105 protein-coding genes and 1 riboswitch (1 of these 106 running past the window's edge) are annotated in these 115,343 nt (G+C 46.2%); of the genes, 49 read left to right on the top strand and 56 right to left on the bottom strand.

Annotation, left to right across the window (positions count from 1 at the left end; genetic code table 11):
* The 4 genes from H528_RS0101450 to H528_RS0101435 form a co-directional block, all read left to right on the top strand.
* Positions 1–2,604 carry the final stretch of a vWA domain-containing protein gene (locus H528_RS0101450; RefSeq protein WP_022852579.1) on the top strand. It extends 3,447 nt beyond the left edge of the window, so the window shows 2,604 of its 6,051 coding nt (coding positions 3,448–6,051); its start codon lies off the left edge, out of view; the stop codon is at positions 2,602–2,604.
* Positions 2,605–2,664: 60 nt separating this feature from the next.
* Positions 2,665–3,225 (top strand): archaemetzincin, encoded by a 561-nt coding sequence (locus H528_RS13875; RefSeq protein ID WP_022852578.1) that lies wholly within the window; start codon positions 2,665–2,667, stop codon positions 3,223–3,225.
* Positions 3,222–4,034, top strand: a complete 813-nt coding sequence (gene murI, locus H528_RS0101440) for a glutamate racemase (RefSeq protein WP_022852577.1) — start codon at positions 3,222–3,224, stop codon at positions 4,032–4,034. The genes H528_RS13875 and murI overlap by 4 nt, the downstream gene beginning before the upstream one ends.
* 87 nt (positions 4,035–4,121) lie before the next feature.
* Positions 4,122–5,927 (top strand): aldehyde ferredoxin oxidoreductase family protein, encoded by a 1,806-nt coding sequence (locus H528_RS0101435; RefSeq protein ID WP_022852576.1) that lies wholly within the window; start codon positions 4,122–4,124, stop codon positions 5,925–5,927.
* 29 nt (positions 5,928–5,956) lie between these two features.
* Here H528_RS0101435 and H528_RS0101430 read toward each other — a convergent pair whose 3' ends face one another.
* From H528_RS0101430 to H528_RS0101420, 3 genes are read right to left on the bottom strand one after another with little or no spacing between them, the layout of a single operon-like run.
* The gene (locus tag H528_RS0101430; RefSeq protein WP_022852575.1) at positions 5,957–6,184 is read right to left on the bottom strand and encodes a DUF5395 family protein; all 228 of its coding nucleotides are present in this window, start codon (positions 6,182–6,184) and stop codon (positions 5,957–5,959) included.
* A complete protein-coding gene (locus tag H528_RS0101425) occupies positions 6,184–7,944 on the bottom strand; it encodes an aldehyde ferredoxin oxidoreductase family protein (RefSeq protein ID WP_022852574.1) in 1,761 nt (586 codons plus the stop codon). The genes H528_RS0101430 and H528_RS0101425 overlap by 1 nt, the downstream gene beginning before the upstream one ends.
* Positions 7,945–8,349 (bottom strand): 4Fe-4S binding protein, encoded by a 405-nt coding sequence (locus H528_RS0101420; RefSeq protein ID WP_022852573.1) that lies wholly within the window; start codon positions 8,347–8,349, stop codon positions 7,945–7,947.
* Between the two features lie 181 nt (positions 8,350–8,530).
* On the opposite strand from H528_RS0101420, the gene H528_RS0101415 reads away from it, so the two are divergent.
* Entirely contained in the window at positions 8,531–9,310 is a 780-nt protein-coding gene (locus H528_RS0101415; RefSeq protein ID WP_022852572.1) for a 50S ribosomal protein L11 methyltransferase, read from the top strand.
* A 38-nt stretch (positions 9,311–9,348) separates the two neighbouring features.
* The gene (locus H528_RS0101410; protein WP_033396062.1) at positions 9,349–11,847 is read left to right on the top strand and encodes a TIGR03960 family B12-binding radical SAM protein; all 2,499 of its coding nucleotides are present in this window, start codon (positions 9,349–9,351) and stop codon (positions 11,845–11,847) included.
* Here the strand turns inward: H528_RS0101410 and H528_RS0101405 are convergent.
* The 4 genes from H528_RS0101405 to H528_RS0101390 are packed head-to-tail and all read right to left on the bottom strand — an operon-like array spanning position 11,830 to position 16,413.
* Positions 11,830–12,990: an HDOD domain-containing protein gene (locus H528_RS0101405; protein ID WP_022852570.1), complete on the bottom strand. Its 1,161-nt coding sequence runs from the start codon at positions 12,988–12,990 to the stop codon at positions 11,830–11,832. The two genes, H528_RS0101410 and H528_RS0101405, sit on opposite strands and share 18 nt — an antisense overlap.
* Before the next feature lie 9 nt (positions 12,991–12,999).
* Entirely contained in the window at positions 13,000–13,974 is a 975-nt protein-coding gene (locus tag H528_RS12145) for a tRNA dihydrouridine synthase (protein WP_022852569.1), read from the bottom strand.
* Positions 13,952–15,217 (bottom strand): phenylacetate--CoA ligase family protein, encoded by a 1,266-nt coding sequence (locus H528_RS0101395; RefSeq protein ID WP_022852568.1) that lies wholly within the window; start codon positions 15,215–15,217, stop codon positions 13,952–13,954. The genes H528_RS12145 and H528_RS0101395 overlap by 23 nt, the downstream gene beginning before the upstream one ends.
* An 8-nt stretch (positions 15,218–15,225) precedes the next feature.
* On the bottom strand, positions 15,226–16,413 hold the full coding sequence (locus tag H528_RS0101390; RefSeq protein ID WP_022852567.1) for a pyridoxal phosphate-dependent aminotransferase: 1,188 nt from the start codon (positions 16,411–16,413) through the stop codon (positions 15,226–15,228).
* A 70-nt stretch (positions 16,414–16,483) separates the two neighbouring features.
* Here H528_RS0101390 and H528_RS0101385 point away from each other — a divergent pair, with 70 nt between their 5' ends.
* Together H528_RS0101385 and H528_RS12140 are read left to right on the top strand one after the other, a co-directional pair.
* Positions 16,484–16,777, top strand: coding sequence for a ubiquitin-like small modifier protein 1 (locus H528_RS0101385; RefSeq protein ID WP_033396090.1), 294 nt, complete (start codon positions 16,484–16,486; stop codon positions 16,775–16,777).
* Positions 16,774–17,442, top strand: a complete 669-nt coding sequence (locus H528_RS12140) for a HesA/MoeB/ThiF family protein (RefSeq protein ID WP_022852565.1) — start codon at positions 16,774–16,776, stop codon at positions 17,440–17,442. Before H528_RS0101385 ends, H528_RS12140 begins: the two co-directional genes overlap by 4 nt.
* Here H528_RS12140 and H528_RS12135 read toward each other — a convergent pair.
* The 3 genes from H528_RS12135 to H528_RS0101365 form a co-directional block, all read right to left on the bottom strand.
* Positions 17,409–18,056 (bottom strand): MarC family protein, encoded by a 648-nt coding sequence (locus H528_RS12135; RefSeq protein WP_022852564.1) that lies wholly within the window; start codon positions 18,054–18,056, stop codon positions 17,409–17,411. The two genes, H528_RS12140 and H528_RS12135, sit on opposite strands and share 34 nt — an antisense overlap.
* A gap of 80 nt (positions 18,057–18,136) precedes the next feature.
* A complete protein-coding gene (locus H528_RS0101370; protein ID WP_022852563.1) occupies positions 18,137–19,618 on the bottom strand; it encodes an Rne/Rng family ribonuclease in 1,482 nt (493 codons plus the stop codon).
* Between the two features lies 1 nt (position 19,619).
* Positions 19,620–20,477 (bottom strand): purine-nucleoside phosphorylase, encoded by an 858-nt coding sequence (locus tag H528_RS0101365; protein WP_022852562.1) that lies wholly within the window; start codon positions 20,475–20,477, stop codon positions 19,620–19,622.
* 69 nt (positions 20,478–20,546) lie between these two features.
* On the opposite strand from H528_RS0101365, the gene H528_RS12130 reads away from it, so the two are divergent.
* Genes H528_RS12130 through H528_RS0101355 form a run of 3 tightly spaced genes read left to right on the top strand, consistent with a single transcriptional unit; the run spans position 20,547 to position 22,569 of the window.
* On the top strand, positions 20,547–21,482 hold the full coding sequence (locus H528_RS12130; RefSeq protein ID WP_051132459.1) for a sigma-54 interaction domain-containing protein: 936 nt from the start codon (positions 20,547–20,549) through the stop codon (positions 21,480–21,482).
* Positions 21,479–21,595, top strand: coding sequence for a helix-turn-helix domain-containing protein (locus H528_RS14805; protein WP_084677618.1), 117 nt, complete (start codon positions 21,479–21,481; stop codon positions 21,593–21,595). The genes H528_RS12130 and H528_RS14805 overlap by 4 nt, the downstream gene beginning before the upstream one ends.
* Before the next feature lie 11 nt (positions 21,596–21,606).
* Complete coding sequence (locus H528_RS0101355) at positions 21,607–22,569, top strand: SDR family oxidoreductase (RefSeq protein ID WP_022852561.1); 963 nt, start codon at positions 21,607–21,609, stop codon at positions 22,567–22,569.
* Positions 22,570–22,583: 14 nt separating this feature from the next.
* Here the strand turns inward: H528_RS0101355 and H528_RS0101350 are convergent, their stop codons facing one another.
* From H528_RS0101350 to H528_RS0101315, 8 genes are read right to left on the bottom strand one after another with little or no spacing between them, the layout of a single operon-like run.
* Positions 22,584–22,955, bottom strand: coding sequence for a response regulator (locus tag H528_RS0101350; RefSeq protein WP_022852560.1), 372 nt, complete (start codon positions 22,953–22,955; stop codon positions 22,584–22,586).
* Positions 22,945–23,979: a galactose-1-phosphate uridylyltransferase gene (gene galT / locus H528_RS0101345; RefSeq protein ID WP_022852559.1), complete on the bottom strand. Its 1,035-nt coding sequence runs from the start codon at positions 23,977–23,979 to the stop codon at positions 22,945–22,947. The genes H528_RS0101350 and galT overlap by 11 nt, the downstream gene beginning before the upstream one ends.
* A gap of 15 nt (positions 23,980–23,994) precedes the next feature.
* Entirely contained in the window at positions 23,995–26,127 is a 2,133-nt protein-coding gene (locus H528_RS0101340; RefSeq protein WP_022852558.1) for a glycoside hydrolase family 57 protein, read from the bottom strand.
* The gene (gene dksA / locus H528_RS0101335; protein WP_022852557.1) at positions 26,127–26,489 is read right to left on the bottom strand and encodes an RNA polymerase-binding protein DksA; all 363 of its coding nucleotides are present in this window, start codon (positions 26,487–26,489) and stop codon (positions 26,127–26,129) included. The genes H528_RS0101340 and dksA overlap by 1 nt, the downstream gene beginning before the upstream one ends.
* 12 nt (positions 26,490–26,501) lie before the next feature.
* Complete coding sequence (gene moaC / locus H528_RS0101330; RefSeq protein ID WP_022852556.1) at positions 26,502–26,978, bottom strand: cyclic pyranopterin monophosphate synthase MoaC; 477 nt, start codon at positions 26,976–26,978, stop codon at positions 26,502–26,504.
* Complete coding sequence (gene dnaJ, locus H528_RS0101325) at positions 26,975–28,081, bottom strand: molecular chaperone DnaJ (protein ID WP_022852555.1); 1,107 nt, start codon at positions 28,079–28,081, stop codon at positions 26,975–26,977. Before dnaJ ends, moaC begins: the two co-directional genes overlap by 4 nt.
* Positions 28,078–28,347, bottom strand: coding sequence for a DNA-directed RNA polymerase subunit omega (gene rpoZ, locus H528_RS0101320; RefSeq protein ID WP_022852554.1), 270 nt, complete (start codon positions 28,345–28,347; stop codon positions 28,078–28,080). Before rpoZ ends, dnaJ begins: the two co-directional genes overlap by 4 nt.
* Positions 28,348–28,357: 10 nt before the next feature.
* Entirely contained in the window at positions 28,358–28,582 is a 225-nt protein-coding gene (locus H528_RS0101315; RefSeq protein WP_022852553.1) for a NifU family protein, read from the bottom strand.
* Positions 28,583–28,703: 121 nt separating this feature from the next.
* Here H528_RS0101315 and ilvD point away from each other — a divergent pair, with 121 nt between their 5' ends.
* The 3 genes from ilvD to tatC all read left to right on the top strand — a co-directional run bounded on the left by ilvD (position 28,704) and on the right by tatC (position 32,259).
* A complete protein-coding gene (gene ilvD, locus H528_RS0101310) occupies positions 28,704–30,362 on the top strand; it encodes a dihydroxy-acid dehydratase (protein WP_022852552.1) in 1,659 nt (552 codons plus the stop codon).
* 352 nt (positions 30,363–30,714) lie between these two features.
* A complete protein-coding gene (locus H528_RS0101305; RefSeq protein WP_022852551.1) occupies positions 30,715–31,536 on the top strand; it encodes a phosphoribosylformylglycinamidine synthase subunit PurQ in 822 nt (273 codons plus the stop codon).
* On the top strand, positions 31,537–32,259 hold the full coding sequence (gene tatC / locus H528_RS0101300; RefSeq protein WP_022852550.1) for a twin-arginine translocase subunit TatC: 723 nt from the start codon (positions 31,537–31,539) through the stop codon (positions 32,257–32,259).
* On the opposite strand, the gene H528_RS0101295 is transcribed toward tatC, so the two are convergent.
* Genes H528_RS0101295 through H528_RS0101285 form a run of 3 tightly spaced genes read right to left on the bottom strand, consistent with a single transcriptional unit; the run spans position 32,256 to position 35,999 of the window.
* The gene (locus tag H528_RS0101295; RefSeq protein WP_022852549.1) at positions 32,256–33,728 is read right to left on the bottom strand and encodes a gamma-glutamyltransferase family protein; all 1,473 of its coding nucleotides are present in this window, start codon (positions 33,726–33,728) and stop codon (positions 32,256–32,258) included. The two genes, tatC and H528_RS0101295, sit on opposite strands and share 4 nt — an antisense overlap.
* Positions 33,725–34,783, bottom strand: a complete 1,059-nt coding sequence (locus tag H528_RS0101290) for a carboxylate-amine ligase (RefSeq protein WP_281167614.1) — start codon at positions 34,781–34,783, stop codon at positions 33,725–33,727. The genes H528_RS0101295 and H528_RS0101290 overlap by 4 nt, the downstream gene beginning before the upstream one ends.
* Positions 34,784–34,826: 43 nt before the next feature.
* Positions 34,827–35,999 (bottom strand): M20 metallopeptidase family protein, encoded by a 1,173-nt coding sequence (locus H528_RS0101285; protein ID WP_022852547.1) that lies wholly within the window; start codon positions 35,997–35,999, stop codon positions 34,827–34,829.
* Positions 36,000–36,115: 116 nt separating this feature from the next.
* Here H528_RS0101285 and H528_RS0101280 point away from each other — a divergent pair, with 116 nt between their 5' ends.
* The 4 genes from H528_RS0101280 to H528_RS0101265 all read left to right on the top strand — a co-directional run bounded on the left by H528_RS0101280 (position 36,116) and on the right by H528_RS0101265 (position 38,881).
* Positions 36,116–36,487, top strand: coding sequence for a response regulator (locus H528_RS0101280; RefSeq protein ID WP_022852546.1), 372 nt, complete (start codon positions 36,116–36,118; stop codon positions 36,485–36,487).
* Entirely contained in the window at positions 36,475–37,320 is an 846-nt protein-coding gene (locus tag H528_RS12125) for a lytic murein transglycosylase (protein ID WP_022852545.1), read from the top strand. The genes H528_RS0101280 and H528_RS12125 overlap by 13 nt, the downstream gene beginning before the upstream one ends.
* The gene (locus tag H528_RS0101270; protein ID WP_022852544.1) at positions 37,310–38,479 is read left to right on the top strand and encodes a M24 family metallopeptidase; all 1,170 of its coding nucleotides are present in this window, start codon (positions 37,310–37,312) and stop codon (positions 38,477–38,479) included. Before H528_RS12125 ends, H528_RS0101270 begins: the two co-directional genes overlap by 11 nt.
* Positions 38,480–38,608: 129 nt before the next feature.
* Positions 38,609–38,881 (top strand): HU family DNA-binding protein, encoded by a 273-nt coding sequence (locus H528_RS0101265; RefSeq protein ID WP_022852543.1) that lies wholly within the window; start codon positions 38,609–38,611, stop codon positions 38,879–38,881.
* Between the two features lie 25 nt (positions 38,882–38,906).
* Here H528_RS0101265 and H528_RS12120 read toward each other — a convergent pair whose 3' ends face one another.
* Together H528_RS12120 and H528_RS13870 are read right to left on the bottom strand one after the other, a co-directional pair.
* Positions 38,907–39,248 carry a hypothetical protein gene (locus H528_RS12120; protein WP_022852542.1) on the bottom strand — a complete coding sequence of 114 codons (342 nt, stop codon included), beginning with the start codon at positions 39,246–39,248 and terminating at the stop codon, positions 38,907–38,909.
* A gap of 9 nt (positions 39,249–39,257) precedes the next feature.
* The gene (locus H528_RS13870) at positions 39,258–42,263 is read right to left on the bottom strand and encodes a ChaN family lipoprotein (RefSeq protein WP_022852541.1); all 3,006 of its coding nucleotides are present in this window, start codon (positions 42,261–42,263) and stop codon (positions 39,258–39,260) included.
* A gap of 128 nt (positions 42,264–42,391) precedes the next feature.
* On the opposite strand from H528_RS13870, the gene H528_RS0101245 reads away from it, so the two are divergent.
* The 4 genes from H528_RS0101245 to H528_RS0101230 all read left to right on the top strand — a co-directional run bounded on the left by H528_RS0101245 (position 42,392) and on the right by H528_RS0101230 (position 46,576).
* Positions 42,392–42,853 (top strand): hypothetical protein, encoded by a 462-nt coding sequence (locus tag H528_RS0101245; protein ID WP_157608065.1) that lies wholly within the window; start codon positions 42,392–42,394, stop codon positions 42,851–42,853.
* A gap of 69 nt (positions 42,854–42,922) precedes the next feature.
* Entirely contained in the window at positions 42,923–44,533 is a 1,611-nt protein-coding gene (locus H528_RS0101240; protein WP_022852539.1) for an APC family permease, read from the top strand.
* Positions 44,534–44,549: 16 nt separating this feature from the next.
* Entirely contained in the window at positions 44,550–45,914 is a 1,365-nt protein-coding gene (locus H528_RS0101235; protein WP_022852538.1) for a TrkH family potassium uptake protein, read from the top strand.
* A gap of 2 nt (positions 45,915–45,916) precedes the next feature.
* Positions 45,917–46,576, top strand: a complete 660-nt coding sequence (locus H528_RS0101230; RefSeq protein WP_022852537.1) for a potassium channel family protein — start codon at positions 45,917–45,919, stop codon at positions 46,574–46,576.
* On the opposite strand, the gene H528_RS12105 is transcribed toward H528_RS0101230, so the two are convergent.
* From H528_RS12105 to H528_RS0101160, 14 genes are all read right to left on the bottom strand, one after another.
* On the bottom strand, positions 46,577–47,623 hold the full coding sequence (locus tag H528_RS12105; RefSeq protein ID WP_022852536.1) for a histone deacetylase family protein: 1,047 nt from the start codon (positions 47,621–47,623) through the stop codon (positions 46,577–46,579).
* A 15-nt stretch (positions 47,624–47,638) separates the two neighbouring features.
* A complete protein-coding gene (locus H528_RS0101220; RefSeq protein WP_022852535.1) occupies positions 47,639–47,989 on the bottom strand; it encodes a toxin-antitoxin system TumE family protein in 351 nt (116 codons plus the stop codon).
* Entirely contained in the window at positions 47,970–48,281 is a 312-nt protein-coding gene (locus tag H528_RS0101215; RefSeq protein WP_022852534.1) for a hypothetical protein, read from the bottom strand. Before H528_RS0101215 ends, H528_RS0101220 begins: the two co-directional genes overlap by 20 nt.
* Positions 48,282–48,292: 11 nt before the next feature.
* Positions 48,293–48,931: a MarC family protein gene (locus H528_RS0101210; RefSeq protein WP_022852533.1), complete on the bottom strand. Its 639-nt coding sequence runs from the start codon at positions 48,929–48,931 to the stop codon at positions 48,293–48,295.
* On the bottom strand, positions 48,932–49,834 hold the full coding sequence (locus H528_RS0101205; RefSeq protein WP_022852532.1) for a lysylphosphatidylglycerol synthase transmembrane domain-containing protein: 903 nt from the start codon (positions 49,832–49,834) through the stop codon (positions 48,932–48,934).
* Complete coding sequence (locus H528_RS0101200; protein WP_022852531.1) at positions 49,831–50,781, bottom strand: glycosyltransferase family 2 protein; 951 nt, start codon at positions 50,779–50,781, stop codon at positions 49,831–49,833. The genes H528_RS0101205 and H528_RS0101200 overlap by 4 nt, the downstream gene beginning before the upstream one ends.
* Positions 50,754–51,458, bottom strand: coding sequence for a (d)CMP kinase (cmk, locus tag H528_RS0101195; protein WP_022852530.1), 705 nt, complete (start codon positions 51,456–51,458; stop codon positions 50,754–50,756). Before cmk ends, H528_RS0101200 begins: the two co-directional genes overlap by 28 nt.
* Complete coding sequence (gene hisC / locus H528_RS0101190; protein WP_022852529.1) at positions 51,448–52,536, bottom strand: histidinol-phosphate transaminase; 1,089 nt, start codon at positions 52,534–52,536, stop codon at positions 51,448–51,450. The genes cmk and hisC overlap by 11 nt, the downstream gene beginning before the upstream one ends.
* The gene (locus tag H528_RS0101185) at positions 52,508–53,182 is read right to left on the bottom strand and encodes a divergent polysaccharide deacetylase family protein (RefSeq protein ID WP_169352754.1); all 675 of its coding nucleotides are present in this window, start codon (positions 53,180–53,182) and stop codon (positions 52,508–52,510) included. Before H528_RS0101185 ends, hisC begins: the two co-directional genes overlap by 29 nt.
* A gap of 227 nt (positions 53,183–53,409) precedes the next feature.
* Positions 53,410–54,792, bottom strand: coding sequence for a S41 family peptidase (locus tag H528_RS0101180; RefSeq protein WP_022852527.1), 1,383 nt, complete (start codon positions 54,790–54,792; stop codon positions 53,410–53,412).
* A 7-nt stretch (positions 54,793–54,799) separates the two neighbouring features.
* Positions 54,800–55,930 (bottom strand): murein hydrolase activator EnvC family protein, encoded by a 1,131-nt coding sequence (locus H528_RS0101175; protein ID WP_157608062.1) that lies wholly within the window; start codon positions 55,928–55,930, stop codon positions 54,800–54,802.
* A 14-nt stretch (positions 55,931–55,944) separates the two neighbouring features.
* Positions 55,945–56,820 carry a cell division protein FtsX gene (locus tag H528_RS0101170; protein WP_022852525.1) on the bottom strand — a complete coding sequence of 292 codons (876 nt, stop codon included), beginning with the start codon at positions 56,818–56,820 and terminating at the stop codon, positions 55,945–55,947.
* The gene (gene ftsE / locus H528_RS0101165) at positions 56,817–57,482 is read right to left on the bottom strand and encodes a cell division ATP-binding protein FtsE (protein ID WP_022852524.1); all 666 of its coding nucleotides are present in this window, start codon (positions 57,480–57,482) and stop codon (positions 56,817–56,819) included. The genes H528_RS0101170 and ftsE overlap by 4 nt, the downstream gene beginning before the upstream one ends.
* 245 nt (positions 57,483–57,727) lie before the next feature.
* Entirely contained in the window at positions 57,728–58,603 is an 876-nt protein-coding gene (locus tag H528_RS0101160; protein WP_022852523.1) for an AEC family transporter, read from the bottom strand.
* Between the two features lie 442 nt (positions 58,604–59,045).
* Between H528_RS0101160 and H528_RS0101155 the strand changes: the two genes are divergently transcribed.
* The 10 genes from H528_RS0101155 (at position 59,046) to aroD (ending at position 69,247) form a co-directional block, all read left to right on the top strand.
* Positions 59,046–60,137, top strand: coding sequence for a type IV pilus twitching motility protein PilT (locus H528_RS0101155; RefSeq protein ID WP_022852522.1), 1,092 nt, complete (start codon positions 59,046–59,048; stop codon positions 60,135–60,137).
* Complete coding sequence (locus tag H528_RS0101150) at positions 60,134–61,309, top strand: type IV pilus twitching motility protein PilT (protein ID WP_022852521.1); 1,176 nt, start codon at positions 60,134–60,136, stop codon at positions 61,307–61,309. The genes H528_RS0101155 and H528_RS0101150 overlap by 4 nt, the downstream gene beginning before the upstream one ends.
* Entirely contained in the window at positions 61,306–61,878 is a 573-nt protein-coding gene (locus H528_RS0101145) for a hypothetical protein (protein WP_157608060.1), read from the top strand. Before H528_RS0101150 ends, H528_RS0101145 begins: the two co-directional genes overlap by 4 nt.
* Before the next feature lie 62 nt (positions 61,879–61,940).
* The gene (gene galU / locus H528_RS0101140) at positions 61,941–62,822 is read left to right on the top strand and encodes a UTP--glucose-1-phosphate uridylyltransferase GalU (RefSeq protein ID WP_022852519.1); all 882 of its coding nucleotides are present in this window, start codon (positions 61,941–61,943) and stop codon (positions 62,820–62,822) included.
* Between the two features lies 1 nt (position 62,823).
* Entirely contained in the window at positions 62,824–64,644 is a 1,821-nt protein-coding gene (gene priA / locus H528_RS0101135) for a replication restart helicase PriA (RefSeq protein WP_022852518.1), read from the top strand.
* 47 nt (positions 64,645–64,691) lie between these two features.
* Complete coding sequence (locus tag H528_RS0101130; RefSeq protein WP_022852517.1) at positions 64,692–66,407, top strand: AAA family ATPase; 1,716 nt, start codon at positions 64,692–64,694, stop codon at positions 66,405–66,407.
* Positions 66,404–66,760, top strand: coding sequence for a response regulator (locus tag H528_RS12100; RefSeq protein WP_022852516.1), 357 nt, complete (start codon positions 66,404–66,406; stop codon positions 66,758–66,760). The genes H528_RS0101130 and H528_RS12100 overlap by 4 nt, the downstream gene beginning before the upstream one ends.
* Positions 66,761–66,764: 4 nt before the next feature.
* Complete coding sequence (gene ahbC / locus H528_RS0101120; RefSeq protein WP_022852515.1) at positions 66,765–67,949, top strand: 12,18-didecarboxysiroheme deacetylase; 1,185 nt, start codon at positions 66,765–66,767, stop codon at positions 67,947–67,949.
* 26 nt (positions 67,950–67,975) lie between these two features.
* On the top strand, positions 67,976–68,581 hold the full coding sequence (locus H528_RS0101115) for an IMP cyclohydrolase (protein WP_022852514.1): 606 nt from the start codon (positions 67,976–67,978) through the stop codon (positions 68,579–68,581).
* On the top strand, positions 68,582–69,247 hold the full coding sequence (gene aroD / locus H528_RS0101110) for a type I 3-dehydroquinate dehydratase (protein WP_022852513.1): 666 nt from the start codon (positions 68,582–68,584) through the stop codon (positions 69,245–69,247).
* An 18-nt stretch (positions 69,248–69,265) separates the two neighbouring features.
* On the opposite strand, the gene H528_RS0101105 is transcribed toward aroD, so the two are convergent.
* The 5 genes from H528_RS0101105 to hydE form a co-directional block, all read right to left on the bottom strand.
* The gene (locus H528_RS0101105) at positions 69,266–70,519 is read right to left on the bottom strand and encodes a type II toxin-antitoxin system HipA family toxin (RefSeq protein WP_022852512.1); all 1,254 of its coding nucleotides are present in this window, start codon (positions 70,517–70,519) and stop codon (positions 69,266–69,268) included.
* A 101-nt stretch (positions 70,520–70,620) separates the two neighbouring features.
* The gene (locus H528_RS0101100; protein WP_157608058.1) at positions 70,621–71,772 is read right to left on the bottom strand and encodes an MFS transporter; all 1,152 of its coding nucleotides are present in this window, start codon (positions 71,770–71,772) and stop codon (positions 70,621–70,623) included.
* An 87-nt stretch (positions 71,773–71,859) separates the two neighbouring features.
* On the bottom strand, positions 71,860–74,292 hold the full coding sequence (gene ppsA / locus H528_RS0101095; RefSeq protein ID WP_022852510.1) for a phosphoenolpyruvate synthase: 2,433 nt from the start codon (positions 74,290–74,292) through the stop codon (positions 71,860–71,862).
* A 287-nt stretch (positions 74,293–74,579) separates the two neighbouring features.
* Positions 74,580–75,800 (bottom strand): [FeFe] hydrogenase H-cluster maturation GTPase HydF, encoded by a 1,221-nt coding sequence (gene hydF, locus H528_RS0101090; protein ID WP_022852509.1) that lies wholly within the window; start codon positions 75,798–75,800, stop codon positions 74,580–74,582.
* Positions 75,776–76,765 carry a [FeFe] hydrogenase H-cluster radical SAM maturase HydE gene (hydE, locus tag H528_RS12095; protein ID WP_022852508.1) on the bottom strand — a complete coding sequence of 330 codons (990 nt, stop codon included), beginning with the start codon at positions 76,763–76,765 and terminating at the stop codon, positions 75,776–75,778. The genes hydF and hydE overlap by 25 nt, the downstream gene beginning before the upstream one ends.
* 190 nt (positions 76,766–76,955) lie before the next feature.
* Here hydE and H528_RS0101080 point away from each other — a divergent pair, with 190 nt between their 5' ends.
* From H528_RS0101080 to H528_RS0101040, 9 genes are all read left to right on the top strand, one after another.
* Complete coding sequence (locus H528_RS0101080) at positions 76,956–78,293, top strand: [Fe-Fe] hydrogenase large subunit C-terminal domain-containing protein (protein WP_022852507.1); 1,338 nt, start codon at positions 76,956–76,958, stop codon at positions 78,291–78,293.
* Positions 78,294–78,314: 21 nt separating this feature from the next.
* Positions 78,315–78,917: a thioredoxin-dependent peroxiredoxin gene (prxU, locus tag H528_RS0101075; protein ID WP_022852506.1), complete on the top strand. Its 603-nt coding sequence runs from the start codon at positions 78,315–78,317 to the stop codon at positions 78,915–78,917.
* Positions 78,918–78,926: 9 nt separating this feature from the next.
* Positions 78,927–79,286 carry an iron hydrogenase small subunit gene (locus H528_RS0101070; RefSeq protein WP_022852505.1) on the top strand — a complete coding sequence of 120 codons (360 nt, stop codon included), beginning with the start codon at positions 78,927–78,929 and terminating at the stop codon, positions 79,284–79,286.
* Entirely contained in the window at positions 79,279–80,004 is a 726-nt protein-coding gene (locus H528_RS12090; protein WP_022852504.1) for a cytochrome b/b6 domain-containing protein, read from the top strand. The genes H528_RS0101070 and H528_RS12090 overlap by 8 nt, the downstream gene beginning before the upstream one ends.
* An 89-nt stretch (positions 80,005–80,093) precedes the next feature.
* Entirely contained in the window at positions 80,094–82,040 is a 1,947-nt protein-coding gene (locus H528_RS0101060; protein ID WP_022852503.1) for a [FeFe] hydrogenase, group A, read from the top strand.
* A 42-nt stretch (positions 82,041–82,082) separates the two neighbouring features.
* A complete protein-coding gene (hydG, locus tag H528_RS0101055) occupies positions 82,083–83,576 on the top strand; it encodes a [FeFe] hydrogenase H-cluster radical SAM maturase HydG (protein ID WP_022852502.1) in 1,494 nt (497 codons plus the stop codon).
* On the top strand, positions 83,564–83,845 hold the full coding sequence (locus tag H528_RS0101050; RefSeq protein WP_157608056.1) for a hypothetical protein: 282 nt from the start codon (positions 83,564–83,566) through the stop codon (positions 83,843–83,845). Before hydG ends, H528_RS0101050 begins: the two co-directional genes overlap by 13 nt.
* The gene (locus H528_RS0101045; RefSeq protein WP_022852500.1) at positions 83,835–85,232 is read left to right on the top strand and encodes an aspartate ammonia-lyase; all 1,398 of its coding nucleotides are present in this window, start codon (positions 83,835–83,837) and stop codon (positions 85,230–85,232) included. Before H528_RS0101050 ends, H528_RS0101045 begins: the two co-directional genes overlap by 11 nt.
* 182 nt (positions 85,233–85,414) lie before the next feature.
* Entirely contained in the window at positions 85,415–85,717 is a 303-nt protein-coding gene (locus tag H528_RS0101040; RefSeq protein WP_022852499.1) for a DUF2250 domain-containing protein, read from the top strand.
* Positions 85,718–85,763: 46 nt separating this feature from the next.
* Here the strand turns inward: H528_RS0101040 and H528_RS12085 are convergent, their stop codons facing one another.
* Entirely contained in the window at positions 85,764–87,251 is a 1,488-nt protein-coding gene (locus H528_RS12085; protein ID WP_022852498.1) for an alkaline phosphatase, read from the bottom strand.
* Between the two features lie 24 nt (positions 87,252–87,275).
* Positions 87,276–87,911, bottom strand: a complete 636-nt coding sequence (locus tag H528_RS0101030) for a DVUA0089 family protein (RefSeq protein WP_022852497.1) — start codon at positions 87,909–87,911, stop codon at positions 87,276–87,278.
* 301 nt (positions 87,912–88,212) lie between these two features.
* Here H528_RS0101030 and H528_RS0101020 point away from each other — a divergent pair, with 301 nt between their 5' ends.
* The 4 genes from H528_RS0101020 to H528_RS0101005 all read left to right on the top strand — a co-directional run bounded on the left by H528_RS0101020 (position 88,213) and on the right by H528_RS0101005 (position 94,738).
* The gene (locus H528_RS0101020; RefSeq protein ID WP_022852495.1) at positions 88,213–92,358 is read left to right on the top strand and encodes a CARDB domain-containing protein; all 4,146 of its coding nucleotides are present in this window, start codon (positions 88,213–88,215) and stop codon (positions 92,356–92,358) included.
* Positions 92,359–92,575: 217 nt separating this feature from the next.
* Positions 92,576–92,998: a hypothetical protein gene (locus H528_RS0101015; RefSeq protein ID WP_022852494.1), complete on the top strand. Its 423-nt coding sequence runs from the start codon at positions 92,576–92,578 to the stop codon at positions 92,996–92,998.
* A gap of 54 nt (positions 92,999–93,052) precedes the next feature.
* The gene (locus H528_RS0101010; protein ID WP_022852493.1) at positions 93,053–93,652 is read left to right on the top strand and encodes a DJ-1/PfpI/YhbO family deglycase/protease; all 600 of its coding nucleotides are present in this window, start codon (positions 93,053–93,055) and stop codon (positions 93,650–93,652) included.
* 297 nt (positions 93,653–93,949) lie between these two features.
* Complete coding sequence (locus H528_RS0101005; RefSeq protein ID WP_028845716.1) at positions 93,950–94,738, top strand: cytochrome b/b6 domain-containing protein; 789 nt, start codon at positions 93,950–93,952, stop codon at positions 94,736–94,738.
* Between the two features lie 165 nt (positions 94,739–94,903).
* Here the strand turns inward: H528_RS0101005 and H528_RS12080 are convergent, their stop codons facing one another.
* The 6 genes from H528_RS12080 to H528_RS0100965 form a co-directional block, all read right to left on the bottom strand.
* On the bottom strand, positions 94,904–96,385 hold the full coding sequence (locus H528_RS12080) for a WD40 repeat domain-containing protein (RefSeq protein ID WP_157608054.1): 1,482 nt from the start codon (positions 96,383–96,385) through the stop codon (positions 94,904–94,906).
* Positions 96,336–97,166 carry an energy-coupling factor transporter transmembrane component T family protein gene (locus tag H528_RS0100990; protein WP_022852489.1) on the bottom strand — a complete coding sequence of 277 codons (831 nt, stop codon included), beginning with the start codon at positions 97,164–97,166 and terminating at the stop codon, positions 96,336–96,338. Before H528_RS0100990 ends, H528_RS12080 begins: the two co-directional genes overlap by 50 nt.
* On the bottom strand, positions 97,163–98,527 hold the full coding sequence (locus tag H528_RS0100985; RefSeq protein WP_022852488.1) for an ABC transporter ATP-binding protein: 1,365 nt from the start codon (positions 98,525–98,527) through the stop codon (positions 97,163–97,165). Before H528_RS0100985 ends, H528_RS0100990 begins: the two co-directional genes overlap by 4 nt.
* A complete protein-coding gene (locus H528_RS0100980) occupies positions 98,524–100,290 on the bottom strand; it encodes a hypothetical protein (RefSeq protein ID WP_022852487.1) in 1,767 nt (588 codons plus the stop codon). The genes H528_RS0100985 and H528_RS0100980 overlap by 4 nt, the downstream gene beginning before the upstream one ends.
* Positions 100,287–101,492 carry an adenosylcobinamide amidohydrolase gene (locus H528_RS12075; RefSeq protein WP_022852486.1) on the bottom strand — a complete coding sequence of 402 codons (1,206 nt, stop codon included), beginning with the start codon at positions 101,490–101,492 and terminating at the stop codon, positions 100,287–100,289. The genes H528_RS0100980 and H528_RS12075 overlap by 4 nt, the downstream gene beginning before the upstream one ends.
* Positions 101,493–101,588: 96 nt before the next feature.
* Positions 101,589–103,451 (bottom strand): TonB-dependent receptor plug domain-containing protein, encoded by a 1,863-nt coding sequence (locus H528_RS0100965; protein WP_022852484.1) that lies wholly within the window; start codon positions 103,449–103,451, stop codon positions 101,589–101,591.
* Between the two features lie 110 nt (positions 103,452–103,561).
* A riboswitch (cobalamin riboswitch) is annotated at positions 103,562–103,800 on the bottom strand.
* 351 nt (positions 103,801–104,151) lie between these two features.
* On the opposite strand from H528_RS0100965, the gene H528_RS0100960 reads away from it, so the two are divergent.
* Positions 104,152–106,482, top strand: coding sequence for a putative bifunctional diguanylate cyclase/phosphodiesterase (locus tag H528_RS0100960; RefSeq protein WP_022852483.1), 2,331 nt, complete (start codon positions 104,152–104,154; stop codon positions 106,480–106,482).
* 257 nt (positions 106,483–106,739) lie between these two features.
* On the opposite strand, the gene cobJ is transcribed toward H528_RS0100960, so the two are convergent.
* The 5 genes from cobJ to H528_RS0100935 are packed head-to-tail and all read right to left on the bottom strand — an operon-like array spanning position 106,740 to position 112,359.
* Positions 106,740–108,470, bottom strand: a complete 1,731-nt coding sequence (gene cobJ, locus H528_RS0100955) for a precorrin-3B C(17)-methyltransferase (RefSeq protein WP_051132458.1) — start codon at positions 108,468–108,470, stop codon at positions 106,740–106,742.
* Positions 108,457–109,194, bottom strand: a complete 738-nt coding sequence (locus H528_RS0100950) for a cobalt-precorrin-4/precorrin-4 C(11)-methyltransferase (protein WP_028845714.1) — start codon at positions 109,192–109,194, stop codon at positions 108,457–108,459. Before H528_RS0100950 ends, cobJ begins: the two co-directional genes overlap by 14 nt.
* A 10-nt stretch (positions 109,195–109,204) precedes the next feature.
* Positions 109,205–110,422 (bottom strand): bifunctional cobalt-precorrin-7 (C(5))-methyltransferase/cobalt-precorrin-6B (C(15))-methyltransferase, encoded by a 1,218-nt coding sequence (locus tag H528_RS12070; protein ID WP_022852480.1) that lies wholly within the window; start codon positions 110,420–110,422, stop codon positions 109,205–109,207.
* Positions 110,412–111,500 carry a cobalt-precorrin-5B (C(1))-methyltransferase CbiD gene (gene cbiD, locus H528_RS0100940; protein ID WP_022852479.1) on the bottom strand — a complete coding sequence of 363 codons (1,089 nt, stop codon included), beginning with the start codon at positions 111,498–111,500 and terminating at the stop codon, positions 110,412–110,414. The genes H528_RS12070 and cbiD overlap by 11 nt, the downstream gene beginning before the upstream one ends.
* Positions 111,484–112,359, bottom strand: a complete 876-nt coding sequence (locus H528_RS0100935) for a precorrin-8X methylmutase (RefSeq protein ID WP_022852478.1) — start codon at positions 112,357–112,359, stop codon at positions 111,484–111,486. The genes cbiD and H528_RS0100935 overlap by 17 nt, the downstream gene beginning before the upstream one ends.
* Positions 112,360–112,399: 40 nt before the next feature.
* Between H528_RS0100935 and H528_RS12065 the strand changes: the two genes are divergently transcribed.
* From H528_RS12065 to H528_RS0100920, 3 genes are read left to right on the top strand one after another with little or no spacing between them, the layout of a single operon-like run.
* On the top strand, positions 112,400–113,362 hold the full coding sequence (locus H528_RS12065; RefSeq protein WP_022852477.1) for a FecCD family ABC transporter permease: 963 nt from the start codon (positions 112,400–112,402) through the stop codon (positions 113,360–113,362).
* Positions 113,349–114,107 (top strand): ABC transporter ATP-binding protein, encoded by a 759-nt coding sequence (locus H528_RS12060; RefSeq protein ID WP_022852476.1) that lies wholly within the window; start codon positions 113,349–113,351, stop codon positions 114,105–114,107. The genes H528_RS12065 and H528_RS12060 overlap by 14 nt, the downstream gene beginning before the upstream one ends.
* A gap of 1 nt (position 114,108) precedes the next feature.
* Positions 114,109–114,900: an ABC transporter substrate-binding protein gene (locus H528_RS0100920; RefSeq protein WP_022852475.1), complete on the top strand. Its 792-nt coding sequence runs from the start codon at positions 114,109–114,111 to the stop codon at positions 114,898–114,900.
* 161 nt (positions 114,901–115,061) lie between these two features.
* Here H528_RS0100920 and H528_RS14585 read toward each other — a convergent pair.
* The coding region (locus H528_RS14585; protein ID WP_033396059.1) for a hypothetical protein at positions 115,062–115,343 on the bottom strand (282 nt) is incomplete at its 5' end.

Here is a 115,343-nt window from a genome sequence, read left to right as displayed (position 1 = left end):
AAGCCTTTGGCTATAGGGCATGGAGAAAGGGTCACTTTACATCTCAACGGAATTTATCAAGGGTCTGAAGGTAAAGAAATAGTCTGTGACGTGACTTTACTAGATCAAAAAGACGATACTGCTCTTTTAATTGGAGATTTTTTGGCTTTAAAAGCCACTGCTGAAGCGCGGAAGAGATTTGAAAAGTTAAATCTTGAACTTAAAAGAGGCCTTGAGAAAGCCAAAGGGCTTTCAAATTTTGGAGATAATACCATTAAGATTTCAGAAGGCGATATCTTCCCGGTAAACAAGGATTATCTTGTAACGTTGGTGCCAGAAATCTTTGTGATAAACGGAGAAGCACGCCGAGGTTTTGTTTTCTTCTCTTTACCAGACGGCACTTCAGCTGCTGATTTTGTTTTAATATCTAATATTTTCAAAGACTTTTCTTATCAACTTCCAGCAAAACTTGAGCCCTTTCCGTATGAGTCGTGGCTTTCAAGAGGGACCCCATATGAACTGTCAACTGATTTTGAAGAAAGCTTACAAAATGCCCTTGCCAAACTCACCCTGATTAGAAAAGCAAAGGGCTTTGTTAAGCCTGGCAGTTTTAAGCCAGCTTACGTAACTATTGACGGAAAAAGCCCTAAAGGAATTCCCACCCCTCCGCCTTCACTGCTGATAGCGGGTGGCACTTCATGGGAAAACATAAATGATCTTTCCTCGCTGAAGGAGGCTTTAGGGGTCCTTGAAGTTAAAGCCTCAAATGCTAGGGCATGGGAGGTTTCTTACAGCCCTGAGGCCGTGTTTACCCAGGGCTGGCTTACGGAAAACGAAATGGCTTATATGGCAGAAAAAGTTTTGAGTCGTAGGGGTTTTGAAGTCCAGAGGTTAGCCTTAACGCTCACAGATAAAGGGAAAAATGCACTAAAAAAATATTTCTCCTCATCGCAGATTTCTCTTTATGAACTTCCCGCTCTCAAATATGAAGACCAGGAAGGCGCTATGCACACGATCGTCTTCCCTTTGTTTAAAGAACTTGATGGCTTTCAAACCTTTTTTGATTCAGTTGAAGAAGTGGGAGACAAAAGCTTGGCATTCACCTTGGAAGTTGATGTTATGGCCCGTCCCATATCTTCAGGACAAATGGAATCCCTTACCCAAGTAACCGATGCCCTTGCCGGTTCCCACGAAGAAACTCTGGAACGAATAACCCTTGTTTCCCAAAAGATAAGCCTTGCTTCTGCGAGTTTAGGGCCTCTTGCCTTAGGATTTTTGGAAATCATGGAACCAGGGAAGGGGAGGGTGATTAAGGCTATTTTAGACACTTCTCAAGGGCGTTTTGTGGGAGACGAAGCCCTTGAATTGACAAAATTTGAACCTGTCCAATTGGTGCTTCGTTTTTATACCCCTGATGAAACATATCAAACCGTAAGAGACTTGAGAGAAAAGGAATGGCCCACGGAGTTCTTTTTTGTTTTGGGAGTAAACGTGCCTGATTTACCAACTAGTAATCTCGAAAAAGCCGGGGCCTATTGGCAAAAAGCTTACAAAGAAGCAAAAAAACCAGATGTTCTTTCTAGCCTTAAGTGGCACGGACAAGGGGTAATAGCAAGGTTTGTAGGAGCACAGACTGTATATGAAAAAGAGCTTTCAGATCGTTTGGGGGTTGAAATTTTGCGTTTTAAAAATCCCCGGATATTAGTTGTTGGCTACCGAATCGATCAAAAAACAGGGAAATTAACCACCACCCTTGATATTGTGCAGCCATATCCTGAAATTCGCGGTGAAGATAGCCTCCAAAAAAGATTTAATCTGCTTGCCGGGTTTTATTACTCCAACTTGGAAGCAGAAGCTTTGCCTCAAGGGCTAAACGCCTTTAAAATTCTCGCACTTCTTCCTAAAGAGACCCCTCTTTTGCTTTTCTCCCCTGATGACCATCAAGAACTTGCAGAAATTTTGAGAAAAGCTGGTTATCCGCGTTTTGTTTGGGAACATATTAAAGAAACGGACAATTTTGTCTTTTTTCCAGAAAAGCCGTTGATCTTTGACGGGAATAAAATGCGCGTGGCCTGGTTTGAGATAGACCCGGAGTCTTTTAGGGTCTGGTCCTTTTTAGACACCGGGGAAAGAGGGGTCGTAGATACCCAGATTGGTGAGGCCCTTGCCCTTAGCATGGATTACATGATGGGCTTCTGGATGGGAGTTCAAAATTCTGTTTGGGCCACGGCGTCTTTTTCTCTTGTCCTTGATGACTGGCATCAAATCAAGACCTGTGCCCATGGTTTTGCAAGAAGACTTGGTAGTTATCTTGAGGCTGTTACCGACCCGAAGGGTGCGGCCAAGCCCAATATTTCAAAAATTGGTGCGGGTATCTCCGGAAATATCCCGGGAATGATAGGACTTTCTAATTTTGACTACGGTTGTATGGGGGCCTCAGAGGTTCAGAAACTTGTCAAAGAACACGCTGAGAATAAAGCCTGGAGAGCTAAAGATCTAAAACAAATTGTCGAAAGTAGCAAAAGCCTTTTTGACTTGGGTAACAAGAGCTGGGGTAAGGCCAAAGATAAGTATTTAGGCTTTGCTAACGGATACAAAGACGGTGTGGATTGGTATTTCAGGTAGCTTCTTGCGGTTCGTATCCTTTGTGATACAAAAGATACAAAAAAACTAGCAGGAGAAAATATGGCCAGACGCTCTATTCTTTTAGTTCCAGTGGGTCGCGTTTCTGGTCCGTGGATAGAAAAATTAATGAATCAGTTAGCAGAGTCGTTTCTTGCCAGGATTGAGCTAACTAATCCGGTGCCTTATCCGCCTTCTGCCTTTTGCCTGAGGCGCAAGCGCTTTTTTGCACACTTTTTGATTGATTTTTTAAGACAGCACGCAGGAGATGTTGATTTTGTGGTAGGACTTACCGATGCAGAGCTCTACAACATTCACTATAACTCCGTTATTTCAGAGACCCATTTTCAGGCCCGCTCTGCGGTGATTTCTGTTGGTAAATTGCGGGAGTTTCTCTTTGGTGAAAGGCCAGAGGAGCTCTTTTATAAGCGCTTGTACAAAGAAATATTGCGCTCCTTAGGGCATATGTTAGGCCTTGGCCCTTGTCTTAACCCTCACTGCGTTATGTATCCCTCGCTTTCCTTGATGGAAACAGACCTTAAAAGTTCACGTTTTTGTCCCGAGTGTGCGTTAAAACTTAGGCTACGTTTTGGAGAAATTCCTCTTCTCAGGGAAGCGGCTTGATAGGGGTCTTTGATTCCGGTATTGGTGGCCTCACTATTGTCAAGGAGCTTGTGCGCAAGCTACCTGATTACTCGTTTGTTTATTTTGGAGACACAGCACGCACCCCTTACGGCACTAAAAGCCCTGAAACCATAATTGCCTATGCTATCCAGGATGCCGAGTTTTTGCTGGAACATGGAGCCAAAATTATCGTGGTAGCCTGCCATTCTGCTTCAAGTGTGGCCACCGAAGCCCTGCGTAAGCGTTTCCCCCACGTGCCCATTTTTGAGGTGGTAACTCCTTCGGTTAACAAAGCCCTTTCAGTAACCAAACGCAAAATAATCGGTGTGATCGGCACACGGGCTACTATCTCAAGCGGGGTTTATCAGCGACGAGTAGCTGCTATCGATCCCACGGTTAAGGTTTACGGCAATGCCTGTCCGCTTTTGGTGCCCCTGGTGGAAGAGGGCTGGCTTAAAAAGCCTGAGACAAGAAGCATCGTAAAAAAATGTCTCATACCCCTTAAAATGCGCGGGATAGATACCCTGGTACTTGGGTGCACCCACTATCCTGTGCTAAAGCCTATCATCCAGGCCAAGGCCGGGCGCAGGGTAACCCTTGTTGATCCCGCAGAAGAAGTAGCAGAAGAAGTGGCAGGTTTTCTTAAAAAGCACCAGGAGCTTGACCAGACTCTTAAAAGAGAAGGGGAGCTAAAAATTTATGTTTCTGACTTAACCGAAGCCTTTGAAAGGGTGGCCCGCCTTTTTATGGGCCGCAAAGTGCCGTTGCTTAAGGCTGACTGCGAGATCGAACATATCATCAAGGCCTAATTTTTTAATTCTGAAAAAATTTTGGCCTGTCTTTTAAAGTATTTTTCTGTTATAACAATTCTAAAAAACGGCACAAAGGAGGAAAAGATGCCGGGGACTTATGCCAACTCAATTTTGCGTGTGAATTTAAGTACAGGTGAAATCAAAAAAGAAGAAATCCCTGAAGACCTTTTGCGCAAATTTATTGGTGGAAGAGGGCTTGCTAGTTACTACCTATCTCAGTTGATGGATCCCAAAGCTGAGCCTCTTTCTCCGGAAAATCCGCTGATTTTTGCTACTGGTCCGCTTACCGGAACTCCTGCGCCCACGGGTGGTCGTTACATGGTTGTTTGTAAATCACCCCTTACCGGGCTTATTGCATCCTCTAATTCTGGTGGGCACTTTGGTGCAGAATTAAAAAGAGCGGGTTATGACATGATCATCTTTGAAGGGGTGTCAGAAAAGCCTGTTTACCTCAGCATAAAAGACGACGAAGTCGAATTAAAAGACGCTGAGCATCTCTGGGGGCTTGATACCGAAGAGGTAACTGATCGCCTTCGTGAGGAATTTGGTGATGACAAGGCAAGGGTAGCCTGTATTGGGCCTGCTGGGGAAAACCTGGTGCGCTTTGCCTGTGTTATCAACGATAAACATCGGGCTGCCGGACGCTCTGGCGTAGGAGCGGTGATGGGATACAAAAAACTCAAGGCCATTATCTGCCGAGGGACCAAACGTGTCGAAGCACCTGAAGCAGAAGTTTTTAAAAACTTTATCCAAGAGAAGCTTGGCAAAATAAAAGAAAATCCAGTTACTAGTGAAGCCCTTCCCAAGCTTGGAACCAAAGTGCTTGATAACATTATTAACGAAAGCGGCCTTTATCCCACCCGCAACTTCCAGACGGGCGTTTTTGAAGAAACCGCAGAAGTCTGTGGCGAAGCTTTGGTAGAGAAGGGCTATCTAAAAAAGAATAAGGGATGTTATGCCTGCCCGATACGCTGTGGCCGGGTAACAGAGCTTCCCAGCAAGACCAAAGGAGAAGGCCCTGAGTATGAATCCGGCTGGGCATACGGAGCCTGCTGCGGTGTAAAAGACCTCATCGCTATCACCCAGGCCAATTACCTTTGCAATCAACTGGGCCTTGATCCTATTTCCTGTGGTGTAACCATTGCCTGTGCCATGGAACTTTTTGAAAGAGGCAAAATTTCCAAAGAAGACATAGCTTCTGGGCCAAAGCCCACTTTTGGGAGCTCTGAAGCCATAGTTTTTTACACCCGCGCTATTGCTTATCGCGAAGGCCTTGGTGATAAACTTGCCGAGGGTTCAAAGCGTCTGGCTGAGGCCTATGGCGCACCAGAGCTTTCCATGAGTGTTAAAGGCCAGGAGCTTCCTGCTTACGACCCGCGAGGGGTGCAGGGCCAAGGTCTTGCCTACGCCACTTCTAACCGCGGCGGATGTCACGTGCGGGCCTACCTCATTGCCCCAGAGATCCTTGGAGCCCCTGAAAAACTTGATCCGCAGGCAACAGAAGGCAAAGCCCAGTGGGTGAAAATCTTTCAAGACCTTACCGCTGTTATTGACTCTATGGGGCTTTGTCTCTTTACCTCTTTTGCCCTGGGAGCTGAGGATTATCGTGACCTTCTCGCAGCAGCTACTGGTTTTGATTACACCCTTGACGAGATGATGCAGTGTGGTGAGCGCATCTGGAATCTTGAAAGGGTTTTCAATTTGAAAGCAGGCCTTGATCCCAAGGAAGACACGCTGCCCAAACGCCTCCTTGAAGAACCCATGCCTGAAGGCCCGAACAAGGGGCATGTAAATCGCTTATCCGAAATGCTCCCCGAGTATTATCAGGTGCGTGGTTGGGAAAATGGCGTTCCTACCGAGGCCAAGCTTAAAGAGCTAGGGCTTGCTTAATCAAAAGAGCGGGCAAGTGCCCGCTCTTTTTAGCTTGTTAGAGTCAGTTCCGTACTTTCCACTGAAAGATGGCTCACCACCCAGTGAGGCATACGCATGCGGTCAAAAATAAGGGTCACTTTTTTGCTCTCAAGGTGTTTTCTGCTGAGAAGCTCTTCTTTGATTTTATCGCGAAGCTCAAGTAGCGAGGAAGCCGTAAGGTAAAGGTTTTCTCCTTTTGCTATCCAACTGGTCTCGTAATAAATGACTACTTCCATTACCCACCTCCCTGTTCCAGCAGGTTTTCATAAATTTTTACGGTTTCTTTCAAAAACTCCTCACGAAGCTTTCCGTGAGGAGAGACAGTTTCCAAAATTCGCTTGGGAATTCGCAGTTTGGACGGGGCAAAGCCTCGTTTTTTCTTAAAAAGATATTTTCTTTTAAGAATGGCAACACCAAGGCCCTTTAAATCTTCGATTGTGTATGAAAAACCTGAACAGGAAAAAACCTGGGCCAGGGTTTCAAGATTATAAACACTTCTTCCAAAAAAGCAGCAAACCGCAGAAGAAAGTACCTGGCGATAGGCTTCTTCGTTGAAGAGTTTTTGGGCTAGTTTTTCAGGGTTTATTTCTTCTGGTTTGGTTTTTTGATCGTAGCTATAGCCTGCAGAGTCGAGGTGGCTGTGCCTTGAACCTGTAAGGTGGGTCACGTGGATGCCATAGCCGGTATGGTATCCTGACATTTCGTTACCACCAAAGGCCAGGGCAAATTCTTCGCCACCGTATTTTTGAGAGGCAAAATCTACCCCCCGCGCCAGGGCAGCGTAAAATTCGTTTGCCTGGGCTGCGATTAAATTCAACATTTTGATGTAAGTTTCTACATCTCCAAAACGGGGTTTAAGCCCCATGGTTTCTTTTTCAGTAACAAGTTCTTTTTCAAAGGCTTCCGTGGCCCAGGCGAGAACCACACCTACACTCATAACGTCAAAACCCAGGTTATCTACCGTATCAAGTATGCGAAGCACGCCCTCAGGAGAGCCTACGCCTATCATGGAGCCGGTAGCATAGATTGGTTCGTAGTCGTAAGAAATAAAAGAAGTTTTGTAAAAATAAGGTTCGTCTTCATAAGGAGTGCGAAGCGCTGCAATGTGGATACAGGCAATAGGACAATGAGCACAGGCAAGTCTTCTCCCTAAGAAGTTTTTGGCATAGTTTTCACCGCAGATTTTTTCCGCAGCTTCAAAACGGGTCTCTCGCAAGTTACGGGTGGGAAGCGCCCCAAGTTTATTCAATGGGATGATATTAACAGCTGTTCCGATTTCGTAATATTTTTTGAGTGAGGGAGTGTCATGCAAGCGTTTTAGCAGGTCGTCATATAATTTTTTGTAAGTGCTGCGGTCTGCCACAGGAAGGGCTTGTTTGCCTTTTATAAGGATGGCCTTTAATTTTTTGTATCCAAAAAGGGCCCCAAGGCCTAACCTTCCAAAGTGGCGATAAGTTTCGGTAACCACGCAAGAGTAAGTAACTCCGGATTCTCCGGCAGGGCCTATGCGCAGGATGCTTCTTAAGCCGCTTCCGCTTTCTTTTTCACGGATAAAGCGACCAGTCTCTGAAACCGGTAGCCCCCAAAGGGCCCGGGCGTCTTTAAATTTTACGCCCTGGTTATCAATTATCAGGTAGATTGGTATATCGCTTTGGCCGCGAATGACCACTGCGCCGTAGCCTGCCATGCGTAGGGCAAGGGCACTTCTTCCTCCGGCATGGCTTTCGCCAAGAAGCTTGTTGTGAGGCGAAAGAAACATGGAAACTGTTTTTGAGGCCAGGGGAAAGAGCCCGTTAGCAGGGCCTACGGCAAATATGATAGGGTTTTTGGGATCTCTGGGGTCGATATTTTCCGGACATTCTTCTTCAAGAAGGGCGCTTGCAAGACCTGTCCCGCCGATGTTTTGAGCGACAAGATCATATCTTTCTTCTACCCAGAATTTTTTGGCAGAAAGATCAATATAAAGAATCCTTTTTAAGGGATCATTGGGCAACATTTAAGCCTCCTCAAGAGCAATAACATGATGGGGGCAATAATCTGCGCAATAGCCACAATGGATACAGATAACCGGTTTTTGAGTCTCTTCATTCCAAAAAATGGCCCCCAAGGGACAGGCCTCTTTACAAAACCCACAACCAATGCATTTTTTGGGCGAAAGAACAACTCCTCCGCCTTTTCGTTTTATAAGGGCCCCGGTAGGACAAACCGAAAGACATGGTGGATCTTCGCAAGCACGGCAGACAATGACTGTCAGCCCACGAGAAAGCCCGCCACGGGAACGAACATGAATCGCTGTTTCTGCAAGACCTCCCTGCCCGGTGCGTCTCTGGCAGGCAAACATACACAACTGGCATCCCACGCATCTGTCAGGGTCTAAAACTTTGAGTCGTCCTCGCGCCATAGTATTCTCCTAGCCTAAATACACATGACCAAAATAATAACTTTGAGTTATTTAGTAAAGATTGGGGTAAATGGCGCGGGCGTACGAGTCGCCTCAGCATGATACTTTGTCGGATAAAATTTGCTCCCAATAGAAAAAGAAAACTTGAAAAATTTGCCTGTCCCCGTTTAAGTTGCCCCCCATGAAAAGATATTGGCGTTTGATTACCGCAGAAAACCGCGAAGAAATTTTTTCCGTACTAGCAAAATATTCTTTGAAACCCTGTGCATGGTGGCAGCTTGAAACCAACATTTTGGTAATAGATGTTTGCGCTGCATCAGAAGATATAGAAAATCTCTTGCACCATCTTGCTGGTAAGGACATTTTGGTGACGCCTATCCCCTGGCCAGGTTTCGTTTGCCATTTAAACGCGAAAAAGCTAGCTGTTTCTTGGCTTGGTGAACCTTCTTTCCAAAACATTGTCATTGAACCTAAAGGTGTTTTTGGATCGGGGCTGCACCCTACAACCTCTCTTGTTATCTCTTTGCTTGAAAAGATAGCTCAAGAGATGCCAAAACCCAGGCTTATCCTTGATTTCGGGACAGGGAGCGGAATTCTTGCCATAATTGCAGCTAGGCTTTGGCCTAAAGCTCAGATCTTAGCAGTGGACATAGATTTTGAAGCTGCCAAGGAATGCCGGGCAAATGTATGGCGAAACAATCTTTCAAAACAGATTCACGTAGTTTGCGGGACTAGTGCGGCTTTATCTGGAAAGTTTGACCTTATCCTGGCAAATGTTTATCTGCGCGTTTTAACGCAGGAAAGCGCTAACCTCAAAAGCCTTCTTAATCGAGAAGGGCTTTTTGTATTTTCGGGTTTTCTTTTAGGAAGTGAGAAGTTTCTTCTTAACAGCTATCCCGGTTATCAGCCCTTGTTTTCAAAGGCAAAAGATGGTTGGGAAGCTCTGGTTCTAAAAAGATGATTTTGCCTGTCCCCGTTTGATTTGTTAAGTTGCGCGGTATGGAGGATTTGAAAGCGCGTTTTGAAAAGATAATTGCCAGGGTGCGCAAACCCTCACGCTACCTAGGCGGGGAAAAAAATGTAGTTTCGCGCCCTTTTGAAGAAACTGACCTTAAAATATGTCTTGTTTTCCCGGATCTTTACGAAGTGGGCATGTCCCACATCGGGCTCTTGATCCTTTATCTGATCCTTTCTTCCAGAGAAAATTTCTTTGTTGACAGGGCCTATGCCCCTGCGCGCGACCTTGAGGCTTTTCTCCGCAAAAAAAAGCTTCCCTTTCTTTCCCTTACCGCCAAAAGATCCTTAAAAGAATTTGACCTCATTGGCATTAGCTATCCCTACGAGCTCTGCGCCACCAATATCGTAAATATCCTTGACCTTGCAGGCATTCCGGTGCTTGCTGAAAATCGAACTGATGCTGATCCCATTGTGCTTGGCGGAGGCTCTGCTGTTTCAAATCCTGAACCAGTTGCTGATTTTTACGATGCCATCATAATCGGGGAGGCTGAAGAAGCCATTCTTGAAGTGGCTGAGGTGGTCTCCTTGGCCCGGAAAAAAGCAGTAGCACGGGCCGAGCTTCTTAATTCCCTCTCAGAGATTCCAGGGGTGTATGTCCCTTCTTTTTTTAAGCCGATTTATGAAAAAGGAGTCTTTAAGGAACTTGTTCCCTTAAAACCCGGCTACGAAAAGATAAAAAGACGGGTGGTCCCAGACCTTGATTTTATCCCGTACCCCTGGCGGCCTTTGGTTCCGTGGGCTGAGATCGCCCATGACCGTTTGGCCATAGAGATTTCCCGTGGTTGCACCAGGGGCTGCCGTTTTTGTCAGGCAAGTAGCCTTTATCGCCCGGTGCGGGAGCGCACTCCCCGAAGGCTCCTTGAGATGGCAGAAGAAGGCCTCCTTGCCACGGGCTGGGATGAAATATCTTTTCTTTCTCTTTCTGCCGGGGATTACTCCTGCTTAACGGAACTAATCGTCTCTTTTAACAAGCGTTTTTTACCGGAAAAAGTGGCCCTTTCCCTTCCTTCCTTAAGGGTGGGAAGCCTAAATGAAACTATTATCGCTGAAATCAAAAAGGTAAGAAAAACAGGTTTTACCCTTGCCCCAGAAGCAGGCACTGAAAGACTAAGACAGGTTATTAACAAAGATATCAAAGAAGAAGATCTCCTTGAAACTGCCCGCATGGCCTATGAAGCTGGCTGGCAGCATTTAAAGCTTTATTTCATGATCGGCCTTCCCACTGAGACTCAAGAAGACCTTGAAGGCATTGTGCGTCTTGCCCGCAAGCTTACCCGTATAAAAGGAAAAAGAGGGCCACAGGTCAATGTTTCTGTCTCAACCTTTGTGCCCAAGCCACACACTGCCTTTCAATGGGAAGCCCAGCTAAGCCTTGCTGAGACTAAAAGACGCCTAAATTGGCTTAAGGCCAAGCTTTCTGGCCGCAGGCTCAAATTCAAGTGGCACAAACCAGAGCAGAGTTTTCTTGAAGGAGTTTTCTCTAAAGGGGACAGACGCCTTGCCAAACTAATTCTTCTTGCCCATGAAAAAGGCGCCCGCCTTGATGGCTGGAGCGAAGAGTTTCGCTTTGAGGCCTGGCTTGCTTCTGCCAAAGAACTTGGGCTTGATCTTGAAAAGTATCTTGCTGCCAAAGACCCAGATCTACCTCTTCCCTGGGAACATATCGACTTAGGTGTTACCAAGGATTTTTTGCTTGAAGAGCGCAATCGTGCCCTCTTACAAAAAACGTCTCCAGATTGCCGTTTTGCAAAATGTCTAAAATGCGGGGCCTGTGATTTCAAAAGTATCAAGAATCTTCTTGCCAAGGATTGTGATGTTCCAGAGATAAGGCCTAAGGTCGTAGTAGAAGAAGGCCGTTTTACCTACCGGCTCATTTACCAGAAGCTTGGGCTTTGCCGCTTTTTGTCCCAGCTTGAGGTTATGAAACAATTCCACCGGGCGGCAAGGAGGGCAGGGCTTCCTCTTTCCTTTAGCGAGGGGTTTCATCCCCTTCCGCGCATTTCTTTTGCCAAGGCCCTTCCGGTAGGGGTTGAAAGCCTCTCAGAGGTGGCTGCCCTTGAACTGGTGAAAAGGCTTCCTCCAGAAGAGATAAAACTAAGCCTTAACAAAGAGTTACCAGAAGGGCTTGCCATAAAAGAAGTTACCCCTTCTTCGCCTAAAAAGGCCTTAACCGTGCCAGATGAAGCTCATTATGAAATAACCCTGGCAGAACCGATAAGCGATGATGCTATTCAAGAATTTTTGGCTAAAAGAAGCGTGGTGCTCAAAGTCCGCCGAGGCAAAAAGGAAAAGGAAATAGAAATTCGGCCCTATGTGCTTTCCCTTGAAAAAGAAGACAACAAAATAAAGCTCGTTCTCTTTGAACCCAGAGAAGGAGGGGTGCGCGCCGAAGAAGTAGTGGCGGCACTTTTTAATTGTGCTCCTTCAGCCGCTCCAATTCAGCGCATTGTTAAAAGCTATCCCTTAGAGCTTCTCAAGTAAGTTTTCGATAGTTTTTTTTATGAATTTGAGTCCGGTAAGCTCATCTGGGTTCAAGGGTTTTTCACGAAAAAATACCAACAAAACAGCAGGCACCTTTCGGAAACAAAGGGGAACGTAGATTTTGCCATCTTTGGCAAGAATCTTATCTTCGTTTAGCACTATTTGAAAGGGCCCCTTGATTTCTTTTTCTTCGTTTCCAAGGGCAAATATTTTGTCCCCTTCCCGGTAAAAAAGGCTCCCTTGTGCTTTTAATTCTTTGCCCAGGCTTTCTAAAAACTTCTCACAAAGCCTTAAGGCCTCTTCAGGAAGAAAAGGCCCCAAATCGGTTTCTTCGCTTATTTTTTCCGGCGCAATGTCAAAAGGAAGCTCATTTAAGACTGCCTGCGGCAAATGTCTGGCGCTTTTAGCAAGGTTTTGAATACAGGCATTTATCTCCTCAGGGGTTGAAAAAAGATGTTGCCAGCCGCGAGGGCCATGCCCTGCCACCATTCCTGCCGCGGCTAAATCAGCATAAAGACAGAGATATTCGCGCCTTTTAGGGCGGATATAAAGTTCACGACCCTCAAGATTAGCAATTACATTTGCAGGGAGATTCCACTGTTTGGCAAGCTTTTCTCCCACCAGATGAAAGATCTCTTTACGTTTGCGCGGGGCCAGTTCTCTTATTTTCAAATAATGTTCGGGAGCATAACGAAGCATTACCAAACGCCCCAAACGTTTTAAAAGCGCTCCCAAATAGGCTTCCTCTCCATCAAGGCCTTTTTTTAAGGCAGCTTTTCCGGCAAAATGTGCCGAAAGGATGCTAATGGCAAGTTCCTGGGCCAGGTATTTGTTATTGAAGTCCTCTGCGCTAAAGAAGGGAGACGTTCTAGCTAAACTTCTCAGGTTTTCAAACCCAAGAATTGCCACTGCCCTTGAAATGGTTCTCATGGGAAGGCCCATGGGATTGTAAAAAACGGAATTTCCAGCACGAAGGACCTGGCAGCAAAGCCCTGGGTCAAAAAGCACAATCCTTACTATTCTTTCTACTGTTTTTTCTCGTTCGGCACGAAGCTGCGAAAGAGCCTTTGCGGTTTCTTCAAACACCGGCAGATTGGCGGTGCGCTTAAATTTATTTACTAAACGGACTATCTCTGCTTTCATCTTAATTTCTCATTCGACAAACTTTTGCCAGGACTCAAGCTCTTTCCAGAACAGGGCGGTATTTTCTTTTGCCAGGAGGGCTGGGAGAAATTTTCGTTTAAGAGGAAGGCCTTTAAAAAACTTAGGGGCAAAGGTTTTAAGAAGCCTTAAGGCGTCTTTTTCATTACGATAGGCCAAAAGGTAAGTGTAAAGCCTTTTTAAAAGGGCCAGGCGCTCAGAAAAATTTAAGTCAAAAATCTGGCGCTCATGCCATTCTTTAAAAATCCACGGCCGAAAAAGCGCTGCCCTTCCGATCAAAACCCCCTGTGCCTTTGTTAGGGCAAAAAAATTTTCAATATCTCTCAGGGTTTTAACGTCGCCGCTTCCGTAAACGCTTGCTTTACCTTGGGCCAAAGAGACCAGGTCGCGAATCCTTTCCCAGCGTGCTTTTCCTTTAAAGGCTTCTTTGGCGGTGCGTGGATGAAGGACAAGGATATCAACACCTGCGCTTAGCAAAGTTTCTGCTATTGCTTCGAGCCTATCTTCTGCAAAACCAAGTCTGAATTTCACGGAAAAATCAACCCCATGGCCATGGGCTATTTCCGCAAGAGCTTTGGCTATGCAAAAAAGCTTGGGGAGGTTTTCTAAAAGTGCGGCGCCTGCCCCAGTTTTTACTACCTTTTTGGCAGGGCAGCCGGCGTTTAAATCAAGGCCCTCGGGTTTTAATTCCTTGAGCACAAGCTCTGCCGCTTGTGCCAGTGTTTTTTCAACGCTTCCTTGCAGCTGAAACCTAAGAGGCCTTTCTTCACAAGAAATGTAAAGCCCTGGAAGTTTAAGACCTTTTGCCAGGATGGCATTGGCACTAATGAGCTCTGTCCAGGTAAGGTCTGCGCCAAGCTCCCGACAAAGCCTGCGAAAAGCGCTTTCTGTAAAGCCTGCAAGCGGGGCCAGGGCTACGATCTTTCCCTCAGCCCCGCTTTTGTTAGTCTTTAATTTTTTCCACACGGACGGCTTTGCCTTCGCGCCGCGGGATTTCTCCTTCAGGGAGAAGCTCTACCTGGGCGCGAAAACCAAGGTAGTTGTAAATCTCTTCTTCAAGGCGGCGCTTTAAGCTTTCATCAAGGCTTCGGCTCTCAACCAGGATTTCGATAAAGTCCTTTCCTTCTTTTTTGCCAATGCGGATAAGATAATCGGGAAGCGTTTCAGGATGTGCCATGATAATTTCTTCAATCTGTCTTGGGTAAAAATTGATCCCTTTTACCTTGAGCATATCATCCGTGCGGCCCTTTATGCGTGCCAAACGAAGCATGCTTCTGCCGCAGGTACAACGCCCTCTTGAGACAATTCTCGTGATGTCTCTGGTGCGGTAGCGGATCAAGGGCAGTCCTTCCCGGGTAAGGGTGGTTATCACAAGTTCGCCTTCTTCTCCGTCTGGAAGGCTTTCCCCGGTTTCGGGATCAACAATTTCTACCAGGTAGTGATCTTCCCATACGTGAATACCATTGTGGGCTATGCAATCAATCCCAAGGCCTACGCCGCCGGTTTCCGTCATGCCGATGATGTCAAAGGTTTCAATCCCCATTTCTTCTTCGATGAACTTGCGGGTTTCATTGCTCCAGACTTCAGCGCCAAAGATACCCACGCGGAGTTTGGTCTCCTTGAAATCAAAACCTTCGGCCCTGGCCACTTCGATAAGCCGCAAGGGGTAAGAAGAAATAGCCGCAATGGCTGTGGTACTAAAGTCTTTGATGAATTTAAGCTGTATAAGGGTCCGCCCTGGCCCGATAGGAACCACAAAACAGCCAATTCTTTCGGCACCGTAGTGAAAACCAAAGCCCCCGTTAAACAGCCCAAAGCCCGGGGTTATTTGAAAGATGTCTTTGTGCGTAAGGGTTGCTGCTGAAAGCGAGCGGGCCATGATTTCTGCCCATTGTTCAACGTCTGAACGGGTGTACGGGTTGATTACCGGGGTCCCCGTGGTGCCTGAAGACATGTGAAACCTAACGAAGTCTTCTTTAGGGGCACAGGCAAGCTTAAAAGGGTAGGCTTCACGCAGTTCGTCTTTGGTGATAAAGGGAAGTTCTTTAATATCTGAAATACTTTTCAAATCATGAGGGTCAAGATCTCCAAAACGGGAAAAGTAATAGGCATTGTTTGCTTTTATGTGTGCCAGAGTCCATTTAAGTCGTTTTAGCTGGATTTTTTCGATTTCTTCGCGAGGAAGTGTTTCAAGCCTTGGTTGATACATAATCCCTCCTATTTATTCTCTTTTGCCTTTGCCACGGCGCGTTTGAATCCCTCACGCGCCTTTTCAATAAAAATTTCATCAATACAAAAGGCAAGTCTAATATGACCTGGCCCGCCAAAGCCGCGGCCGGGTACGGCAAGGATTAACTCTTCCTGGAGAAGTTTGCAAAACTCCACGTCGTCAATGGGGGTTTTAGGAAACACGTAAAAGGTCCCTTTGGGTTTTACAAACTCAAGGCCTGCTTCTTCAAGCACTTCGCAAAAAAGATCACGTCGTCTTTCGTAGATGGTCACGTCAACTACCTCTTCAGCACACTTGGCAGCTAGGCGCTGGGAAATGGCAGGCGCGTTTACAAAACCAAGAATACGATTTGCAAGAATGAAAGCAGCCATGAGTTCTTCTTTGCCCTGAGCCTCTGGATGCAAAGCCAGAAAACCTATGCGCTCACCAGGTAGAGAAAGTTCCTTTGAGAAGCTCGTTACCACAATGCTTTGTTCGTAATAAGGAAAGATGGGCGGTGTTTCGCGGCCGTCAAAGACAAGATTCCGATAGGGCTCATCTGAGATCAGCAGTATGGGATGGCCGATTTCTTCGGATTTTTCTTTAAGAAGGGTGCAAAGGGCCTTTATTTCGTCAAGTTCATAAAGTTGCCCCGTGGGGTTATTCGGAGAGTTGATAAGCACGGCTTTTGTTTTTTGGGTTATGGCTGCTTCAATGGCGTTAAGGTCAAGGGAAAAGTCTTCGCGCGAAGCAACTGGTTTAGCCACACCTTGATGGTTTTCCACGTAAAATTTGTATTCCACAAAAAAAGGCGCCGGGAAAATTACTTCGTCTCCTGGATCAAGGATGGCCTTAAAAATAACGTTCAAGGCCCCTGCGGCCCCACAGGTCATGACAATAAAATCCATGGGCACAGCATATTTTTGTTCTTTTGAGACTTTGATAGCCATGGCTTCTCGGGCAAAAGGAAACCCTGCGTTTGGCATGTAAGCGTGAAAGGAAGGTACGTCTTCTGCTACGATTTCTTGTAAGGCTTTTTGTACGCTAGGAGGCGGGGGAACATCTGGGTTGCCGAGACTAAAGTCGCAGACGTTTTCTTCGCCGTGTAGCGCCTTTAGCTTTGCGCCCTCTTCAAACATCTTGCGAATCCATGAGGCCCCTGCTAGATATTCTTTGATTTTTTGGGAAGCCGCCATTTTTACCTCCTTAGAATTTTTTGATGTTAAACCTTTTACGTGGCCTTACGTCAAGGTTAATATCATGTTTATGGAAAAGCTAAATGAGCCCGTTAAATTCAAACTCTTTGGCACTTTACGCCTTACCTATCGGCCAAGCGAAGGTGAAATAGAGATAGATTCCTCCCTTAAACTCAAAGATCTGATAAAAGAACTGGACAAACGGTATCCAGGGGTATATGAAAAACTTGTGAACCAGGAAAGGTTGCGCCCCGGGGTGGTTATTCTGAAAAACGGTAAAAATGTCTTGCATCTTGAGGGTCTTGAAACTGAGATCGTTCCTGGGGACACGGTGGTTATCTTCCCTCCTGGTGCTGGCGGATGAACATCTTTGAAAGGCAAAAGGGAATTTTCACTAACGAAGAAATGGCCCGTCTAAGGGCCTCTACCATTTTGGTAGCAGGCCTCGGAGGCTTGGGTTCTTTTGTAGCAGAAGGCCTGGTGCGCTTAGGAATAGGTGGTCTTATTCTGGTTGATGATGACCGGGTTTCCGATTCAGACCTAAACCGCCAAATCCTTTACACCGCTGAAGATCTTGGCGAGTTTAAAGCACGTGCAGCGCGCAAAAGGCTCCTTGCCATTCGCGATGACATCTGGCTTGATGCCTGGGTACAAAGGATCACGCCTAAGTTTGACATTCCTAACAAGGTTAACGGAGTAGTGGATGCCCTTGATAACTGGGAATCAAGATTTGTCTTGGAAGAGATTTGCCAGAAAAAAAATAAATTTTTGGTACATGCCGGTCTTTCTGGTGTTTGTGGCCAACTAACCAGTATTGTCCCCGGCAAGACCCCAAGGCTTTCCGAGATTTTTAAAGGGGCAAAAGACGAAAGCCCCGCGGCTTTTTTCTCTATTTGTGCAGTCCTTGGAGCCCTTCAGGTTTATGAGACTGCCAAGCTACTTTGCCAACATGAAGATACTCTTGCGGGCAAATTGCTCCTGGTTGATCTTAAGACCTACGGCTTTGAAATAGTGCCACTTGCTAAATAAGGAAAGGCCTCTTTTATGCCCTCAAGAACCATTTGAACCGCAATCACCGCAAGGATTAAACCCATAAGCCTTGTAATAACACCGATTTTGGTGCGGCCAAGTTTTTCTGAGATAGCTTCGCCATAAACAAAGCATATATAAGTTAGTAAACAAACTACCCCAAACACTGCTTCGATAATAAAAAGTTCTAAGATGTTAGTGCGTTTGGCCGCAAAAGACATGGCGGTGGTGATGGTCCCTGGGCCGGCAAGAATTGGCGTGGCCAGGGGAGTGATGGCAATGGAGTCCGGGTCAGCTTCTTCGTGTTCTTCTTCACCCGGATGATGTTGGCGTGAAGCTTTACCACGCAACAATTGATAGGCAATGAGAAAAATAAGGATCCCCCCAGCAATACGAAAGGCAGGAAGGGTTATGCCGTAGAACCTAAAGATAAAATTACCAGCAAAGATGAATACGCTGCAAATAATAAAGGCCCAGATAACGGATTTTTTGGCTACTTTTACCCGGGTTTTTTCTTCAAATTCTTCTACCAGGCCCACGAAGATGGGAATATTCCCAACGGGATTCATGATGGCCAAAAAGGCCCCGAATATTTGAAGGATAAAACCTATCATTTTGTACTCCAAAAAGATTCGTCCAAAACCTTAATTCCTTTGTCAGTTTTGGCAAGCTAAACAAGCTACAAATAGTTTTGCTATTTTATGAAAAATTTAAATTCCCAGGGCAGAAGTTCCGGGTCTTCATGCACTTCGGCCTCAAAGGAAAAGCGTTTTTCTATATCCTCCAAGAATTCGATTTCTTCTCCGGTGAGCACCTGGGCAATTTCAGGATGAACGTTTATCGCTACGATTTTTTCTTTCACGTGTGGGCCCATGCGTTCAAGGCGCCTAAAAATTTCGTAACAAATGGTACGTTTGCTTTTGATAAGCCCGTCCCCCTGGCAGAAAGGGCATGTTTCCATGAGAAGAGCATAAAGGCTTTCGCGGCGCCGTTCTCTGGTCATCTCTATTACGCCAAACTCTGACATAGGACGCACGTTGGTTTTGGCCCGGTCACGGCTCAAATATTGTTTCAGGGCCTCATAGACTTTTTCCCGGCTTTCAGCACGCTGCATGTCGATAAAATCAATAATTATTAGCCCACCTATGTTTCTTAAGCGTAACTGGTAGGCGATTTCTTTGGCTGCTTCAAGATTGGTGCGTAAAACGGTTTCCTCAAGATCGTCTTTCCCCACAAAGCGACCGGTGTTTACGTCAATGGCACAAAAGGCCTCACAGGGCTCAATTACAATGAAACCGCCAGATTTGAGCCAGACTTTGCGTGAAAGAAGTCTTTTTAAATCAACTTCAACGCCATAGGCTTCAAAAATGTCAGGTGGAGGCTCATGAAGTTTGATACAGCCTTTAAGGTGTGGGGCCATGTGTTCTACGTAAGAAAGAATCTTTTCATAAACCTCGCGGTTATCTACTACAAGGGAAGAGACCTCGCGCACCATGAGATCGCGCACCGCGCGCAGACTAATATCAAGGTCTTCATAAATAAGGGCAGGGGCAGGGACTCTGCTTGCCCTTTTTTGGATATCCTCCCAGAGGGAGAGAAGAAATTTCATCTCAGCCTTGAGTTCTTCTTCTTGGGCCTCAAGGGCTACGGTGCGCGCAATCCACCCGGTATTGGGAGGCCTAAGCCCGTCTATCAGTTCTTTTAGCCTCTTTCTTTCTTCCTCGTTGCTTATTTTGCGCGAAATACCAATGTGCTGCATGGTGGGCAAGTAAACCAAATAGCGTCCGGCAAGGGTGATGTTGGTGGTAAGCCTTGCCCCTTTGTTGCCAATGGGCTCTTTTACCACCTGGACAAGTATTTCCTGCCCAGGCTTAAGCACGTCTTCTATTGGGGGGGCTTTAAGGTTTTGGCGAGAAATTTCTTCTCCAAAAAGATCTTCCATATCAAGGAGCTTGGGGCAAAGGTCTCCGCCGTAAAGAAAGGCCGTACGCGCAAGGCCAATATCAATAAAAGCCGCACGCATGCCGGGTAAAACCATCACCACCCGGCCTTTATAGATGTTTCCCACACAGCCGCGTTCTCTGGGGCGTTCAAGATAAAACTCCGCCAAAGAGCCGTCTTCTAACAGCGCAACCCGTGTTTCGTAAGGAGCGTAGTTTATGAGTAGTTCCGCCATTTTATACCAACCAGTCTTTTGGAATCGCTTTTAAGAATCTTTTTACCAGGCCCACTAATTTTTTTTCTGCCTTCTGGGCGTTGGCAATTACATCTTCTAACAAAATAGGGGAAAAATTGTCCGGATCATTTACGTTGGCAATTACCGAAATACCCAAAATTTCCATGCCTGCGTGTTTGGCAACGATCACTTCAGGAACCGTGGACATCCCCACGGCGTCTGCGCCAATTAGGCGCAAAAATCTGGTTTCTGCAGGGGTCTCAAGGCTTGGTCCAGGCACTGCCACATAAACACCTTCGCGCAAAGGAATCTCTTCTGCTACCGCACGGGCAAGGTGTCGCAATCTTTTGCTGTAAGCTTCCGAGAGATCGGGAAAACGCGGGCCCCATTCGTCGTAATTTTCACCGCGCAATGGATTGTCGGGAATCAGGTTAATGTGATCAGAAATAAGCATGAGGTCCCCTGGGGAAAAAGAAAGATTTAGGCCTCCTGCGGCATTTGAGATGATCAAAAATTTGGTGCCTAAAAGGCTTAATACCCGTAGGGGGAAAGTTAATTCCTTGGTGGAATAGCCTTCGTAGAAATGAAAACGTCCTTGAAAGGCACAAATAGGCACCCCGCAGAGTTTTCCCACTACCAGTTGGCCTTTGTGGCTTTCCACGGTGGATCTCGGGAAATGGGGAATCTCTTGATAGGGGATGACCAGATCTTTTTCTATTTCTTCAGCAGCTCCCGAAAGCCCTGTCCCAAGAATCATTACTATCTTGGGAAAATAGGGGAACTTTTTTTCTAAAAAATCCCTGGCAATTTCTACTTTTTGCCGGTAATCTGGATTAATAAGTGATTTTTTTTCCGTCATAATCGCTCCCTTGCATGGACATGATATTTCACCTTATAATAAACCAGCAAAAATTTACGGGTATCTGGTGTGGCGGCGATTCCAAAACTTAAAGAAAAACAGGAAGGCCCTTTAAGAAACATTGTTGGTTGTAGTCCGGCCATCGAGCGCATCAAAGAACTCATCCTCCATGTTGCTGATACAGATTTAAACGTTGTTATATCGGGAGAAAGCGGTGTCGGCAAGGAAGTTGTGGCAAGGGCCCTTTATGCCTGTTCCCACCGCCAGCGTGGGCCTTTTGTCAAAGTAAATTGTGCCGCGATCCCCGGTGATCTCCTGGAATCAGAGTTATTTGGCTACGAAAAAGGGGCTTTTACCGGGGCTGAGCGCGCCAAACCTGGCAAATTCGAATTGGCAAACGGGGGCGTGATCTTTCTTGATGAAATAGGTGATATGCCTTTATCTTTGCAGGCAAAACTTCTTCAGGTCCTGCAGGACCAGGAATTTTGCCGCCTTGGAGGACAGCGCGAAATAAAAGTCGATGTCTGGGTCATTACCGCAACAAACCATAATCTTGAAAAAGACGTAGAAGAAGGCACCTTCCGCCAGGACCTTTTTTATCGTTTAAGCGTGATAAAGATTCATATTCCCCCGCTTCGTGAACGAAAAGAAGATATTCCGCTTCTTTGTGATTATTTTGCCCGGATTTACGGGCTAAAATACGGTAAGAGCGATTTTAAGTTCCCTGACCGCTTGCTTGGACTTTTCCTGAAGTATCACTGGCCAGGGAACGTACGTGAGCTTGAAAACTACGTCAAGCGTCTGGTGGTCCTTGGAGATTTTGAAGAAGTAGAACGCGAAATTCTACGTTTTTCAAAGGTCTTAGGGGAAGAAGAAACTACTTATAGTGAAAGAGACGAATTTGCCAGGCGTATTTCCCTTGAGCTTGCGAGAGCTGAGCAGGGCCAGGTGGCCTTAAAAGAAGTAAAAAAGCGCGTGGTGGCTCTCGTGGAAAAAAACTCATAGACATCGTTCTTAAGCAGACCGAAGGCAACAAAAAGAAAGCTGCCGAAGCACTCGGCATCTCATACAAAGCCCTTCTTTACAAAATCAAAGAATTCGAAGAAATGGGTCTTTAACGGGGGAATTTATGGAATTTTTAGTTACCGGCGGTGCGGGGTTTATTGGTTCCAATATTGCCGAATATCTCCTCAAAGAGGGCCACAAAGTCCGGGTGCTTGATAATTTTGCCAATGCTTCTCGGGATAACTTGCGTTTTGTAGCAGATATTTCCGGTGCAAAGGCACGTTTTACCCTTATAGAAGGAGACATTCGCGATTTCAATACGTGTTACCAGGCCTGCCAGGGGGTTGATTACGTGTTTCACGAAGCAGCCCTTGGCTCGGTGCCTGCTTCGGTAGAAGACCCCGAAACCTACCAGAAAGTCAACACCGAAGGAACGCTTAATGTTTTGCGTGCAGCTGCTAAGGCAGGGGTCAAACGCCTTGTCTATGCCGGTTCTTCTTCAGCTTACGGAGACAGCGGCGAGGAGAACCCTATCCCAAAAAAAGAAGACATGCTACCTATGCCCCTTTCGCCTTATGCGGTAACAAAGCTTGCCGGTGAGTATTTTTGCCAGATCTTCCCTGCGCTTTATGGGCTTGAGACGGTTGTCCTGCGTTATTTCAACGTCTTTGGCCCAAGGCAAGATCCAAAATCCCAGTACGCTGCGGTTATCCCCAAATTTATCACCGCGCTTTTAAGGGACGAAACCCCAATTATTTTTGGTGATGGGGAACAAACCCGCGATTTTATCTACGTGGCAGACGTGGTGCGTGCCAATCTCTTAGCCTGCAAGGCAGGAAGTGGCGCCGTTGGCCAGGTGATAAACATTGCTGGTGGGAAAGCGGTCTCGGTAAACGAGCTTTACCGCCTAATAGCAAAAATTATCGGCAAGGATATAGAGCCCCGCTACGAAAAAGCCCGCCCTGGAGATGTGCGCCATTCTTTGGCTGATATTACCAAAGCTCAAGAATTACTTGGGCTTGATGATTTGACGAGTTTAGAAGAGGGCCTTCGTCGCACAATTTCGTGGTACCAAGAGGCGACTTAAGCCCTCTTATGCCTTTAGGCTTGTTTTTTAGCAAGATTTTTCTTGATGGACTCTTTTAGCTCCGTGAGGTCAAAAGACTTGACGATGTAGTCTTCTGAGGCCCAGGAGCTTAAATCCTGTTTGAATTCCGGATATGCTGAGCAAAGAATTACCGGAAGGTGCGGGTGTTTTTCTTTAATAATCCGCAAAACTTCGAGTCCGTCCATTCCGGGCATGTTTATGTCTAAGACTACGAGGTCTGGAGATTCCTTCTCTACCAGCTCTAGTGCTTCAGGGCCGTTTAAAGCTGAGATAACGTCATAGCCTTCTTCGGTGAGTTCCTCGCGATAAAGGAGATGGATACTTTCTTCGTCATCAACTACTAAAATTTTAGGTTTATCCGGCATTTTCTTTCCCTCCTTCGGTCTCAGAGAGGTTAATTTCTCTTAAGAAACGGGCAGCGTCTTCCGGGGCCGTAGGCGTGATGTAAAACCCCGTACCCCATTCAAAGCCAGCAATTTGAGTTAGTTTGGGCAGAATCTCAAAGTGCCAGTGATAATGTTCCAGATAGGGCTCGCGAAGAGGCGCGGTATGAAGCACAAAATTGTAAGGGCAGCGCGGAATAGCAGCCTCAAGCCTTCGCAATACCTCTGAGAAAATGTCTGCCAAAGCACGGAACTGGGCGTCGTCAATGGTGCGGAAATCAGAATGGTGCCTTTTGGGAAGTATCCACATTTCAAAGGGCTGGCGCGGGGCAAAGGCGCAAATAGCAACGAATTCGTGGTTTTCACAAATGACTCTGTTACCGGTTTGGAGTTCCTGGCGGATTATGTCGCAAAAAATGCAGCGTTCCTTGTAATCGTAATGAATCTTGGCGCCTTTTAACTCTTGCGAGACCAAAAGTGGCACAATGGGTAGGGCTATGAGCTGTGAATGGGCATGCTCAAGGGAAGCACCCGCTGCACGACCGTGATTCTTGAAGATGATAACGTAGCGAAAGCGAGGATCCCGGGAAAGATCTACCATACGGTCTCGATAGGCCCAAAAGACCTGAACCAGGCGGTCAGGGGGCATGGTAGATAAAGTCTCGTGGTGGTGCGGGGTCTCAATGATTACCTCATGGGCGCCCACTCCGTTCATTTTGTCATAAAGGCCTTCGCCTTCTTTCCATAGATCACCTTCGATGCGGAGCGCTGGAAACTTGTTGGGAACCACTCGCAGGGTCCAGCCAGGGCTATTGGGTGGTGCTCCAGGTGGGCGGCCGTAGGCCAGGACCTCTGGGGGGGTGGTGTATTCGTGCCCCGGACAAAGAGGGCAGAAACCACCTTTGACCTTCTCTTCAGGAACTATAAAATCGTGCGGACGCTTGGCTCTTTCTTTGGCAATAATAACCCAGCGGCCAACTATGGGGTCTCTTCTTAATTCGGGCATTTATGCCTCCTTTATTTATACTGACCACATTACCTGTTCGAAATTTTCGTCAGGAACCGTAAATGTGAGATTGCCACTGCGAGGAATACGTTCCCGTAAAAGCCCGTTTTCAAAAATCTCAAGGTAAAAGTTTACCTTTTCTCCCTTTACGAATCCCAAATTTTCAAAGGGTATGGCTAGTTCTAATATTTCCTGAAAAGAAATATCTCCGGCGTCTTTTCCATAAAGCCTAAAAGGCCCTCTGGCTAGGATAAAAGTTTTTGAGATATCTTTGGCCTTGGGTTTAAACTGTATTTCTACCTTATGCTTGCCGCCTGCCAAAATAGTTTTAACCACTACCTCTTCTGAAAGATGATCAAGGATTTTTTGTTTAAAATCAAGTCTTAAATAGAAATTTTCAAGGTTAAAGCCAAAATAAAGAGCCAGTATAAGGCTTTCGCCAAGATACATGGCTTCACCTACCGTGGCAGGCACAAAGCGCCCTGCACCAATCCATTCAAAGAAATATGTTTCCCGACCATCGATAACCGGTTTTATAAAAGCCACCGGTGGCTCTTCTGGTTCAATGGCTTTTGCACGTTTAATAGGAAAGGAAAGGTCGATTAAAGGCTCTTTGCCCAGGGCAAGGAATACCTGGCGCAAGTGGTTTCGAAAAAGGCGGTCAAACTCGGTATCAAAAAGACTGGTGAAGTGTTCCCCATACCACCAAAACCAATCGCTTCCCTCTGCAGCTAAAAGGGCCTTTTTGGCTTCGGGAGAAATAGCATTGGGATCATCTATTATGCTTCTCGTGCGGGCAAGGAGTTCCCAGGCCCTGTTTTCTTCTTCATGGCCAATCCAGATGTCAAAGTTAGCGTTAATCCAAGAGCCTGTGTAAAGGTTTGTTATTGCTTCTTGCGGAGGAAAATTTTCTAGATATTCAGAGACAGTTACGCTTACTATTTCTTCATCAGCAGAAATTTTTTCAAAAAGCCTGCCAAGAAAATCCCTGCCTCCGTCCGGGTAATACTCCCAGGGATTTTCGCCATCAAGGATAAGGACCAAAAGAGGCTCTTTAAGCCCACTTGCTTTAGCAAGGCCTTTGGCAGTCTTGATAAGATCGTCTGCCGCCTCATCAGGAGAGACCCCGCGATAAACAAAGCCAATTCTGTCTGAGAGTTCGTGGTGTCTAAATATCATGGCTACTTCGTTTTCTTCAAAAAGGGCCCGATAAGGTTTTAGGAGGACTTGGGGGCCACTGCGGCCCAGGCTGCGGTAAAGTACTTCTTCATCACTTGCCATCCAGGAAACACCTGCTTGAGCAGCAATGGGGATTAGCTCTGGACATACCGATCCCTCAGAGGGCCACATCCCTTTAGGCTTTACGCCAAAAAGCCTTTCGTGGAAACTTATACCTTCTTTTATTTGGAGAGATGCGTCTTCAGGATGCTGAAAACGCGGTGGAAGTGGGGCCTGAGGCAGGTTTCTCCTGGCAAGGTCTGTGTCTATTATCAGGGGAAGAATCGGGTGAAAATAAGGAGTAAAGGTGATTTCTATTTGGCCCTTTGTCTGAAGCTTGCGGTAAAGCGGAATGATCTTTTTTAGGATTTCAAGGTGAAGTTCCAGAAGGGCTTTTTTTTCGTCTTCGGTAAAATGGCGCCCCTTGGTCTTTAGTTCGCTAACTACGGGGTGGTTTTCGTGGCCAAAACCTATCCAGGTAAGGTTAAACCAAACTTGAAGATCAAGGAAATCTTGGGTGCTAAATTCTTCCAAAGCCTTTTCGATGTCCTGGGGCTTATCACTGCGGCGTTTAATTAAAAGTTCATGATAGCGTGGAAAAGGATAAATAAGGGTATCCCAGTGGCAGCTAAAAAAGTACTTTAAAATGAAGCTTTTTTCCTCAAAATCGAGTTCCGCAGCAGGTTTTAAAGAAAGTTTTAAAAAAAGATCCTGTTTTCCTTCTTCGTAATAAAGAATCTGTTCGAAAAGGCTTGGAACTAGATTGAAATTGCTTTTGGTTTCGGGGTAGGAAGATAAAATAAAGGGAAGATCAAAGTAGGCCTTTACCGCATGCAGTCTTACCCATGGAAGCGATAACCAGCCCTTTTCCCAATCATAGTAAAAGGGCTGGTGCATGTGCCATAAAAAGGCCAAATAGAGTTTTGACATCAGTCGCCACGCAGTTTTTCAAGGCGTTCTTGTTCTCGCTTACAGTGAATACATAAAGAGGCCTCTGGGCGGGCCTTGAGGCGTTTTTCGTCAATATCTTCGCCACAGGCCTCACAAATACCGTAAGTGCCTTCTTCTATTCTCTTAAGCGCCTTGTCTATTTTTTTGATGAGTTTGCGCTCACGGTCCCGTATTCTTAGTTCAAAACCCTTGTCGCTTTCAAAGGTGGCCTGGTCTGTTGGATCGGGTAATCTTTCAGGATTGTCAACTAACTCTCCCACAGTTTTCATGGCCTCTTTTATGAGACGTTCTTTTTTTTCCAGTAGCAGTTTGCGGAAATATTCAAGCTTCTCAGGTTCCATAGCTCCTCCTATTTATTCGAGAATTACCGTGCCACTTTTGCCGCCAGTTTTCTTGACCAGTCGAATGTCAGTTATCTTTATAGACTTATCGATTCCTTTGCACATGTCATAAATCGTAAGGGCAGCCACACTAACCGCGGTAAGAGCTTCCATCTCAACGCCAGTTTGCGCAACTGTCTTGGCCCGACTTTCTACCAAAATGCTTTTTTCCTCTGGTAAAAGCGAAAAATCGACTTCCACTTTGCTAAGGGGTAGGGGATGACAAAGGGGAATGAGCTCTGAGGTCTTTTTGGCGGCCATAATCCCAGCGATTCTTGCCGTAGCAAAAAGGTCACCCTTGGGTAGCGATTTATCAACTACTTTCTGAAAAACTTTTTCTCCTAAAATGACTTTACCTCTGGCAATAGCTTCGCGGGCGGTGGGAAGTTTCTCGGAAACATCCACCATCTTGGCCTTGCCATCTTCGGTTAAGTGGGAAAAAGGGTTCATTTTTTAACAGATTTCCATAGCTTTTTGAAAAAACCCTGGCGCTTTTCTTTTTCTATTTCTTGGAATTCTTTCAGTAATTCAACCTGACGGCGGGTTAAATCTTTTGGGATTTCTACTTTAAAGCGTAAGATGAGATCTCCGCGTTTTCCGCTTCGCCAGTCAGGCAGGCCCTTTTCTTCCAGGGCAAGGGTGTCATCTGGTTGAACTCCCGGGGGGATTTTAACCTTTACTTCTTCTTCCATAGTGGGAATTTCAAGCTCAGTGCCAAGGATGGCGTCAATCACAGAGATGGGCACTTCCAAAACGAGATTTTGGCCTTCTCTTTTAAAGATTTCATGCTCTAAAACGTGGACTTTGAGGTAAAGGTCCCCTGGGGGGCCACCAAAAATTCCTGCCTCACCTTCACCGGCAATCTTGATAACCGCACCGTCTTCAATACCTGCGGGAATGCGTATTTTAAGTTTCTTTTTTTTGCGGACCCGCCCTTCACCCTTACAGGCTGGACACGGGTCAGTTATCAAAGTGCCTGCTCCGTGACAGGTCGGGCAGGTGGTGGAAAGCCTGAAAAATCCTTCTGAGTGCACTACATGGCCGCGGCCTTTGCAGGTTGGGCAATATTGCGGTGTGGCTCCAGGGGCAAGACCTGTGCCCTGGCAGGCTGCGCACTCTTCGTAGCGTTCTATCTCAAAGGGGATTTCACGGCTAAAATAAACGTCTTCAAGGCTTACGGTTATTTCGTAGGAAAGATCAGCTCCCCGGCGGGGACGTCTTCTCTGGCGGCTGCCACCACCAAAACGAATCCCGAAAAATTCTTCGAAAATATCAGAAAAGGTGCTGAAGATGTCTTCGACATCCGAGAAGCCTTCGTAGCCACGCTCATGAAGGCCCCGGTGCCCCCTAGCGTCATAAATAGCCCGTTTCTCAGGGTCGGAAAGGACTTCGTAAGCCTCAGATATTTGTTTAAAACGCTCTTCAGCTTCTTTGTCCCCCTGATGGAGGTCAGGGTGGTATTTGCGCGCAAGACGCCTATAAGCCTTTTTTATTTCTTCCTGGCTCGCGTTTCGCGAGACTCCTAAAATTTGGTAGTAATCTTTTTCGTTCACTTTGTCTTTTCTTCAGCTAATTTGGCAAGGTCTAAAAAATCACCCAGGGAAAGTTCTTCGGTTTCTTTTTCTAGTTGTTCGATATTTTCCCAGGTGACTTTGCCAGCGGCAATTTCTCTTAATGCACAGACAATTTCTTTGTTGTCGCACTCAACCAGGGGTTTGGCCCCCTTACGTAATTGCTTAATGCGTTTAATGGCGAGATGAATCAGACGAAAGCGGCTAGGTACCTGCTGCAAACAATCCTCAACGGTAACACGTGCCATAAAGGCCTCCTTATGATACTTCTTCTACAGATTTTACTTCAGGGACTTCTTTTTTGAGAAAACGTTCAATCCCCATTTTCAAAGTGTAGGTTGACATGGGACATCCTTTGCAGGCCCCCTGAAGCTTTAACTTCACAATTCCGTCATCGGTTACTTCTACTAATTCGACATCTCCACCATCAGCCTGTAGCATAGGGCGAATTTTTTGTAAGGCCTTTTCTACTTCTTCACGCATGATTCCCTCCTCTTTCTTTCCCGCGCATTTTAACCACCTAAAAAACGAATGCCAAGGGAGCACTACTTGTTGTCTTTGCTTTCTCTGTGTTATCTAAAGAAAAAACTTTTGGAGGGAATTTATGCAAAGCGATAAGGTGAAAAAGGGGCTTGAGCGTGCCCCTCATCGTTCCCTGCTTAAGGCCTCAGGCTATACCGACGACGAACTTTCACGGCCCTTAGTTGGTGTGGTCAATTCCTTTAACGAAATAATTCCAGGCCATGTCCATTTGCGGCAAATAGTTGACGCTGTTAAAGCAGGGGTGCGCATGGCAGGGGGCACTCCTATGGAATTCGGGGTCATCGGGGTCTGTGATGGTATTGCTATGAATCATGAAGGTATGCGCTATTCTTTGGTCTCCCGTGAGATAATTGCAGACTCCATCGAAATCATGGCGCGCGCCCATGCCTTTGACGCCCTGGTTCTTGTTCCAAATTGCGATAAAATCGTCCCGGCTATGCTCATGGCAGCGCTTCGTCTTGACATCCCTGCTATTCTTGTCTCTGGCGGGCCAATGCTCACCGGTTCTTACAAAGGTCAAAAAGTTAATCTCATCACGGTTTTTGAAGCCATAGGTAAAGTTAAAAGAGGTGAAATGAGCGAAGAGGAACTATGCGAGCTTGAAGACGTGGCCTGTCCTACCTGTGGTTCATGTGCCGGGATGTTTACGGCAAACTCTATGAATTGTCTTTCTGAGGCCCTAGGGCTCGCCCTTCCTGGAAACGGCACCATCCCTGCCGTTAGTTCTGCACGCATTAGACTTGCAAAAAAAGCAGGTCAAAAAGTCATGGAGCTCCTTAAGAAAAAACTTACTCCGCGCAAAATCGCCACCGAGGCCGCTTTTAAAAATGCCATAGCAGTTGACATGGCCTTAGGGTGTTCTACTAACACGGTTTTGCATCTTCCGGCTATTGCCCATGAGGCGGGGCTTGATCTTTCCCTCAAAGTCTTTGATGAAATCTCGCGCAAGACCCCTTGCCTTTGTTCATTGATCCCCGGGGGGCCGCACAGCGTAGCAGAACTAAATGAAGCAGGCGGCATTCCGGCAGTGCTGTCCGAACTTGCCAAGGCCGGGCTTATCAATAAAAAGGTCAAAACTGTAACCGGAAACACCCTTGGCCAGAATTTAAAAGGCGTAAAAGTTTTGAACTACGAAGTCATTAGGCCCATAGACCAGCCGTATCGTCCCGAAGGTGGTATTGCTATTTTGTGGGGAAATCTTGCCCCTGAGGGCTCAGTGGTTAAGGCAAGTGCGGTGGCCCCGGAGATGCTTTACCACGAGGGCCCTGCCCGTGTTTTTGAATCAGAAGAAGACGCCTATGAGGCCATTCTTTCTAAAAAGATCAAAGAAGGCGACGTGGTGGTGATTTGTTATGAAGGCCCTAAAGGCGGCCCAGGAATGAGGGAGATGCTTTCGCCCACCTCTGCTATCATTGGCATGGGGCTTGGGCGTTCGGTTGCGCTTTTAACAGATGGCCGCTTCAGTGGCGGCACCCAGGGGGCCTGTGTGGGGCATATTTCCCCTGAGGCCGCAGAAGGTGGCCCAATCGCCCTGGTAGAAGAAGGAGACTTGATAGAAATAGACATCCCCAATAGGCGTCTTACGCTGAAAGTCTCTGAAGGGGAACTTGAGAAAAGACGTAAAAAACTGAAGCCCAAGAAGAAAAAAGTAAGCGGCGTGCTGGCGCGTTATGCCAAGCTGGTAACCTCAGCAGCCAAAGGCGCTATTCTTTTGGATTAGGGCTTTTGGGGAAATATCAAATGAGACCTTTGCCAAACACGAAGGATCCGTTCCTTTTTTCCGGACTAAAAATGGGAACGGATCCCCATGTAGTTAGCTTAGAACACTGATCTTTGCAAAATAGCAAAGGTCTCAAGGGATCCACCAATCGATCTATGGATTCTTCAGTCGTTTACGCTCCTTCAGAATGAAGACATTAGAATGCCAAGGTTGGTTGCAGAATAACAGTAAAAGGAAGCCCGCGAAGCCGCCGAAGCGATCGCGCGTTTGTGTTTGAAAATTTCATCCATAAATTGTCTCTTAAGGGGCATCGTGTTAAAACTTTAGGCGCAAAAGGAAAGAGGAGTGGCTTATGGGCAAAAAAGTGCGTGTTATTGTCACCGCAGGCTACGGCACCAATTGCGAAAGGGAAACGGCCCATGTGTGCCGCGAAGCAGGGGCCGAAGAAGTCGATATTGTACACTTGAGCTCCCTTACTTACGGCGAAAAACGGATTGACGACTATCATCTTCTTTGTTTGCCTGGTGGTTTTTTAGATGGCGACCACCTCGGGGCTGCCAAAGCCGGGGCTCATCGTTTTCGCTATGCCACGGTTAAAGAAACCGGCGAAAGGATCCTTGACCAGATCCTTAACCTCATTGCCAAGGGTGGCCTTATAATTGGCATTTGTAACGGTTTTCAGCTTCTGGTAAAGCTTGGCCTTCTGCCTGGCTTTGATGGAAACTATGACGAAAGGCTTACGAGCCTTACCTATAACGACTCAGGCCGCTTTGAAGACCGCTGGGTGAAGCTCAAAATAAATGAAAAGGCCCCTTGTGTTTTTACCAAAGGCCTAAAAGAGATGTTCTTGCCCATAAGACATGGCGAAGGCAAATTTGTAACCGCAGATGAAGACGTCCTTGAAAAGCTATTTGCCAAGAACCAGGTGGTATGCCAGTATGCTCATCCCGCAACCGGCGAACCTACCCAGGAATACCCTTATAACCCTAATGGTTCAGTTGAGGCCATTGCGGGGATTTGCGATGAGACTGGCCGCATCTTTGGCCTTATGCCCCATCCTGAGGCTTATAACCACCTGACCAATCATCCCAGGTGGCGCCGTGGTGCCCAAGACCCTTTCGGCACGCTTCTTTTTAAAAACGCTATAAACTTTGTTCGCGAAAACCTACTTTAAATGACGGCTAATCCCCCTGAAGAGCCTTATAAACTGGCCCTGGCTGCCCTTGCGCGGGTAAGGCGCAAGATTATTGCAGGAGTTCTTCTTTTTCTGTTTACCACGGTTGCCTTTTACGTGGTCTCTCCCAGAATTCTTCTTTTTTTGCAGCGCCATTTGAACCAAGAGCTTGCCTTTTTCAATGTCTTTGAGCCCTTTCTTGCCCTGGTAAAAGTAGCCCTTGCCTGTAGTTTTTTGCTTTTTGTCCCGTATCTTCTCTGGCTTGTATGGCTTGTTTTTTGCCAGGTTTTTGGCTTTAGGCGTGCCACAGGGTTCTGGTTTATCCTGGTGGGGCTTATTCTTTTCTATGGCGGGGTAGCTTTTTGCTATTTTATAACCCTGCCTTATGGCATCAAGTTTCTTCTTTCTTTCCAGAAGGAAAATATCGTCCCTACCATTTCGGTGGGGCATTTTGTAAATTTTGTGGGGTTATTTCTCATTTCTTTTGGCACCATCTTTGAGCTTCCCTTGATAATGGTTTTGCTCTCTAAGGCAGGGATTCTTGACCCTTATAAAGCTAGTCGTTTCAGGCGCCATGCTATCTTGATAATTACAATTTTGGCTGCGGTGCTCACCCCCACACCAGATGCCTTTAACATGGCCCTTATGGCGGTGCCCCTTTATCTTCTTTTTGAAGTTGGGCTCATCGCAAGCAAGCTTGTGGTGCGAAAAAGAAAAAGCTAAACCACTAAAAAAACCCCTGCGCGTCTTTCGTCCCCTGCGCCTTCAAACCGGTCATCAACAAGATGCACCCCACCGAAGTACAGGTCTTTCTTGGGCCAAATGTTCACTTTATAAGGGAGTTTTTCAAGCACATCTTTGTTTATGCCAGGCTCTACCTGAAGGATTTCGCCGTCAAAATGAAGCCTTGGGGCTGAGACAGCCTCTTTGGCAGGCAGGTGAAAATAGGAAAGGTTGACGATGGTTTCAAAAATAGCAGAACGAATACGTTTACTCCCCCCGCTTCCCAGGGCAATACCGCGGCCGTTTAAAAAACAGATGCTTGGTGCCATCATGGAGGCTATGCGGATGCCTGGTGGGTCGGCAAAAAATCCCCGGGGGTGTAAGTCATCTTCTCCCATGATGTTATTGAGCACGATGCCGGTTCCAGGGATAACAAAGCCCGAGGCCTCACCAAAGGTCATGGTAAGAGAGGCAAGGTTTCCTTGGCTATCAGCCGTGCTCATGTGGGTGGTGCCCCGGGTGACAAGCGGGCGCGAAAGAAGTTCAAGGGCACGCGTTGGGTCTTCTTTTACGATTTTTTCTCTCAGTTCGTGAACCACTTCCAAGGTCTTGGCAAGGGCGGCAACATGTTCGTAGGCCAAAAATTCACTTTTTTTGTAAAGCTCTTCAAAGACTTTAAGCGAAAGCGCCACCATTGGCCCGCCAAAAGAAGGTGGGGGATTAGTGAGAAGTTGTCCGTTTTTAAACTCGAATGCTAAGGGCTTTCGTTTGATGACTTCGTAAGACTTTAGGTCTTCTTCGGTTAAAAGTCCGCCGCCTTCTTTCATGATAGTTGCTAATTTTTCGGCAGTCTTGCCTTGATAAAGGTCTTCCATGCTTTCAGGAAGATTTTCCAAAAAATCAGCAAGCATGGGATTTTTTAATTTTTTCCCGGCTTGCGGTGGGTTCCCCTTTGGGAAGAAAATTTCTTTTATTTCTTCTGTGGCGGTAAAAATAGGCGTAAGGAGTTTGAAGCAATAGGCCTGGAATTCGTCAACTTCAAAGCCCTCGCGTGCAAATTTAACCGCAGGGGCAACTACTTCCCTAAGGGGCAAGCTGCCTAGCTCTTGCTGCATGGTGACAAGACCTTTTAAGGTGCCAGGCACCGCCACGGAGGCAAGGCCAATGTTAAAGTCCTGTTTTGAGCCAACGAATTCAATGGTTACCGTGTAGAAATCAAGTTTTTCAGGGCGTCTCTTTAACCCTAGGCCAGGGGTGTTGACAAAAAAATCGTAAACATTTTTCTGGCCGTTTTGGGCCTGATAAATCGTGGCAAAGCCTCCGCCGCCCAGGCTGGTTAGCCCTGCTTCGCAAACACCTGAGGCAAAGGCTGCGGCGCAAATGGCGTCAAAGGCATTTCCCCCGGCCAAAAATATTTCTTTGGCTGCTTCAGCAGTGTATTTGTTCCCACAAGCAATAGCGCCTTTCATTTCCAAAACTCCTCTCGCATACTAGCAATGATTTCGGGAAAGTTAGCGCCCCTTTCAAAAAGCGCAAGCATCATGAAAGAAATTGGTTTTCTTTCGAGGATTTTTCCAACCCTTGCAAGATATTCTCGGCTGCCAAGGCTTTGGGCGTAGGGTTCAAGTTCTTTAAGCAGGTTTTCGGCAACCGTGGCAAAATCTTTTCTTTTAAGGCTTATGGGTTCTATCATGGAGCCGCAGATACCGTGTCTTGCCGCCTGCCACTTACCAAAAGAAATGGTTTCATATGGGATGCCAGGGGAGGGTTTCTCATGTAAATATTTGGCAGCCATAGCCTGCATTAGGGCCGCAATGGCGAAAATATCACTAAGTCTTCCTGGAGCATCGCAAATCCTTACTTCAACTGTGCCAAGCGCGGGTTGAAACCTGATGTCCCACCAGAGATCCCGTAGCCCTTCTACGATTTTAAGGCGGGTCAGTAGGTGGATAAGGGACTCGAACTCTTCCCAGGAATAAAAGCTTCGCGGAAGCCCAGCAAGGGGTAACACCTCAAAAAGCTTGGTCCGGTATGAGTGAAATCCTGTGGGGTGCGCTTCGTAAAACGGCGAAGAGGTGCTTAAGGCAAGGAACAGGGGAAGATAAAGACGCAGGACGTGATAAACCCTTAAAGCCGCATTGACATCAGGCATGCCCAGGTGTACGTGAAGCCCCTGGGCAATGAACCTGCGGCCGATGATTTGTAATTCTTCAAAAATGCGAAGATAGCGTTTTTTACCCCATACTTTTTGTTCCAAGGCCCGGGCAAAGGGATGAAGGCTTGCCGCAAGCCAGAAAGTATCTTCTTCCTGGCACATTTTTTCTAGCTCATGAAGGCTTTGGGTTATGAATGCTTCGGCTTCTGAAAGCGTTTCACAAACCGGTGTTACCAATTCTACCATCGATTGGTAGGCCTCAGGTTTAAGGTAAGGCCTAAGCCACTTAGGGGCCCTGCTAATCAGTAACGGTCCTTTAGGGGTTAGGTTAAAAGTTTTGCGCGAGATAATTTCCAGTTCTAATTCAATGCCAAGAGTAAGGGGACGCGAAATTTTAAAAGGAATTTTCTTGCTAATGCTTGCACTCCTTTAAGCGATTCAAAGCAAGGATGGCCACTTTTGCCAAAAATTTGGCCCCAATAGGGAGCACCCTTTCGTCAAAATCAAACTTGGGGCTATGGGCAGGGATGTGTTCTAAGCCCTTTTTGGCGGCACCAAAACGCACAAAACACCCGGGAACTTTCTGGAGATAGAAAGAAAAATCCTCTCCCCCAAGGCTTGGGTGGGGCTGTTTAAGAAGGCCTTCTTCTCCCACCACGGATCTTGCGGCTTCACGGGCTATTTCTGTTTCTTTCGGAGTGTTTATCACCGGTGGGTAGCCTTCCTTTACAGTTAGGTCGATTTTGGCCCGGTGAAGGTCTCCCACGCCTTTGGTAATGCGTTTTAAGCCGTCTATAATGCGCTTTCGCGTTTCTTTGTGGGTTGAGCGAATGGTGCCTTCAAGATAAGCGGTCTCAGCGATGACGTTGTGAGCATCACCCCCCTGGAACTTTCCAACTGTCACAACGCAAGGGTAGGCGGGATTAACTTCGCGCGAAACGATAGTCTGGATGCTCATAACCAGCAACGAACCTACCACAACCGCGTCGATGGCCTCATGGGGCCAGGCAGCGTGACCTCCTTTGCCCTTAATTCTTATCATGAAAGTGTCGGTATGGGCACAGATCAAGCCTTTATTAACGGAGATCTCTCCTACCTGGAAATGCCGGTCAATATGGCCACCAAATATGGCAGAGACCCCGCGAAGGGTGCCTTCTTTAATCATGGCAAGGGCCCCTGCACCCTTTTCCTCTGCAGGCTGAAAGATAAAGCGTACCTTTCCAGGGAGCTTTTCTTCTTTTAACAAAGCACAGGCCCCAAGGAGCATGGCCACGTGCCCGTCATGACCACAGGCATGCATAACACCAGGGCGTTTAGAGGCAAAAGGTAGCCCGGTTTCTTCCTGGAGGGGAAGGGCGTCCATGTCAGCACGTAGCGCCACACAAAGATCCCCTTCGCCTAGTTCTGCGACAATGCCTGTTTTGGCTACCCCAGCTTTGTAAGAAATGCCAAGTTTTTCAAGGATTTCTGCGATAAGCGCCGCGGTTTTTACCTCTTCGTAGGCAAGCTCAGGCCACTCATGGATCCTGCGCCTGATACTTACCAGCCAATCAAAAAATTCTTCGCTATTTCCTTCGATTTTCATGTTTTTTTGAAGATAGACTACTTCCCTTTTTCTGAAAAGACCTTACCTTTGTCCCATGTGTTCTTTTTCTATGCAAAAGATATGCAAAGCTGTTATATTTCTTGGGGAGGGGCAAAATGAGAAAGGTGCTAATTGTAGAAGATGACAGCGGCGTTCGTGAATTATTAACGGAATTTTTTGATATGCTTGGGTTTGATGCGTATCCTGCAGAAACTATTTCAAAAGCCCTTGAAACTATCAAAGATAAAGGCCCTTTTGCTTTATATGTCCTTGATATTCGTTTGCCTGAAGCAGATGGCCTTGAACTTGCACAACACATTCGCAAAAGATATCAAGAGCCCATTATCTTTTTAACAGGGCTGATTAATGCTGAAACCGAAGTCTATGCTCAAAAAGTTCCTAATTCCCGCTACCTTCGCAAACCTGTTACCCTTGAAACCATTAAAAAAGTTTTAAAAGAGTTGGGAGTTTATCAATGCCAAACCTGAAGCGCACTTTTTTGCTTTGTTTTCTTTTCCTCTTAATTTCCCATTTTAGCCAGGCCGAAGATTTTCAAACTCTCAAACAAAAACTCATTGCGGAAGGATTCCCTGAGACTTACGTTAACGAAATCTTTTCACGAAAAGAAGTAAAGTTTTTGCCCCAGATAATGCCCAAAAAGCTATTGCATGACGAATACAAACTTAATTACGCTAAGTTTTTGGAACCTGAACGCGTGGCTCGGGCCAGAAAGTTTTTAAAAGAGCACAAAGAGCTTTTTGAAAAACTTGAAAAAGAATTCGGAGTCCCCAAACAAGTGTTGGTGGCAGTTTTTTTAGTGGAGACAGACCTTGGTCGCTACACCGGTAAGTATCGCACCTTTAACGTGCTGGCCAGCATGGCCTTAGCTTCCGACTGGGAAAAGGTCAGAAAATATCTCCCTGAAGGCTTAAGCCCTGCGGAGGAAGCAAGGCTTAAGGCCTTTATGGAGCGCAGGTCTCGCTGGGCTTTTCGTGAACTTTGCGCGCTTCTTCGTTATTCATCTTCAAACGGGCTTGACCCCCTTGCCATAAAAGGCTCAGTTTTCGGAGCCTTTGGCCTTCCCCAGTTTGTACCCTCAAGCGTTTTGCATTACGGCTACGACCTTAACAGAGACGGAAAAATTGATCTTTTCACCCTGGAAGACGCGCTTGCTTCCATGGCAAACTACCTTGCGCGCCATGGCTGGAAAAATGCCAAAAGTAGGGAAGATAAGCTCAAAGTCATCATGACTTATAACAAGAGCAAGCCATACGCTGAAACAGTGCTTAAGCTTGCCTCACAGTTAGAAGATGCCGCCTAGTAAGGAAGAGCTTACCAAAAGGATTAAAACGTTTTCAAAAGAGCTTGCCCAAGAAGGCCTTGATGCGGCGTTTATCATTTATCCCTTAAACATCTTTTACTTTTCCGGTGTTTTTGTTTCGGGGCATTTGTTAATTACCGCTCAGGGAGAAGCGGTCTTATTTGTCTATCGCACCATGGGGCGAGAAGAAAAAAGCCCACTTTGCCCTATGGAGCCTCTAAAATCCCTTAAAAAACTTCCCGCAATACTTGAAGAATTTGGCGTGTGCAGCCTTGGGCTTGAAGAGGACCGTCTGCCTAAAAAATTGTATAACCGCTACGAAAGCCTGTTTAAGGGCACACTTTTAAGGGACGTTGGCGAAATTATAAAAAGGGTGCGCGCTGTCAAAAGTGCCTATGAGGTTTCCTGCCAAAAAGCTGCTTCAAAAATGCTTGCAGAAGCCCTTGACGCCTTTTTGCCCAAGCTTAAACCAGGGTTAACAGAGCTTGAAGCAGCGGGTCTCCTTGAGCTTGAGCTTCGCAAAAGGGGGCATCCTGCCCATCTTCGGGTTTATGGTTTTGGCCAGGAAATGGCTTACGGCCACCTGCTTTCTGGCAAAAGTGCTTTTTATCCTTCTTTTGTTACCACGGGCCAAGGAGGGAAGGGCGTTTTCGGGTACCCTCAGGGTCCTTCTCCTAAAAAGATTGCGCTTAACGAGCCCATTCTCATTGACTATGCAGGCTGGTGTGAAGCCTATCTCGTTGATCAGACAAGACTTTTTTACTTTGGGAATCTTCCTAAGGAAGCCTTTGAAATTTATGAAAAAGTCAAATTTCTTCTGGATGAGCTTGAAAAGTGTTTAAGGCCAGGGGTTCTGGTCAAGAATGTTTATAAAAGAGCTCATGCCTCGGCAGAAGAGCTTGGTATTTCTGATTATTTTATGGCTCATGGTCCAGAGAGAGTTCCCTTTGTAGGGCACGGGGTGGGGCTTGAGATTGACGAATGGCCGCCTGTGGCAAACCTTGAAATTGCCCTTCAAGAAAACATGGTCATCGCCTTAGAACCAAAATGTCATGTGCCAGATTTAGGGGTTATTGGTCTTGAAGACACCTACCTCATCACTTCAAATGGCCCCAAAAGGCTAACAAATTATCCTAGAAAATTTGTAGGGTTAAGTTAGGCGTTAAATTTTTGTTATAGTTTTGTTTTTCTTGCAATTTTTAGTTGACCTAAGCTTATTTTTACCCTAAGAAACAAGAAAGGCTTTGGCAGCCAACATTTTGAATAAACATTAAAGAAGGAGGGCTTTATGAATAAGGCCGAATTGGTAAATCGCATGGCAGAAATTGCTAATCTTCCCAAAACTACTGCTGAAAAGGCTCTTAATGCTTTCATGGAAGCAGTAACCGAAAGCCTTAAAAATGGAGAAAAAGTAACCCTGGTAGGCTTTGGCACCTTCATGGTTGTTGAGCGTGCCGAAAGAATGGGAAGAAACCCCCGCACTGGTGAACAGATCAAAATTCCTGCCCGCAAAGTTGTTAAATTTAAGCCCGGCAGCAAATTAGAAGAAGCGGTAGAATAAAAAAAGAGGGGCATTTGCCCCTCTTTTAATCTTTTTGCATAGGAACTCCTGCCAGGCTAAAAATCTTTTTGGCCATCTCTAGGAGAAATACTCTTTGTTGGGCAGTGGCAGGGGCAATACATTCACAACGCAGACTAGCAAAGTTCCTCACTAAAAACTCAAAGCTTATAAAGTCTTCTCCTAGTTCTACGGCAAAATAATGAGGTGCACATTCTCGGTGTTTTTTCTGGATAGGTGCCAAGAATTCTTCAGGAATTTCTATCCAGTAAAGCCCGCCAATAGGTGAGACCTTAGCAAAGTTATCAAGTACTTCTTTTAGTTTGGCTACTTCTTCGCGACTTAGTTTGTCAACAGTAAAATGCTGCATATCTTTCTCCTACTTTTTATGAGGATTTCGATGGGGACTAGTTCTTTTTGCGGGAAATATCTCCAGTTCTAAGACTTTCTGTTTGTTATTTCTTTTAATTACTAACTTGATTTTGTCTCCCGGGTTTTTGGTACTAAGGATGATTTTTAAGTCAGCCAAATTTTTAATGGGTTTTCCATCGGCCTGAATAATAATGTCTTTTTCTTTAAGGCCACCTTTTTCAGCAGGGGTCCCAGGAAATACCTTTCGTACTTTAAGTCCTTCTTTGGTTTCTTCCACAAGTACTCCTAGCTTTGCTTCAAAAGGTGGCTTAACAGGCTGGGGGAAAAGTACGTAATCTCCCATGCCAGGGGCGAGATATTCGTCTGGACCCATAAGCACAATAGCATAGTCAGAAATACCACGCCTTGCGATACGAGAAGGAATGCCGTAACCATAAACTACGTGGCCCCTTCCTACGATAACGACCATCTGGCGGTCTGGATGGAGCTTTAAGTAGGAAACAATGCTTGAGGCCATGGTTTCGTCCCAGACAAGCTGGGCCTCAAAAAAGCTATCAAAGTCTTTGATTTCGTTTTGTTGGTTTTGGTGGCTTTCAAAAACAAAGCGCAAGAATTCACGATAAGCAAGGTTTGAGCGATCTATTTCTGGAATCAAGGCTTTTTCTTTGGGAGAAAGAGATTCTAATCCTCCTTTGGCAATCTTGTTTGTAATTTCGGCACGCATGTTAAGGGCCACTAGTGGTATTCGGTGTTCACGGGCATAGTCGATAATGGGCTTATAGAGTTTCCAATTAAAACCCCAGCGCTTAAAATATTCCGTTCCGCGCAAAAATTCTTCTTCGTCAATCTTGCCGGATATGTAATCATCAAGCCATTTTTGAAAGGGGCGCTGAAACATTTCAAGCCCGATGGCAATCTTGTGGCCGTTTTCATTAAGCCATTTAATGATTTCTAGTTGAGCCAGGTGTTCTTCGTAGCGATCGTGTCTTTCCCCAAGGAAAATCACTTTATTTAGTGAGACAGCCCTTGCTACTGTCTCGAGGGAATAAAGATCATTCAAAGAGATGCCACGCACATCGTGAGAGAGCTTCACTCTGATTCCCCTTTCAAATTTTGGTTCAATTTTTTGAATTATCTTCCCTTTACTAGCACAGATTCCCTGATAACGACCAAGATGTTCGAGTTTGGGCAAAACAGCTTTTATTTCTTGGCTTGAGTTTGTTTTAACTAACCCCATAACCTTTTTGGGTTTTAAGGGGTTTTCCCGGGTCATTAGACAAAAATTTCCTGACCCCTTAGGAAACAAATTTTTTATTTTAGACGGGACTTTGCCAAGATAGAGAATGTTTTGGGAAACTTCTTCTGGAGAAATGAGCCTTTTTTCAAGACGATAGCCCCTTTTCTCAAAAAACGAGACAAGGGGCTCATAAAGGGACTTTTTTTCTTCAGATGCAAGGCTAAGATATCCCTCCTGGCCCAAAAGTCTTGCTATGACAGGGGGAAATTCTTTTTCATGAAGGTGTCTTGCAAGGTCGTAGTCTTCGTCAAGGATAGCGAATTGGGGCTTACCTTTGATTTCAACGTCGACACGGGTGCGCGGCCCCGAGAGATGGACCATTATCTTTTTCTCTTCTCTGTCAGAGACAACTTTTACGGGAAGTCTTAATTCGTAGTAAGGAAGCTCCTGTGTTAAAGAAAGCCCCACCAGATATGTGTCTTTCTTCAAGGGGATGGTTCTTTCGGAAATAAGATTTATGCGAGGAAGGCCAGCCCTTTTAAGCCACTGTTTAAAAAAAGAATCAAGGTTGGTGTTGCTTTCTTTTTCAAAGGCATCTTTCAGGTCATCCCAGGAGGCGTATGAAAATAAATTTTTGGCGTAAAATTGCTTTAAAGAATCGAAAAAATCATCATCACCCAGGCGCTTGCGCAGCATGTGGAAGAAAAGGGCACCTTTGCCATAACCGATAGCTTGTGAGGCGCGGTCATAACGCCCCCTAAAATCTTTCAGGGGAAAGTCTTTTTCAGGGGTAACATAGCTTTCGTAATTAACAAGTAACCTGTGGCGATAAAGCGCTCCTTCGCCTTTTTTGGCGGCAATACGGTGGTCCGCAAGGTAAGTTACTAATCCTTCGCACCAGTTTCCTTGTTCCCAGTCCACGTAAACGCCATTTCCAAACCAATTGTGCAGGATCTCATGCATTAAAGAAATCTCGCGGATAAAGGGAAGCCCAAGAAGCCTTCCGCCAATAAGGGTAAAAGTAGGGTAGGCGTAGCCTGTTTGATAATAGTTTTCCACCACTGCAAAACGCTGGTAAGGATACGGGCCAAGCAGTTTTTGGTATTCCTTGATTACCTCTTGTGATTTTTTTAGGTAAGCTTGAGCAAGCTTTTCGTCTTTTTTGAGGAGATAAACGGCATAAGTTATGTTGCCGCTTTTTTCTTCGTAAAGGTGAAAAGGTGCCGCCACCAAGGGAGGGGCCTCCTGGGGATGCTCAAAGATAAAATGATAGTATGCTTCTTTTTTGTGTTTAACTCTTATTTGGTCTGCAGGGGCTATGGCCTTAAAATTTTTAGGCAAAAATACATGCAGATCATAATAAGCAAGGCCCTCTACCGAAGGGAACCAGTTCCCGGTGAGCAATATGGCCTTGGGAGAAATTATATTGGGAAGACTTACAAATCTTGCCGAAAAAGAAATTTCTAAAATCTGCTTGGCTTTGGTGCTAAATACCCGGAAGTGGCCATTTTCAAGCGCTGGTTTAATAGTCTTCCCCGAAAGGCTTATCTTTTTTACGTTTAGTCCGGAAACATTTATCAAAGTAGCTTTTTGTGAAGGAAGCGCTATAACAGCTTTTCCCGTAATTTCCCCGGCTTTTATGTTAAAACTTGCCTTAACTTTCACACGGGCTAGGTCCTTTAGGCCTTCTTTTTCTTGAGAGGCGTATAAAGGAAAACTTGAGAGAGAGATTAACAAAATAAGCAATAAAGTTTTGCCTGCGATGTTTTTAAGCATTTTTTCTCCTTTGTCCAAGAGAAATTTCAAGGTGGTCTTAACTTTGCTTAGAGAATGTAGTCGTCAAATCTATTTTGCTCAACAAGACCATGTTATTTTTGAAAGACAATTCACAGGAATTAAGCAAAATGGAAGTTAAAAAGCTCATTGTCTGTGCGCATCGAGAGGCCATAGGAAGGCTTGGGGGTTTTGCTGAGAAAAGGGCCTGCTGGCTTGCCGCTTACAAAGAAAGGCTCCCTGAGCCTGCCTATTTAGTAAAGCCCGAATTCTATCTCTTTTTACAGTTTGACGATGCCCGCAGTGAAAGAGATGCGCTAAACTTTGGCCTTACGGTATTTGACGAACTTATGGCTGAGCTTGCCGCTGAGACCCTGCTTGAGGCTCTAAACAAAGGGTGCACTGAGTTTATCTTCTCCTGTGATGCAGGTGTTAGCAGGTCTGCTGGAATGGCCAAGGCCTTTGAGAGGTTTCTTGACCTCCATAAAATCCCCTACCACGTAGAGGTCGCAAGACCTACCATGCCCAACCCCTTGGTGGAAAACCGCCTCTGGCAAGCCCTAAAGGCCCTGTATTCTAAAAAAACGAATTAAAGACCTTCCTTGACTTTGCAACTTAGGATTCTTACCAAAGTGATGTCAGTTCAGGTGCAGGGGGAAAAGATGCACGGGAAAAAGATAGGTTTTCTTGAGGCCTTTTCCATTGGTGTAGGCGGCATGATTGGTGGTGGCATATTTGCGGTCTTGGGCTTAACCGTGCTTTTGGCCAAAGGGGCCGCTCCTATTGCCTTTTTGCTCGCTGGACTTATCGCCCTTATTACTGCTTATTCTTATGCCAAATTGTCGGTGCGCTTCCCCAGTGAAGGAGGCACCATAGAATTTGTAGTACGAGCCTTTGGGCCGGGGCTTTTTTCCGCCTGGCTAAACACCCTTCTTCTGGCTAGCTATATCATTATGCTTTCCCTTTACTCTTACGCTTTTGGTAGCTACGGGGCGGTGCTTTTGGCCGGGGTGGAAAATCCCGTGCTTAAAAAAATACTCACCGCAGGCGTAATCATATTTTTTACCGGGCTTAATCTTTTAGGGGCTTATATCGTAGGTAAGGCCGAAGATCTCATGGTGGCCTTTAAGGTCTTTATTCTTTTATTTTTTGCCGCCCTGGGGTTTATGACCATTGATCCTTCAAGGCTTTCCCCAGCCACTTATCCGTCTTTTTTCCACATTTTTACCGGTGGGCTTATTATCTTTTTGGCTTATGAAGGCTTTGAACTCATTGCCAATACGGCTCAAGATGTCTATGACCCGGAAAAGGTCTTGCCCAAGGCCTTTTACGCAGCGGTTACCTTTGTGATTTTTGTCTACGTCCTGGTGGCATTAGTAGCCGTGGGAAACCTCGACCCTGAAGAAGTCGTCAAGGCCAAGGATTATGTCCTGGCAGAGGCAGCCAAACCCTTTCTTGGCAAGCTCGGCTTTGTGTTGATAGGGATTGCAGCCCTTGTTTCCACAGCCTCGGCCATTAATGCTACTCTTTACGGCACCGCGCGTATTAGCTACTTGGTTGCAAAATATGGTGAGCTTCCCCGTGTCTTTGCCAAAAAGATCTGGAAAGGGGCTTATGAAGGGCTTTTGATACTTGCCGCGTTGACGCTGATTGCGGCCCTTTCCTTTGACCTTGAAAACATCTCTGTGGCGGGAAGCCTTGGGTTTTTGCTGGTTTTTGCCGCGGTTAACGTGGCTAACTTTCGCCTGGCCCACCAAACCAGGGCCAATCGTTTTTTGGCGGCCCTAGGAGCCTTTAGTTGTTTAGTTTCTGCTGCTGTCTTGGTTTGGCACAATTTAAAGACCAATCCCCAGTCCCTGTATTCTTCTGCCTGGGTTGTAGGGGGAACTTGTGTCTTTGAACTTTTTTACAGATTGATAACCAAAAGGCGGCTTTCAAGCTTTTTAGATTGGCGCCTACGAGAAAAGGAAGAATTTTTAGACCAGTTTGAAAGGCATTTGGCCAGGATAACTCAGGCTATTTTGCGGGAATTTCGTGAAGCAGAGGTATTTTTGATGGACGAACTTGCGGAGGGTCGGCGAGAGGTTGCAAGCAAACTACATCTGAGTGTGGTTGTCCCCGAAGCGCCTCCGAAACATTTGCAGCCAAAAAGTGAAGAAAAGATACGTAAGCAATCAGGGATTTCCCCTCATCATCCGGTAAAAATTTCTTTTGTTGCCAAGGAGGAAGCCAAGAAGTATCTTGAGCGCCGTCCGCATAAGAAAATAGCTTAATTATTGCGAGATAATAATGCAGTGGCGCCGTATAAATCGCCGTATAACCAAACACCCTGCCAGGGCAATTATTTATTCCTTTGCTTTGGCCGATATAATAGGGGCTCTCTTTTTGTGGCTTCCTTTTAGCCACGTAAAAGGCCTTTCTTTTATTGATGCGCTTTTTACTTCTACCTCCGCTATTTGCGTTACCGGGTTAACAGTAGTTAACACAGCCTTTGAGTTCACCCGTTTTGGTCAGCTGGTGATCTTAGTACTCATGCAACTAGGCGGCTTAGGCGTAATGACCTTTTCCATGTTTTTTGCCTTGGGGCTTGGCAGGTCGCTTAGTTTTTCAAGCAGACTTTCCCTTCAGGAAAGTTTTTTGCCGCATTTGGTTACTGAGCCGCGTAGGTTAATTGCCACCATCTTTATTTATACTTTTTTGGCAGAATTTTTAGTAGCACTGGGGCTTTTTGTTAGTTTGTTCTTTCATGGTTATGGCCTTTTTCAGGCCCTTTTTCACAGTGTCTTTCATGCCGTTTCTGCCTTTTGTAATGCTGGCTTTTCTACCTTCCCAGATGGCTTAGAAGACTTTAAGACGTCTTTTGGGGTTCCATTTTTGGTAATGTTAGGAATTTTTCTTGGCAATGTCGGTTTTCCAATTGTCTATGAAATTTGGCTTAACTTTAGAGAAAAGCGCAAGCGTCTTTCTCTTCATTTCAAAATAACCTTAGGCACCCATTTGTGTTTTATTTTGCTTGGGGCTTTGGCCTTTTTATGGTTCGAAAGAAATGGTGTTATGTCGGGCCTCCCCTGGCCTTACAAAATCCTTGCTGCTTTTTTTCATAGTGTGAGTGCACGGACCGCAGGCTTTAACACCCTTGAAATTGCCCAATTTTCAGAACACAGCATTTATGTGTTTCTCGTTTTAATGTTTGTAGGGGCATGTCCTGGTTCTACAGGAGGTGGTATAAAAACCACTACATTTGCTATTTTATGGCATACCGTAATAAGCCGTTTAAAGGGTTTTCCCCAAACGGTAGCCTTTAAACGGACGATACCCATCGAACAGGTTGGCAAAGCTATAACCCTTGTTTTTATTTCGCTAATAGCGGTCATGACCTTTCATTTTTTGCTGACTTTAAGTGAGCCCAATTTTCCCTTTTATCTTGCCAAACATGAGTTTTTGGCTTCTCTTTTCGAAGTAGTTTCTGCTTTGGGCACTGTAGGATTAACCACCGGGGTCACTCCCCATCTTACTTTTTGGGGAAAGGTTTGTATCATTTTAGCCATGTTTGTGGGAAGGGTAGGGCTTCTTTCGCTGGTGTCTTTTCTTTCAGAAGCAGGGAAAGAACCGCGTCCCTATCGTTATGCTAAAGAAAGGGTTATGGTGGGCTAGAGATGAAAAAAAGAAAGTTTATCGTAATTGGGCTTGGAAAATTTGGGTTTTATTTGGCCAAGACTCTTGCTGCAGAAGGCTTAGAAGTACTTTGTATTGATAGAAACGAAAAACTTGTAGAAGATATCAGCCCTGATGTTTCAGAGGCCATTGTGGCAGATGCCACCAGAAAAGAAGTATTAAAAGGCATTGGAGTTGATGAGGCCGAGATGGTGGTTGTGGCCACAGGGAATCTTTCTGCCAGTGTTTTAATCGTGCTTTACCTTAAAGAACTTGGGGCCAAAGCCATTATGGCCAAAGCCAACGATGAAGACCATGCCCGTATCCTTGAGCTTCTGGGGGCAAATAGAGTTGTTATTCCAGAGCTTGATGCAGCTCTCAAAGAAGCAAGAAACCTGATCAATCCTAATATGCTTGATTTCTTACCCCTTTTGCCGGACTTTCTTATCGCCCGCCTTGAACCACCAGCTGATTTCATTGGAAAAACTATAAGACAGCTTGATCTTCGCAAGCGCTATCATGTCTATATATTGGCCATTAAAAATAAACACACCGATAAATTTATTCTCCTTCCACCTGCGGAACACGTAATCGATAAGGACGAAGAGCTCTTTGTTCTTGGAAAGAAAGAATACGTAGAAAAATTACTGGAAAGCGAATAATTAAGCTAATGAGCGCCAATATGACTGGTGTACGGCGAGCACGTGTGCCAGCACTTCCGGTTCTTTGTTGGTTTCTTCCATTTCCTCGAGTTTGTCAGAGGGAATCGCAGTCTGGCCTATCAGTTCATGAAGAACTGTAGTCACGCTGTCGGCAAGTCCCTGCAAACTGTAGCCACCTTCAAGGGTCAAAAGAATTTTTCCCTGGCAAAATTCATCTGCAAGTTGTTTTAGAAGCCGCGTGATATAGCCAATTCCTATTGGTGTGACAAGCATCCCTCCCAGTGGGTCGCCGAAATAGATGTCAAAACCAGCGGAAACAAGGATGATTTCTGGCTTAAATTCCCTGGCAATAGGAACAAGTATCTTGCGGTAAACGGTAGCGTACTCAATATCACCACAGCCTGCGGGAAGAGGCACATTTACCGTATAGCCTTTGCCTTCTCCTTCACCCACTTCTTCAACCCGCCCGGTACCTGGATAATAGGGGTACTGGTGGGTTGAGAAAAACAGAACCTCTTTGGACTGGTAGAAAGACTTTTGAGTACCATTTCCGTGGTGAAGATCCCAGTCTACAATAAGAATGCGCTTAAGCCCTAGCTTTTTCAGAGCATAATGAGCCGCAAGGGCCACGTTATTGAAAAGGCAAAAACCCATGGCGCGGTCGTACTCAGCATGGTGTCCAGGGGGTCTTACCAGGGCAAAAACACTCTTGACCTGGCCCTGAGCCAGGGCGTCAAGCCCCACAAACTGGGCCCCAACAGCGTTTGCCGCGGCCAGATATGATTCAGGACTGGTGGCTGTGTCAGCGTCAAGTTGTACGTGACTTTGCCCTAAGGTTTGTTGTACTGTTTTTACGTACTCTGGTGAGTGATTCCAGCAAAGCTCTTCAAAGGTGGCTTCGCGTGGTTTAAGCACCTGTAAAAAATTGCGAAGCCCTGATTCTTCTATGGCTTGATAAATTTTTTCCAGACGTTCTGGGCGTTCAGGATGATATTCTCCAGGGTTATGCTTGAGAAATATTTCGTCTTTTATGATGGCAACGTTCACAGCGCCCTCCTTAACCTAGATAGTTTTTAGCAAATGTCGTTCTATAAACTTTACTACATCTTCTAGGCATATTTCTTCTGACTCAAAAACCTTATTTCCAATATGTTTGTGATCAGGAAAAGTTTTTATATGAAAATGATGAGGAGAATTATCCCATCTTACAATGAGGTTTCCTTCTTTATCTTGCCAATGGAAAGAATACTTTCTTTTGCTATTTAAAAAAATATATTCTCGAATATGTAGAACCGAACCGTCTATAAATTCAATTTTAGCTACTAATCCTTTAGCTCTTCCAAATTTTTTATAGTCTTTTATTTCATACTTTTTTATGATATTTTTAAAATCGTTAACTATTTTGTAGAACACTTTTTAACTCTTCAAGTTTTTGTTTCCAATAGTTATATCCTTCAATAGCAAATTCCCAAGCCATTAAATCATCATATGCTGTAAAATTTTCTTCAGAGCTTTCGTATTCTTTTTTGAATTCTTCAAAGCTTTTTTGATATTTTTTTTGAAAATACTGCATTTCTTCTTCAAACTTTGATATACGATATAAAATTTCCGTAAAAAGATAGTCTTTAACAATTTCCTCTAAACTTCCGATGTTTAATTCTGCAAGAAGTGGTTTTAGTTTCTCTTCTATAGAAGAAAGATGCATAGCGCCCTCCTTTAAGGAGAAAGGAGCCCTGGAAAAAGTTCTCCCAGCCCCCTTGCCATATATTCAACGGAAATTACCGCAAGAATCAAGCCCATAATGCGCACGAATAAATTAGTTCCAGTTTGCCCTAGCATTTTGGCAATGCGAGCCGCATTGGAAAACATTAAAAAGCTTATTAAAGCTACGGTAAAAATAGCAATAATTACTTTGAAGCGGAGGATAAAATTAGCTTCTCCGGCGGTAAAGACCAAAATAGTGGTTATCGCACCAGGACCTGCCAAAATAGGAACACCTAGAGGGACAATAGCGACATCTTCTTTTTGGCGGCTTTCTTCTTCCTCCTCGGGAAGACTTTTAGTGGCTCTTGGTTGTGCCTGAATCATCTGAAGGGCAATCAAAAGAAGAATAAGCCCTCCTGCTACCCTGAAAGAAGCAACCGAAATATCAAAATAAAGCAGAAGACGATCTCCTAGGAGAGAAAAAGCTGTCAACACCAGAGCCGCTACCACGGAAGCCTTAAGCGCAACTTTTTTCTTGCGCTCCGGGGGAAGTTTTTCAGTCAGCCCCAAAAAAAGCGGGATGCACCCGATAGGATCTACAATGATGAAAAGAGGGACAAAAATATGTAAAAATCCCTTTAAAATTTCCATTTAAGATGGTTTTTCTCTTTCGCCTCGCAAATAAAAAAATCCGCCTACCAGCCCGCCGAGTAAGGAAACCCCATAAGTTAAAAAGCCAAGGGCAATGCCTACTTCGGTAGGATACCCTAAAAGTTTCAAAAAGTAAGCTAGGGTTCCTTCCCTAATACCCAAGCCCCCTAAGCTTAAGGGAAGGCTCGCAAGGATTCCCATTAAAGGAATTATCAGGAAAAACTTGGCCAACGGGACTTCGATGTTAAGGCTCCTCCCAAGCAAATAGAGGTGGATATTGTAAAGAACCTGGACAGCAAGCCCAAGGCCTACCAAAACAAAAAAAGTGGGCAACCGTGTTACAGAAGTTGCGGTGGTAAGGAAATAACTTGCCCACTTTTTGCGAAAAAAGCCGGCAAAGAGCGCCGCAAAAGTCCCGAAAAAAAGGGCTGAAGCGCTAAACCAAAGCAAAATGTGCCTTGGTTTTTCGGGCAAAAAATCGCCCTCCAAGGGGACAAAAACTGTGAGCAGGATTAGGGCCCCCATGAGGCCAAAAATCCGGTCGTAAAACACGCTAAAACTTGCTACGGTTTTACTGGCCCCTTCTTTTACCAGGTAGAAGACCCTGATTACGTCTCCGCCCAAAACCCCTGGCAAGAAAGCGTTAAAAAACATGCCGATAAAGTAAATTTTTCCGAAAAAGAGAAAATTTTTGCGATATCCCAGGGCTTCGGTAATTTTTTGCCAGCGGTACGCACTAACTATCTGGAACACAAAAAAAACCAGGATGGAAAAGCAAAGCCATTCAGGGAGGACTTTTTTAAAAGTGGTGACAAGGGCGTTAAAATCTGTTTGCCGAAAGAGATAGTAAAGAAGTCCTGCACTTACCGTTAACTTAAAAAAAAATGACAGATATTTTTTCACTTAATAACCTCACGGACGCTGTAAATCCTTTTGCCAGATGATTCGTAATAGGTTCGCATGACAAGCTCTGCCAAAAGACCCGTACCCACTAGATTAATTCCCGTCACAATGAGAAGTACTCCCAAGATCAAAAGGGGCCTTTGGCCGATGTCCTGGCCGTAAAAAAACTTGAGGATTGTCAGATAAAGTTCGATGCCAAAGCCTGCCAGAAAAAGAAGGCCGCCTGTTAAACCAAACATATGCAAAGGTTTGGTAGCAAACTTCCTGAAAAAAATCATAAGAAAAAGATCAAGCAGTACCCGATAAGTCCGTGAAATGCCGTATTTGCTCTTGCCAAACTTTCGGGGATGGTGGGTTACTTCGATTTCAGTGATGCGTGCCCCAGAGAAGCTTACCAGCACGGGAATAAACCTGTGAAGCTCTCCGTAAATGGTAACCCCCTTAATCACTTCAGCGCGGTAGGCTTTAAGGGAGCAACCATAGTCGTGGAGTTTTACCCGGGTTAAGCGGGATATAAGCGCATTTGCCATCATGGACGGCAACTTTCGCGAAAGAAAGGGGTCTTTCCGGTCTTTGCGCCAACCCGAGACAACATCGTAGCCTTCTTCTATTTTGGCCAAAAGTTTGGGGATATCTCGGGGGTCATTCTGTAAGTCCCCATCCATGGTAACGATTACTTCGCCCTGGGCGTGATCAATGCCTGCGGTAAAAGCCGCACTCTGTCCAAAGTTTTTGCGCAAGGCAATTATCTTGAGCCAGGGATAGCGGGGTTTTAGTTCCTTTAAAATGCTAAGGGTTTTGTCCTGTGAGCCGTCGTCCACAATTATCACTTCAAATGTTTTACCAATCCCCTTTAGGGCGTTATCCAGGCTTTCTAGCAGGGGCTTGATATTTTTTTCCTCATTATAGACGGGAATAACTACCGAGAGGTACGGTTTTTGTGACATTTTTGTTTCACCTTTTCTATTTCTGTGATGATGCGTTCAAGGACTTCGTCTGGGCTAAGATAGGAACTATCTATCTCGATAGCGTCTCCGGGTTTAATCAAAGGGGCCACTTTGCGCATGCTATCTCTTTCATCGCGCCTTTTGATGTCTTCCAGGACTTTTTCATAAGAAACCGGCAATCCTTTGGCTTTCTGTTGTTCATAGCGCCGTTTAGCTCGGGTTTCAGGGCTTGCGGTGAGGAAAAACTTCACCTGGGCGTCCGGGAAGACTTCGCTTCCCATGTCCCTTCCTTCGGCCACAATAGCGCCGTGACGGCCTATCTCGCGCTGTCTTTCCTGAAGGGCCTTTCGCACCTCGGCAATGCTTGCCACTCTTGAGGAAAGTTCGTCTATTTCAGGGGTGCGAATGGCCTCACTTACATCTTCCCCTTCAAGGAAGACCTTTACGCCATCTTCCGCCGGGTGAAGCTCAAAGGAAAGGGTTTTAGCAAGTAAGGATATGGCTTTTTCATCCTCAAAAGAAAGGCCTTTTCGCCTGGCTGCAAGGGCTACCACGCGATACATGGCCCCGGTGTCGAGATAAAGGTAGCCAAGTTTTTTAGCAAGACGCTTGGCAATGGTGCTTTTGCCAGCTCCTGCCGGGCCATCAATGGTGATGATAAGCCCTTTAGGCTCCACTCAAAACCTCCTTTAGCCTTGCAAGAAAGAATTCGTTTTCCTCCGGGGTGCCAATGCTTATGCGTAAACAAGTGGGGAAGCCGTATGCTTCCATACTCCTTACAATGACCCCTTTACGCAAAAGGGCTTCGTAAAGGGGGCGCGCTTCTTTTTTGGTGTTTACCAAAATGAAGTTGGCTTGGGAGGGATAGGGTTCAAAGCCAAGCTCTTCAAGGGCTTTAAAGAGCTTTTTTCGTTCAGAGGAAAATGTTTTTAATATCCCGGCAAGATAATCTTCGTCTTTAAGGGCTGCTTCAGCAGCTACCTGGGCCAGGAGGTTCACGTTAAAGGGCTGGCGGATGGCGTTAAGCACCATGGCAAGTTCTTTTTTCATGATGCCGTAACCAATGCGTAAGGCCGCAAGCCCGTAAGCCTTTGAAAAAGTGCGCAGGGTAACCACCGGAGGCTTGCCATCTTTGAGCAAGAGCCCGTTTGCGATTTCTGGGTCTTCGTTGAACTCCCTGTAAGCCTCATCAAGAACTACCACGATGTTTTCCGGTAAATCTTTTATAAAACGTTCAAAGTCGTGGTGGTAAATAATACTTCCGGTGGGATTATGGGGGTTATCAAGAAAGATGATTTTTGTCTTTTGAGAGACTTTTTTAGTAAAATTTGCAAGATCATGGCGGAAATTTTTAAGGGGGATTTTGGTTATTTGCCCGCCACTTGCCTGGACAAATTTTTCGTACATCAAAAAAGAAGGCTCACTCATCAGGGCTTCGTCTTCGTAGTCGATAAGGGCTTTTACTAAAAGCTCCAGGACTTCGTTTGAGCCGTTTCCCAGGACTATCTCTTCGTAGTGAACCTGAAATTTTTGTGCAAGTGCCGTTCTTAAGTTGTAGGCCCCTGCATCAGGATACCGGTGAAGCTCTGAGGCTGCGGCTATGATGGCCTCTTTGGCTTTGGGAGACGGGCCAAAGGGATTTTCATTTGAGGCAAGTTTTACGATTTTACCTTCAATGCCAAGTTCACGACGCAACTCTTCAATGGGTTTACCAGGAGGATAGGGTTTAAAATCTTTTAAGTACGGCTTGATCATACTCGCTCCTTAAAAAAACACTTATTGGTACGAGCCTTACTTCTTCGCGCAGAAGTTTTTCGCACATTTTTAACCCTGCCAGGGTATCACGATGTGGATGCCCTATGGCAATGGTGGGTGAATGCCTTGCTTTTTTTATGAGAAGTTTAACGGCCTGGCATACCGCTTGAGGCCCCCGCTTGTGATCCAGGAAAACGTGCCTTTCCGCGAAGGGAAGGGCAAGTTCTTCAGCTACTTTGGGGATTTTAGTCTTGGCGGTGGTACGACTGTCAATATAAAAAAGCCCAAGGGCTTTTACTTCTTCAAGCAGCCAGCGTACGTGTTTTTTGTCCTCGGTGAAAAGAGATCCCATATGATGATTGACTCCAATGGCATAAGGGACTTTAGCAATCATTTTGCGCACCTGCTTTTTTAACGCTTCCTGGGAGGTGCGCAAGGTTATCACCCCGCTTTTGTCATGCACTTTTTTAGCCTGTAAGGGGAGATGAACTAAAACTTCATAGCCTCTGGCATGGGCTTCGGTGGCAAGCCTTCTGGTAAAAGGGGCGTTCGGCAGGAAAGAAAAGTTAAGCACCAGGCCAAGCTCAAAAAATTTCCTTTCAAGTACTGGATTTTGCCCCATGTCATCAATAATAATGCACGCCATGGGCAAAGTTTTCTTAGGGGGAGCCTTTTGGGGGCTGGGATGAGTCGTTTCTTTTTTTATCGGAAGAATCTTCTTAGTTTTTTCAGGCGGTTTTATAGGCTTTCGTGTGGTTTTTAGCGGTCTTAACACCCATAAGGCCGCAAGAATGGCCGTTAGTAACAAAAGAAATAAAAAAGCCCACCCCAGGGCCGATGGGGCGGGCTTTTTGGTCCTTTTTTTCTTGGCCATTAGTTGGTCTTGATTTCAGTTAGGATTTTCCAGCTTTTGAGAATGCGCAACGCCTCTTGAAATTGATTGTCGTACTTAAATCTTTCTTTGTTCCAGGAAACATTCCAGGAATTTTCTTTTTCCTTTTGCTTTTCTTTCTCTGATTTTTGGTTTTCCTGATTCTGTTCTTGAGGCGTGCCTTCGTCTTGCTTTAAGTTTCCGTTTTCAAAGTGATGGGCCAGGTCTTTTTCACGCAAGGCCCTTCTTTTTTCGGCCTTTTTAAGGCATTCAGGATCAAGGAAAGGAACTTTGATGTCTGGTTCAATGCCTTTGGCCTGGATAGAACGCCCGCTTGGGGTGTAATAAAGGGCAGTGGTAAGCCTTACCGCTGAGCCGTCAGGAAGCGGAATGATAGTTTGCACTGAGCCTTTTCCAAAAGTAGGCATACCAACCAGCACTGCCCGGCGATGGTCCTGAAGGGCACCTGCTACGATCTCAGAGGCCGAAGCACTGCCTTCATTTACCAGCACTACGATAGGGTAGGGGTGTTTGCGCGTATTGGGCGTGGCCTCAAAGCGCATGTTTTGTTGTTTAATACGGCCTTTGGTGTAAACAATAAGGCCCTTGTCGATAAATTCGTCCGCAACCCTTACCGCCGCGCTCAGGAGCCCGCCAGGATTGTTACGCAGGTCTATGATAAGACCTTTCATGGGTTTGTTTTCTTTTTCAAGGGCCTTAAGCGCTGAGACAAGTTCTTTGGGGGTTTTTTCCTGAAAATTACTTATGCGGATGTATCCGTAACCAGGTTCAATGGTGAAGTACTTGACACTTTTTATGGGGATAACATCCCTAACCAGGGTGATTTCTTTTAGTTCGTGCCAGCCTTCACGCAAAATAGAGATGGTGACCTTGGTGCCCTTTGGGCCACGCAAAAGCTTAACCGCTTCGATGAGGCTCATCCCTTTGGTGGGTTTACCATTTATTTTGATGATTTTGTCCCCGGGCTTAAGGCCTGCTTTCCAGGCAGGAGTTCCTTCAATAGGGGCTACCACCGTGAGTATGCCGTCGCGGATGGTGATCTCAATGCCGATCCCTGTAAAAGAGCCCTTGGTTTCAATCTCAAGTTCTTTGAAATCATCGGGCTTTAGGAAAGAAGAATGGGGGTCAAGGTTTGAGAGCATCCCCTGAATGGCACCGTAAATAAGCTCTTGAGGGTCTGGTTCTTTTACGTAGCTTTTTTCTACAAGATCTAGTACCTGGCTAAAAAGGCGTAACTGTTCGTAAATATCTTTTTGGTCTTTTTTGGTTGATGCGGAAAGAATTGTTTTCCCCAGAAAAGTTCCCAGTAAAAAAACAACTAAAATCGCCAAAAAAACTGCTGAAAAAACCTTTTTCTCTTTCATGGGCACCTCACGGTAAAAAATTTAATTTGTCGGTATCAAGCCAGTCCAAGGGGTTAAGGGGTTTGCCTTTGTAGCGCAACTCGTAGTAAACATGAGCTTTGCCAAAGGGGGCCTCTCCCACATAACCCAGGACTTCACCTTTTTTAACAAAATCTCCGAGCTCTTTTTCAACCTTACCCAAACCACCGATAACAGACAAGAAATTATAACCGTGATCTAAGAAAATAATGCTTCCCTGGCCGGCCACAAAAGAAATTTTGCGAATTTTTCCGCAAAAAGGAGCCACTACCGGAGTCATGGCAGGCGCTGCGATGGTAATGCCCTTATTAAAGTGCTTTTCATGGGTGGTTTGGTCGATTTCTAACCCGTAAAATTTGATAACAGTCCCAGGAACAGGTGGCAGCAAAGAACCTTTGGCCTCAAAAAGAGGAATAAAGTTTTGGTTCTCTTCTTTCTCTCTTTTGATCTCTTCAACGCGGCTTCTGGTGGCCTCAAGTTCTTTGCGCGTTTTTTCTAGCTCTTCTGCCATTTTGCCAATGGCAGCATAGGCAGCCTGAAGCATTCTTAGGGTTTCCGCATAAAGCCTTTTATTGCGCCTGACTTCTTCTAAAAGGGCTTGTTTTTCTGTTTTTAACCTTTCCAGAACAAGCTTATCTTCCTGGTATTTTTCTTTAAGAGCGTTTAGTTTTTCTATCTCTTTTTGCAGAAGGGATTTTTTTCTCTCAAGGGCGAGCTTTTCTTGATGAAGGCGTTTGGCTATTTCCTGGTCATGTAGAAAAATCAAATTTACGTATTCCTGTTTGCGCAGAAAAGAAGAAATATCCCCAGGGGATAGGATGAGATTTATCCAACCTACTTTTCCCATGGTAGCTAGTTTTTCAAGGCGTTTGTAAAAGCGTTTTTCAAGTTCTTTTAATTTTTCTTCCCGTAGGCGGATATCATGGGATAACTGGTAGAGAATGAGCTCTTTTTTGGCAATTTCATCTTCCAGTTGCTCTATTTCTTGATTTTTTTGGTTTATTTTCTGGGCAAGGTCTTCTAGTTGGGTAAGGATTTTTTTTTCTTTAGCGCTAAGTTCTTCCAAAATAGCAGATTTTTCGGAAAGTTCCTGCGGAGCCAGGTTTTCGGAAAGGGCCACGGTGCAAGGCGCTATTAGTAGCGCAAATAACGCCGTGAGGCCCAATAAGATCCTGCCATGCAAAGTGCGATCACCCCGATTGTGATTATCGTAAGATGTATTTCGTTCCAAAAAAGTAGCTTCCCAGAAAAGCCCGGGAAAAATCCTTTAATTGCGTCTTCAAGATATATTTTTAAAGTATAGACAAGCCCGGTAGCAAAGGCAGAGGCCAAAAGCCCTTCTATGGCTGCGATTAAAATAACAGGCCCTTGTATAAAACCAGGTGTAGCACCCACCAAGGAAAGAATTTCTAGTTCCCGTTCGCGCTGAGCTAGCGAAAAGCTCACCACTAAGCCGATAACAAAGCAGGTGGCAAGGCCAACCAACAAAAGCCCTGAAAGGGAAAAGATTTCAAGAAAACGCTTTATGTTGGCAAGGCGCATCAACCAGCTTTTGGCAAATTGTACCTTAAGAACCACGGGGTTTTGCGCAATTTCAGCAGAAAGTGCTTTTAGTTTCCCGGCAGCCTCAAATGGGTCTTTAAAAGAAACCAAAAGAACAGGGGGCAAAAACTTCGCTTCCACCCCTGAAAGAAGCTCTTTTTCTTCGAAAAGTTGTTTTAGATCCTCAAGGACTTTTTCAGGGGGAACAAAAGAAACTTTCGCCACTAACGGATTTTTTTCTAATTGAAAAATTAGATTTTGCGCCGCAGTGAAATTCGTCTCAGGTTTAAGATAAACATTTAGCACCAACTCTTTCGCTACTTCTTCGGTAAAATGAACCAGATTGAAATAAATAAGCCCAAAGAAGGAAAACACCGTAAGCCCTAGCGCAATAACAAGGGTTGAGGCAAGATAGGCAAAGGCCGCGGCACGAAATTCTTTTATGGTGCGTGAAAGGAGCTTTTTCACGGATTAAGAAGCCTCCCTTCATCTAGGACTAATACCCTGCGATGGCGATCCACAAAAAGGGCTTCATCATGGGTAGCAAGAATGATAGTGGTGCCTTCGGCGTTTAAGTCTTCGAATATTTCCATAACTTCTTCGGTACGGCGAGCATCAAGGTTTCCGGTAGGTTCGTCCGCTAAAAGCAGCCGCGGACGGTTGATAACCGCACGCGCTAGGGCTACGCGCTGTTTTTCGCCACCAGAAAGCTGCCTTACTGGTTGGGCTTCTTTTCCAGAGAGCCCAAGTCGTTTTATCAGTCGAAGCACCCTGTGTCTTATTTCGCCCTCAGGTACTCCCTGAATTTCAAGAGAAAGGGCGATGTTTTCAAAAACACTTCGGTTTTCAAGGAGTTTGAAATCCTGGAACACAAAGCCTATCTTACGGCGAAGGTAAGGTATTTCTTTGCGCGAAAAGCTAGATAAAGGCCTTCCCTCAAAATATATTTCTCCAGAAGTAGGTTTTTCTGCACGGAAAATAAGATTAAGAAGCGTGCTTTTCCCTGAACCACTTGGCCCGGTAATAAAAACAAATTCCCCCTTGGCTACTGAGAAAGTAATCTCATCAAGGGCCTTGATGTTAGGTTCATAGACCTTAGATACCCGTTCAAGACGCAAAAAATCTTCCATCAGCCGCGATTATAGCAATCCTTTTTGGTCTGGCAATGCTTCTTTCTGCTCAAAGTTTTTAAATGGCTAATATGCTTTCAATAGTATCGGGATGTTTCTCAAATTTTCTGAATAATTATCATAGACTTTTGCAATTTGATTTTGAGGATCCGTTCCCATTTTTCGGGACGAAAGATAGGAACGGATCTCCTGAAGCAATGTTAGCTGAAAATACCCCTTATTGATGTTTTTATTTTGCATTCTTATCAAAAAAGATAATGGATTAATCTTACAATAAATGGGGTAGTTAAAAAACTCATTAAAATCCCTAGACTTACAGAACTGACTGCTAAATTATGGTTAAGTTTATATTTTAAAGCGAGCACAGCGGTAAATATCATAGTGGGCATAGAAGCTTCTAAAATAGCAACTTTAAAGGGGAGTCCAGAAAGACCTAGCATTTTTCCAATGAGAATAGCTAAAAAAGCGCCTAAGAAAATTTTCGTTGTTTCTATAAATAGGCTTCTTTTAAAATAAAGTCCGATTTGTTTTAAATCCACTGATAAACCTATTGCGAATATTATTACTGGAAAAATTGAGGGAATGACAAATTCTATAGAGTCCCAAACTAGCCTAGGTAGATTAAAGCTTCTTAGAAGAAAACCCAATACTAATCCCCATGCCGGAGGAAAAGAAATAAATTCTTTGACATTTAATTTCCCTACGGCAATAAAAAAGCCCACAGTTAAAACAAATACAAAAGAACCTAAGGTGTCATATACTATGGCATAGTGAAGACCTTTTTCGCCAAAGAAGTTGAAGGTGTAGGGATAGCCCAAGAAGGCTGTATTACCAAATGAGATGACTAAAAGCCATGTTTTTAGATTTTCGTTTTTTAGTTTAAATAAAAACTTTCCAGTAAGGTATCCTACTCCTATTAAAACAGAAGTTACCAACCAGCAGGTTAAGATTAACTTGAAAAAATTAGCGCTTATATCGATATTGTAAGCGCTTTTAAAAGCTATGGCAGGCAGGGCAAAATATATGACATAGTTAATTAACGCTGTTGAATGACCATCATGAAAAATTTTCTGTCTTTTTAAAAGATAAGCACAAATAAAAGGGACAATGATTTTTACCATATCTCCAAAGCATAATAAAAAATTTCCATCTGCAAACGTATCAGAGTTGCAAGGGATCCGTTCCTTATTACTGAGAGTTTTTTGGCCTACATTGCTCCGTTCCTATTTTTCGAAAAATAGGAAGGGATCCAAACGCACCGGGTAACAGGGTTCTCATGTTACTAGGAGCGTAAAACAGGAGACACTTGAACAATGTTACTGCGAGCGCCTTTTTGCGTGTCATTGCGAGGCACGAAGTGCCGAAGCAATCTCATGAGATCACCCAGGCGTACAAGTCGCCCCGTGATGACGGGTTTGTGAGGGATCACGCGGGCGTCCAAGTCGCCTCGCGATGACACCTTTGACGGATAAAACATGCCCCCTAATAACTCCGCGACCCTCATTGTTTCAATTTAAGACTTATTTGAAGATCTCCGATTTTAATCCAAGGAAAGGAGGGCCTATGGCAAAAATAGATGCTTTTTTAAAGCTCATGGTGGAAAGTGGAGCTTCTGACCTCCATATGGCCGCGGGTAACCCGCCCCTTATGCGTATTCACGGTGACCTTCAAAGGGTCAAATACAAAGTCCTTGAAAATGATGAACTCAAAGCCATGCTTTATGAAATAACGCCAGAGGAGCGTATCAAGGTCTTTGAAGAAACAGGAGATATTGATTTTGGTTTTGAGCTCCCTGGGCTTGCGCGGTTTCGTGTAAATCTTTTTCAACAAAAAAACGGCGTAGGAGCTGTTTTTAGGCTTATCCCTTCAGAGGTGAAATCGGCAGAAGAACTAGGCCTTCCCTCAATTCTTACCAAATTAGCAATGCTTCCCAAGGGCCTGGTGCTTGTTACCGGGCCAACAGGCTCCGGTAAATCCACAACCCTTGCTGCCATTATTGATTATGCCAACAAAAACCGTCAGGATCATATTTTGACCATCGAAGATCCTATCGAATTCGTTCATAAATCATATGGTTGTCTGGTGAACCAAAGGGAAGTCGGGGTTCATACCAAAAGTTTTGCCGCGGCGCTTCGTTCTGCCCTTCGTGAAGACCCGGACATCATCATGGTAGGCGAAATGCGAGACCTTGAAACTATCTCCCTTGCCATAGAGGCCGCCATGACCGGTCACTTGGTATTGGCCACTTTACATACCTTAAATGCTCCCAAGACCGTTGACCGTATCATTGAGATTTTTCCCCATGCCCAGCAACCACAAATCCGTTCGACACTTGCTGATGCGCTTCGTGCGGTAGTTTCTCAGACCATGTTCAAACGCATTGACAGACCTGGTCGTGTAGTGGCCTTTGAAATTCTTATTGCCACACCTGCGGCCAGAAATCTTATCCGTGAGGGTAAAACCTATCAGCTTCCTTCGGTTATCCAGACAGGTAAACGATTTGGTATGCGAAGCCTTGATGACTCCATCATGGAACTCTTACAAAAAGGCCTTATTTCTCCCGAAGAAGCAGTTAACAAAGCCGTCGATAAGGCCAGGTTCTTACCCCTTGTAAAAGGAAAAGAGATATCTGACTTTACTGAGGTGGCGGTATGATAAGACCTGCTGAGGTTATCGAACTAATTTCGCGCTTAGCGCGCACCAAAGAAAGAATAAGCGACCTTGTTTTCACCCCAGGAAGACCCCTTCAAGTTGCAGCAGACGGGCGTCTTACCCCGGTAAAAGTTTCTTCTTTTCCTCTGCAGGAACTTACCCCTTTTCAGACAGAAGTTCTGGCCCTTGCCCTCATTGGGAAACAAAAACGCCTGCTAAAAGACCTATTGCTCACCGGTTCTGCGGATTTTTCCTATCACCTCCCAGATGGCACCCGTTTTAGGGTAAATGTCTTTTCTTCCCAAGGGGCTTATTCCATTGTTATGAGAAAGCTTGCTTCAAGCCCTCCGCGCATTAAAGACCTGGGGCTGCCTACGGCATGTTATAAGATTGCCAAGGAAAAAGCAGGCATTGTTTTGGTCACTGGTGCCACAGGCCAGGGTAAAACCACCACCCTTGCGGCTATTCTTGAAGAAATAAACCACACCGAGCCTGTTCACATCATTACCCTTGAAGATCCGGTGGAGTATGTGCACACGGCTGCTAAAGCTACTTTTAACCAGCGTGAGCTTGGTCGCGATTTTGATACTTTTGCAAGCGGGTTGCGTGCGGCTTTGCGTCAGGCGCCCCATGTAATCCTGGTTGGTGAAATTCGAGATCGCGAGACCATGGAAGTTGCCCTTTCTGCGGCAGAAACAGGGCATCTTGTCTTTTCCACCATGCACACTATCGGTGCAGGAAACACCATTAACCGCATTCTTGGCTTTTTTAATATTGACGAGGAAAGGCAGATTCGCATGCGTCTTGCAGACACCATCCGCTGGATAGTGGGGCAAAAGCTTATCCCCAAAAAACAGGGCGGACGTGTGGCCATTTTTGACATCCTTTACAACAACATCCGGGTGAAAGAAACCATTATCCACGGCGAAGACGAAAACCGAACTTTTTATGACATTATGAGTAAAGGTTCTCCTTATTCCATGCAGACTTTTGACCAACATCTCCTTTACCTTTACGAAAAAGACATAATTGACGAGGAAGTAGCCCTTGCTTACTGCCACCGCCGTGATGTGGTGGGCCGCGGTATTGATTTGATAAAAACCAAAAGAGGGGAAAGAACAAGCGACCTTGAAGAAACCCTTACCGTTGAAATCGAATCCAGGAGGAAATGGTGAGCGAAGTAAGATGCACCAAATGTGGGAAACGCTACCAATTAAAAGGAGAACGCGAAGATCTGACTTTTTTGTCCCTTCCCTGTCCCGAGTGTGGTGGAGCCCTTGAAAGCGTTGAAAGTCTAAGCGAACCTACCTTTTTGCTTGACAAACCCCTTGCTCTTGTTTTTTGGGAAGGCGATGGTGATAGAGCCGCTTTTCTAAAAAAGCTAACTCAGAGCGGCTATGAAGTACGCACCATCAAGAAACCTTCGTTGTTGAATCAATGGCTCCGCTTTAACACCCCCGCGCTCATTGTCTTTGTTACGGAAGACGAAAATGCTATCAAGCCATATCTTGCTATTTTGAATTCTTTGCCCATGCCTGAGCGTAGGCAGATGTTTGTGGTATGGATTTCTTCTCGTGCAAGGACTCTTGATCCACGCCTTGCCTATCTTAAAAGCATAGAAATGGTCATGAACTCTTCTGATCTTGAACGCTTTGCCGATGTTCTTGAGCGGGGGCAAAAAATCTGGAAAGACTTTTATACCCCTCTTAAGCAGGTAGAAGAGGCCCTTGGCAAAGAAATTTAACTTGCTTTTTTAAATACTAAGACTTATCTATCCCTAAAAAGCTGATAAGAGGGAGGAGGTATATGTCGCAGAGTATCAAAAAGGCGGTTCTTCCTGTGGCTGGGCTAGGAACGCGCTTTTTACCCGCTACAAAAGCCATTCCCAAGGAAATGCTTACGGTGGTTGATCGTCCTACCATCCAATATATTGTTGAAGAAGCCGTAACCTCAGGCGTCAAACAAGTTATTTTGGTCACTGCTGCTGGGAAGTCCGCCATTGAAAACCACTTTGACTATTCCTACGAACTTGAATCATATCTGGAGGCAAAGGGCAAATATGACCTTTTAGAAGAAGTGCGCAGGGTGACCAATCTTATTGAAGATATTGTTTCTGTGCGCCAGAAAAAACCCCTTGGCCTAGGACACGCCATTTACGTAACGCGCCATGTGGTTGGAAGGGAGCCCTTTGCAGTGCTCTTAGGAGATGACTTAGTAGATGCTGAGCCCCCGTGTCTTAAGCAGATGCTTGAGGTGTTTGAGCGTTTTAAGGGCCCGGTTATTGCGGTTCAACGCGTGCCCAAAGAAGATGTTTCCCGTTATGGTATCGTAGCCGGCGAAAAAGTCGGTGACGGGATTATCAGAGTGCGGGAGATGAAGGAAAAGCCGGCTCCAGACGAAATAGACTCTGACCTTGCCATCATTGGCCGCTATATCTTGATTCCAGAAATCTTTGATTATCTTGCCAAGACAGAACCCGGTGTAGGCGGTGAGATTCAATTGACAGACGCCCTTTCCGCCCTAAAAGACGATTATCCCGTTTATGCATACGAATTTAAGGGTACCCGCTATGATGCTGGGGATAAGTTTGGTTTTATGCAAGCGGTGATAACTTTTGCTTTAAAACACCCCCAACTTGGCGAAAAGGTGAAAAATTACCTGAAAGAGAAACTTAAAGAACTTGAGTAACATGCCCAAGGAAGAAAAGGGCAGGGCAGTTGATGTGGTCCTGCCCTATCGTTTAAAGCCCCTTACCTATCGTTTCAAAGAAACTATTCCAAAAGGCGTAAGGGTCCTTGTTCCTTTTAAAAATACCCAGAAGATAGGCCTGGTATGGGGAGAGGCAACTTTTGCTGGAGACCTTAAAGAGATAACAGAAGTAATCGATGGGGCCCCTCTTGTTCCTGAAAGACTTCTTTCTTTTTTAAAATGGGTTGCTGATTATCATCTAGCCCCTGAAGGTGAAGTCATCAGATGCGCCATACCAGCAAGCTTTTTTCGGCTCCCCAAAAGAAGAAAAATCGAAAAAATCGAAGAAATTGCTGAGCAAGTTCCTTTAAGCCCTGGCTATCATTCAAGTCTTTATTTTTTTGAAAAACTTAAGCTGCGGGCGGAAAAACTCTTTGAAAAAGTAAAGACCTCTCTTGAAAAAGGCCCGGTGCTTTTCCTTGTCCCTGATAGGGAGCTTCTTTTTTATTATGCGGAAATATTAAAAAAAATGTCCCCCCTTCTTTATTACGGAGATCTAACCCCTGCAAAACGCAAAAATATGTGGCTTCATGTTTTAAAGGGAGATGCGCGACTGGTCATTGGCACGCGCCTTGCCCTTTTTTTGCCTTTTAAAAACCTTTCTCTCATCGTAGTGGAAGAAGAGGAAAACCAGGGATATAAGCAAGAAGAGGGTTTCAGGGCCAATTTTCGTGACCTTGCCCTTATGCGTGCTAAGCTTGAAGAAACAGAAATTGTTTTGGCTTCAGGGGCACCTTCGGTTAAGAGTTACTATTTTGCCAAAACCGGCCGCTATGGTCTTTCCTCGGGAAAAAAGCCCCAAGGAGAAATAAAGCTTGTTGACCTTAGAGAAAATAAAGGCCTTTTTTCTCAGAAACTTATTAACGCCTTGCGAAAAACACTAGCCAGAAACAAACAGGCCCTTCTTTTTTTAAATATAAAGGGGTACGCCCCCCATGTGCTCTGCGAAACATGTGGGCACGTTTTTGATTGTCCCAGGTGTCATGTGCCTCTTCACTACTTTAAAACAAAAGGCATGCTTAAATGCCCTTATTGTGCTTATAAAATAAAAGGTTTTCCCCTTTGCCCTTCCTGTAGTGGCGAAGTTTTAAAGACCCTTGGGGTGGGAACAGAACGCCTCGAAGAAATTTGTGCGAAATTCTTTCCACAAGCCAGGCTTGCACGCCTTGAGAGTGAAGAAGGCGATTTTTCACCAGAAGAAACAGACATTTTGATTTGCACTGCCAAAGTGGGAAGGTTTTCTCCTCTTCCTCGCCTAGGGCTTGTTGCGGTGGTGCTTGCAGACCAGCTTCTTTCTCAGGCAAGTTATCTGGCAGCAGAAAAATCTTACCAATTACTTAAAAAATTAAGCTTAATAGCGCATAATAACGAAAAATTTGAGTTTTTAGTGCAAACATATAGACCTTTTCATCATGTTTTTGCTGGCTTAAAAGAAGGTTATGAGGCCTTTTTTGTAAGAGAACTTGAGTTCAGACATTTACATAAATTTCCGCCTTTTGGCAGGGTAGCAGAGCTTATTCTTGCGACTAAAAGGGAGATTCTTGAAGAGATTCCAGCTTTTTTAGAGCCCTTGTTTCTGAATATGGGACTAGAATTTATTGGCCCTCTTTTTAAGAGTTTGCGGGGTAAGGAAAAACTTCATTATCTCGTGGTGGCGGAAAGGAGTCAAGAACTTCACGAAGAGCTTCTAAAGGTTGAGAATGAACTCAAAAGCCGGTACGGCAATCGTTTGAGGCTGGTGATTGACATGAGTCCCCTTTAGGTTCTTCTTGCCAATAATCCCAGCAAAAAGTATCATGCATAAACTATATGGAAGATGATAAATTTTTACCGTCTTATACTAAAAGCCAAAAAAAACTAATAGGAGAAAAGATGGCTGTCCCTCGCTTTGGAACCCAAGGTCGTGCCCAAAGAGGCGCACCTTCCCAGCAAACCCTTATCAACTTTGACTTAACCCCTGAGGATTTAGAAAGTTATCTTGACGAATACGTTATTGGCCAAAAAGAAGCCAAAGCCGTACTTGCCACCAAGATCTGCACCCATTTCCGCAGGGTGCGTTACATGCTTGAGCGGGGAGGGCGCTTTCAGGACGCAGGTTTCGTGAAGAATAACGTCATCATGATAGGGCCCACCGGTGTTGGGAAAACCTACATGGTAAAGCTTTTGGCCCAAAAGCTCGGCGTGCCTTTTGTAAAGGGAGACGCCACTAAATTTAGCGAAACAGGCTACGTGGGTGGAGATGTTGAAGACCTGATACGGGATTTAGTCCATGAAGCCGAAGGTGATATCGAAAGGGCCCAATTTGGCATAGTGTATCTCGACGAAATAGACAAGATTGCATCTTCAGGGAGCCTTATAGGGCCTGATGTTTCGCGTACAGGGGTTCAGCGAGCGCTTCTCAAGCCACTTGAAGAAACTGAAGTTGACTTAAGGGTGCCGCATGATCCGGTAAGCCAATTAGAAGCCATTGAACATTATCGCCGCACAGGGCAACGCAAACGCCGCACTATTAACACCCGCTATGTGCTTTTTGTGGTCTCAGGTGCTTTTGGAGGGCTTGAAGAAATTATCAAAAAACGCCTGCACAAGCAGGGCCTTGGTTTTATGGCTGAGGTGGCCTCTAAACACGACGCTGAGGTCAATTATTTTCGTTTTGTTAAAACAGAAGACCTAATCGAATACGGTTTTGAATCTGAATTTGTAGGGCGTCTTCCGGTGATCACGGTCTTTGATCCGCTCACTGTTGATGACCTTTACGAAATTTTGTGTAATCCCAATAGCTCGGTAATTGTCAACAAAAAGCGGGACTTTCGGGCCTATGGTATTGAGCTTGTTTTTGAGGACGAAGCCTTAAAACTCCTTGCCATTCAAGCAGAAAAAGAAAAAACAGGAGCAAGGGCCCTTGTCCGTGTTATAGAACGAGCCCTTATACCTTTTGAAAAAAGGCTTCCCTCTCTTAAGGCCAGGTTTTTGGTGGTTACCAAAGAACTGGTAGAAGACCCCCAGGCTATGCTTAATAAGCTTGAAACTTCTTTTCGGGAGAGAGAGTGGGAAGAAAGATACCATCGTGCTTTAGAAGAAGAAACTGAAAGGATTAAGCGCTTCATCGAAGCCCGCCAAAAAAATCTTATGCGCACCAAGGGATTGAAACTTACACCTTCCCGCATGGAACTTGCCATTGCCCTTCACCGGCGCGATGATCTTGATCTTCACCAGGCCCTGGATGAGCTTTTCATTTTGTTGCGTCAGGTAAAAAATTACGAAAGAAGTTTTGAAAGGCGCACGGGATTTAAGGTTTCTTTTTCAGATGAAGCTCTTGATTTAGTACTAAAGCATATTATTGAAAGAGATCAGGGAGTTTACGCTTATTGTGACCGTATTTTGAATTTGCTTGAGTATGGCTTAAGGCTGGTAAATGAAAGAACCGGGCGGGTGCAATTTGTGATTCCTCCCGAGGCGGTTGAACAACCAGAGGAATATCTAAACCGCCTGGTAAGACAGACTTATTACACCAAAACATCATGAGAAAAGTTCTTTTAGCCCTGGCAGACGCGTTAGCCATTGATTTTGAACGCATTTTACGGGAAGAAGCGGTTGAAGTGGTAAGGGCTTCTGATGGTCAAGAACTTCTTGATTTGGCTAAAGAACTCTTGCCAGACCTTATCATCCTAGAAAGAAAGCTTCCGGTGTTAGACGGTCTTTCAGCGATTTTGCTCTTAAAAAACGATCCTCAGACAGAGAAGATCCCTGTAGTTGTAGTTTGTGAGTGCAAAGAAAAGCAAGAAGAAGACGCTACTGACGCCGGATGTGACGCTTATCTTACCAGACCCCTTAATCCTGATAAAATAAAAGAAATCATAAAAAATTACGTGAGGTGATAAAGTGATAGGAATCTCTAAGCTTTATTGTGGCACGGTAGAAGCTTCTGATCCTTTGCGTTATGGGCGTCGTGCCAAAGATTTACCTTCTCATCTGCTACAGTTTTCCAAGGATAAAAAGCCTGTTGTAGTCTGGAACGTCACCAAACGCTGCAATTTGCGCTGCATTCACTGTTATGCCCATGCCACGGCAAGTGCCGACCCGGACGAGTTAACTACTAAAGAAGGCATGACCTTGATAGAGGACCTCGCCCAGTTTGGCTCCCCGGTGCTTCTTTTTTCAGGTGGCGAGCCTCTTATGCGTGAAGACATATTGGACCTCATCCACAAAGCTGTTTCTTTGGGCATGAGAGCAGTTCTTTCCACCAATGGTGTCTTGATAGACAGACCCCTTGCCCGGGAGTTAAAAAAGCTTGGACTTTCTTACGTAGGGATTAGCCTTGATGGCCTTGAGGAAGTACATGACAAGTTTCGCGGAGTAAAAGGGGCCTTTGCCAAGGCTATGGAGGCCGTGGAAAACTGCCAGGCTGAAGGGATAAAGGTAGGCCTTAGATTCACGATAAACCGCTTAAATGCCCAGGAAATTCCGAAAGTTTTTGATCTGGTAGAAGAAAGAAACATCCCGCGCATTTGTTTTTATCATCTCGTTTACGCCGGTCGCGGCACAAAACTCATGGAAGAAGACTTAAATCACGAAGAGACCCGCTATTGGGTGGATTACATCATCGATCGTACCAAAGAACTCCACGACAAAGGCCAAAAAGTAGAAGTTTTAACGGTAGATAACCACGCTGATGGTCCGTATCTTTATCTGCGCATGAAGCGCGAAGGCAACCCGCGGGCTGAAGAGGTCCTTGAACTCCTTCGCATGAATGGAGGGAATAACTCTGGAGTTGGGATTGGTTGCGTTTCTTGGGATGGTTCGGTACATGCGGACCAATTCTGGCGCCATTATTCTTTTGGCAACGTGCGTGAGCGCCCCTTTAGCGAAATCTGGATGGATACCAGTGACCCCCTTATGGCTAAACTAAAAGAAAAATGGAAACACGTAAAAGGTCGCTGTGCTAAATGCAAATTTCTTGATTGTTGTGCAGGTAACTTTCGGGTGCGTGCTGAGGCCGCCACTGGAGACCTCTGGGCCCCTGATCCTGCCTGCTATCTTACAGACGAAGAAATAGGGATTGCTTAGTAAAAAGCTCTTAAGGGAGGGAAGGGATGGCCAAAATTAAACGTGCGCTTATAAGTGTTACAGATAAAACAGGCGTTGCTGATTTTGCCAAAGCCTTACACGAAATGGGCGTGGAAATAATCTCAACAGGCGGCACCGCAAGAGTTATTCGCGAGGCCGGTGTTCCGGTAACAGACGTTTCTGAAGTCACAGGTTTTCCAGAAATGCTTGATGGCAGGGTAAAAACACTTCATCCCAAAATCCATGGTGGCATTCTTGCCATTCGCTCAAACGAAGAACACATGCGCCAGCTAAAAGAACAGGGCATAGAACCAATTGATATGGTAGTAGTAAACCTCTATGCCTTTGAAAAGACTGTAGCGCAGGGAGCAGATCTTGACACCGCCATTGAAAATATCGACATAGGCGGTCCAACTCTTTTGCGCGCCTCAGCGAAAAATTTCCGCGATGTGACAGTTATCGTTGATCCCTCAGATTACGCACGGGTACTTGCGGAAATGAAAGAAAACGGCGGGGAAACCACCCTTAAGACACGTTTTGAGCTGGCGCGCAAGGTCTTTGAAACCACCAGCCAATATGATACCGCTATTGCCAACTACTTGAAAAGTATTGATCCATCTTCTCTTTCTTAAATGATTTGTGTTTCTCTTATAGGGAAAACTTTAAAAGAGGCCGCCTCTTCACTTGAAGAAGCTCAAGAGGCGGCTGATATGGTTGAAATACGCCTTGATGCCCTTCTTGACCCTGCCGTAATGCCTTTTCTTGAAAAAGCTAAAAAACCCCTTCTTTTCACCTTTCGCGCCCAAGAAGAAGGGGGTTTTAAAGAAGTTTCTCTGCAAGAAAGGCTATCTCTTTTAAAAGAGGCTGCTACAGCAAGTGTTTATGCTGTTGATCTTGAACTCTCTGCAGGCGATACAGCTATTCGGGAGCTAAAGGCATGTTGCCAGAAAACCAAGCTTGTTTTATCTTTCCATGACTTTCGCGGCACCCCTTCCCTTGATGAACTAAAAAAAATCGCTTCACGTATGCAAGAAAAAGGCGCTGATATTGGCAAGATTGTAACCTTTGCCTACGAGAGCGAAGAGGCCCTTATCCCGCTAAATCTAATACCTTGGGCCAAAAAAGAACTCGGGCTTGATTTGATTGCCTTTGCCATGGGGGAGGCTGGTAAGTTTTCACGGCTTGTTTGTTTGCTTCTTGGTTCTCCCTGGAGTTACGCGGCCTTGAAGGTTGACCAAAAAGCCGCTCCTGGGCAGATTGATGCGCAAACTATGCGTAAATTTTTGGACTTTTTGTAGGCTATCGTCTGCTTTCTACTAAAGCCCTTGAGGATTTTCTTGAGAAGGATCAGAGCTTTCTGGAAAGTTGTTTTTAACAAATATTTTTTTCTCAAAAAATGAAAGCCTTTCTTCTACTCTTTCAGCAAGCATTTCTGCTCCTTCAATGCCCAAAAGGCGTTCGTAATATATTGCTGCCCTTTCTGCCATGTAATTTATTTCTTCTTTGGCTATGTGAGAGGGGATACCCATTTGGCTACCTGCCTTGATCAGGTCGTCAGGGGTTATGTCTTTGGTTTTATCGTTGATGGGCATGGTATGTTCCGCCATACCCCATAGGTTGCCAACCAGGTCGTAAGCTGGTGAGAGCCTGATAGTTCTTCCGTTCCATAGAAAAGAAAAGTTTTTTAGGTGGTCGTCGGTGTTTACGATGAACCAGTTAAGTACCATTTGTTTGAAAAAGCTATAAACATCACGCTTGGGGTAACTTGAGATATTTTTGATCAAATGCGCTGCTTTTTCGTAGCCTTCGTCAAACATTTCAAGGCCACCCATCATGGTGCTTAGTGAAATTACCATTTGTCGTCCGAGGTAAGGCAACTTAAGCGAAGTTATATCAAACCGTTTTACTGCTATAGAAAAAATGTTTCCGGTTTTTACCAACCAAAAAAGAGGAACTTCCAAGCCGATGTCTCTGGCAAAAGAAAGCCCTTCTACTTCTACCCTGGCCACTACGGTGGGGTTAGGGTCGTTGTTAGCAGGAAATTTGACCAGCCAGGGACGATTTTGAAAATCAACCAGAGTAGTCTTAGGTTTAGCTCCGCCGATATTGACTTCTGAAATGCCGAGAAAATCAAGGGCTTGTTCAATTATCTTAACGTCAAAGGAGCTAACTTTTTCAAGGCTCTTTTTAAGTGCCTGGAAGTTTACCCAGGTCGGTCTGGGTGGCCTTTTGTCCTCAGGATCAGAATATAAAATGGCCCCAATCCTTGAGGAATCCCCAAAGCCAAGGGCCATGTGGCGGCATTTGCCAAAATTAAAATTGTATTTCTTAGAAAGAACCTTAAGCCCCCAGGTGTCAGGTATGGTATCATCAAAAACCAAAAGGGGTTTTTCTATTTCTTGGGTTTTTATTTCTTCGGGAGTATAGGGAAGATTGATGGGGTCGATGATAAACCCATAAGATGTGTAACGAAAGGCGATTCCCTCTGGTGTTACACGAAGTTCCCCCACTGGATGAGGGGTCCCTTTAGTATCAACCAGCCAGACTTTTAATCTTCTTTCCTGAAACAAAACTAAGCTCCTTTTAATCAAGACCTATGCAAAATTGCCGAGATCGATTGCAAGCGCAAAGATCCAAAGTTTTGCAAAGGTCTTTTAAGTAATTAAACTTTCTAATCTACAAATTTAAAAGCCTTTTTAGGCAGCAAAACAAAAGGAATCAGCAAAAGAGTTATCAACCCAGAGACAAAAAGAGGCCAACCGTAGCCGAACTTCTCCCCTAGAGGCCCGAAGATCAGGGCACCGGTAAAACTCCCAAGCATAATGGCAAAGGTTATCAGTCCGCTGTTTCCACCGATACGTTCAACCTTAAAAAGCTTGGCAATCCCAACATAGGAAAGAACCATAATGGTGCCGTCGCCAAAGCCATGTATCAACCTGAAAAAGAGACTAACAGGAAGATTTTCTATAACCATTCCCATATGGCCTATCCCCGAACAAAAAAGCCCCAAAGCAGCGATAAAGTAAGGACTAACCCCACGGTGAAGTAGATTTCCCATGAGATAGGAAGCAATACCAACCGTAGCAAATTCACTTGCCATGTAAAAACCCATGCCTGAAAGCGAAAGGCCTAAGTTTTCCCTCAAAAAAAGGCCATAGCTGGTGAACTCTGCTCCCCAGTGCAGATAGAAAAGATAAAGCCAAAGAGCAAAGAAAAGGACCCGTGGTTTCCAGAAATCAAACCAGTATCTTTTTAGCCCAAACTTAACCGGAACATTTTTAGGGAGCAAAAAACGATAAAAAATCAGTATTAAGTAAAGCCCACTTACTAGTTTTAAGGTGAAGACAAAATCAAATCTGCCTAAAAGGAGCCCACCAACAACTCCACCCAGGGTGAAACCAGCCATGCGCAGGGCGTTAAAAATGCCATATATTTTGCCTACGCCTTGCGGAAAAGTTTTAAACAATAAAGCGTCGAGGCTTACCCGAAACAGATTTTGCCCGAGGCCATAGGCCAAGTAAGCGCCCAAAAATATGGGAAAAAGAGAGGTTTCGCTTTTAATAAAAAGGGAAGTCCCCATAAGAAAAAGGGCAAGAGCTATTAAGTCTCTGGCAAAAAAGCGGTCACTTGCAAGGCCTGAGGGAAAGGAAGCCACTATCGAAGTAATACTCAGCACCGCGTAAAGAACACCTATTTGCTGGCCTGAAAATCCTATTTGTTTCAGATAAACCGGCATGAAAAAAGCCGTAGTAGAAAGGGCAAAGGCCCCAGCCGCAGAAAGCGAACAAAGCAAATAAAGGGTATGTGACGCAGGGTTTTTCACAAAGGAAAGATTTAACGGATCATATTTAAAAACATATTTTAAAACAAGCAAGAAGGGGCGAGGGAAGCCTCGCCCCTTCTTTAGACGCTAGGCTGAAATGCCAAGTTCTTTTTCTTTTTCAGCTACAAGGAGAATGGTCTTAATGATGGTATCAGGGGTGATACTCATAGAATCAATGCCGCATTCTACCAAGAAAGCTGCAAAATCGGGGAAGTCACTAGGCGCCTGGCCACAAATACCAACCTTTCTCTTGGCGGCCTTAGCTTCTTTAATCACGTGCTCAATAAGCTTTTTCACCGCGGGGTTTCTCTCATCATAGATATGAGACACAAGCTCAGAGTCACGGTCAAGTCCAAGGGTCAGCTGGGTGAGGTCGTTTGAGCCAATGGAAAATCCATCAAATACTTTGGCAAATTCGTCTGCAAGGATCACGTTACTTGGAATTTCACACATTACGTAAATTTCAAGTCCGTTTTCTCCTTGCTTAAGGCCGTACTTTTCCATTACCTGGATGACCTTTTTACCTTCATCTACCGTGCGGCAGAAGGGTACCATGACCTTTACGTTAGTAAGCCCCATTTCGTTGCGTACCTTTTTAAGGGCTTTGCATTCAAGGGCAAAGGCGGGCTCAAAGCGTGGGTCGTAGTAACGTGAGGCCCCACGCCAACCAAGCATGGGGTTGTGTTCAACTGGTTCATAGAGGTAGCCGCCCACGAGGTTGGCATATTCGTTACTCTTGAAGTCCGAAAGGCGCACGATAACATCTTTGGGATAAAAGGCCGCAGCGATCATAGCGATTCCCTGGGCGAGTTTGTCACTGTAAAAATCAGCCTTGTTTTCGTACATTGCCGTTTTTTCGTCGATGATTTTTATAACTTTGCGGATCTTTCGGTCTTTCTTGGCTTTTTCTTTTAATTCTTCGTAGTTAAGGAGCGCTAGGGGATGAATTGCTATGTGGGAGCCAATGATAAATTCTAAACGAGCAAGGCCTACGCCGTCGTTAGGTAACTGGCACTGGACAAAGGCCTTCTCAGGGATACCAACATTCATCATGATTTTGGTGCGTGTGCGCGGAACTTTGGTAAGGTCAATGCGTTCTACTTCAAAGGGAATAAGCCCTTCATAAACGTAGCCATCTTCTCCTTGAGAACAATCTACGGTTACCTCCATCCCTGTGCTAATAACTTCGGTGGCATTGTTGGTTCCAACCACACAGGGGATTCCAAGCTCACGGGAAACAATGGCCGCGTGGCAGGTACGGCCTCCGCGGTTCGTGACAATAGCAGAGGCAATTTTCATGATGGGTTCCCAGTCCGGGTCGGTCATGTCAGTGACAAGGACTTCCCCAGGCTGAAAATCTTGGATCTGAGAGACACTTTCTATGACGCGGGCCTTACCCTGGCCAATTTTGCTACCAACCGCCTTCCCAACTGCAAGGACTTTGCCTTCTCCTTTTAGTTTATAAATTTCGTAGAATTGTTCTTTTTTGGTGCCGTGAACGGTTTCGGGACGGGCCTGGACGATGAAAAGCTCCCCTGTGCCTATCTCTTTGCCATCACCGTCTTTGGCCCATTCAATATCCATGGGGCGTTCGTAGTGTTCTTCAATAATAACGGCCCACTCGGCAAGCTTAAGGATTTCGTCATCAGTAAGACAATATTTTTGCCGCAATTCCTTAGGAGTCTTTTTGTTTTTTACGGGGCAGCGCTTACTTGAACCATAGACCATCATGAGTTCTTTGGTGCCTAGCTTTTTAGAGAGAATGGGGCGGAAGCCTTTTTTCAGGGTAGTTTTGAAAACGTAAAATTCATCAGGGTTTACGGCCCCTTGGACTACATTTTCACCAAGCCCCCAGGCTCCGGTAATGTAAACAACGTCTCTGAAGCCTGATTCAGTATCAAGGGTAAACATAACCCCTGAAGATGCCGCGTCACTTCGGACCATCTTTTGAATAGCAACCGAGAGATAGACGTTAAAGTGGTCAAAGCCTTTGTCCTGACGATACGAGATGGCACGATCAGTGAAAAGCGAAGCAAAGCATTTCTTGGTGTATTCGATTACGTTTTCTGCTCCGCGGACGTTCAAAAAGGTCTCTTGCTGACCGGCAAAAGATGCGTCAGGTAGGTCTTCAGCAGTGGCAGAAGAACGCACTGCAACGTCAACATCGGGATAATATTTTTCCTCAAGCTGGTGATAGGCTTCTTTAATCGCTTGTGCAAGTTTTTCAGGCATTTGAGCCTTAAGAATCATATCCCTTACTTTTTTGCCCCGACGCTGAAGGTCTTTGATATTGTGGGTGTCAAGGCCTTCAAGGGCTTCACGAATTTTGTCATCAAGGTGGTTTTCTTTGATAAAATAGCGATAAGCAGCTGCGGTTACCGCAAAGCCATCGGGTATGTTTACCCCTTTGGGAGTAAGGCTTCTGAACATCTCACCCAGGGAAGCATTTTTTCCGCCTACCAAGGGTACGTCTTTAATGGAAATTTCGTTGAACCACATGATAAGAGGCTCATTACTCATAAAGGATTTCCTCCTCTTGATTTAAATATTTTTGGTTCTTTTTTTATATCGGTTCTCAGCAAGATATAATAACATTTAATTGAGAAATTTGGTTATGTTTTTATTCATCCTGCTTGATTTTTTATCAAGTTTACAAAAAAGGTGTCAAGTAAATAGATGAATTCTTTTCCAAGAATAATGATTTAAAAAATTTTTTTATACCTTTGCAAAACACAAATTCCTTGCGGGGCTTGCAAAACTGATTCTGGCAATTTTGTAAAGGTCTCTTTTTGCTGGAAGATTTGAAATCAATCTTCCAATAAAAGTTTGGCGTAGGGGAAGGGCTCAAGGGTGCGGTGCAAAACCCCCTGAAGAAAAGATATGGCTACGCCGTAGTTGGTGATGGGGACCCCGTGCTTGGTAGCCCGGTATATGCGGCTTAGCATTTCCCTGCGGTTGAGCACGCATCCCGCACAGTGGATAACGAGTTTGTATTCTTCGAGGTTCTCGGGATAGGCCCTTCCTGCGCATACGTCTATATTTAGATTCCCGCCAACGTATTGTCTTAACCAGCGGGGAATCTTTACCCGGCCGATGTCATCGGCAATAGGATGATGGGAACAGGCCTCTGCTATCAGGACTCTGTCTCCAGAACGCAGCCTCTCAATGGCCCTGACTCCTTTTACCAGGGCCGGGAGATCTCCTTTAAAACGGGCCATCACAATGGAAAATGTTGTTACTTTAATTGGCGCAGGGGTGTCGGCCACGACCTTTAGCACGCACTGGGAATCGCAAATAACAAGTTTAGGCGGTCTATTTAGGCGATTTATAGCATCGCGTAGCTCGCGCTCTTTTACCACCATACAATAGGCATCGTGGTCTAAAACGTCTCTTATGGTTTGCACCTGAGGCAAAATAAGCCTTCCCTTGGGGGCTTCTAAGTCAATGGGCACCACCAGGATGGCAAGCTCCCCTGCCGGCAAAAGATCTCCTACCAGGGCAGGGGGTTCAAACCATTCGGCCGGAGCGTTCTCAAGTAAAAGTTCTTTTAAGGCTTCGATATGGGTGCCTTTAGCCGCCGAAACACAAACATGGGGAATTTTTTCTCTCTTGAGAGAGGCTACTATCTCTTCTGAGACCTCAAGGGCGTCTATCTTGTTTAAAACCACTACGAAAGGAATCTTTTTTTGCCTTAGGATGTCTTTAATCCTTGCTTCAAATTCTCCCCATTGATTGGCCTCTGTTACCAGGATGGCAAGATCTGTGCGGTTAAACACCTCAAGGGTCTTCTTAATGCGCATACTTCCCAAGGCCCCTATGTCGTCAATCCCTGCGGTGTCTATGAACACCACCGGCCCAAGTGGTAAAAGCTCCATGGTTTTTTCCACGGGGTCGGTGGTGGTGCCGGGGGTGTCGGAAACAATGGCCACAGGCTGGCTGGTAAGGGCATTCATAAGGGAAGACTTGCCCACGTTCCTTCGGCCGAAAATGCCGATATGTAGTCTTAAGCCCTTGGGGGTATCCTGCATTGTAAGGTTCCTCCTTTGTCTGTGCTTATGCTTAGCCCGCAAGCTCTTATCAGCTTTTGGGCCTTCTTTAGGGTCAGGCAGACCTTTTGGTCATATATCTGGTAATTTTGGCGAAGGTCTTCCGGGGTAAAATTGGGCATGAGCACGTTGGCCCCGGCCCTTAAAGCCATCTTCTGGGCTTTGTCTCCTCCGAGGGTGGCAAGGGCCGTGGTGGCTGGAAGATGAATCCATTTGCACACAAGGCGCGTTACCGCAAGAGTCCTCAAGCTAAGCTCGACGTCTCCTGGAGGGTGGTTGGCCAAGGGGGTGTCTGCCTGGGGGACAAAGGGCCCGATGCCTGCCATATCGGCCTTTATCTCTCCCATAAAGAGCACATCCTCAGCAAGGTCTTCCAGGGTTTGGCCTGGAAGACCTATGATGTTTCCCACACCTATCTCAAAACCGATTTCTTTTAAGAAAAAGATATGCTTGAGCCTTTCCTCAAGGCTCTGGCCGGGGTGAAGCCTTTGGTAAAGCAAGGGGTTTAAAGTTTCGTGTTTCATCAGGTAGCGGTCAGCGCCTGCCTTGCGCCAGAGCTCGTAGTCGGAAAAATCGCGCTGCCCAACCGAAAGGGTAATGGCCACCTCAGCGTGTTCTTTTATCTGGGTGATGATATTGGCAATGTCTTTGGCCCTGTAACCAGGGTCTTCTCCTGACTGAAGCACTATGGTTTTTACTCCAAGACGAGAAATCTCAAGGGCAAGAGAGACAACGGCCTCTGGTGGCATGCGGTAACGTGAAATCTTTTTGTTTTCTTCTCTTAGACCGCAATAGAGGCAACTATTTACGCAATAGTTTGAAAATTCAATAATTCCCCGTATGTGAACCGCCTTTCCTGCGTATTTTTCTCGTATGAGGTCTGCCCTGCCTAACAAGTCCTTGAGAGGGGTCTTTTTGAGCAGTTCTGCTATTTTTTTCTTGTTCATCTTGCTATTATCTCAAAAACGATAACACAATCTCTGGTTAAATAAATTTATTTTCAAAAAATTTTGGACTTTTTTAAAGGCCTTGACAAAAATTTTCTTTTTTATATAGTGTCACGAAATATAAATAAATAACATCAAACTCAATCAAACAAGAAGGATAGTAACAAAAATTTCGGGCTAGGGGCTTTTAATGGGTGTGCAGAAAATTGCTACTTTTTCTCCTTCGGAGAAGACCTTTACCGGTGGGGGGACGTTTCTTCCAGGAGAGGTAAAAGGAATCATCAGGATTAACCCCAATAAGTGCGTTGGCTGTGATACCTGTAGACATCACTGCCCAGCAGGAGCCATAAAGGGCTCTCTTGGTGTTACCCATCATATCGAAGAGGATCTTTGCCTATCCTGTGGGCAGTGTCTGGTCAATTGTCCCTTCGGGGCCATTGAGCAGATGAGCTTCTTAGATGAGGTTTTAAAGCACCTTAAAGACCCTGATTACACGGTAGTGGCTATTATTGCCCCTGCGGTGCGGGTGGCCCTGGCTGAAGAATTCGGAGCCCCTCCAGGCACCCTTACCGTGCATCGCATGCATGCTGCCTTCAAAAAGGCCGGGTTCAGGATTTACGAAAATAACCTTGCCGCAGACCAGACCATCATGGAAGAAGGATACGAATTCATTGCCAAAGTAAGATACTGGCTCCTTGGGGATGAAACGCCCGAGGTAGAAAAATTTGCCAATCACCCCCTGCCACATTTTACTAGCTGTTGCCCGGCCTGGATAAGGTATGCCGAGCTTTATTGGCCTGACATCTTACCCCATATCTCAGGGGCTAAGTCTCCCCAACAAATGGCAGGGGCTACCGTTAAAACCTGGGTGGCCCTTGATATCTGGAATATTGACCCCAGGAAGATTTATACCGTAGGTATTATGCCCTGCACGGCCAAGATTTATGAGGCAAGCAGGCCGGAGTTTAAGAGCGCTTTTCTCTGGCTTAAAGAAAAAGGCTACCTCCCAGAAGACACCCCAGCCTTTCCGGACGTAGATGCCGTGCTCACCACCCGGGATGCAGCGGCGCTTTTCAAACGCTTAGGGATCAACCCCCTTGATATCTCCCCGGAAAAAGAATCGGAACTAACCGAGGTATATACCGGTGGGGCCACTATCTTTGGTAATAGCGGTGGCGTAACCGAGGCCGCCATAAGGACTGCTTACTGTGTTCTCTCGGGCCAGGAACCCGCTTCCTGGAATATCGAAGCGGTAAGAGGTCATACCACAGGCGTGAGAACCGCCAAACTTGCCATCCCCTTAAAGCCTCTGGGAGGAAAAAAGGCGAATTTCCATATTTGTGTGGTAAACGGTATTAAAAACCACCTTGAGCCCATCCTCGAAGAAGTTGTCACTGGCAAGAGCCCCTACCACTTCATAGAAGTGATGAATTGTCCCGGGGGATGCATAAACGGAGGGGGGCAGCCGGTTAATCCCATGGGGACCTCCTGGATAGATCCGCTGCTTCCGCTTCCCTTAAAAGCCTAAAAAAAACTTAGGAGGGTTGCCATGTGTGTGCGTCCGGGAATAAAGGCCCCAGACTTTCGCGCCCAGGCTTACCTTAAGGGCGAGGTAAAAGAAGTAAAGCTAGAAGATTACCAGGGGAAATGGCTTGTTTTGTGTTTTTACCCCGGTGATTTTTCACCTGTATGTGCCACAGAGATTGCCTCTTTAGCGTATATATATCCTGAGCTTCAGGAACTTGGGGCAGAACTTTTGGCAATAAGCGTTGATAGCATTTTTACCCACAAGGTCTGGTATGAGGTTGAACTCGCTAAGATGCTTTCAGGAGAGATTCCTTTTCCGCTGGCATGGGACAAAGGTGCCCAGATATCCCAGCTATACGGTGTCTTCCACCCGGAACTTGGCCTTAGCATGCGTGGCCGGTTCATTATTGATCCTGATGGGTTTATCCAGGCCACCGAAATGCTAAACACCCCGGTGGGACGCCATGTTTCCGAACTCCTGCGTTTGGTAGAAGCCTTTAAATACGTCCGTGAGCACCCTGGTGAAGTCTGCCCTGCAGGGTGGATGCCGGGTGACCCTACCCTAAAGGCCTTCCCAGCACTTGCCGGCAAAGTCTGGGACGTCTGGAAACCACAAAAGGCTTAGGAGGAAGGTATGTCTGAAAAACTTCCCTTTCAATACGAAGAAAAGCCCGCTTCTTTGCTAATTAGCAGGAGAACTTTTTTGAAAATTACGGGGATTCTTACAAGCGTTTTGGCCATTGGGGCCTATACAGTTACCGATTTTGTCAAAAAAAGAAACAAATATATTAAGATGCGTCAGAAAGGTCTTTATAAAGATGACCTAAGATGCCAGAGGAATAATTTACCTGCCTCGCACCTAAATCCTACCGTAGAAAAGTTTTACAGAGATTTTGCTGAACATCCGTTAAGTGAAACAGCTCATCATCTCCTTCATACACACCACTATTATGTTCGTGGAAAACTAAATATGAAAGGAGAAAGACATGGATAAAGTACTGAAATTTTCTGTCACAGAAAAAATATTCCATAACGTTAATGCCGTAAGCTGGTACGTCTTAGCTATTACTGGAATTATTGTTTATTTTAATTTAGCTGGTTCTGAAACAAAAAACTTTCTTATGCAAATACATATCTGGGCAGGTGTAGTTTTTACTTTTAACTTTCTTGCTTTTATTTTTCTCGCGCCTCATCGCTTTTATATCTTAATGAAAAATCTCTTGGAGTGGGATAAAGATACCTTTGCCTGGTTTAAAAACTTGGGCGGTTATCCCAGAAGATTTTTTAAAATTAATATTGGTCCAGAAGAAGTTGCTCCACAAGGAAAATTTAATGCCGGCCAAAAGCTTACTTATCTTTTCTTTATCTTTATGATTATAGCGCTAATTGTTACTGGATGGTTTTTATATTTTGCCAAACACTCCATGGGCAAAGGACTTTTCTTAATGTTTTTTTACCTTCATGTTTGGGGTTCAATTATTACTACTTTAATAGCAACTTTTGGGCATATTCCACTTTCAATAGCTAATAAAGAAGACCTTTTGGCGATGTGGAGGATTGGCCCTGGAACAGTATCTCTAAAATGGGCTAAACATCATAATCCTAAGTGGTTTCAAAATGACGTAATAATGAGACCTTTGCAAAATTGTCGAGATCAGTATTGCAAGCACAACTGCAAGGGATCCGTTCCCATTTTTCGGAACGAAAAATAGGAACGGATCCTTGAACGGGCCTTAAGAAAAGATGTTTTGCAAAGGTCTCATAAAGATAAACGGAAAATAGATAAGAGGGGAGGTATAAAATGTTACAAGTAAAGCTGGACGATAATATTATTCAAGTAAAGCCTGGAACAACAGTTCAGGAACTATTAGATAAACATAACAAAACGTTTTGGTTGCCATTTGAAATCCCTCAAATGAAATATATTCCTAATCCTAAGTGTGCACTCGTAAATATCGTAGAAATAAACGGACAAATTGTTCCAGCGCCTATGCTTAAGGCTTTGCTAGTAAGAAGCAATATGGAAATAAAAACAAAATCACCTCTTATAGAAGAAAAACTAAAAGAAAGACTTGACCTTTTGAAAAACAACGAATGCTATCTAATCAAAAAAATGCAGGAAATGATAGCCGTTGAAGCGGAAAATGCCGGTTTTATCAAATACGAAGAAAGAGCAAAATGGCAGTTTGAGCCCTGGTATTCCCTCCCTGCTTTCTGGCACAACCCCAATACCTGTATCAGGTGCGAAAGCTGTGTGGTGACCTGTCGGGACACCCAGGGAGTCGCAGCCCTTTCTTTTGATCCTGAAAAAGGGGTGCTACTTGCTGATGAAGCCCGCTGTACGAGATGCGGCCAGTGCATTCATGCCTGCCCCATGGGCAAGGAAGCCGGGGTTACCACGGTGTTTAAAAAACACTTTGGCTGCGAGCCCTGCCCTTACGCAAGGCCTTATGCTTCTATCCGCGAAATTGACGACACAGAAAAAGTTTTAGAGGCCTTGCAGGACAAAGACAAATTCGTGGTGGTTCAGTTTGCGCCAGCGCTCAGGGCAAGTATCGGAGAAGAGTTTGGTATGCCCCCTGGGACCCTGGTCACAGGAAAACTTTATGCGGCGCTTAGACGGGTTGGCTTTGACCGTATTTGGGACACCAACTTTGCCGCTGACCTTACCATTATGGAAGAGGGCACAGAATTTATCGTAAGATTAATCAAAGCAGGCCTACTTGACCGCCAGTTTTTACCCTTTGAGATTGAGGCCGAGATCTTAGGCGAGGTTGAGACCGCTTTGCCCCAGTTTACTTCTTGTAGCCCTGGCTGGGTAAAATTCCTGGAAACATTTTATCCTGATCTTATCCCTCATGTTTCTTCTGCCAAGTCCCCTCAACAGATGTTTGGGGCCATGGCCAAGACCTATGCTGCGGAGCGTTTGGGAATCGACCCGCGCAATATGGTGGTAGTATCCCTTATGCCTTGTACCGCCAAAAAATATGAATCAAAACGCGAGGAAATGACAGATGCCTTCCGTTACTGGCTTTCTCAAGGGAAAGTCAAGGAAGACGAAAAATTCTACGACGTGGACTATGTTTTGACCACCAGAGAAACCGCCCGTTTGTTAAAGATGTGCCATATTGACCTTAAGGACATGCCAGAGGAAGGCCCTGATCCCCTGCTAGGTCAGTATACCGGTGCTGCTACTATCTTTGGGCGCACTGGTGGGGTGATGGAGGCTGCCCTGCGCACGGTTTACGAAATAGTCACAGGCAAGACCCTTCCCAAGCTAGAATTCGAAGAACTCGGGACATTAAACGGTGTAAAGACCGCAAGTCTGAAGATAAATGGCAAGAAACTTAGAGTGGCCGTGGTCCACGGACTGGCAAACGCCCGTCGGGTTTGCGAAGACGTGAAAAAAGGCGGAGAATTTTCTGAATACGCCTTTATCGAGTTCATGGCCTGCCCAGGAGGTTGTATTGGTGGTGGCGGACAGCCTATCCCTACCAACTTAGAGACCATCAAGGCCAGAATAGCTGCGCTAAATACCGATGACCAACAGCATGAAATCAGAAAATCACACGAAAACCCCGAAATAAAGCAGGCTTATACCGAATTTTTGAAGCACCCCCTGAGTCATGTTGCCCATGAACTGCTACACACTCATTACATCAACCGTGCCAAGGATCTTAAAGACCCGCGCCCGTTAAATGTCCCTCAGCAGGAACAAACAGAAACTCGTGATTTTCTGCACAGCTAATGGGCCAGTGTTTTACAAAAATCTCGTTTGGAGGGTTAGGACATGTTAACCGCGGGAGAAAAGGCCTGGCGGGAAAAAAGGCTCAAGGAGATCCTCAAGTGGGAGGAAAACTCCCCTTACGAAAATTTTATTGATCCAGCAAAAATCTGGGAGATCCTTGAGCGCAAGAAAAACCCTGACAGGCAGGAAATACTGGACATCATGGCCAAGGCACGGGATAATGCTTCTTCAGGGGCTATGCTTGCCCCTGAAGAGGTTGCTGCCCTGGCTAATCTTAAAGACCCAGAGCTCTGGGAAGAGATATTTGAAACGGCCTTCTGGATCAAAAACAAGGTTTACGGCAACCGAATTGTGCTTTTCTCACCACTTTATATCTCCAGTCTTTGCGTTAACAATTGTGTTTATTGTGGTTTTCGCGAAAGTAACGAATTCGTGGAAAAGAAAAAGCTTTCCCTGGAACAACTTGATGAAGAAATACGTGTGCTAACAGAGATGGGGCAAAAAAGGCTTATTGTGGTTTATGGGGAACACCCTGAAAGTGACGTGGCCTTTATGTGCCAGACCATCGAACGCATCTATAGCCAGAAGTTCGGAAACGGAGAGATAAGAAGAGTAAACGTAAACGCCCCGCCTCTTTTCAAGGAGGAATACGAAGAAATAAAAAAAGTAGGCATAGGGACCTATCAGGTCTTTCAGGAGACGTATCATCCCGATACTTATCGACGTTTGCACCCCAAAGGAACCCTTAAAGGGCCTTTTCGCTGGCGGCTATTTGCCTTACATCGTGCTCAGGAGGCCGGGATAGATGACGTGGCTCTCGGGGTCTTGTTTGGGCTTTACGACTGGCGTTATGAGCTTCTAGGCCTTTTATCCCACGCCCAGGCCCTAGAAAAAGAATTTGGTGTTGGCCCTCACACTATTTCTTACCCCCGGCTTGAGCCTGCGGTGAACACGCCTTTTAGTGTTCATTCGCGCTTTCGCGTAAGTGACGAAGATTTTAAAAAGCTGGTGGCTATTATAAGGCTGATGTGTCCTTATACAGGCTCCATCCTCACTGCCCGAGAACCCGCGCCCTTGCGGCAGGAGCTTATTAGAAAGGGCGGGGTTTCCCAGATGGATGCGGGCAGTCAGATCGCCGTTGGGGGGTATGCCACCTTAAAACGAGAAAATATCCCTGACAAACAGCAATTTATCATCCAGGATACCCGAAGTATCGAAGAATTTATTTTTGATCTCTGCAAAGAGGGGTATTTACCCTCTTTTTGCACGGCATGTTATCGCGAAGGGCGCACAGGCGAGAACTTCATGCCCCTTGCCAAACACGCTACGGTAAAACACTTCTGCATTGCCAACGGGATCCTTACTTTTCAGGAATACCTGCTGGATTATGCCTCACCTCAACTAAGAGAAATAGGCGAAAAAGAGATTATCCCGCGCTATCTTTCATGGCTTGAGGAAAACCTGGCTCCTGCTGCCAAAAGGGTAAGGGAACTACTTGCCAAACAAAAAGAAGGTCGCCGGGATTGTCACCTGTAATGGCCGCTTTCCCCAAAAGTTTTCTACAGGAACTGGCCCATAAAGCATGTGAGCGTTATTCCTTAAAAAGGGTCTATTTCGCCGAAGTTTTGGGCAAAAGAAGGCATTTTTTGACAGGAGCAGGCCAGGAATCCTTTTTACCTTCAAAAAGCGCGGCTCTTAAAGGCAATTTAGTGGTCTTCTGGCAAGGGGAGCTTCCGTGTGCTGAAGAAGAGTTTTTAAACTTTCTGAAAGAAGAGATGAACCAGGGTTTGTGCCGTGAAAAATAGCCGCATTGAGCATGATCTTTTGGGTGAAAGGGAAGTGCCTTCTCAGGCCTATTGGGGGATCCATACCCTTAGGGCCCTTGAGAACTTTCCTCTTTCTCCTTATCGGGTGCACCCTGAGCTGATAACAGCCCTTGCCATGGTTAAGAAGGCCTGTGCCAAGGCCAATCTTGAGCTTGGCTATCTTCCGGAAAAAATAGGGCAAAGCATTATAGCCGCCTGTGACGAGCTCATGGCCGGGGAGCTTGCCGATGAAATCGTAGTGGATGCCCTTCAGGGTGGTGCCGGAACATCCACCAACATGAACATAAACGAGGTGATAGCCAACCGGGCCAACGAGCTTTTAGGCGGGAAAAAAGGAGATTATCATCTGGTGCATCCCCTGCACCATGTAAATCTTCATCAATCCACCAATGATGTTTATCCCACCGCCATCAAAGTCGCAGCCACACGGCTTTTAAGGGAACTTGAAGCCAGTTTGGCCAAGCTCCAGGCTGCTTTTCAAGAAAAGGAAAAAGAATTTGCTTCCATAAGAAAGATCGGGCGCACCCAATTGCAGGATGCCGTGCCCATTACCCTGGGGGTTGAGTTTTCGGCCTACGCCGAGGCCCTGGCACGGGATAGGTGGCGGGTATTTAAGTGTGAGGAACGCCTAAGGGTAGTTAACCTGGGAGGCACTGCGGTAGGAACAGGGATCGGGGCACCCAGGAAATATATCTTTCTCGTGGTGGAAAAGCTTCGCGAGATTACTTCTCTGGGCTTAGCCAGGGCTGAAAACATGGTAGATGCTACCCAGAACCACGACGCCTTCGTGGAGGTATCCGGCATCCTAAAGGCCCACGCGGTAAATCTCTTTAAAATCGCCTCTGATCTTCGTCTGCTTTCTTCAGGTCCTGTGACCGGACTTAGAGAAATCAGGCTCCCTGAAAGGCAGGCCGGCTCTTCCATCATGCCTGGCAAGGTCAATCCTGTGATTTGTGAAGCGGTGACCCAGGTGGCCATCAAAGTCATGGCGAATGACTTTATTATTACCCAGGTCTGCCAGCACGGAGAGCTTGAGCTAAATGCTTTTTTACCTCTGCTAGGTCATGCCTTGCTTGAGAGCCTTTCCCTTCTCATAAAAGCCAATCAGGTATTTAGAGAAAAGTGTGTAGAAGGTATTTCAGCCAATCAAGAAGTTTGCCAGGGTTATTTTAACCGCAGCTGGGGGGCGGTTACCGCGCTGGTGCCTTTTATCGGTTACGAAGCAGCCACCGAGGTAGCTCAATTAGTGCAAAGCACGGGCAAAAGCGTGCGGGAAATAGTGCTTGAAAAGGGGCTCCTTGACGAAGAAACCCTTGACTGGCTCCTTTCTCCTGAAGCCTTAACGGCGCTTGGATATCGAGATTAGCAATTGTTTTAGTAGAGACCTTTAAGGCCCCTTCAGGATCCGTTCCTATCTTTCGTTCCGAAAAATGGGAACGGATCCCTTGCGGTTGTACTAGCAATACTGATCCCAATGATTTTGCAAAGGTCTCTAATAGTGTTATTTTTTGTAATTTCGCAAAGATTTTCGTTATAATCTTAGATTTGATGAATCAAAAAGAAGCTCTCCCTTGGGGAATTCTCGACGAGAAAGATTGGCTCATATTAAAAGACCTTTACGCCACTGCTCCTGACTGTGCCAAGTTTCTTTCAAGAAGACTCCGCCTTGACCTTGGAGACACCATGGAAAGGCTTCGTAAGCTCGAAGCCCTGGGTTTTCTTGAAAGGGTAGGGGGAAGGTTTCTTAAGAAAAAGGGGCTTAAAAAACCCAAGCACATGAACCATACCTATTACGAACTCTCAAGGCCCTGCCGCCTGTATTTAAGGAAGATACTTTTTGAAGGGCAATAAAAAAGGGGGCGCAAAGCCCCCCTTTTTCTGATCAGGATTTTAATTTTTACCGGAAACAACCTCTTTCAATGGCGTGATACATAACCTTAAAAATATCTATGTTATCTCTATAATCACCATCATAGCGAGCTTTCAGCGCGACCGAGCAAACTCCCTTGGCATAGATAGGGATGAGACTATTGGTGTGATGATGCCAGCCTTCACAACCAACACCCCAGCACTGGTTTTTGATGACATCGTCACCGGTTACATCGCCTACAGGTTGAAGGTGACCGGTTTCGTGATCTGCAGTAACAATAACAAGGGTATTGTCCCAATTGCTGCCGTTAGTGGGATCATTTACCCAGTCGATGACGGCTTTTACCGCATTATCGAAGTCAATCATTTCTTCAAGCAAGCGGGTCATATTGTTGGCGTGTCCGGCCCAGTCAATAGCTCCTCCTTCAATCATCACGAAAAAGCCATCTTCATCTTGTTCCAGCACATGCAGAGTAGCCTTGGTCATAGTTTCAAGAGAAGGAACCGAAGAGATGAAGGCCTGGCCGCCTACTTTCCAGTCATCTTCAGGGTTTCCGTCGTCAATATTACGGGAGAACTGAAGGGTATCGGCTACACGGGCCAAACCAAAGACACGTTTCGGCATAGGCCCACCATGAAAGAGTCCGTCTCCGTCGGCCAGGTCTTCAAAATCAGCCTTTTCATCTACAAAGACTCTGCCTCTAAAACCGTTTACGACTTTTTCATACAGGGTTTCGCCGTCCTGGTCATCAATATAGGGGCCTTTGTTACGGGAGAAGTAATAGTAATTGGGCTCCTCACGAAGATTGCCATTATCGTCATAATACGGATGTCCCGCGCCCATGATCACGTCTAAATTTGAAAAGATCATCTGTCTTGCAATTTCACCGTAGTTTTTACGATACTGAGTTTTGGCGATAAAAGCAGCTGGTGTTGCATGGGAAAAAGGAACGCTGGTAACTACACCGGTAGCCATGCCTTTGGCTTCGGCAAAATCTACGACAGTAGGGTAGTATTTAACGGTATAGGGTTCATCAGCGGGATAGCCTTCAGGTTTAGCTACAACATTTAAAGCGTATTTTACGGTTTTGTGTCCTGAGGCCAGGGCACTACCTGCAGCGGCAGAATCTGTAGCACCTTCATCAACATAAGCAGGAACAGGCTGGATTTGCCAGGGCGTATAGCCTCCGAGGGTGGGATCATAGGAACCAAGTTCTGACGGATCATCCCAATACTCACCAGAAAGCCCGCCTTCACCGGTGGAGTTGCGCATAAAAGTTGTCATGTAGCCGAAATTAGGCAAGCTTTCCATATTGGTCTTTGAAACATTTAAGTATTTGCGCAGGGCATCAACATGCCAATAGCCCATGCCATCGCCAATGAGCAAAATTACATACTTTGCCTTTTTGGCCTGGGGTTTATGATAGGCAAATCTGTGGGCTGCTTTAGCATCAAGCCCGTAAACTAGTACCAAACAAACGACAAACAACAGTAAGAAACGTAACCTTTTAATCATTTTCCCCCTCCTATTTTTTTATTTTTAGGCCCTTTTGGTCCTGAGGCCTAAGTAGCCGAGAAAACTTAAAGCAAGACCAACTAACATTACGGTGGACGGCTCAGGGACAGGATTAGGTGAATTTACCGGGGCTGAAAAATCAATGCGATATGAAATGGTATCTCCTGTGGTTCCATCCCAATAAGCCAAAGGTTGATTGCTTTGTGGGGCAAATTGTTGATCGTAAGGAGAGTCAGGAAAAATTTCGTTATCAAAAATATCATAGGGATCATAGTCATAAGAGGAAATACCAAGGTAATAAATTCCTGCGGGAAGATTAGCATCATAAATACGGGAGGTTAAATCTGTAGTAGTATCATCATTTGCCCATACTCCGTATCCGTTAACATCGAAAAGGAAAAGCTGGGTATCAAAATCTGGTTGATTCACTGGGTCGGGATTAACAGTAGTTATTTCGAGAGCACCGCCATTCCAAGAGAAAACGAAAAGATCCGCACTGTTTTGCTCTACGGTACCAAAAATCTGGGTAGTCGCGTTGATAACTTCGTGGGCTGTATCAAGTGTTTCACCGGCATCACCTACTTCAGTAAAAGAAACCGCATAACCCTTACCAATACCTAATAAAAGCCAAACAACTAAACCCAAGACAATCTTTCTCATAGTCCCCCTCCTAAATTTTGTTTTGGATGGATTATCCCTGGAGAAAGTTACAAAGGTTTTACTGAGCCTTTAATTTTTGGTGACCGATCTTTGCTCGGGAAGGGGGTTGTTTTTGTCTGTAACGCTTGCAAGTAAAAATTACCGGGGGAAAGCTATAATTTGGCTTGTCCAAAATTTATGTTATTACTTCATCAAAACTTGATTTGTCTATCAAGAAATTTGCAAAAAAATTTTTGAGATGCCTACTGCTTTGACCGACAGTAAAGAAGAGTTTACAAAATCAAAATGGAGGCCCCTTTTCATGCTCTTTAAAAATGTTTGTAAAATTTTAATCTTGGGATTTTTAGTTTTATTGTTTTTTGGGCAAAGCTTATCCGTTAATGCCGCTCAAGTTAGGTGGGCCACCCATAGTTTTACCAATCTTGCTCATCGCGGGACTTATCCTGAAAGTATTAAACGCCTTGGATACCAAAAGATTCAAGTTGATCTGTCTCCTATTGTTGGGAGCAACGTATTGAGGGCGACACTTTTCGTAAATATTAATCCATATTGGTACGTTCGCTTTCAAAAAACTCAGGAACGTAAATTCTGTCTGGTAACAGAAGAGAATCCAGAAAACTGTTTGCCACCTAAGCCACCACGTTTCCAATCTTTTGATGTCACCCAGGCAGTAAAAGATGCTGTTTCTGCCGGAAAAACAAGCATAATCTTTCTTCTCAAAACTGCTCCAGCTCACGATTTTGGAAACCCGCCCTTTTATAAAGACGAAGAAGGAAATACGCTCATACATCTCGATGTTACCTGTGATAGACCGCTTCCTGAAAACCATGCCTATGTCTCACAGCCTTTGGGGCTATCGGCCTACGCAAAAGATGGAGATACCATGCTTGTGTGGCGGGACCCCGACCCCATTATCAATAGTAACGACATTACTATCGAGGAATACAAAAATTTCCTGAAAAAGGCCAATAATCCCCATGAGATTCGTTTTCGTATATACCGTAGCGAACAACCTATTACTCCTGAGACCATTGCTCAGGCTAAACTGATTGACGAGATAGATCCTTTTAGTATCTGGGATGAGGAATTTTACGGAGCTCTTTGGACAAACGCCTCTTTCAACAATAAACCTGTCCCAAGACTTCCTGTTAAAGACGGGGTTCTTGCTGATTACGACCAGGGGATTTACGTGTTCCGTAATGAAACCACAGGCCAGTTTTATTATGCAGTGGTAAAGGCCATCGATGGCCAGGAAGACTTTTCTCAAATAGTTCCCGGAGAAAATTCTCTTAAAGAGCCTGTCAAAGAATCCCCCGGGTCTGGGCTGGTACTTTTACGTTTAAAAGAGATTCGTGATAAGTTTTACTATGTAGATGGTCCTATTGAGATGAATTTTTTTGTGCGCTGGGAAGCCCCTCCTTATTCCAATAAACCAAGTGCCCCTTACAACTATTTAGTGGCAAGGTCTCTTAATCCCAAACACCAACCTCCAGGCGATATTCATTCTGTAGATATTGGTCTGCACTGCTGGGGTGGTTCTCTTCTTTCAGGTTATCTCTGGTGGTACGAAGCAGAAAAAGGTTCTCTCTTGGTCACCACTAACCAAAGGCCTTATGATTGGTGGACAGCCTATAGCACTGCTTATGGTACCTATCTCAATTATACGGACACCACTGTCGAAAATTATAACCAAAGGCGCATTCTTTCATTTGTTAACGACTTTGTAGCCAAACACTGGCAGATAGATCCCGAACGTATAATTCTATCTGGCCGCTCTATGGGTGGCTCAGGGGCTGTGATGTGGGGGGTGCGTGCTGGAAATTACTTTGCCTATGTTAAAGCTGGTGTGGGAATTTACATTCCCAAAGAGAGTCCAGGTTTTACCAATAGTTTTTATAAGGTTTTTGGCTATCCTTCCTGGAACATACCATACGATGACACTGGACTTGATGCATATACTTATTGGGATACTGAACGGTGGCTCTATCAAAACGTCACAAAGGAAACTCCTTTTATCGTTTTTGCCAATGGTCGAAATGACAACGCTATTGGTTGGCCACAGGCTTGGAAAGTTGTAAAGGCTATGATAGCCACCAAGCGGCCATTTGTTTTTCGCTGGGATATGAGCGGACATGGTTGTCGAGCACATTTCCCAGGAGGAGGGGACCGTACGCCGACTATCTTGATACGCAAGGATCAAAGTCTTCCTGCTTTTACTAACTGTTCTCTTGATACACCTCTGGGGGAAACCCCTGAAGAAGCTCCAGAAAAGGGCCAGATCAATTATTATCTTCTCTGGAAAACAAACGATCTTGTGGACGAACAATCAAGCTGGGAAATCACGGTTTACCTTTCTCAAAAAGCTCCTAAAGATTCCTGTACGGTAGACATAACCCCGAGACGCTTACAGCGGTTTAGTGTTAAGAAGGGTCGTACTTATCACTGGCGTAATATTGATCTAAAAAGCAATACCGTTATTCAGGAGGGAAAAGTTTTTCCTGATGAATACGGACTTTTGACCCTTCCAGGTGTAATAGTTAAAAAGACTGCCAACAGGATTTTGATTTCCGAAAACAATTTCTCTTTGGTCCTAAATCCCTTGGAAATCGATGAACCTTTGGTTGTTGGACGCTCGGCAACTTTGGCAATTAAAGCAACAGGAGGAATCAAACCTTACTATTTTGCCTTGACCAATGGCTCCTTACCTCCGGGACTTTTTTTCGATGAAAAAACAGGAGAAATAGCTGGAACCCCACAAAAAGAAGGCTCTTATATTTTTGAAATAACTATTAGTGATAGTTCAGGACAAACAGTTCGAAAAAACTATATCCTTACCGTTCATCCTGAAAGATTGCCGATACCCACCACAGAAGACGAAGAAGTCTCTGAGGCGCAAAAAATTGTTGTTTCTCCTGAAGAGGCTGAAGCCCTACCTTCTATTGTGGCAAGTGCACCTCCCTATAGCACCATTTTACTTGAAGATGGCTATTACAAGTTAAATAAAACGATTTGGATCCGCAAAGAGGGGATAACAATTAGATCTTTTTCGGGAAATCGAGAAAAAGTGATACTTGATGGTGATTTCAAGGTAGGGGAAATTATAGGTATTTTAGCACCTAAGGCAACCATAGCTGATTTAACAATCAAACGCGCTAAATATCATGCTATTCACTTGGGTGGAAACGGACATTACGTAAAATTACTGAATCTCCACCTTCTGGATTGTGGTGAACAACTAGTCAAGATCAATCCTAGTGCTCAAGGCGACATGAACGACTATGGAATCCTTGCTAACTCCCTTTTAGAATATACTGATGAAGGACGTATCAATATTCGTGATCCTTTTGGCAACGGTGCTTGCTATACCAACGGGATTGACGCCTTAAAAGCCAGAGGTTGGCGTGTGGTTAATAATGAGTTCAAAAACATATATTGTTTGCCTGGCCGAAGTCTTCCTCAGGCAATACTTTTTTGGCAAGGTTCCCGGGACACTATTATCGAAAACAACAAAATTATAAATTGTCCGGTAGGGATACAGTTAGGTCTTGGTAGCAATCGCCTGCGTAATTACCCAGATTTAAATTATTTTGCCCCTCACATTGGGGGAGTAGTGCGCAATAACTTTATATTTGCTGATATCAACCATTTGTTTGATACCGGTATCGGCCTTTGGGGTGCCAAGGACGTAAAAGTTTTAAACAACACCATATTTACGCCCGATCATGATTCCTTTGCTAGCATTGATCTCCGTTACCAGGATACCCAAGCTTTTTTGGCCAACAATCTGCTTTATAAGCCGGTAACCTATCGTGGAGGAAGCGCAGAGGAAAGAAAAACGGTATTAGCCCAAGCGGAATGGTTCAGGGATCCTGAGGCTGGAGACCTTCATCTTGCTTACGAAGTTCCTGAGCTGGTAGATCAAGGAATTTCTCTCGGAGACGATCTGGTTTACGACATAGATGGCATAGCCCGTCAGGGATTGCCTGATGTGGGAGCAGATGAGTGGCAACCCCTTCTTTGTGCACCAGGGAATTTAAATGCTTGCTTTTCTCCTGATGAGTGTGCAAACGCTGGCGGCTTTTGGTACGAGGAGGAGTGTCACGAAACACCGCCTAAAGTTTTAGCAGATTTGGTGGTAAAACGCGTTGTTACTCCCCGATACTGGCGCCATGAAAGACGTGTGAAAGTTACCGTATTGATAGAAAATGTCGGCTCTGCCAATGTCCAGAAACCTTTTGCCGTGGAGCTTTATTTTGGAGAGGACTTGATTGCCAAAAAATTAGTTTCAAACGTTGCAAAAGGTAAACGCAAGCTCGTAATATTCCGAGTATTAGCTCCCGAGAGGCCACAAAGGTTTGACTTAAAAGTTATAGTCGATCGAGAAAACCTCATTTCTGAGACTGATAAAACTAATAATTCGGGGAAAAAGTCGATCATTATACGGTAAATTCCTAAGAGACCTTTGCAAAATTGTCAGGATCAGTATTGCAAACAAACCGCAGGGATCCGTTCCCATTTTTCGGAACGAAAAATAGGAACTGATCCTGAACGGGCCTTAAGAAAAGGTGTTTTGCAAAGCTCTCTCCTATTAAAATTAGTTGACGCCATCGAAGTCTTATTAGAAAATTGCAACACAATCACATTAAGCTTTGGAGGGATTTATAATGACAAGCCAAGAATTGCAAGAACTTGAAGACCTTCTAAAAAACTGGGCTCCTTCTCCTGCCAAGGAGGCCTTTCTTCGCCTGCGCAAGGCCTTAGAGGCGCTAGAAGGGGTGGAAATATCATTTAAGGCCCGGCCTGGAATTACTTATTCGCTTAGGGGTAAACACCCACAACAAAATAAACGTCCTCTTTTTGTCATGATTGATGTAATCGACGATGATCCCTCTAACCGCTGGCTTTCAGTTTGTTTTTACGATGCCTTAATTTCTGATCCCAAAGAACTTGGCAATTTTGTGCCTGGAGGTCTTTTGGGAGAGGATGCACGTTGTTTTGATCTAGAAGATTTCAAAGAAGAATTATTAGCCTATCTGGAAGAAAGACTTAGTGAGGCCTACCAGCGTGCTTCGCAGGAAGGTTCTTAATACTTAATAATAGTTGATCACAGAGCCTTTCTGAAAAATTTTTCAGGGGGGACCATGAAAAAGTTTTTGCTGATTTTTTCTTTGCTTTTGTTTTTAATCCCTTTTTTGGAAACTGCTGTCTTCGCCAAAGATAGTCCCAAAGTAGCAATTGTGATTGCTCAACACGGCTTCCGGGAAGAAGAACTCTTTGAACCCAAAAAAATACTTGAAAAACATGGCTTTCAGGTAGATGTAGTTTCTATTAAGCAGGGCAAAGCTACGGGGATGTTTGGCACAGAGATACAAGTTAGCAAAACCCTTTCAGATATTAATCCTAATAAATATCTTGCTCTTTTAATAGCTGGTGGAGTAGGGGCTCCAAAGTATCTATGGGGAAATAAAACTCTCATTTCCCTGGTTAAAGAATTTTACAAAGAGAACAAAGTGGTAGGTGCTATTTGTCTTTCTCCGGTGGTTTTGGCCCAGGCAGGTATTTTAAAAGGTAAAAAGGCTACCTGTTGGCCGGCGGAAGCGGCTATTGAGGAGCTAAAAAAATATGGTGCCATTTACGATCCACGGGGCGTGATTGTCCAGGGAAAGATTATTACGGCTAAATCTCCCGATTATGCCAAGGAATTTGCTAAAGAAATCCTAAGACTTTTGCAAAGAAGATAAATATTTTTTATTGAGCTGCTTATCTCGTCCTGCCAGTCATTGCCAGAACCTGCTGTTTTTTTCAGCAACGCTGCCTCCCTTGGAAATTTTTTTGGTATAGACTGGATAGAAAAGATTGCATTTCAATTTTTTATATACTAATTTAATAAATACTAATCGAATACTAAAAAAGCCAAGCCTTGCTATACCAGGTGTTTTCCGTATTATTTGCGAGAAAATAGTAAACGAAACTTCTCGGAAAGAGCTTCGTTAGCATTCTCTTCAGTAAAGGGTACAGGTAAGAAAAGGAGGATAATCGTGAGGGAGAAGACTTATATATGGTCACTACCTACAAGGGTTTTTCATTGGTTAATGGGTTTGGGGTTTGCTGTTGCTTATTTAACAGGTGACTTTGAAAAGTCTCATAACATACACTATACTTTTGGAGCTCTTGCTGGTTCGTTAGTATTTTTTCGTATTTTGTTTGGCATTTTCGGCCCAAGATACTCAAACTTCAAGGATTTCCCCTTAGGGCTTGCTGAACTTACCAATTTTATTAAAAACTATCTTTCTAAATCTACAGCTTATCCTGGTCATAATCCTATTGCTTCCGTTGTTATGTTACTTATCTTAGCGACAGTTTTCTTGACTTCTATCTCTGGTTTTATACTATACGTTACCGAAAGCAAAATGTATTCTTTAGGGTTTAACAAAGAATTCCTTGAAGATTTTCACGAATCACTAGCAAACTTTTCTTTATTTTTAGTTTTTATTCATTTGATAGGAGTCATTATTTATCAGATCTTTCATAAAGAATCAGGAACTTTCCAATCGATATTTACAGGATATAAAAACATTGAAGGCGAAGATGTAAGGTTAACAGGTTTTCATAAAAGCTTTATTCTTGTTTGGTTTTTATGTTCTTTTCTCCTTAGTTTATTAGCTTATAGCCTACCCCCTGTTGAGGCAGAACATGCATTTGAAAAAAATGGAGAGGTTGAAGCCATCGAAGAGCATGAAGAAGGTGGACAGGAAGATGATGATCATGGATACGAGAACGATCATCATGAGGATGATGATGAACATGAAGAACATGATAACGATTGATTTGATGCCTTTGCAAAACGCCTGGGATCCGTTCCTATTTTTCGCAGCGAAAAATGGGAACGGATCCCCTTTCGGTGAATCCTTCGCCTTCGGTTCAGGAATGCCACAATGATGCTTAGAAGCTCACTCTCGAAAGCCAAGTGAGGAAGGAAATACGGTTGCGAGCTAGCGTTTTAGCACCAGCAGGCGGTATGAGCCAAACATCTTTCCCATCTCATCCTGCCAGGGGTTTTCCACCACCGCAATCAGGCGGCTGTCAGGAGACACGGCAAGGTGAAAAAAGCATGGTCCAAGGGTGGGGAAATAGCCGGCAAACCTTGTAAGGCCTCCTCCTGGCCGGGTCAGGTCAAAGACGAGCACGCCAAACTGCCGCACCCTTACGTCTTCACGCCTGAAAGCCGCCGCCGCCACGGCAAGGGTTTTCCCTTGCGGGTCAACGGCTACCCCCTGAAGCTTAAAAGGCGAGGGGAACTGCCAGAGGACTTTGGCACTTGCAGGCTCAACGGCAAAGAGCATCCGGGCTTTGGGGTGTGGGCCGGCAGGCTTGTCTCCGGCCATGGGAAGGCCGTAAGGAAGGGTGCTCTCCCCTGAGACCACGTAGAAAATGCCGTTTGCGCCAAAAGTCCCGTAGCTTAGACTTGCAGCAACCGGAAAGCCGCCAATTACAATGGGTGTAGCAAGGTTTAAGGTGTGAAGTAGCCTTTTGGCCTTAAGGTCAAAGATAAAGAGCCTGCCATCGCTTGCCCCCAGGGCCCCAAAGTGGCCGTCAGGGCTTACGGCAACAGACTCCCAGGCAGAAACCCGCTTAAAATAGGGTTTAAGCGGCGTAAGCTGGTAAATAAAAATTTCTTTGCCGCTACGTCCAGAAAGAGCAACAAAGCTTTGGGGAGGTGGCCCGGGTTTTTGCCTGTCCCCCTCATACTCAGAGGGCATAAGGGTAACGGTAGCCACCACCTGGCCTTTGTGGTCAGCATCAGCATAGATCATGGTCACCGGGGCCGGGCCGTCTTTAGGGTAGGCCCAGCGCACCTGGCCAGCAGGGCTTAGCCGCCAAAGGCGTGAAAGCCTGCGCCAGGTGCTCTTTTCCTCGTCATACCAGGAATGAAGCCCAAGCACCAGGAGATCACCATTACGAAGCACCTTTAGCCGGTAAATGCCAGGCAGTTGATAAACACCATAGATGTCGCCCGGGGCGGCCGGGGTGCCGCGCTCAAGGCTTTTAGCGGTGTTAAAACACCAAAGCCTTTTTCCTGTTTTGGTTTCAAGGGCGCAGACTTCGGCGTCCGGGCTCTGGGCCCCGTAGTAAAGCACGCGGCCGTCCTCTGAAAAGGCCACCCTTTTTACCATGCCTTCAGGGACTCGCTTTTCCCAGATGAGACGCCCGCTTTCTGCGGAAAAGAGCATGAGCCTTCCGGTAAAGGTGCCAAGGGCAAGCATTTTGCCGTTTTTTGAAAAGCGCAAACAGGCGTCTGCAGGATGCCCAGCACGGGCATAAAAAGATACGTCTTCAAGCTCTTTTTCCCACAAAAGCTCAAGCCCAAAGGCCTTAACTTTTTTCAAATCGTAGGCCAAAGCCCCCTTAGCAGCTAGCAAGAAGCTAAACGTATTTACGAAAAAAAGCATAAAAAGGCCTAAGCACCTCGGCATAAAACACCCCCTGAAGATAGGCCCAAAAAAGTATTTTCCCCAAAAAAATCGCCAAAAGTAATCCCATAAGCACCAGGGAAAGGGCCCTTTCCATCCACGGCCAGGGCGGCAAAAAGTAATTTTTAGCCGGGGCCAGGGGATCAAAGCCTCTGGTTAGAAGCGTATCCGCAAGGGTACGCGAGTCCCTTATCGCCCTAACGAGAAGCGGATACACCACGGCCATTTCCGTGCGCAGGGTGTAGATGAGACCACGTTGAAAAGGCCGATAACCCCTTAGCCTTAAAGCCTGGCGCACCAGATGCAAATCCTCAGCAAGACGGGGAAGCGCCCGCACCGAGGCCGCGGCCATAAGGCTTAAGCCTCTGGGCAAAGGAAGCGCCCCCACAGCCCGAAAAAGCATTTCAGTAGAGGTTGAATTTATGAGATAGGCCCCGACCGAAAGGGTCGCCACAAAACGCAGGCTTTGAATGAGCCCGTAACGAAAGCCCTCCTTGATAAAGCAAAGCCCGGGGAAGGTCTCACTTGGAGGCACAAGACAAAAGACGATGGTGCGCGGGAAGTCCTGATAAAAGAGCCCCTGACTTACCATGATGCCCCAGACAGTAGTAGAAACCAGAAGAAAAAAGCCTTTTAACCAGCTTCTTGAGGGCCAGGCAGCCAAAAACAAAAATACCGACCCCAGGGCCAGAGCCATAAGAGAAAAAGCCTGGTCTAAGAGCACCGAGAGCCCGGAAATAACAAAGACCAGGATGAATTTCGTATAAGGATGAAGACTTTTCACCGCGTTTCCTCCTCAATCTTTCCTTTTTCAAAGCGCAAAATGCGGGTGGCAAGGGCGTATGCCAGGTCTTCGTCGTGGGTGGAAAAGACGACAAGCTCTGCCCCTATGGCCTTAAATAAGCGCAGGGCGTTTTGGGGATCCTGGGCGGTGGTGGGTTCATCAAGCAAAAGCACCTGAGGACGCCCGGTAAGTAGCGCGCCAAGGGCTACCCGCAGGCGTTCCCCACGGGAAAGGGAAAAGGGCGCGCGTTTAAGCTTATCAAAAAGATGAAGCATCTTTGCTACCTGAGACACCCGAGGCTCTATTTCCTTTCTGGTAAAGCCGAGGTTTTCCAGGGAAAAAGAGAGTTCTTCGGCTACTTTGGTGCGGATGAGCATGAGGTCTGGGTCCTGGAGCAAAAGACCAAGGGCAAGCCTTTTTCGGTCTTGGGGTAGGAGGTAGCGTATCTCGCCCTTAACAGGCTTTTTTAATCCGGCCAGAAGATGCAAGAAGGTAGTCTTTCCCGAACCATTTGGCCCAAGGAGGGCCACCTTTTCGTCTTGGTAAAAAGAAAAGTTTAGCCCGCTAAAAAGAGGCGGTCTTTTAGGGTAGGAAAAGTACAGGTTTTTGATCTCAACGGCCTTTTGCCCTTTAGGCGGGGAGGGCAGGGGTTTAACCTCCTTTTTAGGAGGCGTAAAATCTTTTGGTTTGCCAAGGAACTTGGGCCTACCCTCTTCGAGATAAAGTAGCCGATCAACCCTTGGCAGGACATATTCCAGGCGGTGTTCGGCAATGACGATGGTCATGCCCTGTGAGGCAAGTCTTTTCAAAATACCCATAACAGTTTGTGCGGCCATAGGGTCAAGCTGGGAAAGGGGCTCATCAAGCAAAAGTAGCTTTGGCGAAACCGCAAGGGCCTGGGCGATGGCCACCCGCTGGCGCTCCCCGCCTGAAAGGGAAGAAATTTCCCGGGCTTCGTATCCCGAAAGCCCGACTTCAGCAAGGGCCTTCTTTACCCGTTTAGTGACCACTTCTTTAGAAAGCCCGAGATTTTCAAGGCCAAAGGCCACTTCGGCAAAGACCGTGTCTGCCAGAAGCTGCTCTGCTGGGCTCTGAAACACCACGGTCACCTCTGGAAAGAGCTTAACAGGCGAGATAGGCCAGGTTTTTCCAAGGACTTTTACCAGGCCTTTAAATTCGCCTCCGGCCTCATGGGGAATAAGCCCGCAGAGCACGGAAATAAGGGTGCTTTTGCCTGAGCCGGTTTCTCCTGCAAGTAAAAAGATTTCGCCCTGTCTTACCGCAAAACTTATGTCTTTTAAGTTTGAGCCCGGGCTTTTGGGGTAGCGGTAGGAAAGGGCCTTCACTTCAATTACGGTCATCTTTCAAGCTCCTTTAGATAGCCGCCAATCTTAAGCCCAAGGGCTGCCCCAAAGAGCGTATACAAAAACCCCTTAATCCCGATAGAAAGCACCAGATACCAGTCCGGGAAAAAGAGCCGGTAAAAGGTCATGTGAAGTACCAGGGAAGAAAAGGTCTGCACGGCATCTGCCACAGAAAGGGCGATGACTGTGCGCAAGCCCTGGGGCTTTTTGTAGCAGAGAAAGAGGAACAGGGCGGCCTCAAGCACCAGGACCTTGGCCCCCAGGAAAAAGGGGTCTGTAGCCCGCATTCCACCATAAAGCACTACCCCCATGAGATAATGGATAAGGGCGGTTAGGGTGGCAAAGCCGGGTTTAGGCACCAGGACGAAAATAGCCGTAAACACCGCGTAGTGGATGATTTCGGTAATAAGCCCGCCCACCAGCACATTGAAAGGCCCAAGAAGGGCGTAGAGGATGTTTGAGATGGTGCCCCCCAGGAAATCAAGGCCAAAGGCCACCGCGCCGGCAAGGGCCATGAGCGAAAGTTCTCTCATGGAAAAGCCTTTTAGCAGGCGGCGGTGCCCCAAGATAACGTAAAGGCTAAAGAGTAGCCCGCAGGCCATAATCACAAGAAGGCTTGCGGCAAGCCAGGGTTTACCCTGGGTAACGCCAACAAGGCGTTCTTCTACAAGGACGGGATCTTTTTCGCCCAGGGGATAGACCTTTATGCGAAAGAGGTATTCCCCGGGTTTGGCCTCGCCATATATGGGAAGCACCACCTTGGCCGTGCCGTAAGGGGCAAGATAGGCAAAGGCCACAGGCTCTTTTACGTGCCCGTCCCCATAGGCCGGGGGGTAAAAACCCAGGGCGCTTTTCCCGGTCCTAGGATCAAGAAACTCGGCCTTAAGCAAAAGGTTCACCGGGATGGGGCTTTTGTTTTTGAGCACCAATGTCTGGTAGGCATAGGGAAGATAGCGGGAGTAGCCCTTTTCTTTTATCCCCAGGCGATAAGCCAGGTCCTGAAAAAGAAGGTTTGGCAAGACAATGAGCCCCTCGCGCCGGTAACGCAGACTTAGCCCGGACTCGTCTGTGGGAAGGTGCCAGGCGACTATCTCAATCTTTCCCTTAAGAGACACGTATTTGCGCGTAAAAGAAAAGAAGACCCTGGCTTTTTTGGTTTCTAGCAAAAGGGTTATGGGTTTTTCCCCTTCAAAACAAAGCCTCTTGCGAAAAAGCCTTCTTTCGCCCTCGCCAAGTCTGTCTTCCTCGTCAGCTATTTTTAAAGAAAGGCCAGGGTGGTAGGCCGTAACAAGGAGGCCGATTTCAGCACAAGGGTCTTTGCTTGAGACCAAAAACTTTTCCCGAAGCGTTTTATCTGGAAAGAGCAAAAAACGCCTCTCTGGTGCCCCAAGTGGCGCCATCACCGAAACCGTGGCAAAGGGTTTTGTAGCCGGGGCCTTAAGAGAAAGCCTATTCCCTCTGGCCTCCAGGACGTAAGTCTTTCCTGGCTTCCAGGGAAAGACCAAAAGTGCGTCAGGCCCGGCAAGAGGCGGGTAAGAAAGAATAAGCCTTCCCGCTTCGTTATAAAGGGCAAGGGTAGTCCTTGGCGGAAGGCCTGAGACCTCAAGCCCAAGCGGGGTAAAACGCGCCCTAAAGGATACAGGATCCCTTGCGCAGGCACAAATCAAAAACAAAAAGAAAAAGCCTGCCAGGGTCTTCTTTAGCAAGAAAAGGGGCTTGGCAGAAGTGTCAATACTTTCGGCGTAAGCGTTAGACCTCACAGGGAAACCACCCCGGTGGTCTTGCCGAGTTCGTTTTCCCACTTGGCGCAAAATCCCCTGGCCAGGGCCGCTATCAGGAGCTTTCTGGGGTCGTCCTGATAGGGGATGAGTTCTTTAAACAGGAGGTAAAAATCTTTGCGGCGCTGGGCCAGGGCGCAGGCGACAAGGGCGGCCTGGTCAAGGAGGACTTCGGCCTGCATGTCCTTGGGGATTAGCCTTAAGCGCACCTGATCCCAGAGGTGCACGTAGGAAAGCACGTGGGCGACAAGCCCGGTATCACTTAAAAGGGCGTATTTGTTGCGCAAAAACCAGTCGTATATCTCAGGGCTTAAGTGCGCGGATAGGGCTGAAAGCAGGGCCTCCTCGCCAAGGCCAAAGCGTTCCAGAAGCCTTGGCACGTAGCGGATGGTCTCCTTGGTGCGTTTGTTTTGGAGAGAAAGGGCCTGAAAAAGGGCCGCGCGCACGGCTTTTGCCAGGAGCTCCCCTAGCTTTACGTGTTTGCCGGCGCCACGCAGGGGCTTGCGATCGGTCCTAAGGGAGGCGATGGCGATCTGATCGGTGCCTGTCCCTGTGGCCAGGCCTTCTGAGTAGCGCGAGGGCACGTGGAGCTCTTCAAGCACCGAGGTCTTGGCCTCAGTGGCCATCTTCACCGCCCTAACCAGGGCACAGGGGGCAAGCTCCTGGTTCATAAAGACCATGATGTTTATGGTGCCCTGGTTTTCAGAGGCCGTTTGGGCTTTCTCCGAAAGTTTGTGGAATCTTCCTTCCCATTCACAGACCTGGGAAGGGTCTCCGGCGCGGCCGGCATTGGTCTCAACCCCGGCGGTTACCAGGCAAAAGACAAGCAATTCTTCCCCGTCAGGCAATGGGAAGCTTTCCCTGGCTAGGCCGGCCATGGTCATGTTGGCCGCGGTGCCAAGGAGCACGGTCTTTTCCGGCAAAAGCCCGTGGTATTCGCAGATGAAGCGATGGTAGGCCAGGGGGTCGCGGATGGCCAGACACTTTTTATGAGCCTCTGGGTGGCAAGGCTTTGGTTCACAGGCCTGGTGGTTGGCCACAAAGGAGATGTCCGAACGTATGCCGCCGTTTACCCGACAGGTTGAAATTACCTGGTGCGGGCTTTTAAGCGCGGCGTAAATGACTTTTTCTCCTCGATATATCTCAAGCCCGGGATAGGGTGTAGCGATTTTCACGTAGGCCATGTGGTATCTCCAGAATTTTTTGAAAGCTTAATAAAAGGTAAAAAAATAAAAAAAGCCCCCATGGGCCTTTTCTGCCCAGGGGAGCTCTAATTGGCGTTACCAACGGTAAGAAAGCCCTACGTAAATGCTGCGGCCTGGGGTCTTGTAATCGTAAACTTCCTGATAGTCTTTATCAAAGAGGTTATCTATCCGGGCAGAAAGGCTAAGCGACTTATTTACGTTATAGATGCCTGAGAGATAGGCCACAAAGTATTTGCCCATTTCGTGAGAACCGTCTTTGTAGCGTCCTACGTAAAGACCACGGAAGGTAAGCGAGCCTTTCTCTTCGGGCAGATAGAAAGTCGCAGCCAGGCTGGCCTTGTTCCTGGGGCGCCTGTCTAAGTCTTCGTCGTTTGCTTTTTTGGCAGAAAGGCACTGGTAGGCGGCTGAAAGCTTAAGCCACTCAAACAAACGCACTTCAGCCGTGGCTTCTACCCCGTAAGTTTTGGTATAGCCTGTTAAATTTATATATTTCCCGTTCCACCATCCAGGTTGAGGATAAGGGGGATAAAGATCGATCATGTCTTCAAATTTGTTATAAAAGTAAGTAAGGTCCAGGGAAGCCTTCTGGTCAGGAGCGTAAAAGGTAACCCCGGCATCATAACCCCAGGACTTTTCAGGCTTAAGGTCTTTGTTTCCGTAAGAGGGGTCGTAAAGTTGAAAAAGGCCTGGGGTGCGAAAGCCCGTGCCGTAACTTGCGTGAAGCTTGATACTTTCCACAGGGAAAGCTGCTGCCGCCACGCGGTAGGTAACTTTGTCTCCTGCGGTTTCGTGTTTGGTGTAGCGCACACCAAGGGTTAGCACAGCCTTTTTTAAATCTAAAATGGCCTCGGCAAAAGGTGCCCATTCGTATGCTGTTTCGTCAAAAGGCGCTCCCCACGGCGAGTCGATTTCGGCCTTTTCTTTTTGGTAGTCAAAACCTGCGATGAATTTTGCTGGTTCTTTCGGCAAAAATTCGCTCTGCCAGGAAAAGCGGGTAAGCCTTCCCTTATAAAGGCCACCTGCCCCCTGGTCATATTCGCGGCGGGTAGAGCTAAGAGAAAAATCAAGGTGCTGTTTGATTTGAGGGGTTACCTGCCAGTCAAGATTAGTTTTGAAAAAGCCAAGGTTATTCTTTTCTTTTTGGTTCCCACCGTCTAAGTCGTGGGAAGCCTGCGAAAAAAGAAAAGAGGCCCCCCATGCGAGCCTTTCGTTAAAGGCATGGGTTAGCTTGGCAGCCACGTTTCCGTTGTGGTAAGCGTCGGTATCTGGCTCAGAGAGCATTTTGGTCATGCCTTTGCTGTCCTTTTTGCTGAGGCTAAGGGAAAGGCTTGTGTTTTCTCTGGCAAGGTTAAAGGAAGCCCTTTCAAAAAAGGTGCGATATGAGCCGTATTCTCCCGCGAGGAAGGCGCCGGTCTTTTGCGCCCTTTTGGTGATGATGTTTATGGCCCCGGCCATGGCGTTTGAACCGTAGAGCACACTTTGGGGCCCGCGCACGATCTCTATGCGGTCGATCTCGTCCACGGAAAGATGTGGGATAAAGGAAGAAAAATCACCTTTAGCCGTGCCACTTGGATCATAAACCGGAACACCATCGATGAGGATTACACTCTGGCCATTTTCCGCGCCACGCAAAAAGGTGGAAGCAAGGCCCCCAAAGCCGTTTTGCAGGATGTTTAGGCCCGGGGCCTCGCGCAGGGCGTCGGTTAACGTCTCAATGCCCTTTTCTTTCAGTTCTTTTGCGGTAATAACCGTGACACTTGAAGGCACCTTCTCAAGGGCTTCAGGGGTCCTCGTGGCGGTGACCACTACTTCGCCAAGGGGAGTTGCTTCTTCGGCAAGGACTTGCCCGGAAAATAAGACCGAAAACAAAACCCCAAGCAACAAACACCCAAAACCAAACACCCAGAACCAAGTACCTAAAACCCAGGACTTCTTCATAACACTCCCTCCTTCAAATTTTTTTGAAGAAGGGAGCTTCGGGAGGTGTTTCCGAAAAAGGCAGGGGAATAGGCCTTTTCGGAAACGGAGCAGTTAGCCCCGAAGCTCCGCTTCCTTGGCCTTTTCGGGCCGGTCTCCCGGCTTCCGGATCATCCTACTCGCCGCGCCTTCCCAGGGCCTTCGACCCTCTGGCCTCCAGCCCCAGTGGCCTGTCACCCGTCCTGGCGAGTGGTAAAAATGCTACTCGCTACTCGCCATAACGGGTTAGCGGCTTTCGTCCCCGGTTACGGTTGCGGGCCAGCGCCGGATTTTCACCGGACTTCCCGACACCCGAAAAGGAACAAAAATTTCTATTACCAAAATAGCCTACAGCTGTCTACCCTAGAATTTTATGAGCAAAGTTCAGCTTAAGAGATGAGAAAAATGGTAGCGGACTTACACAGTAGCACCTCTGAAAACCAATAACTCCTTTAAGAGAAGCTATAGGACTTCATAGAAATATCCGATTCATACAAAAATAAATACATACAAAAGAGATCTTTGCAAAATTGTTGGGACCAGTGTTGTCAGCACAAGCGCAAGGGATCCGTTCCCATTTTTTGGAACGAAAAATAGGAACGGATCCTTGAATGGGCATTAAGAAAAGATGTTTTGCAAAGGTCTCACAGAAATAAATACTATTCTAAATGGGAGAGGTGCCATGACCGCTAAAAATATTATGAAGTGTCTTAAAAAGTTCGGTTTTTCCAGTCCAAAAGAGTTGAACGAATTTCAATCCCTGGCAGATTTGCTGGATTTTAAAGAAATATGGATGAGCATTTATGAATATGTTCAGGAAGACGTAGAGGCTCAAAAAATACTCCACAAGATTTTGGACAACCCCGAGGCCTATAACGAATTTATAGATAGGTGGACCTCTTTTTTTAGGGATGCCTTGCGTAATCCCTTCAGCAAAGAGTTTTGGGCTCGTTTGCATCATGTAGCTTATCTACATTACCGTAACGGTGTCAGACTCTCTGTCTTCATGGCAGCCCTTTTAAAAATAAGAGATCTTTTTATGGATAAATTAGAAAAAACCGATTTTTTAGCGCTAAAAGCCAATTTGGCGCGTTTTTTTGAATGTTTAGGGGTCATGCTAGCCGAAGAATTTTATTATCTATCTATAAGAGACTTGCAAAAAAGCCTATGGCTTTCCGAACGTCAGGCCCGTTTTCTGGCCACCTTACGGGAGATAAACTTTTTCCTTTCCGCAGAGGATTTAACGGAACGGGATCTTGCCCAAAAATTCTGTCTAGCCATGGTAGAAAACCTTGGCCTCAGTCTAGCATGGATAGGACGTCTTAAAGGAGAAAAACTAATCTTTGTGGGGGGATTTCCTGAAGATCACCCCCGGTTAAAAGAAATTCCTCAATCTTTAAACGCTTTTAGAGGAAATCTTAAACCATATCTTGAGAAATTCTTAAGTAAAGAACCAATAGTCATTAACGAAGTGTCGAAAAATGAAAATTTAGGCTCCCTAAGGGAATTTCTACAAAAACACGGTCTTAACTCTATCGCGGTAGTGCCAATTCATGACGAAAAAGACCTATACGGAGCTCTTTTTCTGTATCACAAGGAAAAAAATTACTTTTTACCTGACGAAATCCAGATTCTTCAAGAGATAAGTAGAGATCTAAGCGTGACCTTTAAACGTCTTAAATATCAGAAAAACTTAGAATATAAACTTTACATAGATGAAATAACTTCACTTCCTAACGCGAGAGGTTTTCTTAGGTCTGTAGAAAAATTTTTCCGGTTCAATGGAAACAAAAATCATAAACTAGCTATAATAGTCACAGACATAGTACACTTTTCTGAAATCAATCAAATTTTGGGGCATATCAAAGGAGATGAAATTCTGAAAGAAATTGCGAGACGTCTAACAGAATTTTTGGGTCGAGAGGGAATAGTAGGTAGGGTGGGAGCTGACGAATTTGCTGTAACCATTAAGTTTTCTTTTCTTGACGAGTTGTCTAAATACCTTGAAAAACTGAGACAAACACTCTCACGACCTTTCGAAATTGAAAAGCAGAATATACGTCTAAACTTTGGGCTAGGAGTATCTATATGGCCGGAACACGGTCGTTCTCCCAGGGAGATTTTAGCAAAGGCTTCTTCAGCCGTAAGATTAGTATCGCGAACTCCGGATGGTGGGCTGATGTTTTACGAAGCAGAGAAGGCCAAAACTTCTCTAGCCAAACTGAATCTTTTATCTAGGATGGAAAAAGCTTTGAAAAATGACGAACTTGAACTCTTCTTTCAACCAAAAATAAACCTGGATTCCAGATCTATAAGCGGATTCGAGGGGCTTTTACGCTGGCGAGATAAGGAAAGGGGCATCGTGCCTCCTGGTGAATTTATACCTGTTCTGGAAGAGAGTCAGCTTATGATAGATGTGGGTTACAAAGTGGTGGAGCAAGCTGCGGATTTTGCACGAAAAATAGAGAAAGAGACTGGAAACCCTTTAAAAATATCCGTAAATCTCAGTGTGAGACAGCTCAAGTCCGGAAATTTTGCCTTAAATTTTTTGGAAATACTTAAACGCTACAGCATCCCTGTTGAAAGAATAGAGTTAGAAATTCTGGAGACCATGTTGTTGGAAGACGAGGCCATGGCGGAGATAAATCGTCTTCGAGAGGCAGGGGCGGCTCTAGTACTTGACGATTTCGGCACTGGCTATTCCTCTTTTCGCCATCTTTTTCAGCTGGGACGCATAGGCATAAAAATAGACCGTACCTTTCTTGAACATGTCCCAGACCAAAGGGACCATGTAGTCATGCTCATGGCTCTGGTTTCGATGGCCCGCGGGATGGATCTTAATGTAGTAGCAGAAGGATTAGAGACCAGGGAACAGCTGGCTTTCATTACTGGTCTTGGGGTAGACGAAGTGCAAGGATTCTATTTTGCACCCCCTATGCCTGCTGAAGAAGCTTTACAGTTTCTAACTTCTTTTAATCCAGAACTTTACTTCTGGTCCCGCAAACAAAATTGACCCCCAGATTTTTAGAACGGAAATTTATTGCAGTTGAATATGTAGTTGAATATAAGAAGGGAATATCGTCCAAGATAACCCCAAAAGTATTCGGTATTTTAGTTCCCCGCCACATGATTGCGAAAAAGGAGACCTTTGCAAAACATCGGGATCAGTGTTGTCAGCACAAGCGCAAGGGATCCGTTCCCATTTTTCGGAACGAAAAATAGGAACGGTTGCTCAAACGGGCCTTAAAGGTCTCAAAAAGATATTATGAGCTAGAAGCGCTTGCCTTTGTAGCCCCTTGGGGTGATGAGCCAGGGGCCAAAGCAAAAGCTCTCTGAGTTTCCGATAAAAATCGTGGTCTGCATGTCTATTTCGTGGTCAAGGAGTTTTTCAAGAGTGGTAAGCAAGATGGTCTCTCCCTCGCGGCTTATGGCCCGGGCCAGACCCACAGGGGTCTTTCCTGGCAAAATATTAAGAAGCAGCCGGTGGGCCTTTTTAAGAGGTTCTTTCCTGGTGCGACTCATGGGGTTATAAAGCACCAGGACGAAGTCGGCCTCAGCTGCGGCGCGCAGGCGCTTTGCAATGGTCTCCCAGGAGGTTAAGCGGTCAGAGAGGCTTATCACGGCAAAGTCGTGGGTAAGAGGCGCTCCAAGGCGGGCGGCCCCGGCGTTTAAGGCCGAAACCCCGGCAATTACTTGAACTTCAAAGTCTGGCGGTGCTCCGTCTTCGGCCAGAAGCTCAAACACAAGGCCGGCAAGCGCGTAAATACCCGGGTCTCCCCCGCAAACAAGGGCCACCTTTGCCCCCTTACGGGCAAGCTCTATGGCCTTTTGCGCCCGTTCAACTTCTTTGGTCATCCCAGAGGTAAAAGTCTCTTTACCGGAAAGAAGGGGAGCAATCAGTTCAAGATAACACTTGTAACCCACCACGTAGGCGGCTTCTCTTATGGCCTTACGGGCAAGAGGGGTCATCTCGGAAAGGCTTCCAGGCCCGGTGCCCACGATAGAAAGTTTTCCCCAAAAGGGTGTCTCTTTTGCCGCCACTGCCAGAGTAAGGCCAGCGACCTTGGTCTTGGGGATAAGGAGCCTTGCCTTTTCCCCTGCGGCAAACATGGCCGCGGGCTCAGCCACTGCTGGCGTGCCAAGAGAGGTATTTGCGGCAAAGCTATTAGCAAGGCCAAGGCGTGCACATTCCTTGGCCAGGCTCTCAGGGGTGATCCCCATAAGCTTTAGCCCGTATTTTTGGGCAAATTCGCTAAGCCCTTTTACCGCAGCCTTTTTGCTCACCGTGGCCACGGCGGCAAGAGACGCAAAAGAAAGCCCATTTTGTGTAAATACTTCGTTTACCGCGCCTTCTATCTCCTCGGCCCTGGCGTCTTCGTGTAAGCCAAGGCCGAGAAAGAGCACCTTTGGTCGGGCAAAAAGGGCCTTTTTTTCAGGAAAAAGACGATAGGAAACGATGAGATCTGCGGCATCGGGGTTTTTTACCTCCTCAAAGCCCCTGGGCAAATGCACCGGAAAATCGAGATAGACTTTTAGGGTCTTTTCCTGGATATAACGAGTCATGACCTTGGGGATCAAAGCCTCTGGCTCAAAGGTAAGCCTGTTTTCACGGGCCCACAGATCAAGGGCAGGGAGCCCGGAAACATCGCTTGCCGTGGTGATGACCGGCTTTGCCGCAAGGATGGCCGCTACTTCCCGGCAAAGTTCATTCGCCCCGCCAAGGTGACCGGAAAGAAGGCTTATCACAGAAGTGCCTTCCTCGTCGATAACCAGCACAGCAGGGTCGGTTTTTTTGCTCTTTATAAGCGGGACAATGGCACGCACCACGATACCACAGGCCATAATGAAAACCAGGGCGCCTGCCGTTTCCCAGTCCCTGGCAAGCTCGTTTGGGTTAAACTTTTTGACCTGGGCCTCGGGAAAATAGTTGGCAAGCTTTTCCGCCACCAGGCGGCCTCTTGGGGTCAGGTAAAAAAGCGCTAGCGGTTTATTTGGGTCCATAAAGCTTAGAGCGTGTTTTTTGGGGTTTTTCAGCTGCCAAAAGGGCCTTGCCCACGTAAATTAGGGCGGTTTGCCTGATCCCTGCTTTTTCAACCAGGGTCCCAAGCTCTGCCAAGCTCCCCTTAAGAAGGCGCTCTTCCGGGTAGCCCAGTTTTTCCGCCACCACCACCGGGGTCTCCGGGGGAAGCCTTTTAAGGAGGGCGGCTTCTATCTCGCGTGCCCGGGCCACACTCAAAAAGATGACAAGAGTGGTATCTTCTCGGGCGAAATAGGCCAGGTCTTCAAGGCTTGGCCCTGGGGTCTTGCCCCCAAGGCGGGTAAAGACCACGGTCTGGGACACCTCGGGCATGGTAAGCTCAAGGCCGAGGCGTGCGGCCCCAAGGGAGGCTGAGCTCACGCCGGGGATCACTTCGTAAGGGATGCCCCTTTCCCGAAGCCCGGCTGCCTCTTCGTTAAGGGCGCTGTAAAAGGCGGTGTCCCCGCTGTGGAGCCTGGCGACGTTTTTTCCCTTCGCCACGGCCTGCGACATGATGTCAAGCAGCTCTTCAAGGCTTAGGCCGTGTGAATTTATGACCTCGGCCTCAAGGCCCGAGAGCAGGCGTTCGTGAAGAAGGCTTCCGGCGTAAATGACAAGGGGTGCCTTTTTGATTATCCGGGCCGCTTTTACGGTAAGGAGCTCCGGGTCGCCCCCTGGGCCTGCACCTATGAAAAACACCTTGGCCATGGCGGCCATTTTAGCAGGGCTCAGCCACCACGACAAACACCGGATTAAGAGCCTTTAAAAATTGGCCGGCAGAAAGGGCCTTGCTGCGGCTTACCTGAAGCTCGATGACTTCTTTGAGCATGCCTCTGGACTTAAAAAAGTCAAGGGCCAGGGAAAAATTTTCAAGAAGGGTGAAGGTGGCCACAATACGGCCTCGGGTCCTCTGGCAGCAAAGTTCAAGTATTTCCAAAAGCTTGCCCCCTGAGCCGCCAATAAAAACCCGTTCAGGCGAGGGAAGATCAAAAAGCACTTGCGGGGCAAAGCCTTTAACAGGCTCAAGGTTAAGGAGCCCAAGGTGTTTTCTGTTTTGGCAAAGGAGTTCGAAACGGGCCTTTTCTTTTTCCACAGAAAAGACCCTGAGAAGCGGCTTAAGCGCTGCCACTTCACAGGATATCCCCCCGGCCCCTGCGCCCACATCCCAGAAAACTCCTTGCTCAGGGAGCCTTAGCTTGTGCACCACCACGGCCCGCACTTCTTCTTTGGTCAGAAGGCCTTCAGGGTGGGCAATTTCCCGGTCTGAAAGCCCAAAAAAGGCCTCTTTTGGGCGGGAATAGACCAAAAAGACCAGGTTTGGGTGGGCAAATTCCTTTGCGGCAAATTCTGCTGCTGTGCCTTGATAGAGCTTTTCTTCGGGAAAGCCCAGGCGTTCAGCCACAAAGACCGTTAAGTCTTCTTTAAGAACCCGGTCTTTTAAGTAGGCGGCAAGACGGGAAGGGGTGTTCACAGGGTCGGTAAAGACTCCTACTTTTCCGTAAACACGAAGCAGCCCCGGGATTTCTTCCAGCAAAAAGCTTCGTTTCTTGCGGGATGCGCCGTGGAGGCTCACAAAAAAGAAGTCATCCCAGGGGATTTTGAATCGAGAGGCGGCAAGCTGGACTGAACTAAGCGCCGGAAAAATCTCAATCACCTCTGGACCAAAGTGCTTGAGCAGCAGACGCCCAATGCCGAAAAAAAGCGGATCACCGCTTGCCAGAAAGGCCACGGGATAGCCTTCTTTCTGGGCTTCTTTGAGCAGAAAAAGGGCCTCTTCGAGCTTCTGGTAGGTTAAGACCTTTTTCATGTCAGGTAATTTAAAGCGAGACAAAAGGCCCTTTGCGCAGATGATTTTTTCTGCTTTCTCAAGGAGGGCTTGTGATTGGGCGCTAAGGCCTTCTCCTGAAACACCGATGAGGGAAATTTTAAAGCACAAAGAGCACCTCCCGCTGGTAGGATATAAGGACAACCCTGGTTTCTACCTCTGGGGCAAAGGCCTGGGCGAGCTTTTTAACCCTTTTTAATACCGCGGAAAAGACCTCTTTTTGCAAGTTTTCAGGCATTTTTTGGATAAATAACAGGAGCTCGCGGGCGGTATTTAGCGGGGGAAGCTCAGGGAGCTTTATGCCCCATCTGGCAAAGGCCCTTTGGGCCTCATCAGGGCGTACCATGCCGTGGCGCACGTGGGTGGTAAAGCCGTAGTCTTCTGGCACAGCAGGTGGGTTTTCCGCCACAAGCGCGCATTTTAAAAGCTTGGCCCACTGGCCGCAGAGGTCGATTTTTTTGAAGCCGTAACGGAAGGCGGCCTTTACGGAAAACTCCACGTAGTCTCCCATGGGCACGTAAGCCTCCTCGGGAAAGCCAAAGTGTTTCATGTGAGAGAGCTCTGAGGCGCGCCCAAAGGAAAGTACTACCTGTTCAAGACCAAGGGCCCTGGCCACACTCAGGCTTGTCTCAATGGTGGCCAGCCAGGCCTCAGCGGAAACAGGCTTAACAAGGCCCGTGGTGCCAAGGATGGAAATACCTCCCACGATACCAAGCCGGGGGTTAAGGGTCTTTTGGGCAAGCTTTTCGCCTTCTGGGACGATTATGGTGATCTCCGCGCCCTGGCCGTTTTCTAAGACCTCCCGGGCGGCCTGTTCGATCATTTGGCGCGGGGTAGGGTTTATGGCAGGCTCGCCAGGGGGCACGGGAAGCCCGGGTTTGGTCACCACGCCTACGCCCTTTCCCCCGCGGATCAGGATTTTTTGCTCCGTGAGAAGGCGCACCCTGGCCACTATTTCGGCGCCGTTTGTCACGTCTGGGTCGTCTCCAGCGTCTTTTATCACCGTGGCCTGCACCCCTTTGCTGTTTTTAAAGACCTCTGCCACCGGGATGGGGATTTTGGTCCCCGTGGGAAGCGTTAGCTCGACTTTTGTGGGCCTTTTGCCAGAAAGCAGGTAAAGCAGGGCGGCCTTGGTGGCCGCAGCGGCACAAGCCCCGGTGGTGTAGCCGGTCCTAAGCCTCTTTTTCATGGGCAAGACCAATAAGGGCGTTCAAAATAGCACACGCTGCCGGGGTGCCTCCCCGGGGGCCAAAGTTGGTAATGTAAGGCCCTTTATGCAGGCGTAAAAGTAGCTTGGCCTCAGCCGCCTTTACAAAACCTACCGGAAGCCCAACGATGAGGAGCTCGCGCGGGTTTTTACGCAAAAAACGCAAGGTGGCCAAAAGTGCGGTAGGGGCGTTTCCCACGGCCACGATGCCAATGTCCGGGTGCTTTGCCAGCATGGTCTCGATAGCGGTCTCGGTGCGGGTTTTTCCGGGAAGAGGGCTTTTTACCTCTGAGAGCCCGCAAAGCACTTTGCCCCCAAGGGCAGAAAGCCTTTTCTTGTTTACCCCGGCACTGAGCATCTCTACGTCCACCAGGATGTGTTTGCCTGCCTTAAGGGCCTCCATGCCAAAACTCAGGGCATTGCTTGAAAAACAAAGGGTGCGGCCAAAAGAAGGATCTCCTGTGGCGTGGATTACCCTTTTTAGCACCGGAAGAAGTAAAAGGTCTTTAGGGACAGAGGGCATAAGGTTTCCGATTATCTCAAAGCTTAAGCGTTCTATGTCTTCAGGCGCAAGGCCATCGGCAAGTAACGAAAGGCCAAGGGATAAGGCCTCCTCTTGCGTCTCAAGGAACGTTATCTCTTTTTCCGGGAATTGGGCGGCCAGGTCTTTTGTTTTTTGAGCAAGTTCAGGGTCATCAACCCAGAGATAGATGCTGCTAAAGGGGTTATTTTTAAGGGCTTTGGGGAGTTCTTTCGGGGTTATCACCTGGATAGGCCCCTTTAAAGGCAAGAAAAGGGACTTTATACTGGCGTTTGTTATCCAGAAAAGGGCCTGGGGCATGGGCACAAGTTTAAATGAAGCCTCTTAGAGGAGCAAGAATTTGCGTGAAGGCTCACTTTTTATCCTGCTCATGGTGCTTCTTTTGCTTTCGCTGGCACTTGGTCTGCGTTTTGGGGCAGTTGAGCTTGCCTGGCCCCTTAAAGGGGTGGCCAGGAAAATTTTCTGGGAGGTAAGGGTCCCGAGGGTGCTTCTGGCGGCCCTGGTGGGGGTGTCACTTTCGGTCTCCGGGCTCTTTTTCCAGTACGTCATGCAAAACCCCCTGGCTGATGCCTTTACCACCGGGGCGGCGGCTTCTTCTGCTCTTGGGGCCGTGCTTGCCCTTTTTGTGGGGGCAGCCGCCCTTATGCTCCCAGCAGCCCTTTTGGCCGCCCTCCTCGGGCTTTTGGTGGTGTTTCGGGTGGCCTCTATTCGGGGAAGGCTTCTTCCCGTATCCATGATCTTGGCCGGCATTGTGGTAAGCACCTTTTCCTCGGCTGCCATTAGCTTTCTTAAGTTTTTGAGTGAAGACGCCGTGGCTTCTATCGTGTTTTGGCTTATGGGTGGCTTTCAAAACGCCTCCTGGGAAAAGGTTGCCATCCTAGAGGGCGTGGTCCTGGTGAGCCTTTTGTTAATCTGGCCAAGAAGCCTTGCCCTTGACCTCATGGCCTTTGACGACGAGACCGCCCGCACAAGCGGCCTTAACATAGACCGCCTGCGCAAAGAGCTTTTGTTCCTAGGGGCGCTCCTTACCGCGGTAAGTGTGTCTTTTGCAGGCATTATCGGCTTTGTAGGCCTTATCGTACCCCATGTCTTAAGGCTCCTTGGTCTTTACCAGGCTAAAAAACTCCTTGTCTTTTCCTGTCTTCTGGGAGCGGTTTTCATGATAAATACCGACCTGCTTTCCCGGGTGGTGCTTGCTGGGGGTGAAGAACTACCCGTGGGCGTTTTCACCTCGCTCCTTGGGGGTGTTTTTTTTCTTTACCTGCTTCTTAAGCGCAAAAGGGAGCTTTATGTGCTTGATTAAGCTTGAGAGTTTTGAAACCTCAGCCGGAGACTTCAGGGTGAAGGTCCCTGAGCTTTGCCTTGGGGCCGGGAGCCTTACCGCCATTTTGGGGCCAAATGGAAGTGGCAAATCTACCTTTCTTACTGCCCTTGCCGGGCTAAGAAGCTACAAAGGTGCCTATTTTCTCTGCGGCCGTGATTTTAGTGAGCTTAACGAGAAAGAGCGCTACGGGCTCATTGCCTATCTTCCCCAGGAAAGCCGTCTTGGGCTTCCCTTTGAGGTTGGCTACGTGGTGCTTACCGGGCGTTTCCCAAGGCTTAAACAGGGTTCATACCGCCAGGAAGACCAGGCCCTGGTGGATTTCTGGCTAAGGGAATTTGAGCTTTTGCCCCTTAAAAAAAGGCTTTTTACCTCGCTTTCTGGCGGAGAAAAACAGCGCACGCTTCTTGCGCGCGCCATGGTAAGGGGCGCAAGGGTGCTCCTGCTTGATGAGCCTCTAAACGGGGTGGATCTAAAACACCAGCACGCCATCTTGCGTTCGATAAGGGCTTATCTCCAGAAAGAAAAGGCCCTTTGCCTTATGGTGCTCCACGACCTTGCCATGGCCCTTAAATACGCCGATTACCTGTTGCTCTTTAAGGAGGGGAGGCTTTCTTTTAAGGGGCCTGTGGCCGAGATTGACGAAAAAATTCTGTCTCAGGTGTTAGAGGTCAGGGTCAAATTTTTCAAAAAACAGGGTAATGTGCTGGTCTCTACGGAGGTTTGACATGAAAAAAGCCCTGTTTGCCTTGATTTTATTGGCTTTATTACCGACAGAGGCCTTTTGTGTGGAAAGGATTGTGATTCTTTATGCGGCGGCAAGCCCGATTGTTAAGGCTTTAGGAGTGCCTGAGGCGCACGTGGTAGGGGTTACGCGCACGGACCACGAATTCCCACAGGCCATACGAGTTGGCTCACACCTGCGGCCTAACCTTGAGCTCATAAAGGCCCTTAAGCCTGATTTCATTATTTGCGGCTCAAAGCGGGCTTTCCCTTACGAGGCCGCAAGAAGGTTTAAGGCCAGGGTGTTTCGCTATGATCCACGAAGCCTGGAAGAAATTCTGGCCTCTATTGAAAGACTTGGGCATCTCCTTGGCCGCGAAAAAGAGGCTAAGGCCCTGGCAGGCAAGTTAAGCGAAAAACTCCGCCAGGTAAGGCCCCTTCCTCGTCGGCCAGGGGTGGTTTATGAGGTCATGAGTGTGCCGCTGAAAGTAGCCGGTGAAAAGAGCATTGTTTCCGATATCATTTGGCATGCTGGTGGGCGAAACCTCGTCAAAGTCCCCAAAAAACACGTGCAGATCTCTCCAGAAAAGGTCCTAAGCCTTGCCCCTGATTTTTATATCTACCAGGTAGGCCCGATGAACCGCAGACCCACACCGCCCAAAGAAAGGCCTTATTTCAGGGCCTTAAAAAGCGTAGTGGTAAAAGTTGACGAAAAAGAATTTGCCCGTCCAGGGCTTAACGCCTTTGACGCGGTGTTAGAACTTAACAAGGTTTTTTACGAACATATGAAAAAATGAAGCTTCCTTTCCTCTTTCTGTCATCCTGAGCCGAAGCCCTGAGCGAAGCGAAGGGCCAGGCGAAGGATCCATTAATCGACCTGTGGATTCTTCGGTCGCTCGCGCTCCCTCAGAATGACAAAAGAAAATCGCTCCCTCAGAATGACAAAAAAGAAGTTCCCTCAGAATGACAAAAAAGAAGTTCCCTCAGAATGACAAAAAAGAAGTTCCCTCAGAATGACAAAAATGGGAGCTCCTTCAGCCCTTCGCCCATCACGAGGCAACTTGTACGCCCGCGCGATCCCAGCTACACCGTCATCACGAGGCGTGCTATCGCACGCCGAAGTGATCTCATGAGATTGCTTCGCTTCGCTCGCAATGACGGAAAAAAGGGCGCTCGCAATACCAGCTCCCTGATCAAGCAACCGTTCCCATTTTTCGGAACGAAAAATAGGAACGGATCC

The organism is Thermodesulfatator atlanticus DSM 21156 (assembly GCF_000421585.1).
Lineage (GTDB): Bacteria > Desulfobacterota > Thermodesulfobacteria > Thermodesulfobacteriales > Thermodesulfatatoraceae > Thermodesulfatator > Thermodesulfatator atlanticus.
This window is presented reverse-complemented; position numbering and strand designations above follow the sequence as displayed.

Coding starts and splice junctions, on each gene's coding strand:
- ftsE (WP_022852524.1), bottom strand. CDS start 57,482: ATGGAAGATTTTTTGCGTCTTGAACGGGTATCTAAGGTCTATGAACCT.
- H528_RS0101080 (WP_022852507.1), top strand. CDS start 76,956: ATGGGTGTGCAGAAAATTGCTACTTTTTCTCCTTCGGAGAAGACCTTT.
- ilvD (WP_022852552.1), top strand. CDS start 28,704: ATGCAAAGCGATAAGGTGAAAAAGGGGCTTGAGCGTGCCCCTCATCGT.
- H528_RS0101390 (WP_022852567.1), bottom strand. CDS start 16,413: ATGGCGGCTTCCCAAAAAATCAAAGAATATCTAGCAGGGGCCTCATGG.
- H528_RS0101200 (WP_022852531.1), bottom strand. CDS start 50,781: ATGTCACAAAAACCGTACCTCTCGGTAGTTATTCCCGTCTATAATGAG.
- moaC (WP_022852556.1), bottom strand. CDS start 26,978: ATGAACCCTTTTTCCCACTTAACCGAAGATGGCAAGGCCAAGATGGTG.
- H528_RS0101315 (WP_022852553.1), bottom strand. CDS start 28,582: ATGCGTGAAGAAGTAGAAAAGGCCTTACAAAAAATTCGCCCTATGCTA.
- hydF (WP_022852509.1), bottom strand. CDS start 75,800: ATGCAGGATACCCCCAAGGGCTTAAGACTACATATCGGCATTTTCGGC.
- H528_RS0100935 (WP_022852478.1), bottom strand. CDS start 112,359: ATGCCCCAGGCCCTTTTCTGGATAACAAACGCCAGTATAAAGTCCCTT.
- H528_RS0101425 (WP_022852574.1), bottom strand. CDS start 7,944: ATGTTGCCCAATGATCCCTTAAAAAGGATTCTTTATATTGATCTTTCT.
- H528_RS0101040 (WP_022852499.1), top strand. CDS start 85,415: ATGAATCAAAAAGAAGCTCTCCCTTGGGGAATTCTCGACGAGAAAGAT.
- H528_RS12120 (WP_022852542.1), bottom strand. CDS start 39,248: ATGCAGCATTTTACTGTTGACAAACTAAGTCGCGAAGAAGTAGCCAAA.
- H528_RS0101285 (WP_022852547.1), bottom strand. CDS start 35,999: ATGAAAATCGAAGGAAATAGCGAAGAATTTTTTGATTGGCTGGTAAGT.
- H528_RS0101295 (WP_022852549.1), bottom strand. CDS start 33,728: ATGAAAGGCGCTATTGCTTGTGGGAACAAATACACTGCTGAAGCAGCC.
- H528_RS12080 (WP_157608054.1), bottom strand. CDS start 96,385: ATGCCGAGGTGCTTAGGCCTTTTTATGCTTTTTTTCGTAAATACGTTT.
- H528_RS0101235 (WP_022852538.1), top strand. CDS start 44,550: ATGCAGTGGCGCCGTATAAATCGCCGTATAACCAAACACCCTGCCAGG.
- H528_RS0100965 (WP_022852484.1), bottom strand. CDS start 103,451: ATGAAGAAGTCCTGGGTTTTAGGTACTTGGTTCTGGGTGTTTGGTTTT.
- H528_RS0101030 (WP_022852497.1), bottom strand. CDS start 87,911: ATGAGAAAGATTGTCTTGGGTTTAGTTGTTTGGCTTTTATTAGGTATT.
- H528_RS0100920 (WP_022852475.1), top strand. CDS start 114,109: ATGAAAAAAGCCCTGTTTGCCTTGATTTTATTGGCTTTATTACCGACA.
- H528_RS12060 (WP_022852476.1), top strand. CDS start 113,349: ATGTGCTTGATTAAGCTTGAGAGTTTTGAAACCTCAGCCGGAGACTTC.
- H528_RS0101265 (WP_022852543.1), top strand. CDS start 38,609: ATGAATAAGGCCGAATTGGTAAATCGCATGGCAGAAATTGCTAATCTT.
- galU (WP_022852519.1), top strand. CDS start 61,941: ATGTCGCAGAGTATCAAAAAGGCGGTTCTTCCTGTGGCTGGGCTAGGA.
- H528_RS12125 (WP_022852545.1), top strand. CDS start 36,475: ATGCCAAACCTGAAGCGCACTTTTTTGCTTTGTTTTCTTTTCCTCTTA.
- H528_RS0101180 (WP_022852527.1), bottom strand. CDS start 54,792: ATGAAAGAGAAAAAGGTTTTTTCAGCAGTTTTTTTGGCGATTTTAGTT.
- rpoZ (WP_022852554.1), bottom strand. CDS start 28,347: ATGGCACGTGTTACCGTTGAGGATTGTTTGCAGCAGGTACCTAGCCGC.
- H528_RS0101410 (WP_033396062.1), top strand. CDS start 9,349: ATGGAGGATTTGAAAGCGCGTTTTGAAAAGATAATTGCCAGGGTGCGC.
- H528_RS0101155 (WP_022852522.1), top strand. CDS start 59,046: ATGGCAAAAATAGATGCTTTTTTAAAGCTCATGGTGGAAAGTGGAGCT.
- H528_RS0101385 (WP_033396090.1), top strand. CDS start 16,484: ATGGAAAAGCTAAATGAGCCCGTTAAATTCAAACTCTTTGGCACTTTA.
- H528_RS0101370 (WP_022852563.1), bottom strand. CDS start 19,618: ATGGCGGAACTACTCATAAACTACGCTCCTTACGAAACACGGGTTGCG.
- H528_RS0101430 (WP_022852575.1), bottom strand. CDS start 6,184: ATGGAAGTAGTCATTTATTACGAGACCAGTTGGATAGCAAAAGGAGAA.
- H528_RS0101230 (WP_022852537.1), top strand. CDS start 45,917: ATGAAAAAAAGAAAGTTTATCGTAATTGGGCTTGGAAAATTTGGGTTT.
- H528_RS0101395 (WP_022852568.1), bottom strand. CDS start 15,217: ATGTATCAACCAAGGCTTGAAACACTTCCTCGCGAAGAAATCGAAAAA.
- H528_RS0101185 (WP_169352754.1), bottom strand. CDS start 53,182: ATGGCGTGCATTATTATTGATGACATGGGGCAAAATCCAGTACTTGAA.
- H528_RS0101435 (WP_022852576.1), top strand. CDS start 4,122: ATGCCGGGGACTTATGCCAACTCAATTTTGCGTGTGAATTTAAGTACA.
- H528_RS0101415 (WP_022852572.1), top strand. CDS start 8,531: ATGAAAAGATATTGGCGTTTGATTACCGCAGAAAACCGCGAAGAAATT.
- H528_RS13870 (WP_022852541.1), bottom strand. CDS start 42,263: ATGCTTAAAAACATCGCAGGCAAAACTTTATTGCTTATTTTGTTAATC.
- H528_RS12140 (WP_022852565.1), top strand. CDS start 16,774: ATGAACATCTTTGAAAGGCAAAAGGGAATTTTCACTAACGAAGAAATG.
- H528_RS0101355 (WP_022852561.1), top strand. CDS start 21,607: ATGGAATTTTTAGTTACCGGCGGTGCGGGGTTTATTGGTTCCAATATT.
- H528_RS0101010 (WP_022852493.1), top strand. CDS start 93,053: ATGAAAAAGTTTTTGCTGATTTTTTCTTTGCTTTTGTTTTTAATCCCT.
- H528_RS0101130 (WP_022852517.1), top strand. CDS start 64,692: ATGGAAGATGATAAATTTTTACCGTCTTATACTAAAAGCCAAAAAAAA.
- H528_RS0101350 (WP_022852560.1), bottom strand. CDS start 22,955: ATGCCGGATAAACCTAAAATTTTAGTAGTTGATGACGAAGAAAGTATC.
- dksA (WP_022852557.1), bottom strand. CDS start 26,489: ATGGAACCTGAGAAGCTTGAATATTTCCGCAAACTGCTACTGGAAAAA.
- cbiD (WP_022852479.1), bottom strand. CDS start 111,500: ATGAAAAAGAGGCTTAGGACCGGCTACACCACCGGGGCTTGTGCCGCT.
- priA (WP_022852518.1), top strand. CDS start 62,824: ATGCCCAAGGAAGAAAAGGGCAGGGCAGTTGATGTGGTCCTGCCCTAT.
- cobJ (WP_051132458.1), bottom strand. CDS start 108,470: ATGGACCCAAATAAACCGCTAGCGCTTTTTTACCTGACCCCAAGAGGC.
- H528_RS0101340 (WP_022852558.1), bottom strand. CDS start 26,127: ATGTCAAAACTCTATTTGGCCTTTTTATGGCACATGCACCAGCCCTTT.
- H528_RS12100 (WP_022852516.1), top strand. CDS start 66,404: ATGAGAAAAGTTCTTTTAGCCCTGGCAGACGCGTTAGCCATTGATTTT.
- H528_RS12090 (WP_022852504.1), top strand. CDS start 79,279: ATGGATAAAGTACTGAAATTTTCTGTCACAGAAAAAATATTCCATAAC.
- H528_RS0101060 (WP_022852503.1), top strand. CDS start 80,094: ATGTTACAAGTAAAGCTGGACGATAATATTATTCAAGTAAAGCCTGGA.
- H528_RS0101150 (WP_022852521.1), top strand. CDS start 60,134: ATGATAAGACCTGCTGAGGTTATCGAACTAATTTCGCGCTTAGCGCGC.
- hisC (WP_022852529.1), bottom strand. CDS start 52,536: ATGATCAAGCCGTACTTAAAAGATTTTAAACCCTATCCTCCTGGTAAA.
- H528_RS0101305 (WP_022852551.1), top strand. CDS start 30,715: ATGGGCAAAAAAGTGCGTGTTATTGTCACCGCAGGCTACGGCACCAAT.
- H528_RS0100985 (WP_022852488.1), bottom strand. CDS start 98,527: ATGACCGTAATTGAAGTGAAGGCCCTTTCCTACCGCTACCCCAAAAGC.
- H528_RS0101070 (WP_022852505.1), top strand. CDS start 78,927: ATGTCTGAAAAACTTCCCTTTCAATACGAAGAAAAGCCCGCTTCTTTG.
- H528_RS12085 (WP_022852498.1), bottom strand. CDS start 87,251: ATGATTAAAAGGTTACGTTTCTTACTGTTGTTTGTCGTTTGTTTGGTA.
- H528_RS0101280 (WP_022852546.1), top strand. CDS start 36,116: ATGAGAAAGGTGCTAATTGTAGAAGATGACAGCGGCGTTCGTGAATTA.
- ppsA (WP_022852510.1), bottom strand. CDS start 74,292: ATGAGTAATGAGCCTCTTATCATGTGGTTCAACGAAATTTCCATTAAA.
- H528_RS0101115 (WP_022852514.1), top strand. CDS start 67,976: ATGGCCAAAATTAAACGTGCGCTTATAAGTGTTACAGATAAAACAGGC.
- H528_RS0101215 (WP_022852534.1), bottom strand. CDS start 48,281: ATGCATCTTTCTTCTATAGAAGAGAAACTAAAACCACTTCTTGCAGAA.
- H528_RS0101160 (WP_022852523.1), bottom strand. CDS start 58,603: ATGGTAAAAATCATTGTCCCTTTTATTTGTGCTTATCTTTTAAAAAGA.
- aroD (WP_022852513.1), top strand. CDS start 68,582: ATGATTTGTGTTTCTCTTATAGGGAAAACTTTAAAAGAGGCCGCCTCT.
- H528_RS0100950 (WP_028845714.1), bottom strand. CDS start 109,194: ATGGCCAAGGTGTTTTTCATAGGTGCAGGCCCAGGGGGCGACCCGGAG.
- hydG (WP_022852502.1), top strand. CDS start 82,083: ATGTTAACCGCGGGAGAAAAGGCCTGGCGGGAAAAAAGGCTCAAGGAG.
- H528_RS0101245 (WP_157608065.1), top strand. CDS start 42,392: ATGGAAGTTAAAAAGCTCATTGTCTGTGCGCATCGAGAGGCCATAGGA.
- galT (WP_022852559.1), bottom strand. CDS start 23,979: ATGCCCGAATTAAGAAGAGACCCCATAGTTGGCCGCTGGGTTATTATT.
- prxU (WP_022852506.1), top strand. CDS start 78,315: ATGTGTGTGCGTCCGGGAATAAAGGCCCCAGACTTTCGCGCCCAGGCT.
- H528_RS0101365 (WP_022852562.1), bottom strand. CDS start 20,477: ATGACGGAAAAAAAATCACTTATTAATCCAGATTACCGGCAAAAAGTA.
- H528_RS13875 (WP_022852578.1), top strand. CDS start 2,665: ATGGCCAGACGCTCTATTCTTTTAGTTCCAGTGGGTCGCGTTTCTGGT.
- H528_RS0101020 (WP_022852495.1), top strand. CDS start 88,213: ATGCTCTTTAAAAATGTTTGTAAAATTTTAATCTTGGGATTTTTAGTT.
- tatC (WP_022852550.1), top strand. CDS start 31,537: ATGACGGCTAATCCCCCTGAAGAGCCTTATAAACTGGCCCTGGCTGCC.
- hydE (WP_022852508.1), bottom strand. CDS start 76,765: ATGAACAAGAAAAAAATAGCAGAACTGCTCAAAAAGACCCCTCTCAAG.
- H528_RS0101015 (WP_022852494.1), top strand. CDS start 92,576: ATGACAAGCCAAGAATTGCAAGAACTTGAAGACCTTCTAAAAAACTGG.
- H528_RS12135 (WP_022852564.1), bottom strand. CDS start 18,056: ATGATAGGTTTTATCCTTCAAATATTCGGGGCCTTTTTGGCCATCATG.
- H528_RS0101270 (WP_022852544.1), top strand. CDS start 37,310: ATGCCGCCTAGTAAGGAAGAGCTTACCAAAAGGATTAAAACGTTTTCA.
- H528_RS12075 (WP_022852486.1), bottom strand. CDS start 101,492: ATGGCCTACGTGAAAATCGCTACACCCTATCCCGGGCTTGAGATATAT.
- H528_RS0101210 (WP_022852533.1), bottom strand. CDS start 48,931: ATGGAAATTTTAAAGGGATTTTTACATATTTTTGTCCCTCTTTTCATC.
- H528_RS0101405 (WP_022852570.1), bottom strand. CDS start 12,990: ATGAAAGCAGAGATAGTCCGTTTAGTAAATAAATTTAAGCGCACCGCC.
- H528_RS0101240 (WP_022852539.1), top strand. CDS start 42,923: ATGCACGGGAAAAAGATAGGTTTTCTTGAGGCCTTTTCCATTGGTGTA.
- H528_RS0100960 (WP_022852483.1), top strand. CDS start 104,152: ATGACCGCTAAAAATATTATGAAGTGTCTTAAAAAGTTCGGTTTTTCC.
- H528_RS0101420 (WP_022852573.1), bottom strand. CDS start 8,349: ATGGCGCGAGGACGACTCAAAGTTTTAGACCCTGACAGATGCGTGGGA.